General features: G+C 65.9%; 109 protein-coding genes (2 of these 109 cut by a window edge). 56 read left to right on the forward strand and 53 right to left on the reverse strand.

All coding sequences use genetic code 11. From position 1 onward, the window contains the following. Positions 1-479: the final stretch of a hybrid sensor histidine kinase/response regulator gene (locus tag AWB66_RS01250; RefSeq protein WP_087628439.1), read on the forward strand. Its footprint begins 661 nt before the window's first position; 479 of the gene's 1,140 nt are visible here — the last part of the coding sequence; its start codon lies beyond the left edge, outside the window; its stop codon occupies positions 477-479. A 104-nt stretch (positions 480-583) separates the two neighbouring features. Then, on the forward strand, positions 584-880 hold the full coding sequence (locus tag AWB66_RS01255; protein WP_087628440.1) for an acylphosphatase: 297 nt from the start codon (positions 584-586) through the stop codon (positions 878-880). A 21-nt stretch (positions 881-901) separates the two neighbouring features. On the opposite strand, the gene egtD is transcribed toward AWB66_RS01255, so the two are convergent. Continuing rightward, positions 902-1,873: an L-histidine N(alpha)-methyltransferase gene (egtD, locus tag AWB66_RS01260; RefSeq protein ID WP_087628441.1), complete on the reverse strand. Its 972-nt coding sequence runs from the start codon at positions 1,871-1,873 to the stop codon at positions 902-904. A 330-nt stretch (positions 1,874-2,203) separates the two neighbouring features. On the opposite strand from egtD, the gene rarD reads away from it, so the two are divergent. After that, positions 2,204-3,163, forward strand: a complete 960-nt coding sequence (gene rarD, locus AWB66_RS01265) for an EamA family transporter RarD (protein WP_087628442.1) — start codon at positions 2,204-2,206, stop codon at positions 3,161-3,163. A 24-nt stretch (positions 3,164-3,187) separates the two neighbouring features. Here rarD and AWB66_RS01270 read toward each other — a convergent pair whose 3' ends face one another. Beyond that, entirely contained in the window at positions 3,188-3,706 is a 519-nt protein-coding gene (locus AWB66_RS01270) for an Mpo1 family 2-hydroxy fatty acid dioxygenase (protein WP_087628443.1), read from the reverse strand. A gap of 268 nt (positions 3,707-3,974) precedes the next feature. Here AWB66_RS01270 and AWB66_RS01275 point away from each other — a divergent pair, with 268 nt between their 5' ends. After that, entirely contained in the window at positions 3,975-6,089 is a 2,115-nt protein-coding gene (locus AWB66_RS01275) for a response regulator (RefSeq protein ID WP_087628444.1), read from the forward strand. Positions 6,090-6,193: 104 nt separating this feature from the next. Here the strand turns inward: AWB66_RS01275 and AWB66_RS01280 are convergent, their stop codons facing one another. Beyond that, complete coding sequence (locus tag AWB66_RS01280) at positions 6,194-6,673, reverse strand: hypothetical protein (protein ID WP_087628445.1); 480 nt, start codon at positions 6,671-6,673, stop codon at positions 6,194-6,196. 394 nt (positions 6,674-7,067) lie between these two features. Here AWB66_RS01280 and AWB66_RS01285 point away from each other — a divergent pair, with 394 nt between their 5' ends. Together AWB66_RS01285 and AWB66_RS01290 are read left to right on the forward strand one after the other, a co-directional pair. Continuing rightward, positions 7,068-7,391, forward strand: coding sequence for a hypothetical protein (locus AWB66_RS01285; RefSeq protein ID WP_087628446.1), 324 nt, complete (start codon positions 7,068-7,070; stop codon positions 7,389-7,391). 130 nt (positions 7,392-7,521) lie between these two features. Further along, complete coding sequence (locus tag AWB66_RS01290; protein ID WP_087628447.1) at positions 7,522-7,893, forward strand: hypothetical protein; 372 nt, start codon at positions 7,522-7,524, stop codon at positions 7,891-7,893. 130 nt (positions 7,894-8,023) lie between these two features. Here the strand turns inward: AWB66_RS01290 and AWB66_RS01295 are convergent, their stop codons facing one another. After that, entirely contained in the window at positions 8,024-8,563 is a 540-nt protein-coding gene (locus AWB66_RS01295; RefSeq protein ID WP_087628770.1) for a transglycosylase SLT domain-containing protein, read from the reverse strand. Between the two features lie 109 nt (positions 8,564-8,672). Continuing rightward, the gene (locus tag AWB66_RS01300) at positions 8,673-10,094 is read right to left on the reverse strand and encodes an MFS transporter (protein ID WP_268811127.1); all 1,422 of its coding nucleotides are present in this window, start codon (positions 10,092-10,094) and stop codon (positions 8,673-8,675) included. A gap of 188 nt (positions 10,095-10,282) precedes the next feature. On the opposite strand from AWB66_RS01300, the gene AWB66_RS01305 reads away from it, so the two are divergent. Together AWB66_RS01305 and treA are read left to right on the forward strand one after the other, a co-directional pair. Continuing rightward, on the forward strand, positions 10,283-11,542 hold the full coding sequence (locus AWB66_RS01305; RefSeq protein ID WP_087628448.1) for a YbfB/YjiJ family MFS transporter: 1,260 nt from the start codon (positions 10,283-10,285) through the stop codon (positions 11,540-11,542). 358 nt (positions 11,543-11,900) lie between these two features. Further along, positions 11,901-13,499 carry an alpha,alpha-trehalase TreA gene (gene treA / locus AWB66_RS01310; RefSeq protein WP_235020942.1) on the forward strand — a complete coding sequence of 533 codons (1,599 nt, stop codon included), beginning with the start codon at positions 11,901-11,903 and terminating at the stop codon, positions 13,497-13,499. On the opposite strand, the gene AWB66_RS01315 is transcribed toward treA, so the two are convergent. Next, positions 13,496-14,059 carry a phosphonate degradation HD-domain oxygenase gene (locus AWB66_RS01315; protein WP_087628450.1) on the reverse strand — a complete coding sequence of 188 codons (564 nt, stop codon included), beginning with the start codon at positions 14,057-14,059 and terminating at the stop codon, positions 13,496-13,498. The two genes, treA and AWB66_RS01315, sit on opposite strands and share 4 nt — an antisense overlap. A gap of 105 nt (positions 14,060-14,164) precedes the next feature. On the opposite strand from AWB66_RS01315, the gene AWB66_RS01320 reads away from it, so the two are divergent. Both AWB66_RS01320 and AWB66_RS01325 read left to right on the forward strand, forming a co-directional pair. Continuing rightward, a complete protein-coding gene (locus tag AWB66_RS01320; RefSeq protein ID WP_087628451.1) occupies positions 14,165-14,497 on the forward strand; it encodes a hypothetical protein in 333 nt (110 codons plus the stop codon). A gap of 84 nt (positions 14,498-14,581) precedes the next feature. Then, positions 14,582-15,163, forward strand: coding sequence for a J domain-containing protein (locus AWB66_RS01325; protein WP_087628452.1), 582 nt, complete (start codon positions 14,582-14,584; stop codon positions 15,161-15,163). A 15-nt stretch (positions 15,164-15,178) separates the two neighbouring features. Here the strand turns inward: AWB66_RS01325 and AWB66_RS01330 are convergent, their stop codons facing one another. The 4 genes from AWB66_RS01330 to AWB66_RS01345 form a co-directional block, all read right to left on the reverse strand. Then, positions 15,179-15,430, reverse strand: coding sequence for a hypothetical protein (locus AWB66_RS01330; RefSeq protein WP_087628453.1), 252 nt, complete (start codon positions 15,428-15,430; stop codon positions 15,179-15,181). Positions 15,431-15,726: 296 nt separating this feature from the next. Further along, positions 15,727-16,101, reverse strand: coding sequence for a VOC family protein (locus tag AWB66_RS01335; protein WP_087628454.1), 375 nt, complete (start codon positions 16,099-16,101; stop codon positions 15,727-15,729). Between the two features lie 20 nt (positions 16,102-16,121). Continuing rightward, positions 16,122-16,442: a hypothetical protein gene (locus AWB66_RS01340; RefSeq protein ID WP_087628772.1), complete on the reverse strand. Its 321-nt coding sequence runs from the start codon at positions 16,440-16,442 to the stop codon at positions 16,122-16,124. 156 nt (positions 16,443-16,598) lie between these two features. After that, entirely contained in the window at positions 16,599-17,084 is a 486-nt protein-coding gene (locus AWB66_RS01345) for an SRPBCC family protein (RefSeq protein ID WP_087628455.1), read from the reverse strand. A gap of 241 nt (positions 17,085-17,325) precedes the next feature. Between AWB66_RS01345 and AWB66_RS01350 the strand changes: the two genes are divergently transcribed. Then, positions 17,326-19,554, forward strand: a complete 2,229-nt coding sequence (locus tag AWB66_RS01350) for a SulP family inorganic anion transporter (RefSeq protein WP_268811128.1) — start codon at positions 17,326-17,328, stop codon at positions 19,552-19,554. Positions 19,555-19,599: 45 nt separating this feature from the next. Here AWB66_RS01350 and AWB66_RS01355 read toward each other — a convergent pair whose 3' ends face one another. After that, positions 19,600-19,794, reverse strand: a complete 195-nt coding sequence (locus AWB66_RS01355; protein ID WP_087628457.1) for a hypothetical protein — start codon at positions 19,792-19,794, stop codon at positions 19,600-19,602. A gap of 277 nt (positions 19,795-20,071) precedes the next feature. On the opposite strand from AWB66_RS01355, the gene AWB66_RS01360 reads away from it, so the two are divergent. Together AWB66_RS01360 and AWB66_RS01365 are read left to right on the forward strand one after the other, a co-directional pair. Beyond that, on the forward strand, positions 20,072-20,596 hold the full coding sequence (locus tag AWB66_RS01360) for a DUF3280 domain-containing protein (RefSeq protein ID WP_087628458.1): 525 nt from the start codon (positions 20,072-20,074) through the stop codon (positions 20,594-20,596). Between the two features lie 147 nt (positions 20,597-20,743). Beyond that, a complete protein-coding gene (locus AWB66_RS01365; RefSeq protein ID WP_087628459.1) occupies positions 20,744-21,796 on the forward strand; it encodes a beta-propeller fold lactonase family protein in 1,053 nt (350 codons plus the stop codon). A gap of 41 nt (positions 21,797-21,837) precedes the next feature. On the opposite strand, the gene AWB66_RS01370 is transcribed toward AWB66_RS01365, so the two are convergent. Next, positions 21,838-24,195: a TonB-dependent receptor gene (locus AWB66_RS01370; protein WP_087628460.1), complete on the reverse strand. Its 2,358-nt coding sequence runs from the start codon at positions 24,193-24,195 to the stop codon at positions 21,838-21,840. A 166-nt stretch (positions 24,196-24,361) separates the two neighbouring features. Between AWB66_RS01370 and AWB66_RS01375 the strand changes: the two genes are divergently transcribed. Then, positions 24,362-25,402, forward strand: coding sequence for a histidine kinase (locus tag AWB66_RS01375; protein ID WP_087628773.1), 1,041 nt, complete (start codon positions 24,362-24,364; stop codon positions 25,400-25,402). On the opposite strand, the gene AWB66_RS01380 is transcribed toward AWB66_RS01375, so the two are convergent. The 10 genes from AWB66_RS01380 to AWB66_RS01425 form a co-directional block, all read right to left on the reverse strand. Continuing rightward, positions 25,327-26,034 carry a response regulator transcription factor gene (locus tag AWB66_RS01380; RefSeq protein WP_087628461.1) on the reverse strand — a complete coding sequence of 236 codons (708 nt, stop codon included), beginning with the start codon at positions 26,032-26,034 and terminating at the stop codon, positions 25,327-25,329. The genes AWB66_RS01375 and AWB66_RS01380 overlap by 76 nt on opposite strands. Continuing rightward, positions 26,031-27,218 (reverse strand): pyrroloquinoline quinone biosynthesis protein PqqE, encoded by a 1,188-nt coding sequence (gene pqqE / locus AWB66_RS01385; protein WP_087628462.1) that lies wholly within the window; start codon positions 27,216-27,218, stop codon positions 26,031-26,033. Before pqqE ends, AWB66_RS01380 begins: the two co-directional genes overlap by 4 nt. A 4-nt stretch (positions 27,219-27,222) precedes the next feature. Then, the gene (gene pqqD, locus AWB66_RS01390) at positions 27,223-27,486 is read right to left on the reverse strand and encodes a pyrroloquinoline quinone biosynthesis peptide chaperone PqqD (protein WP_087628463.1); all 264 of its coding nucleotides are present in this window, start codon (positions 27,484-27,486) and stop codon (positions 27,223-27,225) included. Then, positions 27,483-28,184, reverse strand: coding sequence for a pyrroloquinoline-quinone synthase PqqC (gene pqqC / locus AWB66_RS01395; RefSeq protein ID WP_125469638.1), 702 nt, complete (start codon positions 28,182-28,184; stop codon positions 27,483-27,485). Before pqqC ends, pqqD begins: the two co-directional genes overlap by 4 nt. A 20-nt stretch (positions 28,185-28,204) precedes the next feature. After that, on the reverse strand, positions 28,205-29,125 hold the full coding sequence (gene pqqB / locus AWB66_RS01400; RefSeq protein ID WP_087628465.1) for a pyrroloquinoline quinone biosynthesis protein PqqB: 921 nt from the start codon (positions 29,123-29,125) through the stop codon (positions 28,205-28,207). A gap of 56 nt (positions 29,126-29,181) precedes the next feature. Continuing rightward, the gene (locus AWB66_RS01405; protein WP_087628466.1) at positions 29,182-29,760 is read right to left on the reverse strand and encodes a cytochrome b; all 579 of its coding nucleotides are present in this window, start codon (positions 29,758-29,760) and stop codon (positions 29,182-29,184) included. A gap of 99 nt (positions 29,761-29,859) precedes the next feature. Then, complete coding sequence (locus tag AWB66_RS01410; RefSeq protein ID WP_087628467.1) at positions 29,860-30,675, reverse strand: formylmethanofuran dehydrogenase subunit C; 816 nt, start codon at positions 30,673-30,675, stop codon at positions 29,860-29,862. Further along, on the reverse strand, positions 30,672-31,613 hold the full coding sequence (fhcD, locus tag AWB66_RS01415) for a formylmethanofuran--tetrahydromethanopterin N-formyltransferase (protein WP_087628468.1): 942 nt from the start codon (positions 31,611-31,613) through the stop codon (positions 30,672-30,674). The genes AWB66_RS01410 and fhcD overlap by 4 nt, the downstream gene beginning before the upstream one ends. A 5-nt stretch (positions 31,614-31,618) precedes the next feature. After that, positions 31,619-33,295: a formylmethanofuran dehydrogenase subunit A gene (locus AWB66_RS01420; protein ID WP_087628469.1), complete on the reverse strand. Its 1,677-nt coding sequence runs from the start codon at positions 33,293-33,295 to the stop codon at positions 31,619-31,621. After that, entirely contained in the window at positions 33,292-34,665 is a 1,374-nt protein-coding gene (locus AWB66_RS01425; protein WP_087628470.1) for a molybdopterin-binding domain-containing protein, read from the reverse strand. Before AWB66_RS01425 ends, AWB66_RS01420 begins: the two co-directional genes overlap by 4 nt. 319 nt (positions 34,666-34,984) lie before the next feature. Between AWB66_RS01425 and AWB66_RS01430 the strand changes: the two genes are divergently transcribed. From AWB66_RS01430 to AWB66_RS01440, 3 genes are all read left to right on the forward strand, one after another. Next, positions 34,985-36,031: an ATP-grasp domain-containing protein gene (locus AWB66_RS01430; protein WP_087628471.1), complete on the forward strand. Its 1,047-nt coding sequence runs from the start codon at positions 34,985-34,987 to the stop codon at positions 36,029-36,031. Further along, positions 36,028-37,152 (forward strand): hydantoinase/oxoprolinase family protein, encoded by a 1,125-nt coding sequence (locus AWB66_RS01435; RefSeq protein WP_087628472.1) that lies wholly within the window; start codon positions 36,028-36,030, stop codon positions 37,150-37,152. The genes AWB66_RS01430 and AWB66_RS01435 overlap by 4 nt, the downstream gene beginning before the upstream one ends. Before the next feature lie 141 nt (positions 37,153-37,293). Further along, positions 37,294-37,884 carry an amino acid kinase family protein gene (locus AWB66_RS01440; RefSeq protein ID WP_087628473.1) on the forward strand — a complete coding sequence of 197 codons (591 nt, stop codon included), beginning with the start codon at positions 37,294-37,296 and terminating at the stop codon, positions 37,882-37,884. A gap of 7 nt (positions 37,885-37,891) precedes the next feature. Here AWB66_RS01440 and AWB66_RS01445 read toward each other — a convergent pair whose 3' ends face one another. The 3 genes from AWB66_RS01445 to pqqA form a co-directional block, all read right to left on the reverse strand. Then, complete coding sequence (locus AWB66_RS01445) at positions 37,892-38,599, reverse strand: (5-formylfuran-3-yl)methyl phosphate synthase (RefSeq protein ID WP_087628474.1); 708 nt, start codon at positions 38,597-38,599, stop codon at positions 37,892-37,894. Between the two features lie 11 nt (positions 38,600-38,610). Continuing rightward, on the reverse strand, positions 38,611-39,177 hold the full coding sequence (locus AWB66_RS01450) for a DUF447 domain-containing protein (protein WP_087628475.1): 567 nt from the start codon (positions 39,175-39,177) through the stop codon (positions 38,611-38,613). A gap of 100 nt (positions 39,178-39,277) precedes the next feature. After that, entirely contained in the window at positions 39,278-39,352 is a 75-nt protein-coding gene (gene pqqA / locus AWB66_RS34870; RefSeq protein ID WP_008354335.1) for a pyrroloquinoline quinone precursor peptide PqqA, read from the reverse strand. A 318-nt stretch (positions 39,353-39,670) separates the two neighbouring features. Between pqqA and AWB66_RS01460 the strand changes: the two genes are divergently transcribed. The 9 genes from AWB66_RS01460 (at position 39,671) to AWB66_RS01500 (ending at position 53,551) form a co-directional block, all read left to right on the forward strand. Then, the gene (locus AWB66_RS01460; RefSeq protein ID WP_087628476.1) at positions 39,671-41,161 is read left to right on the forward strand and encodes a ribulose-bisphosphate carboxylase large subunit; all 1,491 of its coding nucleotides are present in this window, start codon (positions 39,671-39,673) and stop codon (positions 41,159-41,161) included. Positions 41,162-41,197: 36 nt separating this feature from the next. Continuing rightward, positions 41,198-41,623: a ribulose bisphosphate carboxylase small subunit gene (locus AWB66_RS01465; protein ID WP_087628477.1), complete on the forward strand. Its 426-nt coding sequence runs from the start codon at positions 41,198-41,200 to the stop codon at positions 41,621-41,623. Between the two features lie 3 nt (positions 41,624-41,626). Beyond that, positions 41,627-42,571, forward strand: a complete 945-nt coding sequence (gene cbbX / locus AWB66_RS01470) for a CbbX protein (RefSeq protein ID WP_087628478.1) — start codon at positions 41,627-41,629, stop codon at positions 42,569-42,571. 18 nt (positions 42,572-42,589) lie between these two features. After that, positions 42,590-43,669 (forward strand): class 1 fructose-bisphosphatase, encoded by a 1,080-nt coding sequence (locus AWB66_RS01475; protein ID WP_087628479.1) that lies wholly within the window; start codon positions 42,590-42,592, stop codon positions 43,667-43,669. 45 nt (positions 43,670-43,714) lie between these two features. Further along, positions 43,715-44,587 carry a phosphoribulokinase gene (locus tag AWB66_RS01480; RefSeq protein WP_087628480.1) on the forward strand — a complete coding sequence of 291 codons (873 nt, stop codon included), beginning with the start codon at positions 43,715-43,717 and terminating at the stop codon, positions 44,585-44,587. A gap of 35 nt (positions 44,588-44,622) precedes the next feature. Then, entirely contained in the window at positions 44,623-46,686 is a 2,064-nt protein-coding gene (gene tkt, locus AWB66_RS01485) for a transketolase (protein WP_087628481.1), read from the forward strand. Continuing rightward, on the forward strand, positions 46,686-47,723 hold the full coding sequence (fba, locus tag AWB66_RS01490) for a class II fructose-bisphosphate aldolase (protein ID WP_087628482.1): 1,038 nt from the start codon (positions 46,686-46,688) through the stop codon (positions 47,721-47,723). The genes tkt and fba overlap by 1 nt, the downstream gene beginning before the upstream one ends. A gap of 419 nt (positions 47,724-48,142) precedes the next feature. Next, complete coding sequence (locus tag AWB66_RS35060; RefSeq protein WP_087628483.1) at positions 48,143-48,247, forward strand: ESPR domain-containing protein; 105 nt, start codon at positions 48,143-48,145, stop codon at positions 48,245-48,247. A gap of 48 nt (positions 48,248-48,295) precedes the next feature. After that, positions 48,296-53,551 (forward strand): YadA-like family protein, encoded by a 5,256-nt coding sequence (locus AWB66_RS01500; protein ID WP_235020943.1) that lies wholly within the window; start codon positions 48,296-48,298, stop codon positions 53,549-53,551. A 100-nt stretch (positions 53,552-53,651) separates the two neighbouring features. Here AWB66_RS01500 and AWB66_RS01505 read toward each other — a convergent pair whose 3' ends face one another. Genes AWB66_RS01505 through AWB66_RS01515 form a run of 3 tightly spaced genes read right to left on the reverse strand, consistent with a single transcriptional unit; the run spans position 53,652 to position 57,648 of the window. Next, the gene (locus AWB66_RS01505) at positions 53,652-55,034 is read right to left on the reverse strand and encodes a DUF6513 domain-containing protein (RefSeq protein WP_087628485.1); all 1,383 of its coding nucleotides are present in this window, start codon (positions 55,032-55,034) and stop codon (positions 53,652-53,654) included. Next, positions 55,013-55,612 carry a flavoprotein gene (locus AWB66_RS01510; protein ID WP_087628486.1) on the reverse strand — a complete coding sequence of 200 codons (600 nt, stop codon included), beginning with the start codon at positions 55,610-55,612 and terminating at the stop codon, positions 55,013-55,015. Before AWB66_RS01510 ends, AWB66_RS01505 begins: the two co-directional genes overlap by 22 nt. Next, on the reverse strand, positions 55,609-57,648 hold the full coding sequence (locus AWB66_RS01515; protein WP_087628487.1) for a sigma-54-dependent Fis family transcriptional regulator: 2,040 nt from the start codon (positions 57,646-57,648) through the stop codon (positions 55,609-55,611). The genes AWB66_RS01510 and AWB66_RS01515 overlap by 4 nt, the downstream gene beginning before the upstream one ends. Before the next feature lie 338 nt (positions 57,649-57,986). Between AWB66_RS01515 and AWB66_RS01520 the strand changes: the two genes are divergently transcribed. Beyond that, positions 57,987-58,478: a dihydroneopterin aldolase gene (locus tag AWB66_RS01520; protein ID WP_235020944.1), complete on the forward strand. Its 492-nt coding sequence runs from the start codon at positions 57,987-57,989 to the stop codon at positions 58,476-58,478. Positions 58,479-58,488: 10 nt separating this feature from the next. Here AWB66_RS01520 and AWB66_RS01525 read toward each other — a convergent pair whose 3' ends face one another. The 9 genes from AWB66_RS01525 to AWB66_RS01565 all read right to left on the reverse strand — a co-directional run bounded on the left by AWB66_RS01525 (position 58,489) and on the right by AWB66_RS01565 (position 66,207). Then, positions 58,489-58,887 carry a hypothetical protein gene (locus tag AWB66_RS01525; RefSeq protein ID WP_087628488.1) on the reverse strand — a complete coding sequence of 133 codons (399 nt, stop codon included), beginning with the start codon at positions 58,885-58,887 and terminating at the stop codon, positions 58,489-58,491. A 77-nt stretch (positions 58,888-58,964) separates the two neighbouring features. Next, positions 58,965-59,474: a formaldehyde-activating enzyme gene (fae, locus tag AWB66_RS01530; RefSeq protein ID WP_087628489.1), complete on the reverse strand. Its 510-nt coding sequence runs from the start codon at positions 59,472-59,474 to the stop codon at positions 58,965-58,967. Positions 59,475-59,580: 106 nt separating this feature from the next. After that, complete coding sequence (locus AWB66_RS01535; RefSeq protein ID WP_087628490.1) at positions 59,581-60,465, reverse strand: triphosphoribosyl-dephospho-CoA synthase; 885 nt, start codon at positions 60,463-60,465, stop codon at positions 59,581-59,583. Beyond that, a complete protein-coding gene (locus AWB66_RS01540) occupies positions 60,452-61,414 on the reverse strand; it encodes an ATP-grasp domain-containing protein (RefSeq protein WP_087628491.1) in 963 nt (320 codons plus the stop codon). The genes AWB66_RS01535 and AWB66_RS01540 overlap by 14 nt, the downstream gene beginning before the upstream one ends. Then, complete coding sequence (gene mch / locus AWB66_RS01545) at positions 61,411-62,415, reverse strand: methenyltetrahydromethanopterin cyclohydrolase (RefSeq protein WP_087628492.1); 1,005 nt, start codon at positions 62,413-62,415, stop codon at positions 61,411-61,413. The genes AWB66_RS01540 and mch overlap by 4 nt, the downstream gene beginning before the upstream one ends. Beyond that, on the reverse strand, positions 62,393-63,580 hold the full coding sequence (locus tag AWB66_RS01550) for an ATP-grasp domain-containing protein (protein WP_087628493.1): 1,188 nt from the start codon (positions 63,578-63,580) through the stop codon (positions 62,393-62,395). The genes mch and AWB66_RS01550 overlap by 23 nt, the downstream gene beginning before the upstream one ends. After that, on the reverse strand, positions 63,580-64,515 hold the full coding sequence (locus AWB66_RS01555) for an NAD(P)-dependent methylenetetrahydromethanopterin dehydrogenase (protein ID WP_087628494.1): 936 nt from the start codon (positions 64,513-64,515) through the stop codon (positions 63,580-63,582). Before AWB66_RS01555 ends, AWB66_RS01550 begins: the two co-directional genes overlap by 1 nt. 71 nt (positions 64,516-64,586) lie before the next feature. Continuing rightward, positions 64,587-65,621, reverse strand: a complete 1,035-nt coding sequence (locus AWB66_RS01560) for a beta-ribofuranosylaminobenzene 5'-phosphate synthase family protein (RefSeq protein ID WP_087628495.1) — start codon at positions 65,619-65,621, stop codon at positions 64,587-64,589. 199 nt (positions 65,622-65,820) lie between these two features. After that, a complete protein-coding gene (locus AWB66_RS01565; protein WP_087628496.1) occupies positions 65,821-66,207 on the reverse strand; it encodes a 4a-hydroxytetrahydrobiopterin dehydratase in 387 nt (128 codons plus the stop codon). Positions 66,208-66,624: 417 nt separating this feature from the next. On the opposite strand from AWB66_RS01565, the gene AWB66_RS01570 reads away from it, so the two are divergent. The 9 genes from AWB66_RS01570 (at position 66,625) to AWB66_RS01610 (ending at position 75,553) form a co-directional block, all read left to right on the forward strand. After that, entirely contained in the window at positions 66,625-68,436 is a 1,812-nt protein-coding gene (locus tag AWB66_RS01570; RefSeq protein WP_087628497.1) for a methanol/ethanol family PQQ-dependent dehydrogenase, read from the forward strand. Positions 68,437-68,642: 206 nt separating this feature from the next. Then, a complete protein-coding gene (locus AWB66_RS01575; RefSeq protein ID WP_087628498.1) occupies positions 68,643-69,056 on the forward strand; it encodes a c-type cytochrome in 414 nt (137 codons plus the stop codon). A gap of 58 nt (positions 69,057-69,114) precedes the next feature. Next, positions 69,115-69,990 (forward strand): substrate-binding domain-containing protein, encoded by an 876-nt coding sequence (locus AWB66_RS01580; protein ID WP_087628499.1) that lies wholly within the window; start codon positions 69,115-69,117, stop codon positions 69,988-69,990. Between the two features lie 14 nt (positions 69,991-70,004). Next, complete coding sequence (locus AWB66_RS01585; protein ID WP_200818897.1) at positions 70,005-70,727, forward strand: hypothetical protein; 723 nt, start codon at positions 70,005-70,007, stop codon at positions 70,725-70,727. A 55-nt stretch (positions 70,728-70,782) separates the two neighbouring features. Then, positions 70,783-71,796 (forward strand): LysR family transcriptional regulator, encoded by a 1,014-nt coding sequence (locus tag AWB66_RS01590; RefSeq protein WP_087628500.1) that lies wholly within the window; start codon positions 70,783-70,785, stop codon positions 71,794-71,796. Positions 71,797-72,509: 713 nt separating this feature from the next. Then, positions 72,510-73,352, forward strand: coding sequence for a quinoprotein relay system zinc metallohydrolase 2 (locus tag AWB66_RS01595; protein WP_200818898.1), 843 nt, complete (start codon positions 72,510-72,512; stop codon positions 73,350-73,352). Positions 73,353-73,412: 60 nt separating this feature from the next. Further along, positions 73,413-74,267, forward strand: a complete 855-nt coding sequence (locus AWB66_RS01600) for a quinoprotein dehydrogenase-associated SoxYZ-like carrier (protein ID WP_087628502.1) — start codon at positions 73,413-73,415, stop codon at positions 74,265-74,267. Further along, positions 74,267-75,199 carry an MBL fold metallo-hydrolase gene (locus tag AWB66_RS01605; RefSeq protein ID WP_087628503.1) on the forward strand — a complete coding sequence of 311 codons (933 nt, stop codon included), beginning with the start codon at positions 74,267-74,269 and terminating at the stop codon, positions 75,197-75,199. The genes AWB66_RS01600 and AWB66_RS01605 overlap by 1 nt, the downstream gene beginning before the upstream one ends. Positions 75,200-75,244: 45 nt before the next feature. Then, a complete protein-coding gene (locus AWB66_RS01610) occupies positions 75,245-75,553 on the forward strand; it encodes an EthD family reductase (protein ID WP_087628504.1) in 309 nt (102 codons plus the stop codon). 31 nt (positions 75,554-75,584) lie between these two features. Here the strand turns inward: AWB66_RS01610 and AWB66_RS01615 are convergent, their stop codons facing one another. From AWB66_RS01615 to AWB66_RS01625, 3 genes are all read right to left on the reverse strand, one after another. Then, positions 75,585-76,331 carry a Pr6Pr family membrane protein gene (locus tag AWB66_RS01615; protein WP_087628505.1) on the reverse strand — a complete coding sequence of 249 codons (747 nt, stop codon included), beginning with the start codon at positions 76,329-76,331 and terminating at the stop codon, positions 75,585-75,587. Positions 76,332-76,393: 62 nt separating this feature from the next. Next, a complete protein-coding gene (locus tag AWB66_RS01620; RefSeq protein WP_087628506.1) occupies positions 76,394-77,476 on the reverse strand; it encodes an aldose epimerase family protein in 1,083 nt (360 codons plus the stop codon). A gap of 23 nt (positions 77,477-77,499) precedes the next feature. Next, positions 77,500-78,708 carry a XylR family transcriptional regulator gene (locus AWB66_RS01625; protein WP_087628507.1) on the reverse strand — a complete coding sequence of 403 codons (1,209 nt, stop codon included), beginning with the start codon at positions 78,706-78,708 and terminating at the stop codon, positions 77,500-77,502. Between the two features lie 248 nt (positions 78,709-78,956). Between AWB66_RS01625 and xylA the strand changes: the two genes are divergently transcribed. From xylA to AWB66_RS01645, 4 genes are all read left to right on the forward strand, one after another. Further along, the gene (gene xylA / locus AWB66_RS01630) at positions 78,957-80,273 is read left to right on the forward strand and encodes a xylose isomerase (protein ID WP_087628508.1); all 1,317 of its coding nucleotides are present in this window, start codon (positions 78,957-78,959) and stop codon (positions 80,271-80,273) included. Positions 80,274-80,410: 137 nt separating this feature from the next. Further along, complete coding sequence (gene xylF / locus AWB66_RS01635; protein ID WP_087628509.1) at positions 80,411-81,439, forward strand: D-xylose ABC transporter substrate-binding protein; 1,029 nt, start codon at positions 80,411-80,413, stop codon at positions 81,437-81,439. Positions 81,440-81,502: 63 nt separating this feature from the next. Next, a complete protein-coding gene (gene xylG / locus AWB66_RS01640; RefSeq protein WP_125469639.1) occupies positions 81,503-83,077 on the forward strand; it encodes a D-xylose ABC transporter ATP-binding protein in 1,575 nt (524 codons plus the stop codon). Further along, positions 83,067-84,263, forward strand: coding sequence for a sugar ABC transporter permease (locus tag AWB66_RS01645; protein WP_087628510.1), 1,197 nt, complete (start codon positions 83,067-83,069; stop codon positions 84,261-84,263). Before xylG ends, AWB66_RS01645 begins: the two co-directional genes overlap by 11 nt. A 9-nt stretch (positions 84,264-84,272) precedes the next feature. Here AWB66_RS01645 and AWB66_RS01650 read toward each other — a convergent pair whose 3' ends face one another. Both AWB66_RS01650 and AWB66_RS01655 read right to left on the reverse strand, forming a co-directional pair. Continuing rightward, on the reverse strand, positions 84,273-85,061 hold the full coding sequence (locus AWB66_RS01650) for a class I SAM-dependent methyltransferase (RefSeq protein ID WP_087628511.1): 789 nt from the start codon (positions 85,059-85,061) through the stop codon (positions 84,273-84,275). Between the two features lie 70 nt (positions 85,062-85,131). Continuing rightward, the gene (locus tag AWB66_RS01655; RefSeq protein WP_327353369.1) at positions 85,132-85,815 is read right to left on the reverse strand and encodes a TetR/AcrR family transcriptional regulator; all 684 of its coding nucleotides are present in this window, start codon (positions 85,813-85,815) and stop codon (positions 85,132-85,134) included. 129 nt (positions 85,816-85,944) lie between these two features. On the opposite strand from AWB66_RS01655, the gene AWB66_RS33545 reads away from it, so the two are divergent. Next, on the forward strand, positions 85,945-86,226 hold the full coding sequence (locus AWB66_RS33545) for a hypothetical protein (RefSeq protein WP_159462865.1): 282 nt from the start codon (positions 85,945-85,947) through the stop codon (positions 86,224-86,226). A gap of 132 nt (positions 86,227-86,358) precedes the next feature. Beyond that, positions 86,359-87,387, forward strand: coding sequence for a dicarboxylate transporter/tellurite-resistance protein TehA (gene tehA, locus AWB66_RS01665; RefSeq protein WP_087628514.1), 1,029 nt, complete (start codon positions 86,359-86,361; stop codon positions 87,385-87,387). Here tehA and AWB66_RS01670 read toward each other — a convergent pair. Beyond that, positions 87,351-88,898 (reverse strand): serine hydrolase, encoded by a 1,548-nt coding sequence (locus AWB66_RS01670; protein ID WP_087628515.1) that lies wholly within the window; start codon positions 88,896-88,898, stop codon positions 87,351-87,353. The two genes, tehA and AWB66_RS01670, sit on opposite strands and share 37 nt — an antisense overlap. 262 nt (positions 88,899-89,160) lie before the next feature. Between AWB66_RS01670 and AWB66_RS01675 the strand changes: the two genes are divergently transcribed. Next, on the forward strand, positions 89,161-89,874 hold the full coding sequence (locus AWB66_RS01675; protein WP_087628775.1) for a carbonic anhydrase: 714 nt from the start codon (positions 89,161-89,163) through the stop codon (positions 89,872-89,874). Between the two features lie 43 nt (positions 89,875-89,917). Here AWB66_RS01675 and AWB66_RS01680 read toward each other — a convergent pair whose 3' ends face one another. From AWB66_RS01680 to AWB66_RS01690, 3 genes are all read right to left on the reverse strand, one after another. Further along, entirely contained in the window at positions 89,918-90,691 is a 774-nt protein-coding gene (locus AWB66_RS01680; protein ID WP_087628516.1) for a DUF4410 domain-containing protein, read from the reverse strand. A gap of 329 nt (positions 90,692-91,020) precedes the next feature. Next, positions 91,021-91,524, reverse strand: coding sequence for a hypothetical protein (locus tag AWB66_RS01685; RefSeq protein ID WP_125469641.1), 504 nt, complete (start codon positions 91,522-91,524; stop codon positions 91,021-91,023). 189 nt (positions 91,525-91,713) lie between these two features. Next, on the reverse strand, positions 91,714-92,067 hold the full coding sequence (locus AWB66_RS01690) for a DUF1428 domain-containing protein (protein WP_087628518.1): 354 nt from the start codon (positions 92,065-92,067) through the stop codon (positions 91,714-91,716). A 172-nt stretch (positions 92,068-92,239) separates the two neighbouring features. On the opposite strand from AWB66_RS01690, the gene AWB66_RS01695 reads away from it, so the two are divergent. Then, the gene (locus AWB66_RS01695) at positions 92,240-94,255 is read left to right on the forward strand and encodes a VTT domain-containing protein (RefSeq protein WP_087628519.1); all 2,016 of its coding nucleotides are present in this window, start codon (positions 92,240-92,242) and stop codon (positions 94,253-94,255) included. A 67-nt stretch (positions 94,256-94,322) separates the two neighbouring features. Next, a complete protein-coding gene (locus tag AWB66_RS01700) occupies positions 94,323-95,297 on the forward strand; it encodes a VTT domain-containing protein (protein WP_087628520.1) in 975 nt (324 codons plus the stop codon). 76 nt (positions 95,298-95,373) lie between these two features. On the opposite strand, the gene AWB66_RS33550 is transcribed toward AWB66_RS01700, so the two are convergent. The 3 genes from AWB66_RS33550 to AWB66_RS01710 all read right to left on the reverse strand — a co-directional run bounded on the left by AWB66_RS33550 (position 95,374) and on the right by AWB66_RS01710 (position 96,947). Beyond that, positions 95,374-95,550: a hypothetical protein gene (locus tag AWB66_RS33550; RefSeq protein WP_159462866.1), complete on the reverse strand. Its 177-nt coding sequence runs from the start codon at positions 95,548-95,550 to the stop codon at positions 95,374-95,376. Next, positions 95,547-96,380, reverse strand: a complete 834-nt coding sequence (locus tag AWB66_RS01705; protein WP_087628521.1) for a class I SAM-dependent methyltransferase — start codon at positions 96,378-96,380, stop codon at positions 95,547-95,549. The genes AWB66_RS33550 and AWB66_RS01705 overlap by 4 nt, the downstream gene beginning before the upstream one ends. Positions 96,381-96,512: 132 nt before the next feature. Beyond that, positions 96,513-96,947: a GFA family protein gene (locus tag AWB66_RS01710; protein ID WP_087628522.1), complete on the reverse strand. Its 435-nt coding sequence runs from the start codon at positions 96,945-96,947 to the stop codon at positions 96,513-96,515. Positions 96,948-97,108: 161 nt separating this feature from the next. On the opposite strand from AWB66_RS01710, the gene AWB66_RS01715 reads away from it, so the two are divergent. From AWB66_RS01715 to AWB66_RS01730, 4 genes are all read left to right on the forward strand, one after another. Next, on the forward strand, positions 97,109-98,209 hold the full coding sequence (locus tag AWB66_RS01715) for an AraC family transcriptional regulator (protein ID WP_087628523.1): 1,101 nt from the start codon (positions 97,109-97,111) through the stop codon (positions 98,207-98,209). Between the two features lie 153 nt (positions 98,210-98,362). Beyond that, positions 98,363-99,301: a hypothetical protein gene (locus AWB66_RS01720; protein WP_087628524.1), complete on the forward strand. Its 939-nt coding sequence runs from the start codon at positions 98,363-98,365 to the stop codon at positions 99,299-99,301. A gap of 144 nt (positions 99,302-99,445) precedes the next feature. Beyond that, positions 99,446-99,832, forward strand: a complete 387-nt coding sequence (locus AWB66_RS01725) for a DUF427 domain-containing protein (RefSeq protein WP_087628525.1) — start codon at positions 99,446-99,448, stop codon at positions 99,830-99,832. A 76-nt stretch (positions 99,833-99,908) separates the two neighbouring features. Beyond that, positions 99,909-102,293, forward strand: a complete 2,385-nt coding sequence (locus AWB66_RS01730; protein WP_087628526.1) for a DNA polymerase II — start codon at positions 99,909-99,911, stop codon at positions 102,291-102,293. 60 nt (positions 102,294-102,353) lie between these two features. On the opposite strand, the gene AWB66_RS01735 is transcribed toward AWB66_RS01730, so the two are convergent. Together AWB66_RS01735 and AWB66_RS01740 are read right to left on the reverse strand one after the other, a co-directional pair. Continuing rightward, positions 102,354-103,862, reverse strand: coding sequence for a sensor histidine kinase (locus tag AWB66_RS01735; protein ID WP_407642246.1), 1,509 nt, complete (start codon positions 103,860-103,862; stop codon positions 102,354-102,356). Next, on the reverse strand, positions 103,859-104,584 hold the full coding sequence (locus AWB66_RS01740; protein ID WP_087628776.1) for a response regulator transcription factor: 726 nt from the start codon (positions 104,582-104,584) through the stop codon (positions 103,859-103,861). The genes AWB66_RS01735 and AWB66_RS01740 overlap by 4 nt, the downstream gene beginning before the upstream one ends. Positions 104,585-104,766: 182 nt before the next feature. On the opposite strand from AWB66_RS01740, the gene msrB reads away from it, so the two are divergent. The 4 genes from msrB (at position 104,767) to AWB66_RS01760 (ending at position 109,035) form a co-directional block, all read left to right on the forward strand. Beyond that, positions 104,767-105,261: a peptide-methionine (R)-S-oxide reductase MsrB gene (gene msrB, locus AWB66_RS01745; RefSeq protein WP_087628527.1), complete on the forward strand. Its 495-nt coding sequence runs from the start codon at positions 104,767-104,769 to the stop codon at positions 105,259-105,261. Positions 105,262-105,298: 37 nt separating this feature from the next. Next, positions 105,299-107,155 carry a cytochrome c biogenesis protein DipZ gene (locus AWB66_RS01750; RefSeq protein ID WP_087628528.1) on the forward strand — a complete coding sequence of 619 codons (1,857 nt, stop codon included), beginning with the start codon at positions 105,299-105,301 and terminating at the stop codon, positions 107,153-107,155. A gap of 108 nt (positions 107,156-107,263) precedes the next feature. Further along, complete coding sequence (gene msrA / locus AWB66_RS01755; protein ID WP_087628778.1) at positions 107,264-107,932, forward strand: peptide-methionine (S)-S-oxide reductase MsrA; 669 nt, start codon at positions 107,264-107,266, stop codon at positions 107,930-107,932. Positions 107,933-108,015: 83 nt separating this feature from the next. Next, positions 108,016-109,035 (forward strand): GGDEF domain-containing protein, encoded by a 1,020-nt coding sequence (locus AWB66_RS01760; RefSeq protein WP_087628529.1) that lies wholly within the window; start codon positions 108,016-108,018, stop codon positions 109,033-109,035. A 4-nt stretch (positions 109,036-109,039) separates the two neighbouring features. Here the strand turns inward: AWB66_RS01760 and AWB66_RS01765 are convergent, their stop codons facing one another. Beyond that, positions 109,040-110,176 (reverse strand): MBL fold metallo-hydrolase, encoded by a 1,137-nt coding sequence (locus AWB66_RS01765; protein WP_087628530.1) that lies wholly within the window; start codon positions 110,174-110,176, stop codon positions 109,040-109,042. Positions 110,177-110,268: 92 nt separating this feature from the next. Continuing rightward, positions 110,269-111,663 (reverse strand): ATP-binding protein, encoded by a 1,395-nt coding sequence (locus AWB66_RS01770; RefSeq protein ID WP_087628531.1) that lies wholly within the window; start codon positions 111,661-111,663, stop codon positions 110,269-110,271. A 148-nt stretch (positions 111,664-111,811) separates the two neighbouring features. Between AWB66_RS01770 and AWB66_RS01775 the strand changes: the two genes are divergently transcribed. The 3 genes from AWB66_RS01775 to AWB66_RS01785 all read left to right on the forward strand — a co-directional run. Then, on the forward strand, positions 111,812-112,231 hold the full coding sequence (locus AWB66_RS01775; protein WP_087628532.1) for a TOBE domain-containing protein: 420 nt from the start codon (positions 111,812-111,814) through the stop codon (positions 112,229-112,231). A gap of 155 nt (positions 112,232-112,386) precedes the next feature. Further along, the gene (locus AWB66_RS01780; protein ID WP_087628533.1) at positions 112,387-112,869 is read left to right on the forward strand and encodes a molybdopterin-dependent oxidoreductase; all 483 of its coding nucleotides are present in this window, start codon (positions 112,387-112,389) and stop codon (positions 112,867-112,869) included. Beyond that, positions 112,863-113,215: the 5' portion of a nitrogen fixation protein NifQ gene (locus AWB66_RS01785; RefSeq protein ID WP_087628779.1), read on the forward strand. It continues 223 nt past the right edge of the window; only the first 353 of its 576 coding nucleotides appear in the window; the start codon lies at positions 112,863-112,865; the stop codon falls past the right edge of the window. The genes AWB66_RS01780 and AWB66_RS01785 overlap by 7 nt, the downstream gene beginning before the upstream one ends.

Consider the following 113,215-nt stretch of genomic DNA (forward strand, 5'->3'; position numbering starts at 1 on the left):
TGATGACGCTCGCGCGCAATATCGTCGACGAATACGAGGCGCGCGTGGGCAAGGGGCGCATCTTCATCTTCCGCGACGGCGATACGCTTCTGCAAGGCGACGGCGATCTGCTCTCGCAAGTGTTCTCGAACCTGATCGGCAACGCGTTGCAGCACGGCCGCGACGGCTCGGCAATTCAAGTGCGGCTCGACGGCAGCGCGGCCGACGAACTCGTGATCTGCGTGCAGAACGCGGGCGAAATCCCCGCCGACGTGCTGCCGACGATCTTCGCGCCGTTTCGCTCGGGACGTTCGCAGCAGGAATCGGGCGGGCTCGGGCTCGGTCTGTACATCACGCACGAGATCGCGCTGATGCACGGCGGCAGCGTGAAGGCGCGCTCGACCAACGACGCCGGCACGACCTTCGAAGTCACGCTGCCGCGCGCGCCGCGTCCGCGCGTGGGACGCACGGAGCCGGCGCAGCCGTTCAGGCTTAGTTGAGCCCGGCGGCGGGGCCGGTTGCACGCGGATCGCGCGCCTTGTCTAAAATGCCGCGTTGAAACGCGACTACGCGACTACGCGGCAACGACTCTGGAGAATGCATCATGCCCGGCCCCGATCTCGACACGAAAATCGAAACCTACTACGTGCATGTGCGAGGCATCGTGCAGGGCGTCGGTTTCCGGCACCACACCGTGCGGCGCGCGCACGCGCTCGGCGTGCGCGGCTGGGTTGCGAATCTCGATGACGGCTCGGTCGAAGTGATGGTGCAGGGCGCCGCCAACCAGGTCGACCTGATGCTCGAATGGCTGCGCCGCGGGCCGCCGCATGCCCGCGTCACCGAATTCGTCAGCGAAGAGCGCTTCATCGACAAGCGCTTCGAGCGTTTCGAGCAGCACTGACCCCGGCCGACGGGCCGACGTTCAGGACCGCGCCACCAGCAGGCTTTCCGCGAATCCCCAGGCGTCGTCGCGCCATTGATGCGCGCAATCGAAGCCCGCGTCGGCGGCAAACGGCGCGACTTCTTCAGCCGCGTACTTGTGGCTGCTCTCGGTCCAGATCGTCTCGCCTTCCCTGAAATCCACGCGCAAGTCCGACGCCCGCACGTGCGCCGTGAGCGCTCGCTTCGCGCGCAAATGCATCTCGATGCTGCGCGCATCCGGATTGAAGCGCGCGACGTGCTCGAATGCATCGAGCGGGAAGTCACCGTCGAGTTCGCGGTTGATTCGCGCGAGCAGGTTCAGGTTGAACGCGGCGGTCACGCCGACCGGATCGTCGTAGGCGGAGATCAACGTCGGCAGCGGCTTCATCAGGTCGGTGCCGAGCAAGAGCGCGTCGCCGGGCTTGAGCATGCCGCGAATCGAGCACAGGAAGCGCGTTGCCGCGAGCCGCGAGAAGTTGCCGATCGTGCTGCCGAGAAACAGCACGAGCAGCGCTTCGCCGTCGCGCCGCTTCGCGCTCACTTCCGCGAGGCCGGCCAGATAATCGCGTTCGTAGCCGACGATCGAAATGCGTTCGATGTCGCCGAGTTCGCGATGGCACAACTGCAACGCGGTGCGCGAAATTTCAATCGGGTAGTAATGCGTGGGCTGCTTTTTACAAAGCGCCTCCAGAATGCGACGCGTCTTGCGCCCGCTGCCGCTGCCGAGTTCCGCGACCTTCACATGCTGCGGCAAGGCCGCGACGATGTCGGCGGCATGGTCCTTCAGCACGCGTTCCTCGGCGCGCGTCACGCCGTATTCGGGCAGCGACGTGATGACCTCGAAGAGTCCGGAACCGACTTCGTCATACAGATACATCGACGGCAGTTCTTTCTGCGGATGGTGCGTGAGTCCGTCGTGGACGGCTTCGGCAAAGGCGCTCGGGAATTGCGGGGATCGTGCGGGCTGGATCATGACGTCTCCGTGATGCTGCGTTTTTCTCCGGCCGGCGGGGCGAATCGTGACGATTTGCCCGGCGCACGGCGCGGCGCGGCTTGGGTGTTCAGACGTGAGCGGTGGCCCGTGGGCGCCGGCTCCCGGAACGCGGAAGCGGTGAGACTGCCGCGCAAAACTGAAGATTTCCGCTCGCGATGCCGACGCGGCGAGCGGCCAAAGTCATCCGTTGAAGCAAGAAGCGGGCACGACCTGGCGACGGCTGTCCGGGCGGGCGCGAGCCCGTCTGAAGAGAGCGTTTAAAATGGCGGACCTTCGCCCCTTCCACTTCCTTCCCGCGAGCCACGCGCAATGAATCAACCAGTCCTCGGGCGCGGCATCGCGCTGTCGGTGGCCGCGTCCGCGCTTTTCGCGCTGATGTCCGGCTATTCGACGTGGCTCGCGCCGCTCGACGGCCTCGACATCTTCGCCTGGCGCATCGTGGGAACGCTGCCCGGCGCGCTCGCCCTGGTCGCGTTGACGAAGCGCTGGCCGACACTATGCGCGCTTCTCGCCAAGCTTGCCCGATCGCCGCTTTCGCTTGCCGGATTCGGCGCGGCGGCGGCGCTCCTCGGCGTGCAACTGTGGATTTTCCTGTGGGCGCCGCTTCACGGACGCGCGCTCGAAGTCTCGCTCGGCTACTTCCTGCTGCCGCTCGTGATGGTGCTGGTCGGGCGCTTCCACTATCGCGAGCCGCTCGACGGTTTCCAGTGGGCGGGCGTCGCTTTCGCTACTGTCGGCGTCGCGCATGAACTCGTGATGACGCACGCGTTCTCCTGGCCGACGCTCGTCGTCGCGCTCGGCTATCCGCCGTATTTCATGCTGCGGCGCAAGCTCCACGCGGACCCGCTCGTGTCGTTCGCCATCGAAATGATGCTGCTCGCGCCGTTCGCGTTCGCGATGCTCGTCGTGCGCGATTCGCTGGCCGTCGTCGAGGCACGGCCGATCCTATGGCTGCTTCTGCCCGGACTTGGCGTGCTGAGCACCGTCGCGCTCGGGTCCTATCTGCGCGCGAGCCGCTATCTGCCGATCGCGCTGTTCGGCGTGCTCGGCTACGTCGAGCCGGTGTTGCTGGTGGGCGTCGCGGTGCTGTTGCTCGGTGAACCGTTTTCGATGCAGCACATCGGCACCTATGTGCCGATCTGGATCTCGGTGGCGCTGACCGCCGTGCACAGCGCGCGTCTCGTGCGACGCGAACGCGCGCGGCGGCGCGAACTGCCTGTCGCGGAACAGCATTCGAGCGCGGAACACGAAAGCGGCGCCGTGCTTTAACCGGTGGAGTGAAAGGCGAAGCCGTTAGTCGGAGACGCGCGTCCCGCGTGCGAGCCGCGCCTCGATCGCGTCGTGCAACGGGCGCCGCATGCCGAAGCCGAACAGCGCTTCGGCCAGCACGAAGAGCGGGCCGATCAGAAGGCCGACGATATCGTCGACGAAAGCGGGCTTGCGATGCTCGTAGCGGATATGTCCGACGAACTGGAACACCCAACCCACTACGAAAAGCCCGATGCCGATGGCGAGCCAGAGCGGTGTCGGCTGCGCCGCCGTCCATTGTCCGAACGCCGCGCAGCACGCGGCAAACACGCCCATGCCGATGCCGAGCGGCACGTCGAGCGCGAGGTAGTAGAGCGTGGCTGCGGCAAAGAGAAGCCACGCCGGCGTGAGGGCGAACGCGCCGGCAAGCGGCCAAGACGGCCGCGAGAGCAGCGCGGCCAGCGCGAGCACGATCATCGGAATGCCGACGAAATGCGTCGCGACATTGCGCCGGTCGCGGTGATACGCGGCGTATTGCGCGAGTTGGTCGGTGAGCGTTCGCATGAAGTCTGTCTCCTGATTGTGATTGTTTGCTCGGATCATAAGGCCGGCGCGCGCTGCAAATGTCGCTTTACCGGCGCGTTTTTACATGGTCTTTCCCGCTTTTCCCTCCCAACCGCTCCGTGCACCGCTTCGCGCCGTTAATCGCGCGCGGCGCGACAGTTTTCGTAATGCTGGCGCACTGCTTGCTTAGACAACCGGTTACTCCCTGCGGCGCACGGTCGGAACGACTGCGCGCCGTCAGCCGCCACACCCTGATTCGACCGTTTGAATGACTGATTCGTCCCATTCCGACCCCGTGACGGCGCGTCTCGACGCGGACCCGCTCACCTTTTCGCCGACCCAGGCTCCGGACGAAGCCGCTTTCGTCGTTCTCGAACCGTCTGCCCATCCCGCCGCGCGACCGGCTCCGCCTGCGCCCGCGGACCCGGCATTCGACGCATTCTTTCGCAGCATGCTCAACGGCAGCAGCGACTGCATCGAGATCGTGCGGCGCGATGGCACGCTGGATTCGATCAACCCTCGCGGTCTGCATCTGAAGGAAATCGACGATTTCGCGGCGCTGCGTGGCAAGCCGTGGGTCTCGCAATGGCCCGACGAGGCGCGCGAACGAGCGCAGGACGCCGCCGATGCCGCGCTTGCCGGCCGTCATTCGCGCTTCGAGGCGGTGTGTCCGACCGCGCGAGGCAATCTGAAGCACTGGGAAGTGACGGTGTCGCCGGTGCCCGATGCGAACGGCGACGTTCAATGGCTCGTGTCGGTCGCGCGCGACGCGACGCCGCGCGTGCTCGCCCAGCGTTCGCTCGACGCGGCGATGCGCGAGCGCGACGCGCACGCGGGGACGCGCGACGTCCACACGGGACTCGCGCAATCCGAGAAGATGGAAGCGATCGGCAAGCTCACGGGCGGCGTCGCGCACGACTTCAACAACGTGCTGCAAGTGATCGGCGGCAACCTGCAACTCGCGACGCAGCACGCCCGCGACGACGCGACGCTCCTGCGTCGCCTTGAAAGCGCGCACGAAGCTGTCGAGCGCGGCGCGATGATCTCCTCGCAACTGCTCGCGTTCGCGCGGCGCCAGCCGCTGGAGCCGGTCGCCATCGACGTCGGACGGCTGCTGCATACGTGCTCCGATGCGTTGCGGCGCACGCTCGGCGAATCCATCGAACTGGACATCGAGATTGCGGACGGGCTTTGCAACACGCTCGCCGACCGCAATCATCTGCAAAACGTGATCGTGAATCTCGCCGTCAACGCGCGCGATGCGATCGACGGCACCGGCAAGCTCGCGATCGTCGCGTCCAACGCGCATTTCGATGCGGACCGCGCGCTCGGCGACGAACTCGTGCCGGCCGGCGACTACGTAATGCTCACCGTGTCGGACAATGGCTCCGGCATGACGCCCGCCGTGCTCGAACGCGCATTCGAGCCATTCTTCACGACCAAGTCGGATGGACGCGGCACCGGCCTCGGCCTCAGCATGGCCTACGGCTTCCTGCGGCAGACGGGCGGCGCGATCCATCTGGAAAGCGCGATCGAGCGCGGCACGACGGTCACGCTCTATTTGCCGTGCACGCCGGAAGAAGAGACGCTTGCGCCCGATACGGCGAACGATCCGGTCACGGGCGGCACGGAGACAATCCTCGTCGTCGAGGACGATCCCGACGTGCGCGCGACCGCCGTCGACATGCTCGCGCAGCTCGGCTATCGCGTGCAGCAGGCGTCCGATGCGCAGAGCGCGCTGACGATGCTCGAAGCCGCCGACGGGCAAATCGACTTGCTCTTTTCGGATGTCGTCATGCCGGGGCCGCTAACGAGCGTCGAACTCGCGCGGCGCGCGAAGGAGACGATTCCGTCGATCTCTGTGCTCTTCACGTCGGGCTATACGGAGAACGTGATCGTGCATAAGGGGCGGCTCGATCCGGGCGTCGCGCTCATCAGCAAGCCGTATCGTCGCGATGCGCTCGCGCACAAAGTTCGCGCGATGTTCCGCGACAGCCACGCGCCGCGCAACGAAACGCCTGAACCGCTGCGCGTGTTGATCGTCGAAGACGATGTCAACACGCGCGATGCCACGCGCGAACTGCTGCAACTGCTCGGCGCGCAGGTATCGGCGGCGGATGACGCAGAGGCGGCGCTCGCGCTCTTCGACGCGCAGTCGTTCGACGTGCTGCTCACCGACGTGCGCATGCCCGGCATGTCGGGCATCGAGCTCGCGCGTGCGGCGAAGCGCGTGCAGCCCGGGCTGCGCGTGGTGTTCGCGTCGGGCTACGGCGCGGGCATCGCAGCCGAACTCGACGACGACATGAGCGGCGCCACGCTGCTGCCCAAACCGTTCGATCTCGACGCGCTTGAAAAGGCCGTCTTCGCTCGCGCCGACGCGTGAAAAGGGGCGAGTCGCAAGACTCGCCCCGAGACGCACATCATGAGCCGCTGCGCGACGCGTGCGATAGCGGCCCGATGTGCGCGATGCGCGTGACGCTTGCCCCGTTACTTCTTCGCAGCGTCGACCTTCGCATCGGCGGCCGTCTTGTTAGCGTCGCTTTGAGCCTCGACTTTTTCCTTGTCGGCCTTTGCTTGCGCCACATCGGCGTCCTTGGCGGCTTCGTGCTTCTTCTTGTCGGCCTTGGCCTGAGCATCGTGCTTCTTCTTGTTCGCCTTGGTTTGCGCCTTCGCGGCATCGCCCCGAGCGTCGGAGGCTTCCGACGGGGTGGTCGCCTTCGCTACCTTTGCGGCTTTCTTGTCGGCGTCGGCCTGTGCCGATGCCTTGTCTTCATTCGCCGACGCCTGCGCTTTCGCGGCGTCGCCCTGCGCTTCGGCCTTCTTCTTGTTGGCCGTTGCCTGTGCTTCACTCATTTCACTGTTGGCCTTCGCCTGAGCCTTGCCGGTCTCCGTTGCCGGCGCGGCCGTTTGCGCGAATACCGTGGTAACCAGCATGGCGGATGCGAGAGCAGCGACAATCTTCTTCATGGTTTTAGACTCCTTTGAAATGTGCACTGCTTGTGTCAGTGCTGTCCGTATCAACGTCGAAGGCGTGACGAGCGTTGACGGTCTTCTGGTGACAAAGGGTAACGAGTCGCGACCAATTGCAACGCGCGTCCGGTAAGAACATCCTGCAGCTGTCAACGTATGGCACGTGCTTACCGATCGCCTGTTTTCGACGATTCCGAAATGATACGGAATCCGAAGCTATTCCCTTAAGCAACGACGTCCAAGGCGCGGACGACAGGACGCTTGGAGAAGGCGATTCGTTGACGCGCAATTGTTTCCGCTGAAATGTACCGTTACCAACTGCTGCAGATATTTCTTCGCGGTCCGCTTAAGATCCGCTCCATATCCCGACGACCGGGACCTGGAGAACCTCATGAAACGCGCAGCAGTTGCTTTGGTGATGATCGGCAGTTTGTCGGTGGCGGGGCAAGCGTCCGCGCACGGCCACGGAGGCGGCGACGGTGGCGCGATCGTCGGCGCGCTGATCGGCGGCGCGGTGCTGGGTGCAATCGTCGGATCGGCGGCGAATGCGGCGCCGGTGTACCAGGCGCCCGTCTACGCCCAGCCGGTGTACACGCAACCCGTCTACGCGGAACCGGCGTATGCGCAGCCCGCGCCGCCGCCGCCCGGATACTGCTTCGATAACTATCGGCGCGCCTACGTGCCGTGCGGCCCCGCCTACGCGCCGGGCTATTGACGGGCGTGGTCTTTCGTCGCTGGAGCCTTTGTCGAAGCCCGGACGCGGCACGCGGTTTGCAAAGAAGTGCATACGGGCGCTGTGACGACTTCGTTGCCGCGCCTGACGCGCACACACTATGGAGGCTGCAATGAAAGCGACGAAGACGATTTTGATTTCCGCACTCGTGCTGGGTCTGTCGGGCGGCGCCTATGCGCAAGGGGCCGGCGGTGGCGGCGGCACAGGCACGGGCGCAGCGGGCGGCGCGAATACAGGCGGCACGGCGGGTAGCACCGGCGCTCCGGCAGCAGGGATGAACGGCGGCGCCGGGATGAACGGCAACGGCATGGGCGGCTCGACCGACGGCACGAGCGGCACCGGAGCGTCGAAGAGCGGCATGGGCAACGGCATGGGCAACGATACGTCGTCGGGGACCATGCAAAGGAAGGCGCCTAATTCGAGCGGCGGGATGAACTCGAACGGCACGAGCGGCACGTCCGGCGGCATGCAGAAGGGCTACTAAGACCTTAGCGCCTTAGCACTTGTAGAAACGCTTGTAGAAACGTAAGAACGCGCGCGCCTTTGACTGTCCATCGCCGGCTTCATGCGGCATCGACGTGGATCGGGCGCGCCGTGCGCTATCGAATGAGACGTTAGTTGGAAGGCATGCCGTCCGCCGATGCATCGACGGAAGGGGCGACGGGCTCAAAGCTCTTCGCGCGCAAGCTGACCTTCTCCGCGTACGCCTTCGATCCGCCATAGCTTTTCAAAGCAGAATCCACATCGCCTTGCGCGGACCTCAGGTAGCCGTTCAGTATTGCCGAGCCCACCTCGATATTTGCTTCCGGTTCCATCAGATCGACATTGCGCACGAGCCGCTTGTGCGCCGCCGGGACGACCTGCATCAGACCCGTCGCGCCGTTTGCGCCTTTAGCCTTCTCCTTGAAACGCGATTCGATGGAGATGATCGCGAGAAGAAGCGCCGGAGGAAGCGAATATTTCGACGCCGACGACATCACCGCCACCGAAATCTGCTGAGCCTTTTCCCGTGCCACGCCGAATTTTTGCGAAATGACACGCGAAATGCGTTCGCTCGCTTGTTGTCCGGCGGGATCGGCTTGCGCGTTCTCCTGCGCAGCGACGCCTTGCGTCAGGCTGAGCGAAACGAGCGAAATAAGGAGAAGACGGCGCATGAGGTTAGGCGGGAAAAGCAAAAACGGCATTATACAGACAATAAAATTCCTTGCAAATCATGGAGTTGGTGAAATTCCGTCGCCGCTTCGCGCCGCCGGCGCGCCCGCGCTATCGCGTTTCCGTGTGACTCGCGGCCTTGCGACCCGGCGTCGAAATGCCGGCGCCCGCTTCCGGCGAGAGTCGCGCGAACATCGGCAGTGAGCCGAGCACGATGGCCGCCGTGACCAGGAATCCGCACGCAAGCTGCCAGCGCTCGGCATGCGCGCTGCCGGACATCAGCATCGTGACCTGGATCGTGCCCGCCGCCACGGTCACGCCGACCGCCTTCATCAACTGCTGCGCGGTTCCCTGAAACGAGGTCGCCGCGGCCAGTTTCGGGCGCGGCACGTCGGCGAAGGCGAGCGCGCCCATCGTCGCGAACGAGAGCGAACGGCTCAGGCCGCCGAGCAACAGCAGCACGAAGATCGCGGCGGCGGGCCACGCCTGCGACATCGTCGAGCAGATGGCGAGCACGATCGCGAACGAGACGCTCCCCGCGCACAACACGGTTCGCACGGAAAAGCGGCGCAGCGCGAGCGCGGTCATCGGCCGCATGCAGAACGAGCCGAGCGCGCTCGCGAACGTAATGAGGCCGCTCGCCGATGCGCTGTAGCCGAAGCCGGTCTGCAGTGTCAGCGGCACGAGAAACGGCAGCGCGCCGGCGCCCGCGCGAAAGAGACTGCCCGCGATCGTCGCGGCGTGGAAGGTCGGAATCGCAAGCAACGAAAAGTCGACGGCCGGGTCCGGCACGCGTTTGCAATGCCGCACGCCGAGCCAGAAGAGCAGCGCGCCGCACGCGGCGAGCAGCCACGGCAAGCCGTGGGGCAGGAAGCCGCGCCCGGCGCTTTCGATGCCGATCATGAAGAGCGAGAGCGACGCGCCGATCATCACCATTCCGCGCACGTCGGGCGGCCGCTTGTGTTCGGGATGCGAAGGCGGCAGGAGTCGCCATGTCAGCAGCAATCCCGCGATCCCGACCGGCACGTTGACCCAGAAGATGCTGCGCCACGACAGCGTATCGGTGAGAAAGCCGCCGAGCGGCGGTCCGAGCAACGGGCCGATCAGCGCGGGCATCGTGAGCCAGGTCGTCGCTTGCAGCAGTTCTTCGCGCTTCACGCCGCGAAAGAGAATGAGCCTTCCGACCGGCACCATCATCGCACCGCCGAGCCCCTGCACGATGCGCGCGGCGATGAGCGTCGCGAGACTCGTCGACGCCGCGCACGCGATCGACGCCAGCGTGAAGGTGGCGATGGCCCACATGAAGACGCGCCGCGCGCCGAAGCGGTCCGCGACCCAGCCGCTCGCCGGAATGAACACCGTGAGCGCGACGAGGTACGCGGTGATCGCGCTGGAGAGATGCACGGGATCGACGTTCAGATCGCGCGCCATCGAAGGAATGGCGGTCGCGACGATCGTGCCGTCCATGTTCTGCATGAAGAGCGCACTCGCGACGACGGCCGCGGTGAGGCGAAAGTTTCCTGGCTTGTTCACGGGCTTGTAGGTGCGTCGAGTCCATCGACGAATGACGGGCGAAGGCCAGTCTACTTGAACGCGCGCGAGCAGGTGTCGGCGCTTAGCGTGCGGTATCCGGTGTATGCGGGCCTGTAGCGTGGAACGGTCTTAACGGTCGGCAAGTGCTCGCGATACCATAGGCGACCAATCCGCCACCACAAGAACCGATGACCGACGACACCGGCAGCACCGCACGACGACACGAAGCGACATGGACAGCGTCGGACCGTGCGGCGCGCTCGCGCAAAGAGACGCTGGCGCTCGCGGCGTGCCTGTCGCTCGGCAGCGCGATCGCGCTCGGGCTCACGCGCTTTTCCTACGCGCTCTTGCTGCCTTCGATGAAGGCGGACCTCGGCTGGACCTTCGCGCAGGCTGGCGCGATGAACACGGCCAACGCGCTCGGCTATTTGCTGGGCGCACTCGTCTTTCCACTTTGCTCGCGACGCTGGACGGCGGGCATGTCGTTCGTCGCGGGCTGTGTCGTGACGGCGATCGTGATGGCGATAAGCGGCGTGCTCGCCGATACCGCTGCGCTGCTCGCACAGCGGGTCGCGACGGGCATCAGCAGCGCGTTCATCTTCATCGGCGGGGGCGTGCTGGCGGCGCGGCTCGCGTCGTCGCATCCGCGCGACGCGGGGCTCGTGCTCGGCCTGTACTACGGCGGCGCCGGATGGGGCATCGTGGTCTCCGCGCTGCTCGTGCCGTCGAGCATACGAAGCGGCGCGCATGGCTGGCAGCTCGCGTGGTTCGCGCTGGCGCTCGCGTGCGCGGTGTTGTCGGTATTCGCGGTCGGCGCGGCGCGGCGCATCGAGTCCGGCGATCTGACGCAAGCCGGCGGGCAGGGCGCCGGCCAGACACTCGCCGACGCGCCTCGCTGGCCGAGCTTCGCTCGCATGCTCGTCGGCTATTTTTTCTTTGGCGTCGGCTATATCGGCTACATGACGTTCATCATCGCGATGTTGCGCAACGGCGGCATGAGCGCTTCTGCCGTCACTGCGTTCTATGTGCTGCTCGGGCTGGCGACGGTGGCGTCCGCGCGGCTGTGGTCCCGGCTGCTGGACCGAATGCGCGGCGGGCAGGCGCTTGCAACGCTCAACGGTTTGCTCGCGCTGGCTACCATCATGCCCGTGGTGTTTGGATCGACTGTCGTCGCGTTCTTGTCTGGCATGCTCTTCGGGGCGACGTTCCTGTCGGCCGTCGCGTCGACGACGGCTTTCGTTCGGCACAACCTGCCGGCCGCGCGCTGGGCTCAAGGGATCAGCGCTTTTACCATCGTGTTCGCGTTCGGGCAGATCGTCGGGCCGATGGTCATCGGGCTGATCTCCGATGGCGCCGGGCTCGCGCGAGGGCTCGTTTATTCGGCAGCGTTGCTCGCTGTGGGGGCGGGGTTCGCTGCGACGCAGAGAGCGTTGTTGGTTCAGCGTTGAAGGTGTTCCGGCTTACACAAATAGTCGATAACAAAGGCCCGCCAGCATTCGCCGGTCGGTCTTTTCACGCATGATGTCGCCTGCACCTGCCTGACCGTCGCGCTGACGCTGAAGTAGCGCCTGCTGCGCCGCAACGGCGCACGAGTTGTGCCCGGACTAAACCGCCACGCGATGGTTGCGAAGCCCATCGCCCTCATGCGATCCTTCGGCGGCGAACATCGAGAGCGCCTCCAAGGCGTCGGGCGCCGCGCGTCATTCCTCTGCGGCCACGTGAGCGAGACCAAGTCCGGTTCGTAATCCCTTGCGAGGAGGAGACATGGTCGTGACGTCGATACACCATCACACTGGCTTTGAGACGATGCGCAGACAAGCCGCGGCCCGCGTGCTAAGCGCATTGATCCTGTTCGGAGCCGTAGCGTACGAGGCGCAAGCCGATACGCAAACCGGCCCGACGCTGCCGCCGCCGCCGAGCGTGCTCTACGGCGATCTGTTCGTCGCGGTGCAGACGGCGCAGGTCTATCCCGACCAGAAGACGTTCGTCGACGCGACTCCTAAAGCCGACCCGGCCACCATCGTCGCGTACTACGAGCAGCAGAAGAACAACCCGGGCTTCTCGCTCTCCGCGTTCGTCGCGCAATACTTCACGCCGCCGACCGATCAGGTCATCACGCCGCCGCCGAACCAGACGTTGCGCGAGCACATCGACTGGCTCTGGCCCAGGCTCACGCGTGTGACGACGTCGGCGACGGTGCCCGCCAACAGTTCGCTGATCCCGATGCCGAAGCCCTATGTCGTGCCGGGCGGGCGCTTTCGCGAGGGCTACTACTGGGACACCTATTTCACGATGCTCGGCTTGCAGGAAGCGGGCCGCGAGGATCTCGTCGACGACATGCTCGACAACTTCGCGTATCTGATCGACACCATCGGTCATATTCCGAACGGCAACCGTACGTACTACGTGAGCCGCTCGCAGCCGCCGTTCTTCTCGTACATGGTGGAGCTCGCCGCGCAGAAAGAAGGCGGGCGCGTCTATCAGAAGTACCTGCCGCAAATGCGCCGCGAATACGCCTACTGGATGCAGGGCGCAGGCGCGCTCAAGCCAGGCGACGCCGCGCGCAACGTCGTGATGCTGCCGGACCATACGGTGCTCAACCGCTACTGGGATGCTTCCGACACGCCGCGCGACGAGTCGTATCTGGAAGACGTGACGACGGCCAAACAGGTGCCGGGGCGCGCGCCAAACGAGGTGTATCGCGACCTGCGCGCGGCGGCCGAGAGCGGCTGGGACTTCAGCTCGCGCTGGTTCGGCGACAACATGACGCTCGCCACCATCCGCACGACGTCGATCGTTCCCGTCGATCTGAACAGCCTCATGTTCCACCTCGAAACGACGATCGCGCGCGGCTGCGGCGAGGCGCGCGACTTCGGCTGCGTCGCGCAGTTCATCGGGCACGCGGCAAAGCGCGCGCTTGGCATCAACAAGTATCTGTGGAACGACAAAGGCTATTACGGCGACTACGACTGGCGGCTCGCGAAGCCGCGCGACAATGTGTCGGCGGCGGCGCTCTATCCGCTCTTTGCCGGCGCGGCGTGGCCGGAGCGCGCGCACCGCACGGCGCGCGCGGTCGAGGCGCAACTGCTCAAGCCCGGCGGCCTCGCGACCACGACCTACACGACCAGCCAGCAATGGGACGCGCCCAACGGCTGGGCGCCGCTGCACTGGATCGCCATCGAAGGGCTGAAGCGCTATGGACGCAGCGAGCTCTCGCAGCCGATCGGCATGCGCTTTCTCGCCGACGTGAAGAACGTCTATGCGAAACAGCAGAAGCTCGTCGAGAAATATGTCGTCGAGGGTGCGGGCACGGGCGGCGGCGGCGGCGGCGAGTATCCGTTGCAGGACGGCTTCGGCTGGACCAACGGCGTGACCCTCAAGCTGCTCGATCTCTATGGCGGCTAGCGGTTCGCTTCGACCGGCTTCACGATGCTGTCGGCGATCGCGAGGAAGTGCGCGAGCGTGGGTGTCGAACGCGATGCGTCTTTCGCGAGATCGTCCCAGCGTCGCAGGAACATCGCGTCTTCGGCGAAGGGCTTCGCGAGGAACGCCTGCGCCTCGTCTTCGCTAAAGACGCCGCCTTGCAGGCGCAGACTGCGCACCGAGTCCGCGGACAGTTTCGCGCGATACGCGGGATCGATCGCGCACAGGCAGCGCTTTGCGTCGACGTGAAGGCGGATCGGTTCGAGCACCGCGTCCGCGAAGAGCGCGCGCAGAAAGGGCAGGGCGTAGTACTGATGCAGGTCGTCGATGCCGCGTTCGGTCGGCGTCTCGCCTTGCCGGTTCAGCAGATGCCCGAGGTCGTGCAGCAGCGACGCCGTCACGAGTTCCGCGCTCGCGCCGGAGTCTTGCGCGAGCGTCGCTGTCTGCAAGGCGTGCTGGCGTTGCGTGACGGGTTCGCCGCTGTAGGCGAGCGCGCCGTATGTATCGAAGAGATGTTGGATATCGGCGATCGAAAGTGCCATCGTGTGTCGCGAGAGTGGAGCGGGTCGTCGCGCAGCAGCATAACGCTGGCGTGTGTCGATCCCGTGTCGCCGGGCGGCATGGCCCACCGAAGCTGGAGAAATCCAATGCCCCTTGCATCCGATGGCAAGCACGCACCGCTCGCTGGCCTCGACCGCGCGTCGAAGCGCGCGGTGCGGCGCCTTGCATGGCATTTCGCGCAACGGCATTGGGGACTGCATCTGCCGGCCGTCGTGTGGATCGCGCTCGTCTTCGCGCACACGCGGTACGGCGTGCTGCCCGAGCGCCGCGAGTATCTCGTCGCGACCGTCGCGCTGTTCGCGGTGGCGGTGCTCAACATCAGGCTGCACATCCGCCGCCAACTTCCGGCGGCGCGCGCCGTCTTCGACCGGCTTGGCGCCGAGGGCGTGAGCCACATCACGGGACGCCGGATGCCGTGACGTGCGTCATGCTTCGCCCCGTCGCGAGCGTGCCTTTTTCGCATGTTACGAAGGTCCGCGACCCGAACACGAACCGAACGCACGATGGCAACGCTATACGAAACGCTGGGCGTCGATGAACACGCCACCGACGACGAAATCAAACGCGCCTACCGCAAGGCCGCGATGCGCTGTCACCCGGATCGCAACGTCGGTAGCGAGGACACCGCGCGCGCCGCGTTTCAGGAGATCAAGGAAGCCTACGCGATCCTCTCGGACCCGGCGCAGCGGCAGGTCTACGATTCGATCTTCGCGGAAGAGATGCGCCGCTGGGAAGCGCAGCGGCAGCAGGAAGAGGCCGAGGAAGCCGAACGCCGCGCGGCCGCGCAGGCGGCGGCCGAGGCCGAGTATGCGGAGCGCGTGGCGCTCGCAATGCACTTTGCCACGCAAGGCTACAACCGCGATGTAGTTTTCGGCGTGCTGCTCGGCCAGCGATGCGACGCGCAAGCCGCAGGTCAGATCGCTGACAGCGCCATCGCGCTGCATATCTCGCGGCAGCGGCAGACGGCAGGAGAACAAGAAGAAGCGCAGACGGTAACTGAGGATCAGGATAAGGAGAAGGAACCTGCGCAGGCCCATCATCTCGGCGCGCTGTGGTTCCAGTTTCTCAACGGCCTGAAGTTCTAGCCGCGACTCAGGGATTCACGCTGCGAGCCTTTCGACATGCATCTTCACGCGATCGCTGTCGGGCGGGAAGACGCACCAGAAGCCGTCGTCGTGGCGGAAGAAAAAGAGTGAACGTGTACCGGTTGGCTGCGAAGTCTCGACGCGCACATACCGCCTGTGGCCGACCCGCGTACGGCTGAATTCCATCACGTGGACCGGCGCAGAGCACCCGGGCGCAAGCCACTTTTCGACCTGATACCGCAGGGACCGCTCACTCGTGCTTTTCATTTCCACTCTCCATCTCACCGGTTGCTGCCGCCTTGCGCGGACTGCGCGCATCGCGTAACCGAGCCGGCTGCCGCGTCGCACCACACACTTGAGAAAGCACTTTAACTCTACGCTTCGAAAGCTTCGGTGTGCGGTTTTTGGCGAAATAGCAACAGCGCGATTCTTTCTTTCGATGCGTGCCTTCAGCGTGCGCGCGGGCGCAAAGCGGGTCTGTGCGCCATCGTTCATAGGATTCGAGAACGTCGCGGGAAAGACCCTTGACGGAGATGAAGCGAAACTCGTGCCGGGAAAATCCGCTATGAACCGAGCGGACGCGCGAAGCTGAGTTCGTGGCCGTCGGGGTCGCTGACGTGGAAGTAGCGCTCGTTCCACGGCGCGTCGCGTGGCGCGAAAGACGGCTTGATGCCCGCCGCCATCAGCTTGCGATAAAGCGCGTCCACGTCGGACACATAGATGATGACGCGTCCCCATCCGCTGACGGGCTCGTGCGCCTCCGCGATCAGGTTGAGGAACGCTCCGCCGATCGCGAACGACGTGAACGCTTCCTGCGGACCGCCGTACAGCAGGGTCATGCCGAGCGTCTGGTAGAAGCGCACCGCGCGCTGCATGTCGCGGGTCACGAGCGTGATGGCACTCAGGCTTTCGAAGCTCGGCTCGGTCAACAGGTTCATCGTCGGCGGTCGTCGGGTGGTCAGTGATGAGGATGCTGCGACACGAGCGGTAGCACGGAAAGATCCGGATGCGTGCCGTCGATGATGGTCTTGCCCACGTGCCGCGCGTCGTCGACGGCATCGTCGGCGGACTTGAACTCGTCGTTGCCGTCGGCGTGAAAATGAACGGCTTCCCCGGGCATAGTCGCGTTCGCGCCGTGCCGGCACACGTGGCCGATATACACGTAGCGTTCGATCGTGCGCGGCGGCGCGTGCTCCGGTGCCGTTTTCAGTTGCGGCAGCACATGGATTTCGAAGCCTTCGTATTCAAACACGTGCCATTGAGCAGGTTCGTCGGGCATGAGCGCCTCCTTGTTGGCGAATGTGCGGAGCGAACGTGCGTGTCGAACGCCTCGCGAAGCGAGCAGCGAAAAGAGCAACGAAGCGCCGGGCCGCTCCGGTCCAACGTTACTCCAGTTGACGGTTCGAATCCATCGAAGGGTGCGGCCGCGCGCGGTCTACCATTGTTCGATGCGAATCAGCCGCGCGTTGAGCCGCCGCGCGAGGGCATGACCGCCTTCGCGCATGATGACGTCGTGGTTCCAGCGAAAGAGCGGGCGCGCGAGCGGCGCGAGCAGGTTCATCCAGAAGCGTGTGGTGCGCACGTGCCAGTCGTAGCGGATCTGCGTTCCTTCGGCCAGCGCGCTAAAGCGCCAGCAGCCGGTGCCTTCAACCGTGCCGCTCGCTTCGCCTTCTAGCGCGCTCAGCGGCTCGACGCGGGTGACGCGCATGTCGAAGACCACGCGATACGGCAGCACGCCGCGCCATACATAGCGATGCAGCGCGCCGACGCCGTCGTGGTCGCCGCGCTTCAATTCGACGGTGCGCTCGACGTTCTTCCACCAGTCGGGCCAGCGCGCGGCATCGTGGATGACATCCCACACGCGCTCGATGTTCGCGTCGATGCACCAGACGGTCGAGAAGCGGTATTCGGTGAGTGGCATGTTCGTGGTTTTTACGTTGCCTTTTCGCCTGGGTCGCCAGTCGTCACGTCAGACGAATCGGACGACGCGCCTCGCGGCGTTGTCTCTTCAGTGTAGGTCGCGCAGTTCGCTCACGATATGCGCCTGCCTACGCGGAAAATTGACACGTCCGCGCGGCGCGGCGGATACTCGTCGGCGGATCGCGTGCCGCGCGCCGTTGCACGTTCAGCATCGCATCGCCGACACGCATCGGGAGAGCGCCGTGAAGCCAGCCACCGCAGGTTCCGGAAGCGATCCAGGCGACACACGCATCGCGCGCTTGTTCGGCGACCTCGCGGCAGGCACGCTCTCGACGCTCGTCATGCTGTGCTACGCGATGAGCCTCGGCACGATGATCTTCAGCGCCGACCTCGCGCGCTACGCCGAACTCGGCGTGCCGACTGCGCTCGTCAGTTGCGTCGTGACGGCGCTCGTCATCGCGCTCACGAGCTCGATGCGCATGAACATCGGCGGCCCCGACAGCAATGCCACCGCGTTTCTCGTCGGCGTGGCGGCGGGGGTTGCGAGCAGCGTGCGCGCGAACGGCGGATCGCCCGCCGCCATCCTGCTGACCGTGCTGATCTCGATCGCGCTGTGCTCGATCGTGACGGGCATCATTCTCTTCTCGATCGGGTCGTCGAAACGCAGCCGGTCGCTGCAATTCCTGCCTTATCCCGTGATGGGCGGCTTTCTTGCCGGCACCGGCTATCTGCTGCTCACTGGCGCGTTTCGCGTGCTGACGGGCCATGCGCCGAGCTGGCAGGCGGTGCCGCTGCTCGCGCATCTGCACTGGCTCGCGTGGGTGCCGGCGCTCGTCGTGGGCGCGCTCGCGACCGTGCTTTATCGCGTGTGGAAGCATGCGGCCGTGCTGCCGGCCACGCTCGCCTTCGGCATCGCGCTCTTCTATGTGCTGCTGCACGCGGCGGGCATTCCCATCGACGAGGCGCGCGACATGGGCCTCTTGCTTCAGCACGTGCCGATGCATGCGCTGCAGCTTCCCGAGCTGCACTTGCCGCGCTCGCTCGCGCAGGGCAACGTCGACTGGCACGCGATCGGCGCGCATCTTCCGGAGACGCTCGTGGTGACGTCGGTGTCGGCGATCACGATCCTGATGAACTCGACGGCGATCGGCGCCGCGACCGGCCAGGACGTCGACCTGAACCGCGAGATGCGCGTGGCCGGACTCGCGAACATCGCGAGCGGGATGCTGGGCGGCATGGTCGGCTACCAGTCCTACAACCGCACGATGCTCAACGCGCGCGCCGGCGCGACGAGCCGCGTCGCGGGCGTGTTCGCCGCGCTCGCGTGCCTCCTGGTGCTCGCGGTGTCGCCGGATCTGGTCGCGCTCTTTCCGGTGCCGGTGCTCGTCGGCCTGCAGATCTTCATGGGCCTGCGCCTCCTGATGGACTGGCTCGTCGGCGCGTGGGGCAAGCTCGACTGGAACGAGTACCTGCTCGTGCCGCTGATCCTCGGCGTGATCGCGGTCTATGGCGTGGTGGCGGGCGTCGTCGCGGGCGTGCTCGCCGCATGCGTGACGTTCGCGCTGCTCTACGGGCGCGTGAGCTGCGTGCGCATGGAGTTCGACGGCAGCACGCGGACCTCGAACGTCGAGCGCACCATCGAACAGGCCGAACGCCTCAAGGAGCATGGCTCGCAGGTGTGCGGCACCTGCCTGCAAGGCTTTCTCTTCTTCGGCACCGCCAACTCGATCCTGCATCGCGTGCGCGAACGGCTTGGGCGCAGCGGACCGATGCCGGTGCGCTACGTCGTGCTCGACTTCGGCGCGACGAACGGCGTGGATGCTTCCGTGTCGGTCAGCTTCATGAAGCTCAAGCAGGTGTGCGAGGCGCGGGGCGCCGCGCTCGTGCTGACCGGCTTGCCCGCGCGCTCGCGGCAACTGCTTGCGCGAACGGGCACGCTGAGTCTGGGCATCCACGAATTCGACACGCTCGATGCGGGGCTCGAATGGATCGAGGAGCGTCAGCTCGACACCGGCGCCGGCCAGCATCACACCGACGAAGCCGATTTTCACGCGAGCCTCGCGCATCACTTCACGCCGCCCGCGCTCGAACGCCTGATGGCGTGCCTGGAGATGCGCGAGATCGGCGCGGGCGAGTTGCTGTTCCGGCACGGCGAGCCGGGCGACGCGATCTTCATCGTCGAGCAAGGGCACGTGAGGGTTTCGCTCACGCTCGCGGACGGGCGCGCGGTGCGGCTGCGCTCGTTCGGGCCGGGGACGATCGTCGGCGAGATGGCGGTGTATTCGCAGCGTCCGCGCAGCGCGGACGTGATCGCCGACGAACCCGCGCGGCTATGGCGGCTTTCGCTCGCAGCGTTGCAGCAGCTTGAGCGCGACGAACCGCTGACCGCGCAACAGTGGCACCGGTTTGTCGTGAAGGTGATGGCGTCGCGGCTCGCGATCGCGGACGACGCGTTGCGCGTGGCGTTGTGAGCGATGCGGTGGCGCGTCGAAGGGTCACCGCACGCCGCGCAGGCTTCAGATATACGTTCCCTTGATGCGGCCTTCGAAGATGGCGGTGTTGATCTCCCAGTCGTCGACCGTGCCGACACCGTTGTTGTCGACGCGCACCTGAACGGCCCGGCCGCCGATAAGCTGCTTCATTTGATCGCGGTTCAGGGTGGCTTCTTCTTCGGAGAAGGGAAGGTCTTTGATGATGAGGGCGCGTTCCATGATGGGCTCCTTGAGGTCGGACGCAAGCACGGCGTGTGCTCGTCCGATGGTTTGCAAGGCCTGTGCCAATCGTGCGAAGCGGGGTCGTTGCCTGCGCGAAGCGAAGCGGGATAAGGCTCGCGGCCTTCATGCGCGATGCGTGTGATGCCGCTCGTGTTGGCTTCGGTCGAACAGGCAGCGCGCCGCAGTTGGTCCGCATGCGACGCATGCGCGTTGAATTCCTGGCCGCGTTGATTTAACTTCGATCCGTTGCTAGTCGTCTGGAAAAGGAGAACCCATGAACCGGCAGACCATCGCTTGCACCCTTGTCGCGTGCTTTTGCATGCTCGCTTCGCAGGCGCACGCCGCGCCCCGCTCGATCGCGCTCGTCAACTGCGCGCTAATCGACGACAACGCCGCCTACAACGACGCCGAACTCACGCGCGTCCAGAACGCGCGGCTCGGCATGATCAGCGACGAACTGCGCGATCAGTTGCGCTCGCGCGAACTCTTCCACGTCGCCGACAACGCGCCGGCCGGGAAACTCATCGCGAGTCTCCAGGCATCGCAGGATCTCAACGCGTGCAACGGCTGCGAACTGGAAGTGGGACGCGCGCTCGGCGTCGATCGCGTGGGCGTCTGCTGGGTGCAGAAGATCAGCAACCTGATCCTCAACATCAACCTGCGCGTCGAGGATGTCGCGACGGGCAAGGCGGTGTTCCAGCGCTCCGTCGATATTCGCGGCAATACCGACCTGTCCTGGCGGCGCGGCGTGAAATCGCTCGTCGATCTGCTCGCCGCCGACGCCGGCGCGACACGTTGACCCGTCCGCGCGCGGCCGAATTCGGGAAAATCTCCCGGCGTCTGCCATTGTCAAGCGAACGCCTGATGGGCTAACTTGGCTAACGGGGCTCGCGCATCGTGGCGGCATCGCCTGTGCGCGGCAAAGAACAATACGCCGGAGACGAACATGCAAGACAGATACAAGGCGGCGCGCCTCGCGCTGCTTTCCGCGACGACGCTTGCCGCAAGCGCCTTCAACGTCGCCCACGCCGCCGCGCCGGTCGCCTACGTGACGAGCGAGACGGCGGGCGTCGGCGTGATCGACCTCGACCAGATGACGCTCACGAAAATCATCTCGCTCGGCAAGGATGGTCCGCGCGGACTGAGCCTGAATGCGGACGGCACGCGCCTCTACGTCGCGAACAAGGCGACGGGCGATCTCTCGGAGATTGATACGTCGACGGGGCAGATCGTGCGCCGCGCGAAGATCGGCCAGAACCCGGAGTTCGTGCGCGTGTTCAAGGGCTACGCCTACGTGACCTACGAGCCGGGCGAGAGCGGTCCGCCGGGACAGCCGCCGCAGGAAGAGAAGGAAGACGAGAACTCGCCGCCGGCGGAGGTTGCCATCGTCGATCTGAAAAGCTTGAAGGTCGTGCATTCGGTGAAGAGCGGGCGCGAGACGGAAGGCGTCGAGTTTTCGCCTGACGGCAAGGAAGTTCTCGTGACCAACGAGGGCGACGATACGGTGTCGGTATATCGCGTGGGGACGGGCAAGCCCTTGCGCACCGTGAAGCTCGCAAAGGGATCGCGGCCGCGCGGGATCAAGGCGTCGCCTGACGGCAAGCAGTATGTCGTCACGCTGGAGAACGCCAACAAGTTCGTCGTGCTCGATGGGCGCAGCCTGAAGACGCTGAAGACCGTCGATACGAAGACGGGGCCGTATGGGATCGCGTTCGGGCCGGACGGCAAGCGGCTTTTCGTGGCGGCATCGCGGGACAAGACCTTGCAGGTGTTCGATGGCAAGACTTATGAACACGTGAGCGATGTTCCCGTGGGGCAGCGGTGCTGGCACTTCAGCTTCACGCCGGACGGGGCGAAGCTGCTGCTTGCGTGCGGGAGGTCGAATGCGGTCTACGTGCTCGATGCCGCGAACTATCAGACCATCAAGCAGATCGGCGAGTTGCCATTGGCCTGGGGGATCGTTACTTTTCCGCCTTCGGCGGGGTCGATCGGGCGGTGAGGTTTTGCTGGCGCTTGTTTCAAGCAAGCGCCAGCAGCCATTCACTTCCATGCATACCGCATTCCCACCCAGGCGCCTCTGGGCGCACCGAGCCCAAGAAACTGCTCATTGACGGTGTCCGCTCCGTTGAACGTATGGTTCGGCCCGTTGAAGAAGTTCTCGCCGAGAATCCCGAACGTCGAGTACTTCTTGTTGAGCAGATTCTTGACCGTGGCAAACACCTGCAACTGCTTCGTGACGTTGTACGTCGTATCGAGGTCGATCAGGAAATACCCTGGGATCTTGCCGTTCGTGTCCTGATTGTTCTCGTCGCCGCGCGCAAAGATACTGCCGCGATACGACAGGTTCGTACCGATGTTCCACTTCGGCGTCGCCGCATAGTCGAGCCTCACCTTCACCGTGTTCGCCGGAATGCCCGGGATGCGGTCGCCCGAATGCACCGTGATGTTGCCGTCGTCATCCGCGCTGGAATTGCTCCCGGCGCTCTCCGTCCACGTCGACCGATACGTGGCGTTCACATAGCTGTAGCTCGCCGCAATGCCGACCGGTCCGTACTGCGTGCGTCCCGCGAGTTCCAGCCCCTGCCGGCGCGTCTTGCCGACGTTCTGGAAATAGCCCAGCGTGCTCGCCGCGCCCTGGCTGCTCACGAACTGGATGTCGTCGGTGAGATTCGTGCTGTAGATGGCCGCGCTCCACGTCGTCGCGTTGCCGAGGCGCCCGCGCGCACCCACTTCGAACGTCTTGGAGATCACGGGCTTTAGCGGCGGGTCCGCGATGAAGTCGTTCGGCAAGGAACAGGGCGCGGCCGGGTCCGCGCACGCAAGCTCGATCGCCGTCGGCGAACGCATGCCTTCGTTGTAGGTCGCGTAGGCCGTGAACGCGGGCGTCGGGTTCCAGTTGAATCCGATCGCCGGATTGAAGCGCGAGAACGTATGGTTCCCGTCGAGCAGCGGCTGCACGCCGCTCTCGTCGGCGATCACGGCCTTCGACCAGTTGTAGCGCCCCGCGAGCGTCATCGACCACTGTTCGTTGAACGAAAACGTATTCTCGAAGTAGATGCCCCAGTTCTGGTTGCGCGTCTTCGCATCGGTCTGCGGATTGAAGCCGCCGATGCCCACGGTCGCGCGCGAGTCGGTGAAGAACGCATCCTGCGATGCCTGCGTGAAGTGAGAGTTCGCGAAGTCTCCGGCGGCACCGAGCACCAGCTGGTTGTCGCGCCCGAAGAGCTTGTTGAGCAGCGTGAGCTGCAAGCTGCCGCCATAGCTGTCGGTCACGATCACCGACTGGTCGTTCGTCGCCTGGATGTCGTCGATGTCGCCGTTGTCCTCGACCGTGCCGAACTCGTCGTTGACGTTGCTGCTCGTGTTCTTGTTGCGGTAATGGCGGTAGTACAGGTTGCCGGAAAGCTGGACGTTCGGGTTGAAGTAGTGATCGCCGGAAAGCGTCAGGTAGCCGACCTGATTTTCGTTCGTGTCGGGATACGTGTACGCCTGCTTGCGATTGTCGAGGAACGATGTCGGGATCGTCTGGCTGCCGTCGAGCGTGTTGTCGGCGGCGCCCATCGAAAGGGAAATCGTGGTGTCGGCGTCGGTGTAGCGCAGCTTGCCGAACGCCTGGCGCAGCTTGCTCGCGTTGTGTTCCGCCCAGCCATTGTCGTTCGTGACGTTGGCGGTGAAGTAGTAGTCGAGGTTGCTGCCGATCACCCCGCCTTGTTCGATCTGCGCGGTCTTGCGCCCGAACGAGCCGAAGCTCGCTTCGACATTCCCGCCCGGATTGGAGCGGCCGTTCTTGGTCGTCACGACGACGGCGCCGCCGAGCGTGTTCAGGCCGAAGGTCGGATTCGAGCCCGGCACGATCTGGATCATGTTGATCGCGGCCTGCGGAATCAGGTCCCAATTGACGACGTCGCCAAACGGTTCGTTGACGCGCACGCCATCCAGAAACACCGAAAGCCCTTGCGGCGTGCCGAGCAGCGGCGACGCCGTGAAGCCGCGATAGTTGATGTCGGCCTGCGAGCCGTTACCCTGCGCGTCGTTGATGTCGACGCTGACGACGTTGGCCGCGAAGTAATCGGAGATCGTCTGCGGATGCTGGGCGTCGATGTCGCGTCCGCGGATCGTCTGCACGTTCGCGGGCACTTTTTCGAGCGGCGTGCCGACGCCGAGCAAAGGCGTCGTGCCGACCACGACGATCGAGGGCAGCGCCTCCGCCTGCACGGGTGCGGGCGCGGCCTCCGATGCCGCGACGGGCGCAGAAGCCGCGGACGCCGCCGACGGCGCTTCGGCCTGTGCCCACGCGCTGACGGTGATGCTCGCGAGTGCGCCGCCGAAGCAGAGCCGCAACGCGGATCGGGGTTTGAACGGATGCGCTTGCCCTATCTTGCGCGTCATGCTCTTCATCGTCGTCTCCACACGCTTGTTTTATGTGCTTGAGCCTTTGATGTAAGCGTCGCATAAGATTTCGCCAGCGCCCCGGGAAGTTCTCCCGATCGCGCTGGGAAACGTTCCCAAACGAATCCGCACGTACCCGCGCGAGGCGAGGCCCATGCGTACAATGCCTTCCGTGATGCCACCCGACTCCCTGCCATTGCCCGCGAAACGTGCCATGCCTCGCTCGACGGTGCGGCGCGATCTCGCGTTCGTCTTCGCGCTTACCGCGCTTGCCGGTGCGCTCTTTTCCGTCTTCGATTTCAGCGAGCTGGCGTATCACTGGACCCGCAGCGCCGAGCGCTTTCAACTCGACGAACTGCCCGGCACGCTCGTCGTGCTCGCAAGCGGGAGCGCGTGGTTTGCGTGGCGGCGCTATCGCGAGTCCCAGCAGGAACTGGGACGCCGCCGTGCGCTGGAGGAACAAGCCGAGCGGCTGCTCGCCGACAACCGGCGCCTCGCGATGCAGGGGCTCGATGCGCAAGAGACCGAGCGGCGGCATCTGGCGCGCGAACTGCACGACGAACTCGGTCAGTATCTGAATGCGATCTCGCTCGATGCCGGGCGCATCCGCGATTTGTCGGCAGAACGCGAGCCGGAGATTCACCGGCTCTCGCTCGCGCTGATGCAAAGTGCAAACCACGTGTACCGCGAGATCGGTGGAATGATCCGGCGTCTTCGGCCAATCGGCCTCGACGAATTCGGCCTGCCGACCGCCATCGAGCATTGCGTCGAAAGCTGGCGCGAGCGTCTGCCGCACGCGAGCTTTGCGCTTGCCGTCGACGGCGATTTTTCCGGCCTTTCCGATGCGCTCAATATCACGCTCTATCGGCTGGTGCAGGAGGGATTGACCAACGTGTCGAAGTTCGCGCGCGATTCGCGCGTCGAGATTTACCTCGTGCGCGCACCGGGCGGCGACGCGACTTCGGATGCGGGCGAGATCGTCGTCACGATGGCCGACGACGGGCCCGGCATGGACCTCGCCAAGCCGCGCCGCGGGCTGGGTCTGATCGGCATGCGCGAGCGCGTGGAAGCGCTCGGCGGCGAGTTCCACATCGCGAGCCAGCCCGGCGACGGCTTTCTCTTTTGCGCGCGCGTCTCAGCTCACGCAGGCGTGCCGGAGCCGAGCGGACCGAGCGAGCCGAACGAGGGCGTGCCGCCCGCGAAATCGGAAAAATGAAGTCCGAGGCGGTTCGCCATCTGCGCGAGCTGCACACCGTTGTCGGCGCCGAATTTCTGACGGATCGTCGACTGATGGTTCGCTACCGTCTTCTGGCTCAGTCCGAGCTTCTCCGCGATGCTCGGTAACGTGTAGCCCTGCACCAAAAGACGCAGCACTTCGAATTCGCGCGCCGAAAGTTGCCGTCCGGGCGGCCCTTCCTGGAACGTCGTGCGCAAGGCGAGCGCCTGCGAGACATCCGCGCTCAGGTAGCACACGCGCCTCGCCACTGCGCGCACCCCTTCGACGAGCACATCGGGCGCGCTTGCCTTCGTCACATAGCCGCGCGCGCCGGCATCGAGTGCGCGGCGCACGAAGATCGCTTCCTCGTGGACGCTGAAGATGAGCACGTGCGCATCCGGCTCGCGCGCGAGCATGCGCCGCATCGCTTCGATACCGCTCGCGCCCGGCAGCGCTAGATCCATCACGACGACATCCGGACGCAGCGCGCAAAATCGTTGATACGCTTCGGACGCGTTGGCGGCCTCGCCCGCGACGCGCACGTCGGGGCTCAGTTCGAGCAGACGCCGGTAGCCCTCGCGCACGACCGCGTGATCGTCGACGAGCAGGACCGAGATGTCGGCGGTGATCATGTTCGCGCTCCCTTGGGCGGATCGTCGGACGCGGCGGGCTTCGACGTGAAGCGCCGCGAATTGGCATCGTTGCGAAAGACGACGGGATGCTCGTTCGGCTCGCGCGCGGCGGCGGCACGCACGACCTTGACGACGCTCTCGTGATGCGGTGACTTGTCGCAAACCGGATCGGCATTCGCGGGGTCTTGCGTGAGCAGATACGCCTGGCAGCGGCAGCCGCCCAGATCGATGGTCTTCTCTTCGCAACTGCGGCACGGTTCCTTCATCCAGTCGAAGCCGCGAAAGCGGTTGAACGCATCGCTCTCGTACCAGATTTCGCGCAGCGGCACGTCCTTCACGTTCGGGAAGGTGAGGCCCGGCAGCGAGCGCGCGGTGTGGCAGGGCAAGGCGGCGCCATCGGGCGCGACGCCGAGGAACACCGAGCCCCAGCCGTTCATGCAGCGCTTGGGACGCCGCTCGAAGTAATCGGGCACGACGAAGAAGATCTTGCACCGGTCGCCGATCTCGCGGCGATAGCGCTCGACTACCGCTTCCGCTTCCTTTAGCTGCTCGGCGGTCGGCATCAGTTGCGAGCGGTTCGTGTGCGCCCAGCCGTAGTACTGCGTGTTCGCCAGTTCGAGATACTCGGCGCCCATCGCGAGCGCCATGTCGATGATCTTGTCGACGTGCGGCAGGTTGTAGCGATGCAGCACGCAGTTGAGGACCATCGGGAAGTCGTGCGCCTTGATCGCCTGCGCGACGCGGTTCTTCAGGTCGAACGTGCGCGTGCTGGAGAGGAAGTCGTTGAGTTCCTGCGTCGAGTCCTGAAACGACAACTGGATGTGATCGAGACCCGCGTCCTTGAGCGCGTCGAGCCGCTTGTCGGTCAGGCCGACGCCCGACGTGATGAGATTCGTATAGAACCCGAGCTTGCGCGCCTCGCCGACGAGTTCTTCCAGATCGTCGCGCAGGAGCGGCTCGCCGCCGGAAAAGCCGAGCTGCGCCGCGCCGAGCGCGCGCGCTTCGCGCAGCACGTCGATCCATTGTTGCGTCGTGAGTTCGCTGCTGTGGTCCGCGTAGTTCACGGGGTTGTAGCAGAACACGCAATGCAGCGGACAGCGGTACGTCAGTTCGGCGAGCAGCCACAGCGGCGGCGCGATTGTCGCCGGCCTGGCTTCGGTCATCGGTTGCGAGAGATCGGTCATGCTCTTACTCCAGCCAGCCGCGCGATTGCGCGCCGGCGACGAACGCGCGCACGTCGGCATCGAGCCCGGTTGCGTTGAACGCCTGTTCGAGATCGGCGACGAGCGCGGGCAGATCGCGCGTGCCGTCGCAACGCAGAAGAATCTGCGCGGCGCTCTGGTTCAGCTTCACCATGCCTTCCGGATACAGCAGGACGTGCGCGTCCTGCGCCGGTTCCCACTGCAGGCGGAACAGCTTCTTGAGCTTCGGGCGATGGGCTTCGTCGTTCATTGCGGGAACGCCTTTTCGATGGAATCGAGCATGGTCCAGAGGATGTCGAGCTTGAACTGCAGGATTTCCAGCGCGCGTTCCTGCTGCTCGCGGCGCGTGAAATGATCGAGCGTCACTTCGAGTCCATGTTCGACGTCGCGCTGCGCGAGCGAGATGCGCGAGCGAAAGTAGGCAAGGCCGACCGGTTCGATCCACGGATAGTGCTCGGGCCATGTTGCGAGCCGGTCCTTGTGGATTTGCGGCGCGAACATCTCCGTAAGCGACGAGCACACCGCTTCCTGCCACGGCGCACGGCGCGCGAAGTTCACATAGGCATCGACGGCGAAGCGCACGCCGGGCGTCACGTGTTCGAGCGACCAGAGTTCGTCGCGCGTGAGGCCGACTGCATCGCCGAGCCGTGCCCATGCTTCGATGCCGCCTTCGTTGTCGCCATAGCCGTCGTGATCGAGAATGCGCAGCACCCAGCGGCGGCGCGTTTCGCGGTCGGGGCAGTTCGAAATGACGGCGCCATCCTTTAGCGGAATGTTGATCTGATAGTAGAAGCGGTTCGCGACCCAGCCGCGGATTTGTTCGCGCGAACAGCCGCCGCTATTCATCTTCACGTTGAACGGATGATGGATGTGGTACGCCGTGCCCTTCGCGCGCAACTGCGCTTCGAATTCGTCGCGGGTCCAGGCGGCTTGTGTCTCTTTCTGCATCGATGATTCTCCATGCCTCTTCATAATTCGAACGACATGCCGTCGCTCGCGACCTCGATGCCGTGTTCAGCGAGGATGCGCCGTTCGGGGCCGTCCTCGACGAGTATCGGGTTCGTGTTGTTGATGTGGATCAGCACCTTGCGCGCGCCCGGCCGGTCGATCGAATCGAGCACTTCGATCATGCCGCCCGCGCCCGATTGCGCGAGGTGTCCCATGTCGGCGCCGGTCTTCTTCGAGAGACCGAGGCGGATCATTTCGTCGTCGGTCCAGAGCGTGCCGTCGACGAGGATCAGGTCCGCGTTCGACATTGCCTCGTACACGTGCGGCTCGATGGCGCCGAGGCCGGGCGCGTAGAACACGCGCCGGTCAGAGACCGTATCGGTGAAGACGAGGCCGATGTTGTCGCCGCGTTCGGGCGCTTCGCGATGCGGCGAATAGGGCGGCGCCTTGCTCGTGAGCGGCAGCGCGTCGATGCGCACGTTCGGCAGCGCCGGTACCGAGAGCGCTTGTCCGTCGAGCGCGATGCGATGGCGTTCGACGCCGCAGTAGTGCGCGAGGATCGACGTGACCGGAAAGCCGGTCGAGAGGTCTTGCCACACGGGATCGGTCACGTAGAGCGGCAGCGGCGTGTCGCGTTCGCGCAGCATCAGGAGACCGGTGACGTGATCGATTTGCGCGTCGATGGTGAGCACGGCGGCGATGCCCGAATCGCGCGGGCGGCGCGCGGGTTGCAGCTCAGGGTTCGCGGCGATCTGCGCGAGGATGTCGGGAGACGCGTTCACGAGCAGCCAGTCGCGGCCGGTTTCGCTGATCGCGATGGAGGATTGGGTGCGCGGAATCGCCTTCAGCGTGCGTTTGCGAACGCCGTCGCAGTTGCGGCAGTTGCAGTTCCACTGCGGGAAACCGCCGCCAGCCGATGAGCCGAGCACTTTGATCTTCATTCAGACATGTCCTTCGTTGGGATGGGTTTAACACGACAACAAGTGCAACCAAAACATCACGTCCACATGCGCCGCAAGAGCCCATCGCGATCGATAAAGTGATGCTTCATCGCCCCGGCAAAATGCAAAAGAATCAGCGCGATCAAGACCCAGGCAATCACGCCATGCGCGGTAAAGAACGCTTCTCGCAACTGCGGATCGTCGCGTCCCCACTGCGGCAGCGGCAACCCCCAGAACTTGGTCCCGTACTTGTTGAACGACGAACCCAGATACCCGGTCAACGGCATCGCCACCATGCCGACATATAAAAGAGCCTGCGTGGTGCTCGCGGCGGCGCGTTGCCACGCTCCCATCGGCGGCAGAGGCGGTCGACCGTAAGCCATGCGTACCATGATGCGGATCAGCACCAGCAGGAAAACCGTCATGCCCAGCGACTTGTGGAAGTTGATCACCGTCGACTTGAACGGCAGTCCCTTCGGCAAGCCCACCATATACAGTCCGACGCCAAGCATCGCGATGATGCACAGCGCGATCAACCAGTGCAGCACGACAAGCGGACGGGCGAAGCGCTGCGTGTCAGCGCTCGTCCGTTCGTCGGGTTCGCGCGTCGCACCGGGCGATTGCGCAGTGTTCATGTCGAGGCTCCTCGTCGAATGCCGCTGGTTTCGCCAGCGCTCGCGCGCTCGCTCGCGTCTTTATCTGACGCTCGTTCCATTCTTATCGCGTGAGAACGATTACGCGATCAGCAATTCCCCTCGTCCGTCCACCGCGAGGTCGCCGGCATGGCGCCGCGGCGGCACGCGTGGATCGAGCGCGGAGAACGGCGCGATCTGCGCCCCAAGCGATCGCACGAACAGCGACCAGAACACCTCGAAGCCGTGGCCGCCTTCGGTGAAGGTCGGCGGGAGGCGCCCGGGGTCGCGCATCAACAGCAGCGTGCCGCGCCGCATGCCATAGCCATAGTGTGCGCCGACGCGCCCCGCGATGCAGACCGTCCCCGCGACCAGGCGCGACGCCGCGAAATCGCCCGCGTCGCCGCCCACCAGCACGAGCCCGCGACGCATCCGGTCCGCAAGACGCGCGCCAGCGTCGCCGAGGATCGTGAGCGTGCCGCCCGTCATGCCTTCCATGTCGCCCGGCAGCGCGCCGGCGGCGAAGTCGCCCGCGCAGCCGCTGACGGTCAGCCGCCCGCCGCTCATCTCGCAGCCCGCGAAGCGGCCCGCGTCGCCCGCGATCCGCAACTCGCCGCCCGTCATGCGCAAACCCGCGTAGTCGCCCGCCGCGCCGTTCACGGAGAGCCGCCCTTCGCCCATGTTCGCGCCGAGCCGGTCGATCAGGCGCGCATCGCCTTCGATGACGAGCGCCGGCACCTCGCTTTCCTCGCGAGCTATATCGAACAAATCGCCGAGCACGCGCGTCTCATTGCCCGCACGAAGCGCGATGCGCCCAATTTCGTCGACGGAAAGCGCGGCCAGCGCGGCAGGCAGTAAATTCGACCCGTCGATGCGCCTGTCCAGTGTAGTTTTTACGGCAAGCGTGATCGTGCTCATGCGCGCGCTCCACCGATGCCCGCCGCGAGTTCGCGCAGACGAAAGTGATAAGGCCCGAGCTTGCCGCCGTAGTTGCCCGCCGAGATGCGCAGCATGCCGTTGGCGCGTCCGAGTTCGCACGCCGCCGCGATGCCCGCCGTCATCGCGGCGCCGACGTCGGCGTCGGTCAAACCGTCGATCACGATTTCCAGCACGCACGCGACGTCCGGCGTGAGTTCGCTCTTGCGCGACAGGCCGATCAGCGTCGGGCAGAACGCGTCGTTGGTCGAGGCGGTCGCGCCTGCGTACTTCGAGCCGATCTTCGATCCCGAGCGCACGACGCCGCCCGGAAACGGCGTGATGACGTTCGGCAGCCGGTGCATCGCGGTCACGGCTGCTTCGGCGGCGGCGAGCGCCGAGTCGATGTCGCGCGCGAGAAAAAGCAGGTTGCCGCCGCCGACCGCCTTCACCGTGACCGTGCTTTCCTCGCAGACGAACTCGCCGTCCATCACCGGCACGCGCCAGTAACGTGTTCCGTCGAGCATCTTGGAGATCTGCCAGCCGTCGCCGAAAAAACGCAGGCCGCTGCCGAGCGGCGCGTTGTCGGAGAGCGGCGCGCGGCTGGTCGCCGGGTCGATGCCGCTGTAGACGGCCGTCGTCGGGCAGGTGAGCACGCACTGGCCGACGCGCCGTCCGATCTGCTTCGCCAGTTCCTTCGACGACACCGCGAACATCAGCACCGAAATCCCCGGCCGGCCGTCGGGCGTCTCGCTCGCGGCGAGGTCGCGTTCGATACCCGCCTCGCAGCCGCAGTCGATCACCGAGGTCGCGAAGCCCGTCAGCGAGAGCGCCGCGTTGCGCGCCCACGCGCTCGTATGCGCCGTGATGATGAGGCGCGTCGCCTTCATCGGGAAGGCTTCCGCGAAGGTGTCGTCGATGAGCGTGTCGTTGATCTGCATGGCGCTCACGCGGGGTCGAAGCACGCGACCGGCAACAGGCGCCCGCCGCGGCAGCAGGCGCAGATTTCGTCGTCGCTGATGGCGGCGTGCGCGAAGTTGCCCGCGAGATTCGCTTCGCTGAACGCGCGTAGCGTCTTTTCGATGCCGCGGTCGAACTCGGGCGACACGAAGTGGATGCCGCCCGTCGGCGCGGCCACCAGCGAGCCGTTCTCCGCGACGAGTTGCCCGTCCTTGAACACGTAAGCCGGCGACGTGAACATGCGCTCGCGATCCGGCTCGTCGCGATAGACAGCGATATCGGCCGCCGCGCCCGCGCCGAGATGCCCGCGATCTTTCAACCCGAGCAAACGCGCCGGACCCGCGCGCGTGATGATCGCGATCTCGTACAGCGAGAACTCGCGCTTGAGTTCTGCAAGCGCGCTCGCGACCTTCGCTTCAGGATGCAAGCGGTCGAGCTGTTCATCGCGGAAGGTCTTGTCCATCAGCAACCGGATCAGATGCGGATAGCTCGTGAACGGGCCGCCGTTCGGATGATCGGTGGTCATCGAGACGCGCCACGGGTCGTCGATGAGCAGGAAAATCTCCAGCCCGATGATCCATTGCAGCGCATTCACGTAGCTCTGTTCGCGATAGCGGAACGGCACGATGCCGCAGCCCGCGTCGCATTCGATATCGCCGACGATCCACTTGCGCGGGTTCGCGAGCGGCGCGTTCCTGAACTGCATCATCGTGTCGCCGGAAGCTGTGACGGTCTGTCCGAAGATGATCTGGCCGACGTCGATCGAGACGTTCGGCCGCGCGTTCACCGCGTCCGCAATCGCCCGCGCGCCCGACGAAAACTTGCGCGGACCTTCGGTGCCGTAGCTGTGGAACTGGATGTGCGTGAGGTGGATCGGCAGGCCGTCGGCGGCGTCCATCGTCGCGATCGTCGAGTCGATGTTGCCGGGCACGCCGAGGTTGCTCGCGTGGACGTGCAGCGGATGCGGCACGCGCAGTTCGGTCAGCGCGCGCGTGAGCGTGGCGAGGACTTCGCGCGGCGTGATGCCGTAGTGGACATGCGCCTCGTCCACGTTCAGTGAGCGCTGGTTGAACTTGAACGCCGAGATGCCGCCCGGATTCACCACCTTCACGCCGAGCGCCTTGCTCGCGTGGATCGTCCAGCCGATGTAGTCGCGCAGACGCTCGAAGTCGTCGCGCGCGGCGAGCATCTGCAGGAACAGTTCGTCGTTGCCCATCATCACGTAGGCGCCGTGATCGATGATCGGCGTGTCGCCCATTTCGAGGTGCGTGTGACGCGCGTTCGACGGCATCATCGCCGGCTCGAAGGCTGCGGTGTAGCCCATCTCGGCATAGCGGTAGCCAGTCGCGAGCGTGCCCGGCGTGCAGACGCCGCACGACGGCAGCCGCAGGTACTTGCCGTTGGCATCCGGCGCGGCATCGGCGCGATGGTCTTCGGGCAGCAACAGGCGCGAGAGGTTCGTCTTGCCGCCGCCGATGTGCGAATGGAGATCGATGCCGCCCGCCATCACGACCATGCCGGACGCATCGTAATCGTGATCGACGCTCGCGTTCGCCGCGGCATCGACGATCCGTCCGTCGCGGAAGTACACGTCGCGGCGCTCGCCGTTCACGCCGTTCGCGGGATCGTAGACGATGCCGCCCCTAAGCCGCGCGAGGCTCATGGCCGGCTCCTTTGCGCGAGCTGCTGCGCGATGGCGGCGACGGTCGGCAGCGCGGCACGGCGCGCGGGCTGAAGCGGCGCGACCACCGTCGCGTCGATGCGAAAGAGATGCCCGCTGCTGTCGATGCCGGGCGTTGCCACGGGAATGAACACCGTCGGCGCGCTGCGCTTGCCGAGCATTCCCGCGAGCGCCGGGTGGCCGAGCACGACGGCGGGCACGTCGTCCGCGAGCGACGCGGGCAGCGGCTCCGGCCCGAAGCTCGCGATCCATAGAAGCGCGTCGGCTTCGCCGTCGGCGAGCAGCGTTTGTGTGCGATAGCGATACGGATCGTGATCGAGCGGCGCGGTCATCGAGACGTGCGTGCGCAGCGGAAAGCCCGAGAGCCACGTGATCGCCTGATTGACGGTGAGGGCGCCGTCGTCGCCGCCGAGCGCGAGGCCGCCGGCGCGCGTCGTGCGATTCACGGCCTTGACGATGCGATTGAGCGCCTCGATCAGCAGCGCCGCGTGCGGCTGCGGCAACGCGGCGGGCTCATAGACGAACACCGTGTAGCGCGCGGCCGCGACCCGGTCGGCGAGCGCGGACAACTCGCGTTCCGCGATGCCGCGTCCTTCGATCAGCGCCGACCATTGCGCGAGCAGATCGAACGGATCGGCATCGGCGAGGATCGAGTCGGTGCTGACGTGAGGCAGCGCGGCTGCGGCCGGATCGACGGGACACGCGACGAAACACGCCGTCACGTCGCGCTCGACACCGCCGAACGCGCGCTCGTAGAAGCGCGGATAGCGTAGCGCGGGCTCGCAGGCGAACACGACCATGAGATCGGCGCGCGATCTCACTTCGGAAAGCGTCGTGAAGAACGCGCCGCGATCCTGCAGCGCGAGCGTCGATGCGGCGAGCGCGTCGCCGTGCAGATGGTCGAGCACCGCGCCCGCGCGGGCCGCGAGTTCATACAGTGCGCGGGCGCCGGCTACGTCGGTCGCGAGGCCGCCGAACAGCGGCCGGCGCGCGCGCGACAGGATCTCCCCGGCACGCGCGAGCGCCGACGCGGGATCGGTGGACGCGCCGTCGATCGTCGGCGTGCACGCGGCATCGGCGGCGCCGAAGCGCGCAATCGAGCGCGCAAGACGCGGGCAGTCGGTGTTCGATGCGGCGAGACTGCCGTCGCCGTGCAGGTCTAACGAGATGTCGTCGCATAGCAGCGGGCAAAACGGGCAGGTCCAGTCGCCTTGGGCCGCGCGTGTGGTCGCGCTTTTAGCCGCGCTTGTAACCGGCTCGGACTGCGCAGGCGACGATAAAGGCGACGGCGCAGGCGCGACAGCGGCGCCCGGTTGGCCGGCACTCGAAGTAGGGGGAGACGGTTCGTGCATGGCGCCCCTTTGAGCAAGGTCCATGCCGGTTTTTGCACGGCGCGCTCGCGCGCTGCGTGCGTCCGCTCGGGGCTTCGACGCCCGGCATCGACGCATGCCCGGCACATCGACGGGTGCGCGCGCGGACGAATCGCCTTGGCCGAACATAATGTGCGTCCTTCTGGAACACAGTGTCACCCGCTGGACACTCGTTGCAACAGCGCCTTGCAGATGGATGACAGCCCGCCGACGCCTATGACGCGCCGCACCACATGGCACGGATATTGTGTGAGCCGTCCACAATCGACAACCGGCATCACCTGCGATGAGGTCTCTCGTTTTGACCAGAATCTTCGTTTTCGAATATCTCACCGGCGGCGGCATCGACCCGCAAGTCGCGGGCGCGGGCAGCCTCGCGGACCTGAGTGCGCTGATCGTCGAGGGCCGCGTGATGCGCGATGCGCTCGTCGCCGATCTGCGCGAGCTGGACGGCGTGCAGGTTTCCTACGCGAGTTCGCACTTCGAATCGGCCGGCGCGGACACGGACACCGTGCGCCACGTCGCCGAACCCGGCGAGCCGATGACGCGCTTCGTCGCGCGCATCGCCCGCGAGCACGACTACGCGTGGATCGTCGCGCCGGAATGCGACGGCCTGTTGCTGCGGCTCTACGATGCGGTCGGCGCGTCGCGCTGGCTCGGCTGCTCGAAGGAGTCGATCCGCGTGACATCGAGCAAGAGCGCGACGGCGGCGTGCCTGGCCGCGCGCGGCATCGTCACGACGCCCGCGCTCGAACCGGTTGCGGCAACCGCTGTCGACGGCGGCAAGTGGGTCGTCAAGCCCGACGACGGCGCCGGCGGCCTCGACACCTACGTCTTCGACGATCTCGGCCACGCTGTCGCGGAATACGAGGCGCGCGCGGAAGCGGGCCGCAATCCGGTGCTCCAGCAATGGATCGACGGCGAGCCGCTGAGCCTGTCGCTCCTGTGCGGCGAGCGCGGCGCGACGCTTCTCTCGATCAACCGCCAGCGCATCGGCTTGCCCGACAGCGCCGCTGCGGGCCGCAACGAACGCGTCGTCGAGTTCAGCGGCGTGGATATCGACCGCATCGACCGGCGCGGCGTGCAGGGGCGCACGCTCGATGCGCTCGCGCAACGCGTCGTCGCGGCGCTGCCGGGTTTGCGCGGCTTCGCGGGCATTGATCTGGTGTGGCATCGCGAGCGCGGACCGGTCGTGATCGAAGTGAATCCGCGCCTGACGGTCGCGTATGCGGGGCAGTCGCGGGTCCAGAAGCACAATCTCGCGCGCGACCTGCTCGCCGTGCACGGCGTCACGGGCTTCGAACCCGACGCGCAACCGCGCTTTCGCGCGTTCGGAGGACTCTCGTGAGCGCCTCGGACGCACCGGTCTTCGGCTGGGACGTCGGCGGCGCGCACGTCAAGGTGTCGATGGCGAGCCGCGCGGGCATCGTCGCCGACGTCGCGCAATGGGCGTGTCCGCTGTGGCAGGGGCTCGCGCATCTCGAGCGCGCGATCGACGCCGTGTTCGAACGCTGGCCCGCCGCGGGCGACGCCACCGCGCGCCACGCGGTCACGATGACGGGCGAAATGGTCGATCTCTTCGCGAGCCGCGCCGAAGGCGTGCGCGTGCTCGCGAGCACGCTCGCCCAGCGGCTCGGGCCGCGCACGCTGTTCTACGCGGGCGCGGCGGGCTGGCTCGCGCGTTCCGCCTGCGCGGACGGCTGGCGCAAGGTGGCGTCGGCGAACTGGCACGCGAGCGCGCAGTGGGTCTCGACGCGCGTTCCTCACGCGCTTTTCATCGACATCGGCAGCACGACGACGGACATCGTGCCGATCGTCGGCGGTCAGGTCGCGGCGCGCGGCTCGAACGATGCCGAGCGGCTCGTCACGGGCGAACTCGTCTATCAGGGCGTGGTGCGCACGCCGCTGTGCGGCATCGCGCATCGCATCGCGTTTCGCGGCGAGGCGACGAGCGTGATGAACGAATGGTTCGCGACGAGCGCGGATGTCTATCGTCTGACGGACGAGTTGTGGCCGCCGCACGACCAGCATCCGAGCGCCGACAACGGCCCGAAGACGAAGCCCGCGAGCCGTGCGCGCATGGCCCGCATGATCGGCCGCGATGCCGCCGATGCGAGCGACGCCGACTGGCGCCGTTTCGCCGGCGAGTGGCGCCGCGAGCAGTTGCGCGCGATCGAGGCGAGCCTCGCGCGTGTGTGCGCGGCGCATCCGGAGTTGGCGGCGGCGCCGATCGTCGGGGCGGGATGCGGACGCTTTCTGGCGGCGGCGCTCGCGCGCCAGGACGCGCGCAGCTACGTCGATTTCGCGATGCTGGCGGGCGCGGCACGTGGTGCCGCAGGGCAAGCCGCCGACCTCGGCGAGTGGGCCTCGACCTGCGCGCCGAGTGTGGCCGTCGGATTGCTGGCAGCTTCAGCGACCTCGACGGATCAGCCGCGCGCGGGCGGCGAGGGAGAATCGATGGCGGCGTGAAAACGGGAACGCTTCCCCGCGCGAATGGCCGTGCGCGCAGCGCAAAAGGCGTGCGCGAAGGCAGCGGGGAAACGACAATCGAATGGCACGACACGCGGTGCGCGGCATCGAAGCAGTCACGACAATGCGAGGACACACGTCATGTGGGTGGTGAAAATCGGCGGAAGCCTGAGCCACGACCCGGCGCTGCGCGAATGGCTCACGCAGCTTTGGGAAATAGGAGGCGGGCGCGTCGTGATCGTGCCGGGCGGCGCCGATTTCGCGGACGCCGTTCGCCAGTACCAGCTCGACTGGCGGGTCGACGATCTGGTCGCGCACAACATGTGTTTGCTCGCGATGGCGCAGTACGCGATCCTGATGCAAGGCATCCTGCCGGAACTCGTGCTGGCGTCGAGCGAAGAGCGGATCCGCAGCGCATTGCGCGACGGTCATGTGGCGGTGTGGGTGCCGACCGGCCTGATGCGCATCACGCCGGATACGACCACCAACTGGGACACGACCTCCGACAGCCTCGCGGCGATCCTCTCGAACTCGCTCAACGCCGAGCGCCTGATGGTCGTGAAGTCATGTCCCGTCGACGCGGGCGCGCCGCTGGAGACGCTCGCGGCGAGCGGCGTCGTGGACGCGCGTTTCGTCGGTCATGTGAAGGACGCGAACTACGTCGTCGAGATGTTCAACAAGGGCGACCTCGCGGTGATGCGCGACAGGCTGTTGAACGTGCCGGTGGTTTGAAGCCGCCTTACGCCACGCTGGCCGCCTGCACCGGATGATGCAACGCATCGGCCAGGCGCGCGACGCGCTTCGGGTCGAGCCTTCCCGCGCGTCCTTCCGTTTCGTCGCAGAGCGCCGTCCGGAAGCCCGCGATGTCCGGCCCGAGCGCGCGAATCTGCGCGAGCTGCGCCCAGCCGAGCGACCCCGCCACGCACGTCATCGAACCGCGCGCACCGGCCGCGCACAGGCAGCGCGAGAGCGTCGGCGCATCGACGCAATCGAAGAGCGTGCGGCCGTCCTTGCTCGCCGTATCGAAGACGATGCCCGCGAAGCCGAGGCCTCCCGCGAACGCCGCGAGTGCCTCGTCCGCGCCGTCGTCCGAGAGCAGCACCGGCACGACCGATGCGGGCAAGCTCGCGAGCAGCGTGAGACAGCGCGCCGCATCCGGTCCCGGCGTCACGCCGACCTTCACGTAGTCCACGCCCGCGTTGCTCACGTCGATCACGCGCGCGGCGATTTCGTCGAAGGCGTCGGTCGGCAGGTCGCCGATGGTCGCGCTGATCGGCTTCACGGGATAGTGCGAGCGCAGTTCGCGCACGATGCGCGCGATCTCGCCAACGGCCACGCCGCCAAGCGCGCCCGCGCCCGGTTCCTTCAGATCGATCAGCGCGGCGCCGGCATGCGCGGCATCCAACGCTTCAGCGGACGAGCGCACGCTCGCGAGCAAGGCGGTCATGGGGGTCTCCGTTACTGCGGGTTCGAGCTGCGATGCCGCGCGACCGCTTCCTTCAGCCAGTTCCACGCGATGCGTTCGGCCTCGCCGGCGGTCTTGTCGATGGCGATCTGAAGATAGGCCATCTCGCTGTCCACCTTGTCGGCGGGCAGCATGAAAAGCCGGCTCACGAGGATCGCGCCTTCCACGACGGCGTTCTGCGCGCGATTGAAGCCGGCAAACGGCGCGTGCGTCTCGCGATGCACGCACTTCATTCTCAGCACGGGACGCTGGTCGTCGTCGCTCACTTCGTCGAGGCGCAATTCCATGTGCGCGAGCGAGCCGAGAAGCCGCACGCTTTCGACGCGGCTCGCGGGCAGCGTCGGCCAGTCGCGCTGCGTGCCCGTTACGCAGCCCGCGAAGACGCGCACGTCGGTCGTGAGATTGATCACGGCGGCGCGCGTGGCGAGGATGTTGTCGAGCGTCGTCGAGGGACGAAAGGGCGCAAGGATCGCGAGGTCGTCCTCGAAGCGCACGCCCATCGGCGCGATGTGAGGCCGGCCATCGCGCGCCGCGGTCGTGACGATCGTTTCGAAAATCATGGCGGGGAACGCTGGTCGTAGCGGCAGGCTTTGAGCCGGCAGGTTGGACTACGGATCAAACGATCCCGCACGAGAGCCGCTCATCGCGGCCAGTGCGGGATTAACGGGTGGCGATATACATCGTGATTTCAAAACCAAAACGCATATCGGTGAAGCTCGGGGTAGTCCATTGCATACACGTTCCTCCTCGTTGATGGTTCAACCGATGCCCTTGCGCTTCAGCGATCGCTCGCCGCAACGCGCAGGCGCCGATCATTACGCAAGCCTCATGCCAATGCGACCGCGAGCGATGGCGAATGGAACGGGCGCACGTTTTCGAGGACGACTGTCGCGGAAACGCAGCAAAGTGTTCCATTCGCATCATAGGCAATAACCCGCGATAAAAGGATCGTTTAGGGCCGCACAAGAAATTCGTGAATTCCCTTCGAGAGAGGGCGCGCCTACGCTGCAGTCTCAGCAGGCAGACAGGGACAACCACTCTCGAGGAACCGCAATGAACGACTTCAGCAAAGCCGCCGTCGAGGCGGTCCGCAATCCGCAGGACCCGCGTTCACGTTATGCGGCAGGCGTCATGAAGTATCGCGAGATGGGCTACTGGCAGCCCGACTACACGCCGAAGGACACTGACGTCATCGCGCTCTTTCGCATCACGCCGCAGCCGGGCGTCGAGCCGGAGGAAGCGGCGGCAGCGGTGGCGGGCGAATCGTCGACGGCGACCTGGACCGTCGTCTGGACCGACCGGCTCACTGCCTGCGACATGTATCGCGCAAAGGCGTATCGCGTGGAGCCGGTGCCCGCGTCCGCGACGGGCGAGCCGCAGTTCTTCGCGTACATCGCCTATGAACTCGATCTCTTCGAGGAAGGCTCGGTTGCCAACCTGACGGCGTCAATCATCGGCAACGTGTTCGGTTTCAAGCCGTTGAAGGCATTGCGGCTCGAGGACATGCGCATACCGGTCGCTTATCTGAAGACGTTTCAAGGGCCGCCGACGGGCATCGTGGTCGAGCGCGAGCGTCTCGACAAGTACGGACGGCCGCTGCTCGGTGCGACGGTCAAGCCGAAGCTCGGGCTGTCGGGCAAGAACTATGGGCGCGTGGTGTATGAAGGATTGAAGGGCGGTCTCGACTTCCTGAAGGACGACGAGAACATCAACTCGCAGGCGTTCATGCACTGGCGCGACCGCTATCTCTTTTCGATGGAGGCGGTGAACCGCGCGCAGGCCGAGACGGGCGAAGTGAAGGGTCACTATCTGAACGTGACGGCCGGCACGATGGAGGACATGTACGAACGCGCCGAGTTCGCCAAGGAACTGGGTTCGTGCATCGTGATGATCGACCTCGTGATCGGCTGGACGGCGATCCAGTCGATGTCGAAGTGGGCGCGCAGGAACGACATGATCCTGCATCTGCATCGCGCGGGGCATGGCACTTACACGCGGCAACGCAATCATGGCATTTCGTTTCGCGTGATCGCGAAGTGGCTGCGCATGGCGGGCGTCGATCATGCGCATGCGGGGACAGCCGTCGGCAAGCTGGAAGGCGATCCGCTTTCGGTGCAGGGCTATTACAACGTGTGCCGCGAGGCGCGCAACGATGTCGATCTGTCGCGGGGCCTTTTCTTCGACCAGCCGTGGGCCGGGCTGCGCAAGGTGATGCCGGTTGCGTCGGGCGGCATTCATGCGGGGCAGATGCATCAGTTGATCGATCTCTTCGGCGACGACTGCATCCTGCAGTTCGGCGGCGGGACGATCGGGCATCCGGGGGGGATTCAGGCCGGCGCGGTCGCGAATCGCGTGGCACTCGAAGCCATCGTCAAGGCGCGTAACGAAGGACGCGATATCGCTCGCGAAGGGCCCGAGTTGCTCGAGGCCGCCGCGCGGTGGTGCTCGCCGCTCAAGCAGGCGCTCGATACGTGGCGCGACGTCACGTTCAACTATGCGTCGACCGATACGCCGGACTTTGCTGTCACGCCGACTGCGGTGTAAGGCCGGTTCTGAATCCCTAACTCAAGGACGCCAGTCATGCACATCACTCAAGGAACGTTTTCCTTCCTTCCGCCCCTGACGAACGAAGAAATCAGCAAGCAGATCGAATACGCGCTGAGTCAGGGCTGGGCCTGCTCGGTCGAGTTCACCGACGATCCGCATCCGCGCAACACGTACTGGGAAATGTGGGGCCTGCCCATGTTCGACCTCCACGATGCCGCCGGCGTGCTGCAGGAGGTCAACGCCTGCCGCACGACTTATCCGCAGCACTACGTCAAGGTGAACGCCTTCGATTCGGTGCGCGGCTTCGAGACCATGCGTCTCTCGTTCATCGTCAACCGACCCGCCGTCGAACCCGGATTCAGGCTCGAACGTCAGGAAGGCCGCGGCCGCGCGCAGCACTACGCGATGCGAACCTACGCCACCGATCGCCCCGCTGGCGAACGCTACACGGAGCGATGAACGATGTCCGCCGAAGCCATCCTCGACAGGTCGGAAGAGACAGCCGCAACAGCGCCGCACGTCGATCTCGTCGCGCTCTTTCGCGACTCCGGCATCGGCGACGTCCTCGCGGAACTCGACCGCGATCTCGTCGGCCTCGTGCCCGTGAAGACGCGCATCCGCGAGATCGCCGCGCATCTGCTCGTGGAGCGCGCGCGCGACACGCTCGGCCTCGCGAGCGGCGCGCCCACGCTGCACATGTGCTTCTCAGGCAACCCCGGCACCGGCAAGACGACCGTCGCGCTGCGCATGGCCGAAGTGCTGCACCGGCTCGGCTATATCCGGCGCAATCATCTGGTCTCGGTGACGCGCGACGATCTCGTCGGCCAGTACATCGGTCATACCGCGCCGAAAACGCGCGACGTGCTCAAGCGCGCGATGGGCGGCGTGCTCTTCATCGACGAAGCGTACTACCTGTATCGCCCGGAGAACGAGCGCGACTACGGGCAGGAAGCCATCGAGATCCTGCTCCAGACAATGGAGAACCAGCGCGAGGATCTCGTCGTGATCCTCGCTGGTTACGAAGACCGCATGGATACGTTCTTCAGGAGCAATCCCGGCTTTCGCTCGCGCATCGCGCATCACATCACGTTCCCCGATTACGACGCCGCCGAGCTGCTGCAAATCGCAGAACGCATGCTTGGCGCCATGCACTACCGGCTCGACGACAGTTCGCGCGGCGCGTTCGAAGACTACCTCGCGCATCGTATCGCGCTGCCCAACTTCGCGAACGCGCGATCGGTGCGCAATGCGCTCGACCGCGCGCGGCTGCGTCAGGCGAACCGCCTCTTCGCGGATGCGCTGCAAGGCGGCAAGCCGACCGGCAGCGACGCGCTGACACTCATCGCCGCGAGCGACATCCTCGCAAGCCGCGTGTTCGATACGCCGCCGCCCGACCCGATTCGATAGACCTCCAAGGAGAGTGCCATGCAGGACGGACGAACGACCCTTTCGAAATTCCTCATCGACACGCTCGACCGCAAGCCCGGGCCGCAATCGCAGATCGGGTTATCGGCGCTCCTGATCGACGTAGCCGCGTCGATCAAGACCATCTCGGCCGCGCTCACTAAAGGCGCGCTCGCCGGCAACTACGGATCGGCGCAAAGCGTCAACGCGCACGGCGACGAGCAGAAGAAGCTCGACCTCGCGACCAACGACATTTTCCTTCAGCACTGCGAGTGGGACGGCCTACTCGCGGGCATGGTGTCCGAGGAAATGGAGGGCGTCTATGAGATTCCTGAAGCCTATCCGCGCGGCGAGTATCTGCTCGCTTTCGATCCGCTCGACGGGTCGTCGAATATCGACATCAACGGCGTCGTCGGTTCGATCTTCTCGGTGCTGCGTGTGAACGGCGAGTCTGGCGAAGCTGGCTTCTTGCGCCCAGGCCGTGAACAAGTGGCCGCGGGCTATGCGATCTACGGCCCCTCGACGATGCTCGTCCTCTCCGTCGGCAACGGCACGCACGGGTTCACGCTGGAGCGTGATGTCGGCAACTTCGTACTCACGCATTCCGATATCCGCATCCCCGAGGACTCGTGCGAGTTCGCGATCAACGCATCGAACGAGCGGTTCTGGGAGCCGCCCGTGCGTCGCTACGTGCAGGAGTGCAAGGACGGCAGGAGCGGCTGCCGCGAGCGCGACTTCAACATGCGATGGATCGCTTCGATGGTGGCCGAAGTGCATCGCATCCTGATGCGCGGCGGCGTGTTCATGTATCCGCGCGACTTCAAGACTCCCGCGATGCAGGGACGCCTGCGCATGCTTTACGAGGCGAGCCCGATGAGCTTTCTCGTCGAGCAGGCGGGCGGCATGTCGATCACCGGGCGCGAACGCATCTTGGATGTGAAGCCGCGCGCGCTGCATGAACGCGTGCCGGTGATTCTCGGATCGAAGAACGAAGTGGCGCGCATCGGCCGCTATCACGGCGAATACGATCGCGGGGAGGACAAGCCCTATACGTCGCCGCTCTTTAACGAGCGGTCGCTGTTTCTGCCCGATCCGGTGTGAGCTTGCAAACGCGCAGATGGACCACTAGACAAGGGAGACAAGCGCATGTCAGTCAAGCATCCGATCATCGCAGTGACCGGTTCGAGCGGCGCCGGCACGACCACGGTCATGAAAAGCTTCACGCACATCTTCAGGCGCGAGCGCATCAACGCGCAGATCGTCGAAGGCGACGCGTTCCATCGCTACGACCGCCTCGGCATGCGCGAGGCGATGAAGCAGAGCGAGCGCGATGGCCTCGTCAACTTCAGCCATTTCGGCCCGGAAGCGAACCTGCTCGAAGAACTGGAGCAACTGTTTGCGAGCTACGGCGAAAGCGGCACCGGCAAGCTTCGCCGCTATATCCACGACGACGCCGAAGCCGCCCATTTCAGGCAGGACGCGGGCACCTTCACGCCGTGGGAAGACATCGCGCAGGGCACCGACCTGATGTTCTACGAGGGCCTGCACGGCGCGGCCGTCACGGAAAAGGTCGATGTCGCGCGTCACGCCGATCTGCTCGTCGGCGTCGTGCCGATCATCAACCTCGAATGGATTCAGAAGCTGCATCGGGACCAGACGATGCGCGGCTATTCGCATGAGGCGGTCGTCGATACGATCCTGCGCCGCATGCCCGACTACGTGAATTACATCTGTCCGCAGTTCTCGCGCACGCATGTGAACTTCCAGCGCGTGCCGACCGTGGACACCTCCAACCCGTTCACCGCCCGCGAGATTCCGCAGCCGGACGAGAGCTTCGTCGTGATTCGCTTTACGCGGCCGAAGGGCATCGACTTCCCGTATCTCCTCACCATGCTGCACGACTCGTTCATGTCGCGGCCGAACGTGATCGTCGTGCCGGGCGGCAAGATGGGACTCGCGATGCAGCTCATCTTCACGCCGATGATCCTGCAGTTGCGCGACCGCTGCGCACGCGCCTGAACCGATTTCTTCGACTCGTAGACAAGGAGGCATCCATGAATGCCGTGGCTGAAACACTCGACCGGCCAGCGACGCGCGCCGACACGCGGTCGATGGCGAATGCGCTGCGCATGCTCGCCGTCGATGCGGTCCAGCAGGCGAACTCCGGGCATCCCGGCATGCCGATGGGCATGGCCGAGATCGCGGTCGCGCTGTGGGACCGGCACCTGAAGCACAATCCGCGCAATCCCGATTGGCCCGACCGAGATCGCTTCGTGTTGTCGAACGGACATGGGTCGATGCTGCTCTACGGCCTGTTGCATCTGACGGGGTATGACCTCTCCATCGACGAACTGAAGCGCTTTCGCCAGTTGCACAGCAAGACGCCGGGACATCCGGAAGTGGGCGTGACGCCGGGCGTCGAGACGACGACCGGACCGCTCGGACAAGGCTTTGCAAATGCGGTCGGCATGGCACTCGCCGAGGCGCTCTTCGCACGCGAGTTCAACCGGCCCGGTCATGAGATCGTCGATCACCGGACTTATGCGTTCGTCGGCGACGGCTGTCTGATGGAAGGGATTTCGCACGAAGCAGCGTCGCTCGCGGGCACCTTTGGACTCGGCAAGCTCGTCGTGCTTTACGACGACAACGGCATCTCGATCGACGGCTACGTCGCGCAATGGTTCGCCGACGACACGCCCGCGCGCTTCGCGGCGTACGGGTGGAACGTGCTGCGCGACGTCGACGGTCACGATGTCGACGCCGTCGATCGCGCGTTGCGTGAAGCGCGCACCTCGCAGCAGCCGACGCTCATTTGCTGCAAGACGGTGATCGGTAAGGGCGCGCCGTCGATGGCGGGAACGCACGACGTGCACGGCGCGCCGCTCGGCGCGAAGGAGGCCGCCGCAACGCGCGAAGCGCTGGACTGGCCGCATGCGCCGTTCGAGATCCCTTCGTCGATACGGCATGCGTGGGATGCGCGCGAGACAGGCGCGGCAGCCGAATCCGATTGGACACAGCGCTTCGAAGCGTACCGTGCACACTATCCCGACCAGGCCGCCGAGTTCGAACGGCGCGCGCGCGGCGCGTTGCCCGCCGGATGGCGCCAGGCGGCGCGTGCGCTGGTCGGCGACGCGAACCGCGAGGCGCAATCCATCGCGACACGCAAGGCATCGCAGAACGCGATCGAAGGACTCGCGCGCGCGTTGCCCGAGTTGCTCGGCGGATCGGCGGATCTGACGGGCTCGAACCTCACCCGCTGGAAAGATGCCATCGACCTGCAGCCGGTTGAAAGTAGTTCGCCATGCAACTATATCCACTTCGGCGTGCGGGAGTTCGGCATGAGCGCGGTGCTCAACGGAGTCGCGCTGCATCGCGGTTATCTGCCGTTCGGCGGCACGTTCCTCACCTTCTCCGACTATTCACGCAACGCGCTGCGCATGGCGGCGCTGATGAAGACGCGCACCGCCTTCGTCTTCACGCACGATTCGATCGGCCTTGGCGAGGACGGTCCGACGCATCAGTCCGTCGAGCATGCGGCTTCGTTAAGACTCATCCCCGGTCTCGACGTATGGCGTCCGTGCGACACGGTCGAGACCGCGCAGGCGTGGGTCAGCGCGGTGGATCGCGACCGGCCGTCGTGCTTGTTGCTCAGTCGCCAGAACCTGCCGTTCGTCGCGCGCAGCGAACAGCAGGTCGATGCGATCGAACGCGGCGGCTATGTGTTGCGCGACTGGCCGGACGCATCGGGTCCGAATGACAAATGCGTCGTGCTGATCGCGACCGGCTCCGAAGTCGCGCTCGCGCTCGGCGCCATCGAACCGCTGCGCGAAGCGGGCATCCTCGCGCGCGTGGTGTCCATGCCATCGACCAATGTCTTCGACCGGCAGTCGTTCGCATGGCGCGAACGCGTGCTGCCGCCGGGCGTGCCGCGCGTCGCGGTCGAAGCGGGGGTCACTGCGTTCTGGCGGCAATACGTGGGGCTGGAAGGCGGCGTCGTCGGCATCGATACCTTCGGCGAGTCCGCGCCCGCCTCCGCGCTCTTCGAGCATTTCGGGCTCACCATCGGCGCCGTCGTCGATGAAGTGCAACGTGTCGTGACGTCCTCAAGGAGCCTGTGATGGCCTTCATCGCCCTGCGTCAATTGCTGGATCATGCGGCCGAGCACGGCTACGGCGTGCCCGCGTTCAACGTCAACAACATGGAGCAGGTGCAGGCCATCATGCAGGCTGCTCAAGCCACGAAGAGCCCGGTCATCCTGCAGGCGTCGGCGGGCGCGCGCAAGTACGCGGGCGAGCCGTATCTGCGGCATCTGGTGCTCGCGGCCATCGAGGCGCATCCGGATTTGCCCGTCGTGCTGCATCAGGATCATGGCGCGAGTCCTTCGGTGTGCCAGCAGGCGATCCGCTCGGGCTTCACGTCGGTGATGATGGACGGCTCGCTCATGCCCGACCAAAAGACGCCCGCCGCCTACGACTACAACGTCGACGTAAGCCGCCGCGTCGTCGAGGCGGCGCATTCGGTGGGCGTGTCGGTGGAGGGCGAACTCGGCTGTCTCGGCTCGCTCGAAACGGGCGCGGCGGGCGAGGAGGACGGCGTGGGCGCGCAAGGCACGCTCTCTCGCGACGAACTGCTCACTGATCCCGAACAGGCGCAGGCCTTCGTCGAAGCAACGGGCGTCGATGCGCTCGCGATCGCCATCGGCACATCGCATGGCGCGTACAAGTTCAGCCGCCAGCCGACTGGCGACATCCTCGCGATCGACCGCATCGTCGAAATTCACGAGCGCATTCCGAACACGCATCTCGTGATGCACGGGTCGTCGTCGGTGCCGCAGGAATGGCTCGCGACGATCCGCGAATTCGGCGGCGAGCTTTCGGAGACATACGGCGTGCCGGTCGAGGAGATCCAGCGCGGAATCCGGCACGGCGTGCGCAAGGTGAACATCGACACCGACATCCGGCTCGCCATGAATGGCGCGATGCGGCGCGCGCTGGCGTCGGCGCGCTCGGAGTTCGATCCGCGGCACGCGCTCAAGGCGGCGACGGCGGCGGCGCGCGATCTATGCAAGGCGCGCTTCGAGGCGTTCGGTTGCGCGGGCCAGGCCGAGCGCATCAAGCCGATGCCGCTGGAGGCGATGGCGCAGCGGTATCACTGAGGAAGCGGACGTGGCCGGATGCGTCGCCATCTATCCTTAGATGTTTGGGAGTGCAGACGCATCGCGACGCTAACCTGTCGTTTTGAGGTGTAGCGTTTTGTCGCATCGTGTAATGAAAAGCGAAGTTCGCATCGCGGGGTCCGTCGCTGGATGCCCGATGGTGCGCCGACGCACCGGATGCTCAGATTTACATAGGAGGATGCCTAATTTAAATGCCCGATTGATTGAGATGTGTCCTATTCGTGGCTTGAGACAAGCGCGCTGAAATACGCGCCGAGCTTCAAGGGAAATTTTCCGGTGAAAAGGCCGGTTATCGCCCCGCTCGAAGTTGTACTCAACCCGACACGACCGATGCTTGATTTTTGAAGCGCGCCAAGGTGGCCGCCCAACGAAATTGCCACGCTGACCGGTCAGTCAAGATGCCAGGAATTTGGACTGTGAACAGAATCTACAAAACGGTATGGAACCAGGTCACGCGCACATGGACGGCGACCTCCGAGCTTGCGAAGGGCCACACGAAGTAGACGAGCGGACGCAAGGCGGTGTCGGCGGTCATGTCCGTGACCGCGCTCATGGCGACCATTGCCGGCGCAGGTTCGATGTTCGTTTCCCACGGCGCGTATGCCGCGAGTCAGGCGCTCTTCAACGATGGCACGTCGAACGCGTGCACCTCGATCAACGCGGATGGCACGACATCGGCGGTAACTGGCACCGCAGCGTGTGCGACCGCACTCGGCGCGGGTACGGCTGCTGCGGCCGGCCTCGGTAGCGGTCTGAATTTCATCTCGGACGCGCATGGCGCGTTCGTGAACGGCGGCCTCGAAGTATTCGGCACGGGCGTGACGGCGGGCAGCCCGGCTGCGTATATTCACGGCGGCCTGAGTCTCTTCAGCGGCCCCGGAACGACGGGCGCGGCGAACAAGATCGTCGGCGTGGCGGCGGGAACCCTTGGTGTGGGCAGCACCGATGCGGTGAACGGCGACCAGTTGAACACCACCAATACGAACGTCGCGGGTTTGACGACGACGCTGAACGGCATCACGAGCGGTGGCGGAATCAAGTACTTCCGCACGAACTCGTCGTTGGCGGATGCGTCTGCCACGGGGACGGATGCAGTGGCGATCGGCGGCGGCGCGCAAGCGAGCACGGCCGATGCGCTCGCGATGGGGAATTCGGCCGTTGCGAACGGAACGAACGCCATCGCGCTCGGTGGCCGGAGCACGAGCACCGCGGGCGCTTCCATTGCGATTGGCGAGCAGGCTTCGGCACTCGGCAGTGGTGCGGGCGCTATTGCCATAGGCAGTGCGGGCGGTAGCTATGCCGCAGCCACGGCAGTTGGCAATTCGTCGATAGCGATCGGCTCCGGTGCAGCGACCGTCGGCAATTCCTCAGCCTACCAAAACGTTGCGATCGGACCCGGTGCCATCGCGGGCAACCCGATTACGAACGGGTATAACAATACCGCGCTTGGTGCGAATGCCAATGCGGTATGGGCGGGCACGACGGCAATCGGGAACGGCGCAACAGCCTCATCCTGGTATACAACGGCATTGGGCGGCGGGGCGACTGCCACTGCGTATGGCTCGATCGCTGTGAGCGGGAGCTGGCCCGGTAGCAACCCGACGGTTGCGTCCGGCTCCAACAGCGTCGCCATCGGCAACAACGCCAATTCTTCCGCCTCTACATCCGTCGCGCTGGGATATTACGCCACTTCGTCGGGCAGTAGCGCTGCGGCCATCGGCCCCTATGCCACGGCATCTGCGGGCAACAGCGTCGCACTCGGCAACAAGTCGACGACCACCGCCGACCTGACCCAGGCAGGCTACAACCCGGGATCGACGGCGTTGTCTGGCGTCGCATCGACGGCGAATGGCGAAGTGTCGGTAGGTTTGGCGAACAAGGAACGCCGCATCACGAACGTGGCGCCCGGCTACGCGGCAACCGATGCCGTGAACGTGAGCCAATTGAAGTCGGAAGATGCAAAGGTCAACCAGGAAGGTGCGACCACGGCATCGGCGCTGGGCGGCGGCGCGAGCTATAACGCGACCACCGGCGCTATCTCGAACCCCAGCTACGCGGTGGGCAGCAACACGTACAACAACGTGGGTTCGGCGCTGGCGGATCTGGCGGGCCAGGCGGCGAGCGCGGTGAAGTACGACAGTGCATCGAAGGACACGATCACGCTAGCAGGCACGTCGGGCACGACGCTGACGAACCTGAAGGCGGGCTCGATCGCCGCGGGAAGCACCGATGCGGTGACCGGTGATCAGTTGAACACGACGAATGCGAACGTGGGGGCGAATACGACGGCGATCGCGGGTCTGGACACGCGTGTGACCCAAAATACGACTGACATCGACAGCCTGAACACGACCGTCGCGTCGAACACGGCTGATCTGACGAGCGCGCAGTCGCAGTTGAGCGCACTCGATGCCGCAGCCGTGAAGTACGACGGCGCGTCGAAGGACACGATCACGTTGGCAGGCACGTCGGGCACGACGCTGACGAACCTGAAGGCCGGTTCGATCGCCGCAGGCAGTACCGACGCAGTGACGGGCGATCAGTTGAACACGACCAACACGAACGTGACGGCGAACACGACTGCAATCGCGGGTCTGGACACGCGCGTGACGACCAACACGACGGACATCACAAGCGCGCAGTCGCAATTGAGCGCACTTGATGCCGCCGCCGTGAAGTACGACAGCGCGTCGAAGGACACGATCACGCTGGCTGGTACATCCGGCACGACGATCACGAACCTGAAGGCCGGTTCGATCGCCGCAGGCAGCACGGATGCGGTGACGGGCGATCAGTTGAACACGACCAACACGAACGTAACGGCGAATACGACGGCGATCGCGGGTCTCGACACGCGCGTGACCCAAAATACGACTGACATCGACAGCCTGAACACGACGGTAGCGTCGAACACGGCTGATCTGACGAGCGCGCAGTCGCAGTTGAGCGCACTCGATGCCGCAGCCGTGAAGTACGACAGCGCGTCGAAGGACACGATCACGTTGGCAGGCACGGCAGGCACGACGATCACGAACCTGAAGGCCGGTTCGATCGCAGCAGGCAGTACCGACGCAGTGACGGGCGATCAGTTGAACACGACGAACTCGAACGTGACGGCGAACACGACTGCAATCGCAGGTCTGGACACGCGTGTGAGCGCACTCGATGCCGCAGCCGTGAAGTACGACAGCGCGTCGAAGGACACGATCACGCTCGCAGGCACGTCAGGCACGACGCTGACGAATCTGAAGGCGGGTTCGATCGCCGCAGGCAGCACGGACGCGGTGACCGGTGATCAGTTAAACACGACGAATGCGAACGTAACGTCGAACACGACGGCGATCGCAGGTCTGGACACGCGCGTGACGACCAACACGACCGACATCGCCAGCGCCCAGTCGCAACTGAGCGCACTCGATGCCGCAGCCGTGAAGTACGACAGCGCATCGAAGGACACAATCACGCTGGCGGGCACGGCAGGCACGATCATCTCGAACGTGAAAGCGGGCGTCGCGGACACCGATGCAGCCAACGTCGGTCAGTTGAAGGCTTCGGGCCTCGTCGATGCGAATGGTAATCCGCTGTCGGGTGTGACATACGACACGAGCGCGAAGGACACGATCACGCCGGCAGGCACGGCAGGCACGACGCTGACGAACCTGAAGGCGGGTTCCATCGCCGCAGGCAGCACCGATGCGGTAACGGGCGATCAGTTGAACACGACCAACACGAACGTGACGGCGAACACGACGGACATCGCGGGTCTGGACACGCGTGTGACGACCAACACGACGGACATCGCAAGCGCGCAGTCGCAGTTGAGCGCACTCGATGCCGCAGCGGTGAAATACGACAGTGCCTCGAAGGACACGATCACGTTGGCGGGTACATCCGGCACGACGCTGACGAACCTGAAGGCGGGTTTGATCGCCGCAGGCAGCACCGATGCAGTGACCGGCGATCAGTTGAACACGACCAACACGAACGTGACGGCGAACACGACGGCGATCGCAGGTCTGGACACGCGTGTAACAACCAACACGACCGACATCGCCAGCGCCCAATCCCAACTGAGCGCACTCGATGCCGCGGCCGTGAAGTACGACAACGCATCGAAGAGCACGATCACGCTCGCAGGCACGTCAGGCACGATCATCTCGAACGTGAAAGCGGGCGTCGCGGACACCGATGCAGCCAACGTCGGTCAGTTGAAGGCATCAGGCCTCGTCGATGCGAGCGGCAATGCATTGCCCGTCGTGACCTATGACGCAAGCTCGAATCATTCGACCGTGACCTTCGCAGGTGCAACCGGCACGCAGCTCAAGAACATCGCTGCTGGCACGGACAACACGGACGCAGTGAACCTCGCCCAGTTGAAAGCCACCGGCGTCGTCGATGCGAACGGCAATGCACTCGATGCCCTGACATACGACGCCGGCTCCAGCAAGGACGCCATCACGCTGAAAGGCACGAACGGTACGCTCATCACCAACGTGAAGGCCGGTCGTCTGGCGGCCGACAGCACCGATGCCGTCAATGGCGCGCAACTCTACGCGCTCGCTGGCAACACGAGCGACGCGTATGTGGCGAACAACGGAAGCGGCGTGACCTACTCGCGGACCAACGACAGTGGCCTTCCTCCCGACGATGCACATGCTCAAGGCATCGGATCGACGGCTGTCGGTTACTCGGCGACGGCTTCCGCGAATGACGCACTCGCGCTCGGACGCGGCGCGCAGGCGAACTTTGCGAACAGCGTCGCGCTGGGCGCGGGTTCTGCAACGACCGTCGGCGCGCAGGTGAATTACGCGGCATTCGGTCTTGCTGCACCGCAATCGTCGGCGGGCGAGGTGAACGTCGGCAACCGCCAGATCACCGGCGTGGCCGCAGGCTCGGCCGATCAGGACGCGGTGAACGTCGCGCAGTTGAAGAGCGTCTCCTCGAAGGTCGACGGCCTGAGCGCCACGGTTGCTCAAGCCGACAACAACGCGATCAAGTACGACGACGCGTCGCAAGGCAAGGTCACGCTCGGCGGCACCGACGCGTCGCACGCACCGGTGACGATCGCCAACGTCGGCGACGGAACGATCTCAGCCGACAGCACGGAAGCCGTCAACGGTTCGCAGCTCTACAATCTGCAAAGCCAGATCGAGAGCACCGTGGCGAATGCAGCGCAGGCCGGTGACATTGTCGCGGCGGCCGGCGCTACGGCGGGCGAAGCGGCGCAGGCCTCCGGCACGCATGCGGTCGCTGTCGGCGCGAACGCGTCGGCGTCAGGCGACAACAGCGTGGCGCTCGGTGCGCACGCGACGGCCAGTGCAAGCAACAGCACGGCCATCGGCTCGGGCGCAACGGCGAGCCACGACAACGCGGTCGCGATCGGTGCCAATTCGACGACGGACCGGCCGAATTCGGTCTCGGTCGGCGCGGTCGGCAACGAACGTCAGATCACGAACGTCGCCGCGGGCACGCAACCCACCGACGCGGTCAACTTTGCGCAGATGCAGGGCGCGGTGGCGGGCGGCGTCGCGACAGCGGACGCCTACACGGATTCGCGCATCAACGCTGTGCAGCGTGACAGCTACGCCGGCACGGCAGCGGCGATGGCGATCGCAGGCTTGCCGCAGGCGACGCTGCCGGGTCGCGGCATGATGGCGGTGGCGGGCAGCTCGTACCACGGGCAATCCGCGGTCGCACTGGGTGTGTCGGCGCTGTCGGAGAGCGGCCGGGTCGCCATCAAGGTAACCGGTTCGACCACCGCTCACGGTGATTACGGCGTGTCGGCGGGCGCAGGCTACCACTGGTAATCGCACGGCAGTCGTGCCGCGGAGCGCAAGCTTCGCGGTGCCGAAAGCAGACAGCCCCTTGTGGACGAAAGTCCGCAAGGGGCTTTTTCATGTCGATCGATCAACCTTTCTTTTTCGTCGCCCCGGGCGCATGCCACGCCATCAGATCCTCTTCGACGCGGTCCACTTCGCATCCCCAGTCGAGCGGCTGATCCTGATCGAAGCGCTTGCCCAGCTGCCACGCGATCTCCGCGCGCGCGAGTTGCACGCCGAGATAGAACGCATGCCCGCCGTCGTTCCCTACATTCAGCGATGGGTAAAGCTCGAACGGATCATTCGCCGTCTGATGACCGTCGCGGTTATAGACATGGATGCCATCGTTAGCCACTTGCACGCGGAAATTCGGATCGCGGACCGCAGCCGCTAACTCGTCGATTTCCGCCGCGCTATAAGGAAACGGCCGCTTCGCATGCAGCGCAGACAGATCGCCCGAGATGCCTTTCGGCAGCACCTGCGCCTCGCGCGCCGCATGCATGACGCGGCGGGCGACGTCGGCTTCGCGTACCGCACGCCGCGCGTGCAGGCTCACCGACGTCGTCAACACCGCCGCGACGCGCAACTCCGCCGCCATCCCGAGCAGCACCGCGTTGATGCCGCTCGTGTCCGCCTCGGTCAGCTCGGTGACGTTGCCGATGCCCATCATGATCGCGACATCGGGATAACGCTCGCGCAGCGCGACATAGCGTGCGATCGACGCCGCGAGGCCGAACGGAACGGGATCTAGGATCGGGTCGGCGAGAAAGGCGCGCGAGCGCTTCGTCATGGCGTCGATGGCCGCATCGAGCGAAGCCGGATCGCCCGGTTCGCGCGCGACGAGTATCGGCGTCGATGCCACTTCGTCCGCGACCCACAACGTATCGACGTTCAGGCTCATCAGATAATCCGCGCCCGCGCGGCCGCCGCGCACGAGTTCGTCGGTAAGCATCGAATCGACGCTCACGCGATAACCCTGTTCCTTCAGCATGCGCACCGCGTCTTCGAGATGCGCAAAGGGCGTCTCCGGAAGACAGCCGATGTCGATCACGTCCGCGCCTTGCCGCGCATACTCGCGCGCGCGCGCGGCGATGCCATCGAGATCGAGACGCGGCGCATCGACGATCTCCGCGAAAATCTCGGTCTCGTAGCGCGACAGGTCGAAGTGCTTCGCTTCGCGGCCGAAGAACTGCGGCAGGTCCTTCACTTCTTCGGGTCCGCGTTCGACGCTCACGCCATAGTGCTGCGCGAGCGCATCGAGATCGCCGCGGCATCGGCCGGGCACGATGATGCGGTTCGCCTCGACAGGCGCGGCGACGCGTCGCCGGATCATGTCGGCCGTCATGAGCCCCGCGACCTGCAAACCGATCTCGCGCACTTCCCACGAGAACGGCGTCGGCTGCATGCCTTCGAGCACCTGATACAGACTTTTTTCGGCGAGACGGCCAGTCAGGAAGACGATGTGTTCCATGCGAGCCCGAGGTTCGAGAGCCGTTGATCGAGCGCCGCCTTCAGGTCGTCGAGTGAGCGCGCGACGGTCGTGTGCTCGATCCGGGCGAGCCGCTCGACGTTCTCGAATTCGATCGCGCGCGGCCGCACCTCGACCCACTCGTGCGGACTCTGCGTGATGACGCTCGGCGCGGTATCGCATGCGAAAACGATGCCCGGCACGCATTGCTTGCCGGCTTGCGCATAGAGGTTGGTCGGCAGCGTATCGGAGATGCCGAGCGCGCACTTCGCGACCGTGTTGCTCGTCGCGGGTGCGATCACGACCGTGTGATAGTCGCCCTGATACAGCATGCCGACGGGCACGCTGCTCGCGCTGTTGTCGCGGAACACGCGGAAATGCTCGCGCAACTTCGGCACGGGCCAGCCGTAGAGCGGCAGCACTTCCTCGCCCGCCGACGACAAGAAGAGATCGACGCCCGGCAGTTTCAGCGCGAGGTCGATGGACTCCTCGATCATGTGACCGGACCCGGTCACGCACCATGCGAAGCGCGCGTCGGGCTTGAACTCGTCGAGCCTTCGGGCGGGCGTGTGTTCGCTCATGCGTCGGACGCGGTCGATGGTCCGTCGTGCGACAGCCGGATATGCAGCCTGTGCATCTTCCGGTACAGCGTGTTGCGGCTGATGCCGAGCACCTTCGCGACGTTGCTCACGTTCCAGCGATGCTCGTCGAGCAGCGAGAGCACCGTCTCGCGCTCACGCACCTGGATCGCGTTCAGCGCCGAGGTGTCGGCGTCGTCGGCGAGATGCGGCGCCGATTGCGGCGGGACGGGAGCCGCCGGCATGCGCTGCGGCGCGTTGCCGTTCACGATATCGGCAGGCAGGTGCATGCACCTGATCTCGGGCCCGTCGCACAGCGCAATCGCCATCTGCAACACATGGCGCAACTGGCGGATGTTGCCCGGCCACGCGTAATTGAGCAGCACGTGCCGCGCTTCGGCACTGAGCGTCGGCGGGTCTTCGGTTTCGCTTTCGAGGATGTGATTGATGAGCGCGAGCGCATCGGCGCGTTCGCGCAGCGGCGGCAGATTGATTTCGATGCCGTTCAGCCGGTAGTACAAGTCCTCGCGGAACACGCCGGTCTGCACCAGTTCGAGCAGGTTGCGGTGGCTCGCGCTGATGAGCTGGAAATCCACCTTGACCGTGGTTTCCGCGCCGAGCGGCGTGACCTCGTGCTCTTCCAGCACGCGCAAGAGGCGCGCTTGCAGCGCCATCGGCATGTCGCCGATTTCATCGAGGAACAGTGTGCCGTTGTTCGCCTGCACGATCTTGCCGCGCCTTCCTTCGCGTTGCGCGCCGGTGAAGGCGCCCGCGCGATAGCCGAACAGTTCGCTTTCGATCAGGTTCTCCGGCAGCGACGCGCAATTCACCGCGACGAACGTTCCGCCGCTGTTCGGGCTGATGCTGTGCAGCGCGTTGGCGAACACTTCCTTGCCGGTGCCGGTCTGGCCGCGCAGGATGATCGGAATCTTGCGCTGGATCACGCGCGCCGCGAGCTGGATCTGCGAGGCCATGCGCGGATCGCCGAATTCGAGGTGTGAGAGCTTGTCTAGACGTCCGGTCGTCTCGCGCGCGTCCTTCTTGACCGCCTTCGCGCGCGACGCAGCGGAAACCGGATCGCTGAGCAGGATGCGCGTCGAGCTCTTGGCGGCGTCGCGCGGCGTCTGCGCGGTCAGGAAGAAGCGACTGTTCGCCTTCGCGCTGTACACCGTCACCGGGTGGAACGAGCCACGAATGCTGCGCGCGATCATGTCTTCGAGCGACGCGTTGAACGCTTCCTCGATGCGCTTGCCGCACAACTCGGCGGGCGAACGGAAGTCGAGCTGGAAGAGCGCGCTGCGGCTCGCGGCGAGCACGACGCCGTCGTCGCTGACGGCGAGCTTGCCCGCGTGCAGCGTGCCGACGAACTCGGGCCGGCTGTGAAAGTGGATCATGTTCGCGTGACGGTAGCGCGCGTCGATCAGGCGGTTTTCGATCATCTGCCGCGACATGCCGACGAGCACGAGCGAATGCTGCTGCAAGAGCTTCGAGCGGCTCGTGACGTCGAGCACGCCGACGATCGTGCCGCGATCGTCGAAGATCGGCGCGGCCGAGCAGGTGAGCGACGTGTAGCGCGGATAGAAATGTTCGTGCTGGCACACCGCGATGCAGTCGCGTTCCATGAGGCAGGTGCCCATGCCGTTGGTGCCGGCTTCGCGCTCGCTCCAGAGCGCGCCGACGCGCAGCCCGTCGGCCGCGACCGCCTCGCCGAACGGCACCGACGACACCTGATGCACGATCACGCCGTCCGCATCGACGAGGACGACCGCGAGTTCCGGGTCCGCGAGTTGCTGGTACAGCGTGGTCATTTCGAGCCTGGAGCACGCGATCAAATCGCTCGCGGCTTCGCGGCGGTCGACGAGTTCCGGCTGCGTCAGCACGGGTGGCATCACGAAGCGCGCGGGGTCGAGTCTGAACTCGTTCAGGCAGCGGATCCACGATTGCGCAACGGAGTCGCTCGCGGCACGCGCGGCGAGCGGGTTGTTGACGATGTTCAGTACTTCTCGGACATGTGTATCGATGTCAGCGAGCGACGACATGGGGGCCTGTCTCCCTGGCGTCCGAAGCGTGCCGCATGGTCCGCGGATTTCATTCGGCGCCTAGTATGTTGTGATTCCCCTTGCGCTGCGTTTCTATCACGACTAATGAAGAGCTGAACGCATGCACACCGCGCGGCGCGGGCTGACAATGCCGCCAGCCGGACCGGCCACCGCGAAACTATCGCAAAACTGTACATCCGATGGCGCGCTTGTTCAATAAGTAGTCGCGCAGACCAACGTGATCTTGCCCGCTTTTTGCTTGCGCTTCACCGGACTTGCACCGGAACCTCGGGCAAACACCAACCCTTCGAGCCGCGCGCGCGGCGGAGCATATCGACATGGACCGTTTCGACGCGATTGCCCATTCCCGTTTCCCCGATGCGCCGGCCTTCGATGCCGCGACGCAACATGATCGCGAGCACACGCCGATGGACATCGTCTATATCGAGGGGCTGACGGGAAGCACGGTGATCGGCATCGACAGCAGCGAGCTGCACGAACCGCAGCCGGTGCGGCTGAGTCTTGCTATCGGCGTGCCGGCGATCCGCGCATGCAGGACGGATCGCATCGAGGACACGATCAACTACGCCGCCGTGCGCGAGGCGCTGCACGCGCTCTTTGCTTCGCACGGCGTGCGTCTGCTGGAGGCGCTCGCGGAACGGATCGCGCAGTTGCTGATCGCGGATTTCGGTGCGCACTGGGTGCGCGTGTCGCTGGCGAAGCCCGCCAAGTTCGACGACGTCGATGCCGTCGGTGTGCTGATCGAGCGGCGCCGTCCGCGCGGAGCGGCGACTTACGCATCGCTCGGCGAGGGGCTGATTCCGAACTAGACGCGCACGGTCACTTCAACGCAGCGGCCTGTCCGATACCGCAAGCCCGATACGCTTCAGCTTGCAGCGCGCGGAACTTCTTGGTCTGCGCCTTCGCGCGGTCGACGCGAAACTCCGCGCCGCCTTCGCCGCCAAGCGTCGCGTACTTCGAAAACGTCGACTGCTCGACGAAATCGTCATAAGGAAGCTTGGCCGCGATGCGGTCGATCGCGCACGAGCATTTGTAGACGTTCACGAAGTCGTGACCGTTGTCGTCCATGCAGCCGAGCACGTACTCCACGCGACCCTGTGTCGGGTAATCGTGGCTCTGCGCCGTGGTCGTCGCCGCGGTTTTATCCGCCGCGAACGCGACCGGCGAAACGAGCGAGAGGCAGGCGAGAGCCAGCAGCGCGCGACGTCGTAATGTCATGCGAAAAACCTCGGATCGTTGATCGTCGGAATCGCGCGGCCAGGAACGCGCCCGGCCGCGCGGATCACCGCCAGCAGTCAGTTCGGCGCGAACGGGTGGGCCGCGCTGCCTTTCTTAGCGACGACGTCCTTCGCGCTCGGCTCGCCGGCCACGGCGCGCTGCAGCGCTTCGCGCGTCGCCTTATAGTTGTACTCCTGAATCTTCTTATCGTCTTCCGCCTGCCAGTGGATGAAAACGCCGACGCAGATGAACAGGTCGTCCGCTTCGTCCGCCGGGATCGTGCCGTCCTCGACGCTGTCCGCCACCGCGAGCGCCACCGCATGCTGCGCCGGGCCGAACATCTGCACCGCCTGCTTCGCGCCCTTGATCGTCACCTTGTTGAAGAGGATCGTGTTCGGCTTCGTGAGCAGATTCGGCGCGACGACGGCGAGCAGCGACGTGAAGCCGTCCTTGTTGTTGGTGAGCGCGTTGCAGAACGCGGTCTCGGCAGCGGAACCTCGCGGTCCGATAATCAAGTCGATGTGGGCGACCTCGTTGCCGTCGCCGATGAGCGACTCTCCTACCATGACACGATTGATCTTGGCCATGCTGTTCCTCCAGTGAATAGGTCTCGGATATTCGATTTGCAGACAACTCGCGACGCCCGTGTTCCGGCCGCGCAAGACTCAAGGTGGGCAGAACGTGGTGTACCTATCATGATCCGTGCCAATCGCATCCGCGCGCCGCGCCGACGCCGGTGCGCGCCGGGTCGAGGCATCCCGCGACGAAGAGCGTCGCGACCGTCAGATCGGCGCTCGTGCCCGGATTGATGCCGCGCGCCTTGAGCTGTGCGTCCCACGACGCAAGCTCGCGCGCGTCCGCCGCCGTGCGCCATCGCGCACGATGACGCTCCGCTTCTCCCGTGACACTTTGCGCCACCGTCACACCCTGCTTGCGCACAATGTGCGAATCCGGCCAGCCGGCAAGAAAGCTCAGGAACACGTCCAGCGTGATCGCTTGCGGGGAATTGGCCGGCGCAGTCGCGACCGCCACGAGCCCCGTCTCGAAGACGTCGCGAAAGCCGTTCGCATACTGACGCGCGATGCTGTCGCGACCGGCGGCGAGCGCCATCGCCGCGCGCAGATCGACGCTCGGTTCGGCGTGGACCGACTGTTCGGGCGCATCGCCGAGGCCGCCCGGGTTCGCCAGCGCAATCGCGCGATAGGCGGCGCGGGCGTCGTCTAGGGTGAGGCGCGCGAGCACGCGTTCCGTCGCGTCTTGCCATGCGCGCTCGGATAGCGGCGGCGCGAGGTCGTCGAGCGCGGCCGCGAGCGGCGCGACGAGCAGCACGATGCCGAGATTCGTGTTGCAGCCGGCGACGTCCAGCGTGCGCGTCATGGCGTCGAGAATGCGCGTGCCGACGCGCGCGCCGGGCACGAACAGCGCGCCGGCCGCCGCCTGCGCGCTCGCGATGAACTGCGCGGCGCTCATGCCGTGTCCCGCGCTCGCGATGCTCACGTTGCCGGGCTTCGGCGTCTCGACGTCCAGTTCGCACGCGCGCAAGAACGCATCGCGCGCGGCGGTTTCAGCGGGGCGCATCGCCACTCGCGAGCGCGACGGGCGCGCGCGAATCCGCGAGCTTGCGATCCAGCAGGTCGTCGACGAGCGCGGCGGCGATGTCGAGTTTCGTCACCGATTGCAGCCCGCGCCATGCCGCGACGCCGTTCACTTCGAGCACCAGCGGGCTCGCCGGATCGTCGTGCGCGGGAATCAGGTCGACGCCCGCGTAGTCGAGGCCGAGCGCTTCGGTCGCGCGGATGGCGGTCGCGGCGAGCGCGTCGGTCAGGAGCGCCGGCTCGCACGCGGCGCCCTGCGCGAAGTTGTGAATCCAGCCTTGGCCGCCGACCCGCCGCATCGCCGCGACCGCCCGTCCGCCGACGACCAGCACGCGCCAGTCGAAGCCGGGCTGGCCGCCTTCGACATAGCGCTGCAAGTACGCGACTTCGCTGAATGCCCGCAGCGACGGCAACGGCGCGAGCCGGCCGCGCGCGTTCGCGCCGAGCCGCCGCAAGCCCTTGCCCTGCGAACCGAAGAGCGGTTTCATCACGACCTTGCGTCCGGCCGCCGCCTCGCGCATCAGCACGCGCTGCGCGAACGCGGCCGATTCGCCGGCCCACGTGGCGGGCGTCGGCACGCCGTGGCGATGGAGGAGAAGGCTCGTCATCGACTTGTCGACGCTGCGCTCGATCGCGCGCGCGTCGTTGTAGACCGGCACGCCGCATTCGCGCAGCGCGTGCAGGATGCCGAGCCGCATCGTCACCTGCTCGAACGTGCCGCCCGCGATGCCGCGCACGAACACCGCGTCGGGCAGCGCGTGGCCGAAGCCGGGGATCGCGAGGCCGTGCGGCGCCCAGGTCGTGTCGATGCGGCAGTCGGCCAGATCGACGCAGCGCGCCTCGGCGCCGCGCGCGCGAAACGCTTTCTTCAGGCGCGACGTGTGCCAGCCGGTTTCGTCGGTCATGATCGCGATGCGCAAAGCCCCGCTCATGGTTTTCCCCACTGCGCGCGCAGGAGCGCTTCGTCGATGCGTCCGCCGTGCCACGTCGCGCCGCTTTCGAGGCTGCTCACCCACACTTCGGCGGGCGCGAAGAGCGCGGCGTCGATCTGATAGAAGTCGTAGTTGAACGACGTGAAGATGTCCGCGAACGGCCGTCCGTAGTCGCGCGCATTCTTCGACGGCAGCTCGGCGGCGAGCCGCTCGGCCACCGCGTCGTGCTTCACGGTCAGATGCACGCGGCCGCCGTAGAGGATCGCGTCGTTGGTGCGGCCCATCGCCTGAATGCCGTCGGGCGAGGGCGGCGGCAGCGGCGCGGTCCCGCTCCCTTCGACGACTTCCGCGAGATCGACGCCGAGCACGTGCGTCTTGTGCAGCGCAACCTCGACGACGCGCGCCACGACCTGCACCGTGCCCGCGACAGAGTGTGTCGGCGTGACCACGATCGTCAGGTTTTCCGGCGCGAGCGCGCAGTCGCGCAGCACTTTGTCAATCACGATCTGCGGCGGCAGGCGGTCCACTTCCATGACCAGCGCGCCGCGGTCGTGGCGGTCGCGGTAGCCGAGTTCGTCGAAGAGCGGTTCCTTCACGGCGAGCGCGCGCGCCGGCCCCGAGCCGAGCGAGAAGAACTTCTTGCCGCCCGTCTCCTCCTTGCTCGCGGAAAGGCTCCAGCCCGCGTACTGGCTACCGAGGCAGGCGAGCACCGGCGTCGAGGTATGGACTTCGACGAGGCTCGGCCAGAACGGCTCGGCGTCGTCGCTCATGCGCCGCTCGACGCGTCCCAGCCCGCCCATGCAGATGCGCGCGATCAGGAGGCCCGCTTCGACGCCGCCGGGCGCATCGACGCCCGCATCGACGATCGTCGAGCCGCCTTCGGTACGCGTGACCGTCACGCCGAAGCGCGCGGCTTCATCGACGAGACGCGCGACGAGGCGCTCGGCGAGCGCGTTCACGCTCAAGGGCCGCGCGGGATCAATGGGTTGGCATGACGTCATGGGGAAACTCGTGGCAGGTTTCGATGCGTTGCAGGAGAAGCGCGTGCTGGCGTTCGATGTCGCGGCGCACGGCATCGACGGAGGGCGCCGTCACGACGAGCGTGCAGACCGGCTGCCCCGCTTCGATGCGCGTGCCGGCGTGCGGCACGTCGTGGCAGGCGGGATCGCCGAGACAGGCGTCGCTGAAAGCCGGCGACACGACGAAGCCGCGCGGCGCGAAGACCACGCGCTGGCCCGCCCGGCGCGGCGGCGCGGGCGGTTCGGCGGGCAAGAGGCCGTCGAGGCACGCGTCGATGTGGCAGCCGATCAGGCCGCGCGGCCAGACGGTGGGCCATGCGGCGTCGTAGAGCGTCATCGTCGACGAGGGGCGCGCGTTGATTTCGAGCACGCGGATCGCGTCGCCGTCGAGCAGGAAGTCGATGCTGTTCAGCCCCGCGAGGCAGGTGCGCCAGACGATGGCGCGGATCGCTTCTTCCAGCCTGTGCGCCGTTTCGCGCGGCAGGTCGACGGGACCGAGCGAACCGGCATGCACGAACGGCAGCGCGCCCGCCTCGACGCTCAGTTGCTCCGCGAAGCCGATCAGCGTCGCCTCGCGGCGCGCGCCGACGAACAGCGCGGACATCGACCGGCCGGGCGCGAGGCGCTGGAAATATCCATCGCCGGCGCTCGAAGTCGCGGCTTCGATATGCACGCCGCCGCAGCCATCGGCATGCTTCACGATCCAGCCTTCTGGATTCGCGGGCCGCGAAAAAGCAACCTCTGGATGCGCGATTCCCAACTCGTCCAGCAGCGCGAAAAACCGTCGCGGATCGCGCACGGCCGCCGTCGCTTCGGCGCCATTACCGATCAATCTCGGCAAGCGCGCGCCATGCCGCAAGAGCGCGTCCAGATGCGGCTCGATGCCGCTCGTCACGATGAAGCCGAGCATGCGCGGCAGGCGCGTCGCGCGTTCGAGCGCTTCGAGCAGGCGCGCGCGGTCGATCGAAAGCCCCTCGCCGCCGATGTCGAACCACGCGCTCGCGTGCTCGCGCGTGTCGCGGTCGCCGAACAGATCGAGCGCGACCGGGTTCAGCCCCGCGCGCGCCGCCGCCTGCGCGAGCATCCGCGCCGACAGCCCCGCGACCGCGACGCACGGCGCGCGCGAGAAAGGCGTGCTCGCGTGCATCAGCCGAGGCCGGCGGCGATCGCGCGGGCTTCGTCGAACGCTTCGGGGAAGCCGAGATACACCGGCTTGTTGCTCGTGCGCATCCGCACAAAGAGCCGGTGCTCCACCTGATACTTGACGTTGCCGATCGCGAGCGCGCCGATGCCGATCGCGTCGGAACGCGCCGCGCCCGCGAGCGGCTTGCCGTCGTCCATCACGTTCACGCCGGCGATGCCTTCGGGCGGCACCGCGTTGACGTCGGCGGCGACCAGCAGGTTTTTCGCGAACGCGAGATCGGCGGCGCTCATCACCTGGACGCCCGCCACGGCCGTCGCGAACACGACTTCCGCGCGCGCCAGTTCGCGGTGCAGTTGCTCGGGGTTGCCGGTCGCGACGCCCGAGGTCGCGATGTCGAAGCGGCGGTTGATCTCGTCGCTGACCTGCGTCGCGCGCGACTGGCTCGAATGACTCGCGATCGCGACGTCCGCGCCGAGCGAGGCCGCCATCGCCGCCGCCACGCGCCCGACCGCGCCCGTGCCGCCGAGGATCAGCACGCGCCGGCCGCCCAGTTCGACGTTGTGCTCCGCCTTCAGATGCCGCTCGACCAGCGCGACGAGCGCCGCCGCCGTGGTGTACGAGCCGCTCGGGTCGGCGAACACGGAGACTTCAAACGGCGGCACCATCGCCTGGCGCGCGCGGTCGAGCATGTCGGCGGCGAGCATCACGTCGCGCCCGCCGATGAAGATGCCCGTGCGCGAGACGCCTTTCGGCCCGCGCGAGAAGATCGCGTCCTGCGTCAACTGCACGACGCTGTCCTCGTCGACGTTGCAGTACGGAACGACGATCTGATAACCGGCGTCGGCGGCCATGTTGACGTCGAACGGGCTCATCTGCGGCGTGGCCGTGAACATGTGCAGGATGAAGGGCCTTGGAATGCTTTCGTTGGCTTCGGGCATGGAGTCAGCTCGCTTGGGTTTTTGCGGCGGCAGGACGGGCAGCGCGGCACGCCCGGGCACGCCCTCTCACGTCACGCGGCGTCGATGCCGCATTTCTCTTGATTGGCCGCCCGCCAGTTCGCGCCGCGATTGCGGCCGGTGGCGATCGAGCACGCAATGGACGGCAGCGCGCGGCTCGCCTCGCGCGCGACGGCGAGCGCGCGCTCGGCCTGGCGTTCGCCGTGCAGGAAGGCGAAGCCGGTCGGTCCCCACGAGGTCTGTCCGATGCCCGCTGTTTCGACCGCGGCAACCGCGCCGAGCACGCTTTCGACGGCGGGACTGGAGAACACGCCGCCCTGCACGGGCGCGAAGTACGCGCCGATCGTCTGCTGCAATTCGCCGATGCCTTTCGCGAAGGCGTCGAAGTCGCTCTCGGCGATGCCCGGCAGGATGCGCATCAGCACGAGATGGCTCAGATGCGCCGCGAGCGCGCGCGGAAAGGCGCCGAGGGCGGCAAGGCCGCGCCGCTCTTCGTCGCCGTGCAGGCCTTCGCGGGACGTGTCGTCGACGAGCAGCACGCGCCAGGCGTCGGGAAACGGCTGGCGAAACAGGAGCGGTGGCACGCGCGCGCTGCCTGCCGCGAAGTTCGCGTCGTGTCCGCCATCGACCATCAGCCCGCCGTGGTCGAAGCCGTGAATGCCGATGCCCGAGCGCGCGCCGCGTTCGAGCAGGCGCGCGATCTGCGCGGTAGTCGCGCCGCGACCCGCGAGCCGCACGTAGGCCGTGCCGACCGCCAGCGCGAGCTGCGTGCCGGAGCCGAGACCCGTATGCGCGCGCGGCGCTTCGTTCACTTCCACCGCCACCGGCGAGCCGCCAAACGCCGAGCGCAGTTGCTCCAGATACCGTTCGATGCGCGCGCGCTGCGCTTCGCTCGCGGCGCCTTCGACGCGCATCGTGTCCGCATGCCGTGCGGTGATGCGCGTGCCGTGGGTGTCGATCGTGAGGCCGATGCTGCCGAACGCGCGTCCGAGCGAGGCGTTCGGATCGATGAAGCCGAGATGCAGGCGCGCGGCGGCATCGACCGTCACGGCCGATGGCGGCGAAAGGCGACCGGAAGGCATCTGCATCGCGAGTGTCCCAAGTTGAGGTCGGCGTTCCAGACGGCGCTGGCTGGGCGCGTCGCGCATGGCAGCCGCGCGGGCCGAGCATCTGAGGCAAGAGCCGTACCAGCCGGAGCCGGGCAGGCCTGGGCGCCCGCGCGCGCAGGGACGGCGCGCACTGTGTCACGCCTGCGCCATACTGTTCAACCGGACTTCAGCAAAGTGCTCAGGACTTCGCCGCGTCGTACTTGATATAGCGAAAGCGCTGGTCGTCGGCGGGAGTGCCTTCGAGCGGACCGTCTTCCTTGCCCGGCTGCCACTGAACGACATCCTCGATTTTCGTGGCGAGGGCGAGGTCCTTGTCCGTGATGCCCTTCGCCGTGTGTGTGATCAGCTTCACGATGACGAACGCATACGAGACCGTCAGGTCCGGGTGATGCCACGCCGCTTCCGCGAGATGGCCCACGGTGTTGACCACCATCAGCGTGCCCTTCCAGCCCTCCGTCTTGTACTTGCGCCTGAGCCAGCCGTCTTCCAGATACCAGTGCTGCAACGCGCCGGTGAGCCGCTCCTTGATTTCTGCTTCGGTGTAGACCTTCTCGGCTTGAGTCATGGCGATGGCCTCCAGAGGCGATGTCGATGAACACGAAGTGCGTGCATCCAGTATGCGCCATCGAGGAAAAGGCGCTTGGGTGCTGCATCGCGTCATGTGCGGACGGCGCCTGAAGTGTGGCGTGCGGCGCGCTTCGTATCGCGAATTTGACACAGTATGTGTCGCAAGCCCCGTCGCGGCGATGCCCGGCGCTCGCGGCCCACCCGCGCGCAGGCCACGTGCAGCCCGCGTGCGGCAGCACTGGAGCGGGCAGCGCGCTTTCCGGCATGGAATATGCAATTGCCCCCGATACGCAATCAGCCCGGCAATGAACCGGGCTTGGGCGTTGCTCGTTACCTGCATTCGAGAAGGCGCGCGGGAATGCAAGCGGTAGCGTGGTCATCCCTGGTCGGACGGCATCACCATTCTGGAGGAGACATGAACTTACGCACCCTGGTTCTTGGACTGGCGGTGGTCGCGACGACGAGTCTGAATTCATATGTCGCTCAAGCAGACTCGCAGCTCGACACACTGATCAAGAACCCATCGAACTGGGCGGCACAGGCGGGCGATTATTCGAATCACCGCTACAGCCCGCTCAAGCAGGTCAATGAGCAGAATGTCGGCAAGCTACAAGTGGCCTGGACCATGTCGACCGGCGTGTTGCGCGGTCACGAAGGTTCGCCGCTCGTCATCGGCGACACGATGTACATCCATTCGCCGTTTCCCAACAAGGTCATCGCGATCAACCTGAAAGACCAGACCTTCATCTGGCAATACGAACCGAAGCAGGACACGCAGGTCATCTCGGTGATGTGCTGCGACACGGTCAACCGTGGCCTCGCCTATGGCGACGGCATGATCTTCTTGCAGCAGGCCGACACGAAACTCGTCGCGCTCGACGCGAAGACGGGCGAAGTGAAGTGGACCGCGCAGAACGGCGATCCGAAAGCGGGTGAAACCAACACCAACGCGCCGCACGTCTTCGGCGACAAGGTGCTCACCGGCATCTCGGGCGGCGAGTTCGGCGTGCGCGGCCGGCTGATCGCATACGACATGAAGACCGGCAAGGAAGTCTGGAAGGCCTACAGCACGGGCCCCGACAGCGAAATGCTGCTCGACCCGCAGCAGACGATGACCTGGGTCGACGGCAAGATGACGCCGGTCGGTGCGGATTCGTCGCTCAAGAGCTGGAAGGGCGACCAGTGGAAGACCGGGGGCGGCACGACCTGGGGCTGGTATGCATGGGACCCCAAGCTCAACCTTGTGTACTACGGCACGGGCAATCCGGGCACATGGAACCCCACGCAGCGTCCCGGCGACAACAAATGGTCGATGTCCATCTTCGCCCGCGACCTGAACACGGGTAAAGCGAAGTGGGTCTACCAGATGACGCCGCACGACGAATGGGACTATGACGGCGTGAACGAGATGATCCTCGCGGACCTGCCGATGGGCGGCAAGAAGGTTCCGGCGATCGTCCACTTCGACCGCAACGGCTTCGGCTACACGCTGAACCGCGAGACGGGCGAACTGCTCGTCGCGCAGAAGTACGACCCGGCGGTGAACTGGGCCGACAGCGTCGACGTGAAGAGCGGCCTGCCGGTGCGCAACGTGAAGTACTCGACGCAGGCAGCCGGTCCCGACAAGAACGTGAAGGGCATCTGCCCGGCGGCGCTCGGCTCGAAGGACCAGCAGCCCGCATCGTTCGACCCGAACTCGGGGCTCTTCCTCGTGCCGACGAATCACGTCTGCATGGACTATGAGCCGTTCGAAGTCGAGTACGTGTCGGGCCAGCCGTTCGTCGGCGCGACGCTCTCGATGTTCCCGGGCCCGAACGAGAAGGGCGCGATGGGCAACTTCATCGCGTGGGATGCGAGCAAGGGCAAGATCGCGTGGTCCAAGCCGGAGAAGTTCTCGGTGTGGTCGGGCGCGCTCACGACGGCCGGCGGCATCGCCTTCTACGGCACGCTCGAAGGCTATATCAAGGCAGTGCGCATCAAGGACGGCAAGGAGCTGTGGAAGTTCAAGACCCCGTCGGGGATCATCGGCAACGTGTTCACCTATCAGTTCAACGGAAAGCAGTACGTCGGCGTGTATTCGGGTATTGGCGGCTGGGCGGGCATCGGCATGGCAGCCGGCTTGCAGAAGTCGACCGAAGGCCTGGGCGCGGTCGGCGGCTATCGCGAACTGGCGAAGTACACGGCGCTCGGCGGCACGCTCTTCGTGTTCGCCATCCCGGGCGGCTGATTCGTTCCTGCCCGATCTCTGAGTCACATCAAGCGTCAAACGCACGTCACGCCCCGCCTCGAAACATGAGGCGGCGGCTGGCGGCGTCCCGAAAGCAGCAGAAGTTCGTGTTTCACCCCGGCGCGAATGCCGGAAGAACCGCAACCCTTGCATGCGGTCCGGGTCAGGCGCCAAGGCGCCGGCTTCGGCCGACAGGAGACAGACAGATGAAAGGCCGAGCACTCTTGCCGCTGGCGATAGCACTCTTTGCGTTGCCCCCTTCCTATGCCCAGACCGATGCCGGGCAAATGAAGCCGGTGGCGTACAAGGTCGTCGACGGCAACAAGGTCGACAGCAACACCCTGCAAGGCTGGAAGACGTGGCGGGCGCTCGCGTGCGAACGCTGTCACGGGGCGAAGCAGGAAGGCATGGTCGGCCCGTCGCTGATCGAGGCATTCAAGACGCTCGACACGAAGGAGTTTCACCGCACGGTATTCGGCGGTCGGATCGACAAGGGCATGCCCGACTTCAGTTCGAGCCAGATGATGCAGAAGAACTGGGAAAACCTGTACGCGTATCTGAAGGGGCGCTCCGACGGCAAGATCAACCCGGGCGACTTGCAGGCCATCGATGCCAAATGACGTGCTTGCGTGCTACGTTGTGTCAAACGTGTGCCCGAAGTCATAACCGGAGGTGTCGATGTCTGATTGCAAGGTAAGGCGTGTGTTCGTTGCGGCGCTGCTCTCGGCGTGCGCCGCGCAAGGCGCATTCGCCCAGGATGCCGCGTTGCCCAACAACGACGGCGCCGATGGCGTGCTGCGTGTCTGTGCCGACCCGAACAACATGCCGCTGTCGAACAACAAGGGCGAGGGTTACGAGAACAAGATCGCGGACCAGATAGCGAGCGACTTCGGCTACAAGATCGAGTACACGTATTTTCCGCAGCGCATGGGCTTCATCCGCAATACGCTGCGCGCCAAGGTGCCCGACACCGAGCGCTTCAAGTGCGATCTCGTGATCGGCTTGCCGAAGGGCTACGACCTCGCGGCCACGACGCGCCCCTACCTGCATTCCACCTACGCGATGGTGTTCCCGAACCGGCCCGAGTTCGCGAGCATCCAGACGCCTTCCGACCTGCTGAAGCTGCCGCCCGATCAACTGAAGAAGCTGCGGCTCGGCATCTTCTCGCAGACGCCCGCCGTCGACTGGCTGCTCGGCAATAACCTGATCGAACAGGCCGTGTCGTACAAAGTGCAAAGCGGCGACCCGCAGGCATTCCCGGGCGAAATGATCGAGCACGACCTGACGAAGGGCACGGTCGACGTCGTGTTCCTGTGGGGACCGATTGCCGGCTACTTCACGAAACGCGCAGGCGATTCGGTGCGGCTCGTGCCGTTCCCGCCGACGCCCGGCATCCGCTTCGACTACGAGATCTCGATGGGCGTGCGCTACGGCGAGAAGGCATGGAAGGACAAGATCGACAACTGGATCGCCGCGAATCAGCCGAAGATCGACCAGATCCTGACGGGCTACCAAGTGCCGCTCCTGCCGTTGCAACCGGTATCCGCGCAATGAGGGGCTTGCCTGTGATGAAGGTCGCAGCAGGCCTCTTTGCAGCCGCGCTCGCAATGCAGGCGAACGCCGCCGACAAGCCCGGCGACGCCATCGCGCCGGCCGAACAGCTGCTCTTCATGTCGCCGCACATGAAGAGCATCGGTGCCGAGACCGAGCTGGACTATGTGATGGAGATGTCGGGCCCGCCCGCGAAGGTCAACGATACGGTGCGCGTGCTCGTCGTGAGCGCGGGCAACGCGAACGGCGATGCGCGCGTGTCCGATCGCACGGGGCCGGTGGACGTGCCGGGCAACCTGCCGTGCAATCCGGTGATCCTGTACTTTCTCGAACACGACATCGCCGAGATGGAGCAGATGACGGGCGGCAAGCGGCGTTATTTCCAGCAGCGCGTGCGGCTTGCGCTCGCGGCCGGGCCGCCGATCACGCAGATCGTGAGCGACGCGGGCGGCAAGAAGGTGAAGGCGCAGAAGATCGTGATCCAGCCGTATCTCGACGACCCGAACGCCTCGCGCTTTCCGCAGTACACGGGCAAGCGCTACACATTCATCGTCGCCGACGACGTGCCGGGCCACGTGATGACGATCCGCACCGAAGTGCCCGGCCAGAACAACGATTTCGATCATCCGCTGCAAACGGAGACGCTGAATTTCCAGAGCGCGCAGCATGCGCTCGTGCCGGCGAAGCCCGGCAACCCCGTTCCCCAGAAGCCGGCGAACGCACCGCGCGCGAGCCGTTGATTGTGGTTGGAGCCGGGCGCGTCGTCCGGCTTTTCTCGACGCATGGCCGCCCATCGTGAACTTCATCCGCTCGCTGACGTTGCGCCAGTTGCAGATCTTCGTGATTGCGTGCCGCTGCCCGAGCTTCGCGCGCGCGGCCGAGGAACTGCATCTCACGCAGCCCGCGGTGTCGATGCAGATCCGGCAGCTCGAAGAGGCGATCGGACTGCCGCTCTTCGAGCGCGTCGCGCGCCGGCTTTCGCTGACCGAGGCGGGCGAGCGGCTCTCGCATCACGCGAGCCGCATCCTCGGCGAGATCAAGGACGCTGAGGACGCGATGATGTCGCTCACGCAGGCCGACAGCGGTTCCATCGCGGTGAGCATCGTGAGTTCCGCGACTTACTTCGCGCCCAAGCTCCTCGCGCTTTACTCGCAGCAGTATCCGAAGGTCGACGTGCGGTTTTCGGTCGGCAATCGCGAGACGCTGTTGCGCTGGCTCGCCGATAACGCGACCGACCTCGCGATCATGGGCCGCCCGCCGCCCGAACTCGGCACGACGGCCGAGCCGCTCGCGTATCACCCGCATGTGATCGTCGCGCCGCTGACGCATCGCTTGCGGCATGCGGAGCGGTTCGATCTGCAGGAGCTTGCGGGAGATACGTTCCTGTTGCGCGAACCGGGTTCCGGCACGCGCGCGGTCGCCGAGCACATGTTTCGTCAGCATCTGTTCGTGCCCGCGCGCAGCGTGACGCTCGGCAGCAACGAAACCATTAAGCAAGCCGTGATGGCGGGCATGGGCGTGAGTCTGATCTCGCTGCACACGCTCGCGCTCGAATTGCGCACCGGCGAGATTGCCGTGCTCGATGTGAATGGCATGCCCATTGAGCGCACTTGGCAGCTGGTGCATTCGCGTTCGAAACAGTTGTCGCCGACGTGTCTCGCGTTTCGGCGCTTTCTGCTCGAACATGCCGAGCCGTTTCTCGAAGCGGAATATGCCCCGTTCGGGGTGCGGCGCGGGAAGCGGCCGCAGGGGGAGTTGATTGGGGGGGCTGCCTCGGCGGCGGGGGTGGGTGGGGTGAACACCGTCTGATGTTTCTGCGCTTCTATGGAACTTGCTTTCTTTGTGGTCTATTAGCTCTGCCCCTGTCCGGGGCGGGACTTACTTTCTTTGCTGCTGCAAAGAAAGTAAGCAAAGAAAGCAGCTTTTTTAGGCAGCAGTTCTTGAAGCGGCAACGCCCTTGAAGTACTGAGTGGACATACCGCCTAAGTGTCGCCCTCAAAGGTCCTTAGCGGCTTGGTGCGATTAACCATTGTGTCATCGCGCAGCGAACGAATTGGTACAGCCGTCATCCATCCGTCCTCGCTTCGCTCAGACGTCAGGTGTATTGGTTGCGCGGTTGATGTTTGCGGTTGCGGTTGCCGTTGCGGACCCATGGTTTTCGGTTATGCCTGTCGTCCGCGAAGCGCGGACGGGTGGATGACTGCCTTACCAAGTAGTTTGCTGTGCGATGACACGGTGGTTAATCGCACCAAGCCGGGTTAGTCCTTAGAGGGCGACCTTTAGGCGGTATGTCCACTCTGTATTGTGCGGGCGTTGCACTCATGAGACTGATGCCAGAAAAGCTGCTTTCTTTGCTTACTTTCTTTGCAGCAGCAAAGAAAGTAAGTCCCGCCCCGGACAGGGGCAGAGCTAATAGACCACAAAGAAAGCAAGTTCCACGAAAGCGCTATGGGCACCACCTGACCCTCACACTCCTGCTGTGCACGAGCGCAGCAGCCCAGTCCGCAAAGCCACTCGCGGTGATGCAATTCGCTCCGGGCCTCTACGTGCATCGCGGCCACGACGACGTCGCGACACGCGAGAACAAGGGTGATATCGCGAACATCGGCTTTATCGTCGGCAAGCGCTGCGTCGCGGTGATCGACACCGGCGGTACGGCCGAAGAAGGCCGCGAACTGCGCGCGGCGATCCGCGCCGTGACGCCGCTTCCCGTGTGCTACGTCATCAACACGCACATGCATCCGGATCACATCTTCGGCAACGCCGCCTTCCGCGACGACCGCCCGACGTTCGTCGGCAGCGCCACGCTTGGCGAGGCGGAGGCATCGCATGCCGAGAGCTACCAGCGCGTGCTGCGGCGCGAACTCGGCTCGCTCGCCGATGGCAGCGAAATCGTCTTGCCGACGCTCGTCGTCGAGTCGACGAAGACGCTCGATCTCGGCGATCGCAAGCTCGTGTTGCGCGCATGGAAAACAGCCCATACGAACAACGACCTGACGGTATACGATGAGAAGACCGGCACGCTCTGGCTCGCGGATCTGCTCTTCGTAAAGTGCATCCCCGTGATCGACGGCAGCGTGACGGGCTGGCTCGCCGACATCGCGCTGATTCGCCAGATGAATCCGCGGCGGGTGGTGCCCGGGCACGGTCCCATCGACACACCGTGGCCCGCCGCGCTCGATGCCGAAGAAGCCTATCTCGCGAACCTGGCGCGCGATGTGCGTGCGGCAATCGGGCGGGGCGAGACGATGCAGCAGGCCATCGATACGATCGGCGTGAACGAGCACAACAATTGGCTCCTCTTCGACCTCTACCATCGCCGCAACGTGACGGCCGCGTATGCCGAACTCGAGTGGGAAAAGTAAGACCGCGGTAGTGCCGCGCGACGCATTCCGTCGCGCAAGCAGAATGAACGGAGGGACATCATGGTCATCTCAAGGCGCAACTCGCTGATCGCCTTATTCGCGACGCTCGCACTGAACGGCGCCTACGCCGCGCAGCCCGACGACGATCCGGGCAAGGAAGCGCACTGGCTCGACTTCAAGGAAGGCATGTTCAAGGGCCGCCCGGTCGATGCGCATGGCGACGCGGTCATCAAGCTCGAAGCGCCCGCGCGCGCCGCCGATGCCGCCGTCGTCCCGATCTCGATCACCGCGCAGTTTCCGCAGACGCCCGCGCATTTCATCAGGAAGATCTATCTCTTCATCGACGAGAATCCCGAGCCGTATGCGGGCTTCTTCGAATTCACGCCGGAATCCGGGCTCGCGAACATCGAGACGCGCGTGCGGGTGGAGGACTACACGTTCATGCGGGCCATCGCGGAGACCAATGACGGGCATCTGTATAGCGCGGTGCGCTTCATAAAGGCATCGGGCGGATGCTCGGCGCCCGCAGGCAAGGACGACGCCGCCGCCGAGGCAAGCGCGGGCCAGGTCCGGATCACGGCTGAAGGCAAGACGGTCGTTGGACAACCGCAACTCGCGCAGGTGATGGTGCGCCATCCGAACCGCACCGGCATGGCGATGAACCAGGTCACGCGCAATTATTCGAGCGCGTATTTCATCCGCAAGGTCGCGGTGACTTACGACGGCAAGCCGGTCATGACGGCCAACGTCAATTTCTCGATCAGCGAGAACCCGAATTTCCGCTTCTACTTCGTGCCGCAAGGCAGCGGCGAACTAAAGGCGCAGGCCGAGGACACGAAGAACAAGCAGTTCCAGGGCGCCGTCGCGGTGAACGCGCAAGGCGGCGTGCAACGCACTTCATCGAACGGGCTCTGATGCGCGCCTTGCAGCGGCTCCTTCTCTTGACGATGTTGCTCGCCTGCGCGGCGCTGGCGCGCGCGGCGGCGGGCGACGTGCCCGTGCCGCAGCAGATCGCGCCGGGCGTGTACGCGATGTTGGGCGACGCCGATGCGGTCGCGCCGGCCAACCGCGGCATCGTCGCGAACAACGGATTCATCGTCGGCAAGAGCGGCGTGACGGTGGTCGATACCGGTTCGTCGTACCGCTACGGGCGCGCGATGATCGAAGCGATCCGCGCGGTCACGCCGCTGCCCGTCGAACTCGTCGTCATCACGCATCAGGCGCCGGAGTTCGTGTTCGGGGCGTCGGCGTTCCGGGACCGTGGCGTGCCGATCCTCGCGCATCGCCGCGCGGCGGAACTGATCCGCGAGCGCTGCGCGATCTGTTTGAAGAACCTGCAACGCACGCTCGGCGACGAGGAGATGAGCGGCTCGCGCGTGACCGTGCCCGATCGCACGGTGGATGCGAGCACGCGCATCGAAAGCGGCGGACGCGAACTGCAGTTGCTGCACTTCGGTCCGGCAAGCACGCCCGGCGACCTCGCCGTGCTCGATACCGCGACCGGCGCCGTATTCGCGGGCGGCCTCGTGAACGTCGGACGGATTCCCGAGCTTCGCAACGAACAGATTCCCGGCTGGCTCGCGGCGCTCGACCAACTGCGCGCGATGGAGCCGCGTGTCGTGGTGCCGGGCTTCGGACCGCTCGTGAAAGACGGCGACGGATTCAGGCAGACCGCGACGTATCTTCGCGAACTCGACACTGCCGTGCGCCGCGCCTACGCCAACGGCACCGGCCTCACCGACGCGATGCATACCGTGCAACTGAAGGATTTTCGCCACTACCAGCTGTATGCAATCGCGCAGCCGCAGAACGTGCAGCGGCTTTATCTGCAACTCGAAAAGCAGTGACCCGGCATTCAAACGTCCAACTCAGATCCACACAGGAGACACCCTATGGCTACACTTTTGGCGCTCTACAAGACCCCGGCGAACCCGGCCGCCTTCGATGCGCACTACACGTCCACGCATGCGCCGCTCGCGAAGACGCTGCCGGGACTCAAAAGTTACAGAATGAGCAAGGGGCCCGTGAACGTCGCGGCGGGTGAGTCGCCGTATTACCTCGTCGCGATCCTCGAATTCGAATCGCTCGCGGCGATCCAGACGGCACTCGGCACGCCCGAAGGAAAGGCGACCGCCGGCGATCTCGCGAACTTCGCGCAGGCCGGCGTCGAGTTGTTGATGTTCGACACGCAAGAAGCCTGAACGCGGATTCGGTGTCACGACGCGGCGGCGCTTAGCGTTCGTCGCGTGCCTGTTCTTGCTGCTCTTCTTGCTCGGCGGCGTCGGGCATGTCGAGATCCGGGCGGCGATGATTGATCGCGATGAACACGCCCATCAGCGTGAGAAACGCGAGCACGAGGAGCGTCGCGTTAGCGAGGACGTGCGGATAGCCAAGCTCGCCGACATCGATGAACGGATACGGATAGAAATCCGACACGCTGCCGCGCAAGAGCGTCACGCACAGATAAGCGAGCGGATAGACGAGCCAGAGCAGGCATTGCCGCACAGTCAGGTGAAAGCGCGGCACGAAGAACACCCAGAAGAGCGCAGCGAGCACCGGCACGAACGTGTGCAGACACTCGTTGACGAGCGCGCGATAGCCTGACGGCGTCCACAGATAGCGCAGCAGCACGTTGTACGCGATGCCGACGAACACCATGTAGACGACGATGGCCGTCACGACAGTCGGCTGCCGGAAGAAGCGCGCGACGGGCGAACGCGCGCGCGTCGCGACGAAGGTAAAGCAGATCGCGCTCAGGAACACGGTGAGGTTCGTGAGGTAGCTGCTCATGCGCTCGATGCCGTCGAAGACGGTGTAGCCGCGCGATACCCAGCGGTCGATCGTGATGTCGGTCTGCGCGGCGAGCGCGAGCCACGCGATGAGCGCGATGGCCGCCGCCATCGAAAGCGATGCGACGCTCGGCGTGTGCAGCGGGAGTTCCGGTTCCTGGCCGCCGGCTGGGGGATTCGAAGTAGCCATGCCGCTGATTCTATCGGCGACGCCCGGTCCGTGCAGAGCGTGCGGCGATGGCAAGCAAACGCCTAGCGCACGCCCAGCCTGTAACTCGTCGTCTGCCGGTAGCACTCGCCGGGCCGCAGCACGACCTTGGCCGCCTCACGGTCCATATTGACCTGATTCGGGAACGCGCCCGTTTCGAGGCAAAGACCCGCATGCTTGCGATACACCCGGCCCCCGCGCCCCACGACGCCAGCGAGGAAATTCCCCGTATAAAACTGCATGCCCGGCATGTCCGTGGCAACGGTCAGTTCGCGCCCGCTCGCGGGATCGTAGAGAACGGCAGCGGTGCGCAACCGATCGTCTTTCGCACGCAGCACATAGCAATGATCGAATCCCCCGGCGCGCGCGAGCTGCACATCGGGCCAGTCGAGCCGCGCACCGATCGGCGCGCCCGCGCGAAAGTCGAAGGCGTTGCCCGCGACGTCGGCGCGTGCCACCGGAATCATCGTGTCGTCCACTTCGAAGAACGCATCCGCTTCGATCGCGATGACGTGGCCGCGCACGTCGGGCGCATCTCCCGACAGATTGAAGTAAGCATGATTCGTCAGGTTGACGGGCGTCGGCGCATCCGAATGCGCCTCGTAGTCGATCGTGAGCGTGCCGTCGTCGTCGAGCGAAAAGCGCACTGCGACCTTCAGCGCGCCGGGAAAGCCCGCGTCGCCCTCGGGCGATTCATGCGTCATGACGAGCGCGCCATCCACTTCGCGCGCGCTCCACATTGCACGATGAAAACCGGTCGCGCCGCCATGCAGATGATTCGGCCCGTCATTGCGATCGAGCGAATACGTCACGCCGTCGAGCGCGAAGCGCGCGCCCGCGATGCGGTTCGCCCAGCGCCCGATCGTGCCGCCCATGAACGCGCTCGCGGCGAGATAGTCCGCGGGTGTGTCGTGGCCGAGCAGCACGTCGGCGATGCGGCCCGAGCGATCCGGCGCGTGCCACGACACCAGCGTCGCGCCCAGGTCGCTGATCGCCACGCGCATGTCGTGCGCGTTGCGCAGCGTGAAGAGCCGTGCCGCGTCGCCGCCGGGCACGAGCCCCCAGCGCTCGACGCCGATGCGTGCGTGAGTGGTGCGGCCGGTGCTGCCGGTGTCGGCGAGATTCATGAGGACGAGTGGGATGCGTGGCGTCAGCCGGGTTGCGGCGCCTGCGATTTTTGCAGACGCTCCTGAAACTCGCGCGGCGTGCAGTCGAGTTCGCGACGAAAAACAGCGTACATGTACTGCACCGATGTGAAGCCGCAGCGAATCGCCACTTCGGCGCTCGACATGTCGTGACGTGCGAGCAATTGCTTCGCGACATCGAGCTTGTGATTGAGGATTTCCTGATGCACGGTGTAGCCGAGTTCGCGCCTGAAGTGATCTTCGAGCGACGAGCGCGACACGCCCACGTAATCGGCGACCTGTTCGGTCTTGATGCCCTGACATCCATATTGCCTGACGTAATGCCGCGCGCGCATCACATGCGGGCTCGACACGGGCTGATGGCGCGTCGATTCGAGCACGTTGATCCCGACCGGCGGCACGAGAATGCGGCGTCCGGCGAAGCGCGCGCCGCCCAGCATCTGGTGCAGCAAGTGCGCGGCGGTGCGGCCCATTTCCTCGGTGCCCTGGATCACGGATGAAAGCGGTATGCGCGTGAGCGAGCGCGTAAGCGGGTCGTTGTCGATGCCGATGATCGCAACTTCCTCGGGCACCGCGATGCCCGAAATCAGACATGCCTGCAACAGATGCCGCGCACGCGCATCGGTCACGGCGATCACGCCGACGGGCTTCGGCAGGCTTTGCAGCCACGACGTAAGTTGCGCGCTCGCCTGGTTCCAGACGGGCGCGCTCGTCGGCAGGCCGCGATGGATGTCGGCTTCGAGTCCGTCGGCGTCGAGCAGCGCGCGGAATGCGAGTTCGCGCTCCTGCGCCCAGCGGTTCTCGAGCGACTCCGGCAAGCTGTAGAGTGCGAAGCGCTGCAAGCCCGCGCCAATCAAATGCGTGTACGCGAGCGATACGAGCTTCGCGTTGTCGGTGGCGATGTACGGCAGATTCGCGGGATAGCACGCTGCATCCTCATACGACGAACCCACCGCGACCACCGGCAGCGGACAATCGGCGAGCGCATCGCAGACGGCGGGATCGTCGAAGTCTGCGATGATGCCGTCGCCTTCGAAGCGCTCGATGCCGGTCAGGCGCGCGCGGAAGTCTTCCTCCAGAAAGAGGTCCCATGCGACGCGCGTCGACAGCAGATAGTTGCCAATGCCGGTGATGATCTCGCGGTCGTACACCTTGTTCGCATTGAAGAGCAGCGCGATGCGGTGCGTGCGTGGAGCGGCCTGATGTCTTGTCATCGACTGTGCTTGAACGAAGCGGTCGCTTCGTCGTCTCCTTATGCGGCTTGCGCCTTGTTTTAAGCGTTCAGCTTATTCTAGGCCGCAGTGCGAGCGGCCCGCCAGCGCATTATCGCCGACAACAAGAATCGACATCGGCGCTGGCGGATTTCGCAATTGCCGCGATCCCCGGCATGCTGGCAGCATGGCGTCACTTCATCGCCGTTGCGCTTCGTGCGGTGCGGCATACAACATTCATGGAGACGCGCATGTCCTACTTCGAGCACCTGCCCGCCGTTCGCTTCGAGGGCCGCGAAACGACGAATCCATTTGCCTATCGCCACTATGACCGCGACAAGCTCGTGCTAGGCAAGCGCATGGAAGATCATCTGCGCCTTGCGGTCTGCTACTGGCATACCTTCGTCTGGCCGGGCGCCGACATGTTCGGCGCGGGCACGTTCAAGCGTCCTTGGCAGCAAGCGGGCGATGCGCTCGAAATGGCGCAGCTCAAGGCGAACGCCGCGTTCGATCTGTTCGGCAAGCTCGGCACGCCGTTCTACACCTTCCACGATACCGACGTCGCGCCCGAAGGCGACGGCATTCGCCACTATGTGAGCAACTTCAGGAAGATGAGCGACTACCTCGCGCGCAAGCAGTCCGACACGGGCGTGAGGCTTCTCTGGGGCACGGCGAACCTCTTCTCGCATCCGCGCTACGCGGCGGGCGCGGCAACGAATCCGAATCCCGATGTGTTCGCGTTCGCGGCGACGCAAGTGTTGCAGGCGCTCGAAGCGACGCAGCGTCTTGGCGGCGAGAACTACGTGCTGTGGGGCGGCCGCGAAGGCTACGAGACGCTGCTCAATACGGACCTGAAGCGCGAGCGCGAGCAGCTTGCGCGTTTCCTGTCGATGGTGGTCGAGCACAAGCACAAGATCGGTTTCAAGGGCGCACTGCTGATCGAGCCGAAGCCCCAGGAGCCGACCAAGCACCAGTACGACTACGACGTGGCGACCGTTCATGGCTTTCTCGCGCAGTTCGGCTTGCAGGACGAGATCCGCGTGAACATCGAGGCCAATCACGCGACGCTCGCGGGTCATTCCTTTCATCACGAGATTGCGACAGCGATTGCGCTCGGCGTGTTCGGCAGCATCGACGCCAATCGCGGCGATCCGCAAAACGGCTGGGACACTGATCAGTTTCCGAACAGCGTCGAGGAACTGACGCTCGCGTTCTATGAAATCCTGCGTCACGGCGGCTTTACGACGGGCGGCATGAATTTCGATGCCAAGGTGCGCCGCCAGAGCGTCGATGCCGAGGATCTGGTTCACGGTCACATCGGCGCGATCGACGTGATTGCGGTAGCGCTTGAACGTGCCGCCGCGCTCATCGAAGACGATCAGCTTGCAAGGCTCAAGGAAGCGCGCTATGCGAATTGGGACAGCGACTTCGGCCGCAAGGTGCTGGCGGGCGGCTATTCGCTCGACTCGCTCGCGGCCGACGCGCTCGCTCGCGAGATTGCACCGAAGCACGTCAGCGGGCAGCAAGAGCGGCTCGAAAACATCGTCAACCGGGCGATATATGGTTAGCTTTGCAACCGGTTTGATACACCACGCATAACGACGACCGCGAACCACGATTCGCGGCGCATCAGCAGGTTCCGCCGGCGTTCCCTCTCTCTCGCATGCGGGGAACGGACCGGCCGCCAACCATATAGGAGTGAGACATGAAATCAGCCATGCGCCGCAAGGCGTTGAGTACGCTCGTCTGTACCGCGATGTTCGCCAGCCTGTCGATGGTTTCGTCGCTGGCTCATGCAAGCAAGGACAAACCCGAAATCGGCTTTTGCATCGACGACCTGCGCGTCGAGCGCTGGTCGCGCGACCGCGATTACTTCGTGGCCGCCGCCACGAAGCTCGGCGCGAAGGTGTCGGTGCAATCGGCGGATGCAAGCGAAGCGCGTCAGATCTCGCAGATCGAGAACCTGATCTCGCGCGGCGTCGATGTGATCGTGATCGTGCCGTTCAATTCGAAAACGCTCGGCAACGTGGTGGCCGAGGCGCACAAGGCGGGCATCAAGATCGTGTCGTATGACCGCCTGATCCTCGACGCCGATGTCGACGCCTACATCTCCTTCGACAACGAGAAGGTCGGCGAGATGCAGGCGCAGGGCGTATTCGGCGCGCAGCCGAAGGGCAACTATTTCCTGCTCGGCGGCGCGCCCACCGACAACAACGCGAAGATGCTGCGCGAAGGGCAGATGAAGATCCTGAAGCCCGCGATCGATCGTGGCGACGTGAAGATCGTCGGGCAGCAGTGGGTGCCGGAGTGGAGCGCGGCGACGGCGCTGCGCATCACCGAGGACGCACTCACCGCGAACAACAACAAGATCGACGCCATCGTTGCGTCGAACGACGGTACGGCCGGCGGCGCGATCCAGGCGCTCGCCGCGCAGAAGATGGCGGGCAAGGTGCCGGTGTCGGGACAGGACGCGGACCTCGCGGCGGTGAAGCGGCTGGTGGCCGGCACGCAGACGATGACCGTCTACAAGCCGCTCAAGCTGATCGCGGGCGAGGCGGCGCAGCTTGCAGTCGATCTCGCCAAAGGCCAGACGCCGAAGTACAACGCGAAGTACGACAACGGCAAGAAGCAGGTCGATACCGTGCTGCTGCAACCGACGCTCCTCACGAAGGGCAACGTCGACGTCGTCATCAAGGACGGCTTCTATACGCAGGCTCAACTGGCTGGCAACTAGGCGGCGAGCGCGGGCGCACCGAGTGTGCGCCCGCGTGTCTCTCAATCAGCCAGGAATCCGAGCATGGCACAAGCGCTTCTGGAGATGCACGGCATCGTCAAGTCGTTTGGCGGCGTGAAGGCGCTCGACGGCATCGATCTCGTCGTCGCGCCCGGCGAATGCGTGGGGCTCTGCGGCGAGAACGGCGCGGGCAAATCGACGCTGATGAAGGTGCTCTCGGGCGTGTATCCGCACGGCACCTGGGACGGCGACATCCGCTGGGAAGGCGAACCGTTGCGCGCGACGAGCATCCGCGACACCGAGCGCGCGGGCATCGTCATCATCCATCAGGAACTGATGCTCGTGCCGCAGTTGTCGGTGGCGGAGAACATCTTTCTCGGCAACGAGATCACGCTGCCCGGCGGCCGCATGAACTACGCGGCGATGTACCGGCGCGCGGCCGAGTTGCTGCGCGAACTGAACATAGAGGGCATTAACGTTGCGCAGCCGGTGATGAACTACGGCGGCGGCCATCAGCAACTGATCGAGATCGCGAAGGCGCTCAACAAGCGCGCGAAGCTCCTGATCCTCGACGAGCCTTCGTCATCGCTGACCGCAGCCGAGACGCGCATCCTGCTCGATATCGTGCGCGACCTGAAGCGGCGCGGCGTGGCATGCGTCTACATCTCGCACAAGCTCGATGAAGTCGAAGCCGTCTGCGACACCATCACCGTGATCCGCGACGGCAGGCACGTTGCGACGCAGCCGATGAAGGAACTGCGCACCGACCGCATCATCGCGATGATGGTCGGACGCGAGATCACGAACCTCTTTCCGCGCGAGCCGCATGACATTGGCAAAGTGATCTTCGAGGCGCGCAACGTGACCTGTCTCGACGTGACGAACGCGAACCGCAAGCGGGTCGACAACGTGTCGTTCACGTTGCGGCGCGGCGAGATTCTCGGCGTGGCGGGGCTCGTCGGCGCGGGGCGCACGGAACTGATGCAGGCCATCTTCGGCGCGTATCCAGGAGTGAGCGAGGCCGAAGTCTGGATGAACGGCAAGCGCGTGAAAATTGCGTCGCCCTCGGATGCCATTAGCGCGGGCATCGCGATGGTGCCGGAAGACCGCAAGCGTCATGGCATCGTGCCGCAACTGGGCGTCGGGCAGAACATCACGCTCGCGGTGCTGGCGCGCTTCGCAAAGGGTGGCCGCATCGACGCCGCCGCCGAACTCGACACGATCCACACCGAGATGAAGCGCCTGTCGGTGCGCGCGGCGCATCCGATGCTGTCGATCGCGAGTCTTTCCGGCGGCAATCAGCAGAAGGCGGTGCTCACGCGCATGCTGCTCACCGATCCAGCCGTGCTGATTCTCGACGAGCCCACGCGCGGTGTCGATGTCGGCGCCAAGTTCGAAATCTACAAGCTCATGTTCGCGCTAGCGAAGCGCGGCGTGTCGATCATCATGGTCTCGTCGGAACTGGCAGAAGTGCTGGGCGTGAGCGATCGCGTGCTCGTGATCGGCGAGGGCGAACTGCGCGGCGACTTCGTCAACGATGGACTTACGCAGGAACACATACTGTCGGCGGCGATCGGCGCCGGCGGCAACGAAGCGATAACCGAGCGACAACCTCAGCGAGTGCAGCATGACGCCTGATCTGACTACTTCGAGCAAGAGCGCAAAGAGCGGCCCTTCCCGTTCACCGGGACAGCGCTTCAAGCAACTGTTTGCGCGCTACAAGCTGCTTGCGCTGCTGCTCGCCGTCGCGGTCATCTGGATCTTCTTCTCGTTCCTGACTGAAGGCGCGTTCGTCACACCGCGCAACCTGTCGAACCTGCTGCGGCAGATGTCGATCACCGGCATGCTCGCGTGCGGCATGGTGTTCGTGATCATCGCGGGGGAGATCGATCTGTCGGTCGGCTCGCTGCTCGGTCTGCTCGGCGGCGTGGCCGCGATCCTCGACGTCACGTACCACTGGCCGCTCGCGCTCACGTTGCCGGCGGTCATGCTGCTCGGCATCGCGATCGGCTTCTTCAACGGCTGGTGGTCCACGTACTTGCGCGTGCCTTCGTTCATCGTCGGACTGGGCGGCATGCTTGCGTATCGCGGCGTGCTGCTCGGCATCACGGGCGGTTCGACCATCGCGCCGGTCTCGGACAACCTCGTCTTCATCGGGCAAGGCTATCTGCCGCGCATCGCGGGCAATGCGCTTGCTGTGGTGCTGTTCGTGCTGCTCGCGGTGCTGACCGTGCGCCAGCGGACCAATCGTCAGCGCTATAGCCTGCCCGTCGTGCCGATGTGGCAGGACGGCGTGAAGATCGTCGCGGCGGGCGTGATCCTCCTCGCGTTCGTCGCGACGCTCAACCGTTACGGCGGCATTCCGGTGCCCGTGTTGCTGCTGCTCGCGCTGCTTGGCGTGTTCACGTACATCGCCACGCAAACCGTGTTCGGGCGCCGCATCTACGCAGTCGGATCGAACCTCGAAGCGACGCGTCTTTCCGGCGTCAACACCAATCGCGTGAAGCTCGCGATCTTCGCGCTGATGGGTCTCATGTGCGCGTTTGGCGGCCTGGTCAACACGGCGCGGCTCGCGGCGGGCTCGCCGTCGGCAGGGTCGATGGGCGAACTCGATGCCATCGCCGCGTGCTTCATCGGCGGGACGTCGATGCGCGGCGGGTCGGGCACGGTCTACGGCGCATTGATCGGCGCGCTCGTGATGGCGAGCCTCGACAACGGCATGTCGATGCTCGATGTCGATTCGTACTGGCAGATGATCGTGAAGGGCGGCATCCTCGTGCTAGCCGTGTGGATCGATGTGGTGTCGGGCTCGAACCAGCGGTGAGGCGCGTGATTAATTTGCGAGCTTCTCGATACAGAACGCGGCGGTTTCGTAGGGAACGGTGACTTTGCGCTTGCCCGCAAGCGACGGCTCGCTGGCGATCAACGCGCGCAGTTCCTCATCGATCTTGACGCGCTCATCGGCCGGCAGCGCGGCGATGAAACTCGTCGACCGCACGCGGTTGACGATCACGTCGTCGGGCGTGCCGGTGTGGCCGTGCGCAAGATGTGTCTCTTGCAACGGTCCGAAACCATCGAACGGAAACACGGCGCGCCACTCGCCGGTGTAGTAGCGCGGCGTATCGCCTTCATGACGGTTCACGATCGCATCGAGTCGCCCGATCCAGTCGATGCGCGCATCGCGCAGGTTCCAGACCAGCCCGAGCTTGCCGCCGGGCTTGAGCACGCGCAGGATGTCGGCGAGCGCTTCGCGAGTTGCGAACCAGTGGAACGACTGCGCGCAAACGACCGCATCGACCGACGCATCGGGCAGCGGGATCGAATCGGCGGTGCCGGCGAGCGCTTCGATGTGCGGCAACGTCGCCGAGAGTTTTTCGCGCATCGCCGCAACCGGCTCGACGGCGATCACACGTGCGCCCGTTGCGATCAGGCGCGGCGTGAACTTGCCGGTGCCCGCGCCCAGATCGATCACGGTCTGGCCTTCAGCGAGACGGAGTTGGTCGCGCAACCACTCGGCGAGCGCCGCCGGGTAGTCGGGACGGCCGCGCACGTAGGTGTCGGCGGTGTGCGTGGTGTAGCCGTCGGCGGCGGCGTGGTGGACTGTGCCGGATGCCTGGGTCATGCTGACTCTCCCGATGAACGAAGCCGCGCTTGCGGCGCGGTATCGGGAGTGTAGCGGTGGGTGCTTTCAATCATGAACCGCGCGTTGGCTCGCGGAAAGGCAGCGCGGCGACGAACGCATCGATCGCGCTATAGAGTGAGGCACGCGAGGCGCCATCGTGTGCCTGAACGGAGATGCCGCACAGCACGGTGACGCACAGCGCGGCGAGCGCTTCGGTATCGACCGAACGAGCCAGCTGGCCGTCTTCCACGGCTTTCAAAAGCCGCTTTCTGATCATCGAGATCAGCCCCTGGCGGCCCTTGCGCAACATGGCGCGCAGCGCCTCGTGCTCGCCGCCGACCTGGATCGTGCCGAGTATCAGCATGCAGCCGCGCGGCCTGCCGGGCCGCGTGAACAGTTCGATGTTGCGTCTGAACATGGCGGCGATCGCTTCACGGCCGCCCGCGTTTTCTTCGAGCGCCCTGCGCACGATCGCCCCCTCCGCGGTCCCGTAAAGCCCCAGCGCCTCGCGAAAGAGATCTTCCTTGCCACCGAACGCCGCGTAAAGGCTTGGCGAATTGATGCCCATCGCGTCGGCGAGATCGTTCACCGACGTGCGGTCGAAACCCTTCTCCCAGAACACCTCCATCGCGCGCCGCAAGGCGGCGTCGCGGTCGAAGGCGCGCGGCCGGCCGCGTGGCCGCCTTGCCGATTCCTCATTTACCGATGACATCTGCGCTCCTGTTCGACGGACGCCGGTTCCCGGTGTCTTCATTATTTATGTATCGAGCATAACAAAAATGCTGGACACACACCAGCCGGTTCGACTAATATCTGTATCAATCGTTACATAAAACAGATGGGCGGCATTCGCCGCCATCGTTCCGTTTGAAGGAGTGTCGTCATGAAAGCACTGATCCGCGCGGCTGTCGCCGCAATCATCATCGCCGGTCCCGCCGTTTCGTTCGCGCAGGCAACGGCCGTCGCTGTATCCACCGATTCGGCAAAGACCTTCGACGTCTTCGTCGACCAGCCCACTGGCTTCACGTTCGTGAAAATGCCCGGGGGGTGGAAGTTCGTCGGCGCGGTGAACAACGAGGAAGCGAGGCACCTGCCGGCTACTGTTTTGACGTCGGTGCTGCCGGCGCAAACGTCCCAGCAGGCGAGCGCGACAGTCCGCCAATAACCCGTTTGATCCGATCGAGCATGTTCCTGAGTCTCACCGGCATTCACGAGAAACACGGCGCCCGTTAAATTACGTCCCATTGACGGGCTCGCCATGAAACGGGCCGTCGCGAATCCTTCAGGAGATAGAGCGATGAACAAGAATCGTGGACCGATGCCGGTGGCGTTCTTCGGCATTGCGGTGGGCGCGCTGGCGATGGCGAATGCGTGGCGGGTCGCGGAGAGAATCTGGCCCGTGCCGGCCGCAGTCGAACACTTGCTGACGCTCGCGGCGCTTGCTGTATGGGTCGCGGTGCTGGCCGGCTATGCGCACAAGTGGCTCGTGCATCGCGATGCAGCCATCGTCGAGATGCAGCATCCGGTGCAGTCTTCGTTTGCGGCGCTCGGGCCCGTGTCGAGCCTGCTCGCCGCGCAGGCGCTTATCCACTATTCTCGGCCGCTGGCCTTCGCGGTCTTCGTCGTCGCGGCGGCGAGCGCGCTCGCAATCGGCGTCTACCTGCATGGACGTTTCTGGCAGGGCGGACGCAAGGCGGAACTGACCACGCCCGCCATCTACCTGCCGTCGGTCGGCACGAGCTTCGTTGCCGGGACGACGGCGGCCGCGTTCGGCTGGACCCAGCTCGGCGCGCTGTTCTTCGGCGCGGGCGTGCTGTCGTGGCTCGCGCTCGAATCGATGATCCTGCATCGCGCGGCGGTACACGAGCCGCTGCCCGACGCGCTGCGGCCGACGCTCGGCATCCAGCTTGCGCCTCCGGTCGTGGGCGGCGTCACGTACATGAGCATCACGAGCGGCACGCCCGACGTGTTCGCGATGATCCTGCTCGGCTACGGTCTCTATCAGGCGCTCCTGCTGCTGCGCCTGTTGCCGTGGATTCGCAAGCAAGCCTTCACGCCGTCGTACTGGGCGTTCAGCTTCGGCGTCGCGGCGCTGCCGACGCTCGCCATGCGCATGGTCGAGCGCGGCAGCACCGGACTCGTCGCGTGGCTTGCTCCGTCGCTCTTCATCGCGGCGAACGTGGTGATCGGCATGCTGGTCGTGAAGACGGTCGCGCTGATATTGCGCGGCGAATTGCTGCCCGCAGTGGCCGCGCAAACCGAGCCGTCGAGCCTGCGCGAAGCCGCCGATCAGCGGATGAACGTGCCGACCCCGTCCTCGTCGTAATACTCGAGCGTCACGCGGTCGCTCAGGAACGACGCCTTCGAGATCGTGCCCGGCGCCGCGTTCTCGTTGACGAGCGTGAAGGTGAAGACATCGCCGTCCCAATGCGTGAGCGGCAGCAGCATCGGGCGCGGTCCGATCGAGAGCACGAGCGAGCCGCCCTGATCGACCACCTGGATCGGCCCGTAGTAGTCGTTGCGATAGGTTCCCGCGTAAGTGGAAAGCGCGCGGGCCGGCAGCGGCGAAGCGGGCGGCGTCATGCCGACGAGCGAACCCTCCGGCTTGCTGAGCGACGCAAACGCATCGGCGTAGAGTTTTGCCCAGTCGCGCTGAATAGAGCCGAACTGCACGAGATCGAAGAACTGGGCGGTCAGCGTCTCGGGCACGCCAATCGGATAGCCGTTGGTGAGCGCGATGATCGCGACGCCCGTCGACGGCACGACGAGGAAGTTGGTCGCGGCGCCCACGCCGAACGCGCCGGAGTGGCTGTAGCTTGGCCGGTTCGCCGCCGTCGTGCCGACATTGAAGCCATAGCCGTAAAAGCTCGCGGGATGGCCGTCGCCCGGCGGCGCGGACTGCACCTGCGCGCTGGTGGCCGCGGCGAGCGCCTTCTCCTCGACGATGCGACGGCCGTTGAACACGCCGTTGCCGAGCATCATCGCGAGCCACTTCGCCATGTCGTTCACCGACGAACTGACGCCGCCCGCCGGCGATTGCGCATCGGGCATCGTCCCCAGGCCCTGTACCCACTTGCCATTCACCTTCACATGCCCGAGCGCGCGGTTGCTGCGCGCGGCGAAGTCGGCGTAGCGCGAACTCGTGCTGCTCATGCCGAGCGGCTGATACAGCACCTGCTCCGAAAGCGTCGCCCAGTCGATGCCCGCAGCAATCGCCACGGACTCCGCCGCCGCCGTCAGCCCGAAATTCGTATAGAAGTACGAGCCCCTGAACGGATGCAGCGGCAGAAAGCGCAGGCGCTGAAGGATTTCCGTCTGTCCGTAGCCCATGTCTTCCAGACGATCGCCCGCATGATCCGGCAGGCCCGACCGGTGCGAGTACAGGTCGGCGATCTGCACGACCTCGCTGACCTCTGCATCGGAGAGCGTGAACCACGGCAGATGCGCACGCACGGGCGTGTTCCACGTGACGCTGCCGCTCCCGACCTGATGCGCGACCACGCTCGATCCGACCGACTTCGATACCGACGCGAGCTGGAACACCGTATCGGCATCGACGGGCTGGCCCGAGCCGACGAGCCGCGTGCCGAAGCCTTTCGTGTAGACCGTCTGGCCGTTGCGCACGACGGCCACCGCCATGCCCGGGACGCCAGGGCTCGACATCAGGTCGGCGGCGAGCTTGTCGAGCTGTCCGATGGCGTCGTTGATCTGCTTGTCGGGGACGGGCGCGGGCCGAGACTCGTCGCCGTTCGAGTCGCTGCCGCCGCACGCCGCGAGCGTGCCGCACAGCGCGGCGCCGAGAAAGCGGCGGCGTCCCTGCAAAGGTGTCGATCCCATCGAGGCTCTCCCCGGCGATGCCGATGCGGTGGCGCACGTGCGGCGCGATTCGGCTTGGAAGCTTCGGGCGGCACGCGCGAAATCGTCTGTGCGAAGCCGCTCATTCGGCGAGGAATTTGGCGCGGTCGAGTCGACGCATGTAATCGATTATCGCGCGACGATTCACGCGCACTGGGCCCAAAAAGCGCGACTATGTGATGCGCAGGCGAACGACGCGAAACGGACGTTCGCGCGGCCGCGCTTCTCCCATCCGAGGCGATCCATGTGCGATCCAACGTGTTCTCTCGCGCGGCGTCACTGGCTGCTGGCCGGTGTGGCGTCGGCGGCATTCGCGGGCTTGCGGCTCGCCGATGCGCGGGCGGCGGCGCCGCCCGATGGCCCCGCGCCGAATTCGATCCACCCCGACGAGGCGCTCGCGCGCTTGATGCAGGGCAACGCGCGCTACGCGGCCAATCAGCCGGCCAACCGCGATTTTTCCGCCGGACGGGTCGCGCGGGTGGCGGCGCAGTATCCGATCGCGGCGATCGTCGGTTGCGCGGATTCGCGGGTCGCGCCGGAACTGGCGTTCGACCAGGGTCCCGGCGACATTTTCGTCGTGCGCGTCGCGGGCAACTTCATCAACGACGACATCCTTGCCAGCCTCGAATACGGCGTCGAGTATCTCGGCGTGCCGCTGATCGTGGTCCTCGGACACAGCCACTGCGGCGCGGTCGAAGCGACGGTCAAGGCGGTGAAAGAAGGTGTCCGGTTGCCCGGCCACCTGCCCGAACTCGTGCGGGCGATCGAGCCGGCGTTGCGCATCGCCCGCGCGCAGGGCGGCGATCTCATCGAGCAGACCACGATCGAGAACGTGCGGCTCAACACGAACCGGCTGATGGTCGCGCGGCCGCTGGTCGAACGCTATGTGAAGAGCGGGCGCGTGAAGGTGGTCGGCGGGATCTACGATCTTGCGACGGGCAACGTGCGGCTGATCTGACGCGCAACGCGCTGCCGTCGCGTTGCGCCGTGTTCCGACTGTCTTAGCCTTTGACTCGGCTCGTCGACATCCAGCCCTGTGCGACGCCGACTTGCGCGATCTGCTTCGCGATGGAATCGCCGAGATGCTTCGCGTCGGCCGACACGCTGTCGCGCTTCGCTTCCGACGCGCCGTGCAGGCCCGCGCCCGCCGCAGCGGACACCGCCGCATGGCCCGCGACCGCGCCGACGCCCGCCGTTTCCGCGACGCCGGGCATCTTGCCGCTGTCGGCGCTCGCGTCGAAACTCTGCACGAGCTGCGCGGCGCCGCCCGCCGGCTTGTAGAGAAGCTGCACCGACGTGCTCACCTCGCTCTTGCCCGCGCCCAGCCCGACGAGCGTGCGGCGGCGGCGGCTGCCGGCATCGATGTCGTCGAAATGGCCGGTCACGAGCAGCACGTTCTCGGCGGCCGGCGCGGGCACGTCGGCGCGGACTGCGTGCAGGCCCATCGACTGCAACTGCTTCACGATCTCGTTTGCGACGTCCTCGCGGACTTCGGCGGCGTCGGCGGATTGCTCGTCGGCCGCCGATTTGCCTTCCACCCGCGCCTTCATCTTCTGCATCATGCCGCTGTCGAGCTTGACTTCGCCGGCCGCGCTGTCGAACGCGTACACGTAGATGGTGTCCGGCCGCGCCGCTGGTGCCGCCGAATATTGCGCGGCGCTCGCGCCGGTGCTCGCGCATCCCGCCAGCATCACCGAACTGAAGGCGATCGCCGCCGAAGCCATCCGCAGACCCTTGCGACTTGCACTACCGAAAGAACCGATCGAAGCAAACATGTTCACCCTCTCAAACGACACAGCCGTGTCTCTATCTTGATCGACGTATCGCCGGACAATCCGGACATCGCGAGGGCGATGTCGTCGTTGCGCGATACTCCTCGGCTGGCGCGCTTTCTTTCGTGCTCCAGCGACAGAGGCGAGTATGGGTGAGCGGCTTCGCGAACTCCATTCGACAATTATTTCGCGGTATGTCACGTGGCGCGGGGCCTTATGCGGCGGTCTTTTGCGCCGGATCGACTAGCGTTGCCCGCACGCCGGCGAGTACCTCAGCGGAGCGATTTTCGAGAGCATCCGCGCGTATTCTTCGCCCGCAATCTGGCGCAACTTCATCTGCACGAGTCCGAGCGGAATGTCCTTGTCGCGGCCGACCGACCGCGATGGATCTCGCCGAGCAGCCGCACCGACCAGAAGCGCCGCAGATACGCGAAGCGAGCGAACCAGCCGCGCGTCAGAAAGCCGATGAAGGGCGCGGCGCAGAGCATCGAGGCGATCGCCGCCAGCAGGATCGCGACGGCGAAATCGTCGGGCGACATGAGTCCGCGCAACGCGTCGCCGTGCGCGGGCGAGCGGCCGACCATGCCCCACAGCCACGAACGCACGCTTTCGGCGATGCCGCACGGCTCGTCCTGCCCGCAGGTGCCGGGCGGCATCAGCAGCCACAGGAAGACGCCGCCCGCGAGGTTCACGAGCAGCACGAAGGCCCAGAGCAGCCACGAGCGGCCGACCGGCCCGGCGAGCTTGCCCGGGGCGCGCGCGGCGTGGCGCGCGCGGGCGCGTGTGGGGTTCGCGTAGCCGCGCGTCGGCGGCTGCATTACGTTGTCTAAGGGCATGTCGTCTCCTGTCGGCCAGAGTTAGCGCTTCAGCGCTTACTCTGGCCCCATGCAACATCGTTGCTATCGCTCGGGATTCGCGTCTTCCGACGCGCGGCGTGTTTTGCGCTTTATCCCACGACGACTGCCTTCACACATCCCCGCTTACGGATGCCTACTTGCGGACGCCCTCGGTCATGCTCGCTCCATTCACTCGTCGACAATCACCTGAAAGCCGCCGTAGATCATGCGGCGGCCGTCGAACGGCATCGGGTTCGTGTCGGGCTGGAGACGCGGGTCGGCCATCACGGCTTTCATGCCGGCGTCGCGCGTCTCGCGCGATGGCCAGACGATCCACGCGAACACCACGACCTCGTCGTCCTTGCGCTTGACCGCCATCGGGAAGGACGTCAGTTCGCCCTCCGGGACGTCGTCGCCCCAGCATTCGACGAGCTTCAGCGCGCCGTTTTCCTTGAACACGGCCGCCGCCAGCCGGGAATGCTTCACATAAGCCTCGCGATTGGCGACGGGCACCGCCGCGACGAATCCATCGACGTAATTCATGTACCACCTCCATTTCCGATGAGGGAACGGGCGCGCAACGTGCGCCTCCCTTCGATACGACGAACGGCGCGCGCCGAAATCGACCGCGTGTGCATCTCGATTGCGCTCCGCCAGAGGCCGGAGCCGCCGCGCCAACAGGGCTAGAATCGGTCCAAAGAACACGGAGCTGCCGATGGAGCATGCCTATTTCAAGTTGCTGCATCTGCTGTCGGGGCATCCCGGATGCGCGCTCGCCGTGGTCGCGCTGGCGGCGCTGCTGGAGTCGGTCGCATTCATCGGAACGTTCATTCCCGGCAGCACGGCGATGTTCGTCGCGGGCGCGCTGGTCGGCACGGGCACGCTCAATCTCGGCTGGGTATTCGTCTGCGCGATAGCGGGCGCCATTGCCGGCGACGCCGCAAGCTACTGGGTCGGCGCGCGCTATCAGGAGTCGCTGCGGCAGATCTGGCCGTTTCGCACGCATCCCGCCGTGCTCGCGGCGGGCGAAAAGTATTTCCTGATGCACGGAGCGAAGAGCGTCGTGACGGCGCGCTTCCTGCCGCCGCTCAGGGCGATCGTGCCGGTGGTCGCGGGCATGCTCGGCATGGCGCCCGCGCGCTTTTTCGCGGTCAACGTGCTCTCGGCGCTTCTGTGGGCGCCCGTGCACATCCTGCCGGGCGTGGTGTTCGGCGCGTCGATCGAACTGGCGGGCGCGGTGTCGTTCCGGCTCGTGGTGGTCGTCGCGATCGTCGCGGTGGCGGCCTGGCTCATCTACAACCTGATCCGCATCGCGGTTTCGCACGCGCGCTCGTGGACCAGCAGTTCGCGGCAGCGCCTGATCGCGTGGGCCGAGCGGCATCCGGGCCGCTCCCGGCGCCTCGTGATGCGCGCGCTCAGCCCGGAAAGCCCGGCGGCCGGCCTGATCGCGACGATCTCGGTGTTCCTGCTCGTGTCGGCGGCGGTGTTCTTCTCGACGCTCGAAGACATCGCCCACGGCGACCCCATCGTGCAGGTCGACATGTCGGCGTACCGGTTCCTGCAGTCGTTCCGCTCGACCTGGGCCGACGACATGCTCGCGGTCCTCTCGACGCTCGGCAGCCTGCCGACGCTCACGGCGCTCGTGGTGCTGGTGATCGCGTGGATGGCGTTCGAACGGCGCTGGCGCACCATCGCGTACTGGCTCGCGGCCGTCGCGTTCTCGCAGGTGCTGATCCTCGCGATCCAGATCGCGACGCGGCATCTGCCGCTCGGCGCGCTCGCGTCGAACGCGCGCGCCTTCCCGAGCAACCACGTCGCGGCGACCGTCATCATCTACGGCTTTCTCGCGTTTCTCATCGAGCGGCGCGTGGGCACCGTGGCGCGCGTGCTGGTCGCGGTGGCGACGGTCGCGGTGGTCTCGGCCGTCACGCTCGCGGGGCTCTACTTCGACCGCTTCACGCTCTCCGACGCGCTCGGCGGCGCGGCGCTCGCGGCGATCTGGGTGTTTCTCGTCGCGCTGACGGCGGTCTGGCGGCATCCCGAGAAGCCGCGCGCGCGGCCGCTCTTGCCCGTCGCCGTGCTGGCGGTTGTCAGCGTGGCGGTCGCGCTGCAACTCGCGACGGGAAGCGCCTTTCCGACGGCCGAGGGCGGAGAGCGTCCGGAAGTCGTCGTCGTGACGCCGGCGCAATGGACCGACAAGATCTGGCGCACGTTCTCGTGCTATCGCTCGAACATGGAGGGCGACAGGCGCGAGCCGATCACCGTGCAATGGGCCGCGACCGCCGAGCAGATGAAGGCGCAGCTCAAAAGCCGCGGCTGGACCGAAGGCACGCGGCTGTCGGCGCGCAGTCTGTTGTCGCTGGTGTCGCCGAACGTCACGGCGACGGCGTTGCCGGTACTGCCGCGCCTGAACAACGGCGAGCCGTCGAAGCTCGAATTCGTGCGCTCGCACGAGGGCGACGATCAGCGCGACGTGCTGCGCTTTTGGCCGACGCGCTATGCGGTCGAACGCCACGACGGCACGCCCGCCGCGCCGATCTGGCTCGGCTCACTGGTCCATGAGCGCCTGCGCCGGCCGTCGTGGCCGTTCAACGTGCTGCGTCCGACCCGACAGGTCGAGCCGATGATCGCCGAGCATGGCGAAGGGTCGCCGTGGCACGACATCGAAGTGGCGCGCAGCATGGGCTGCGAGGGCGTGCGGGTGACGCTGATCGCGTCTCGCGCGCCTTGACGCGTCGGGCCGCCCCGGCCCATGCAACAATGAAAACGCATCGGGAACCGATCGAGGAGGGCGGCAATTGATACACGTCACGCCAGCAGCGGTCACGGCATGGGGCAGCGAGGCCGTGTTCGTCAACGTGCTCTGCACGCGTCTCGGCGTGCCGGTGCCGGCGGTGCCGGTGCTCGTCTTCGCGGGCTCGGCGGTGGCGCACGGCACGCTCTCGTTCACGCACGTCCTGTTCGCGGCGGTGCTGGCCGCGCTCATCGGCGACGGCGTCTGGTTTTCGGCGGGCCGCGTCTACGGACGGCCGCTCATCAACCGGCTCGCGCGTTTTTCGCTGTCCATCGACTCCAGCGTGCAGACGACGCGCGCGCTCTTCGAGCGCTTCGGCGTGCCGATCGTGTCCGTCTGCAAGTTCGTGCCGGGCCTCGCGCTCATCACGCCGCCGCTGATGGGCACGACGCGCATCGCGACCCGCGCGTTCGTGACGTGGGACGCCATCGGCGCGCTCGCGTGGGCGGGCTTCTGGCTGCTCGGCGGCGCGCTCTTCAGCCGGCAACTCGCGATGCTGCTGCGCACCGTGGAGCAGCATGGCGCGACCGTCGTCGACGTGCTGCTGGCGCTGGCGCTCTTGTACCTCGGCTACCGGTATCTGCGGCGCTGGCGTCTGCGCAAATGGTTGCAGGACCTGACCATCTCGGCCGAACAGCTCGACGCGATGATGCATTCCGCCGCGCCGCCCGTCGTGCTCGACGCGCGGCTCGCCACCGCCGTCAGCCAGGAGCCGTACCGCATTCCCGGCGCGCTGCTCTTCGATCCGGAAGCGCCGCGCGCGCTAAGCTCGGCGTTAGCGCAACGCGAGGTCGTCGTGTATTGCGTGTGTCCGAACGATGTCACCGCGAAGCGGGTTTGCGGACGCTTGCGCGGCGAAGGTGTCGAGCATGCGCATACGCTCGCGGGCGGGCTCGATGCGTGGGTCGCGCGCGGTTATCCGGTCGAGCCCGTGCCGGCGCGGCCGGAGCCGTTCGGGCGGACGTTCGCGCGGCAGTGAAGGCGGGCAACACGTCGCGCCAGCTTCGCCGCGCACGCGAGCGCGGCGAAGCCGACGAAGCGGCTGGCGACGACGCTCAGGCAGCGAGCCCGAGCGTCGTCAGGATGAAGCGAAGGCCGAAAAAGCACACCGACGAGCACAGCGGCAAGCCCATGAACGCCGAGCCATACCGAAGGCCGACCACGCACGCCGAAGGCCACAGACGCAGCCCGGATGCGAGGGACGCGGCGACGCTCCGTCCGAGTCCGTTCATTTTCGTTCCACCACGACTTCGAGATACTCGCTCGGCAGCACGAGCGTCGCGTCGCCCGACCGGTTGCGGCTTTCGATCAGCGCCATCAGGTCGCCGAGGAACGCGGCCTGCCGCTCGCCTTCGAGCGCGGCGAACGCCTTGTTCATCGGCCCGTAGTAGGTGCGGAACACTTCGATGAAGTGCGCCGGCGACCGGTAGCGGAACGTGAAGTCGCGGCTCGTCGCGACGATGTTCCGCGCGCTGTCGCCGAAAAGCTCGTCCAGCCGCGCCTTCGTGCCCCAGAGCGCAGGCGACTTGACTCCGGCGGGCGGCGCGATGTACTTGCCGATCGTCTTGAAGACCTGCCCGATGAAGCTTTCCGGCGTCCAGTTCGCCAGGCCGATCTTCCCGCCCGGCTTGCAGACGCGCGCGAGTTCGCTCGCCGCCTTTTCCTGGTTCGGCGTGAACATCACGCCGAAGGTCGACATCACGACGTCGAACGAGGCGTCCGCGAAAGGCAGCGCTTCGGCGTCCGCTTCCTGGAACTGCACCGCGAGCCCTTCGGCCGCGGCGCGCGCGCGGCCCGCGTCGAGTAGCGAAGCGACGTAGTCGGTCGAGGTGACGTCGCACCAGCGGCGTGCGGCGGCGAGGGTCGCGTTGCCGTTGCCCGCGGCGACATCGAGCACGCGGCTGCCGGCGCGCAGGTCGAGCGCCTCGCCGAGATTTTCGCCGACGATCTGCAGCGTGGTACCGACGACGGCATAGTTGCCCGTCGACCAGGCGGCCTGTTGACGGACCTTGACGGCGGCGAGGTCGGCGGCGGGCGAGACGGCGGTATCGACTGCGGACATGGCGATGCTCCTGAGAGGCAAGATGGCAGCGATGCGGGAGTGCATCGTCGTGCTGCCTGTTCTGATGTCGCCGCGAGTTCGAACCGCTCGAATGCCCGCGCGGCGGGCGGGCAAGACAACCGCGCGTGACGGCTATTCGGCGACGCTCACGCCGGAACCGCCCATTTCCTTCGGCAGGTCCTTCAGTTTCGGCAGACCGTCCTTCATCGGCAGACGCGACTCGGGGTAATGGACGTGCACGCCGGCTTCATACGGAAAATCGGGGATGATGGCCGCGTAGACATCCGTGAGACCGAGCCCCGGATGCTCGGTGAAGAGATGTCCGCCGCACGTCGTGCACCATTTGCGGTAGCTGTGCTCGGTCTTGTTGTAAGTGCCGATATGGTCCGCGCCGCGCGTGACGCGCACCGCCTCGGGCCGCCAGAGCGTGAACGCGTTGACGGGTCCCGCCGACCACGTCCGGCACGAATCGCAATGGCAATAACCCATGCCCGCGGGTTCGCCGCTCACCGTGAACTGCACGGCGCCGCAAAAGCATTGGCCCTGATAGGCATCTGCGTGACTCATGTCGGTCTCCTTCGATGATGTGGATGGCAGGTTCTGCCGCGCGCGCCCGACGTTCGTTGTTGCGCAATCGCGTGAGTGCTAGTATCAGCGCGCGGGCGGTATCGATGAATGACCAGGCGTCCAGATGTTTTGCGCAGGACGCCGAAACTGACGGGCTTGTCATGGATGCTTTATCCGACGTCCTTCGCGTGGTTCGTCTCGGCGGCGCGGTTTATCTAAACGGCGACTTCACCGCGCCCTGGTGCCTGTACGGCCAGGCGGACGCAGCGTTGTGCGCCGCGTATCTGCCGCGCGCCGAACGCGTCGTCTCCTATCACCTCATCACCGAGGGCGGCTGCTGGGCGAGCCTTGCAGGCGACCCCGCGTCCGCGATCCGCGTCGAGGCGGGCGAACTGCTGGTCGTGCCGCAAGGCGAATCGCATCTGATGGGCAGCTCGCTCGAACTGGCGCCCGCGCCCACGGGCGATCTGCTGTCGAGCCAACTCGAAGCGACGCCCGGCCAGGTGATGAAGTTGAGCTATGGCGGCGGCGGCGACCGCACGCGGCTCGTCTGCGGCTTTCTCGCCTGCGACGACACATTGAGCAATCCGGTGCTGTCGTCGCTGCCGCGCATCTTCAAGATCGACATGCGCAACGATCCACAATCGGCGTGGCTCGAATCGTCGCTCAAGTTCGCGGCGGCGGAGGCGGCCGAGTGGCGCGTCGGCAGCGCGATCGTGCTTGCGCGGCTCTCGGAACTGCTCTTCGTGGAAGCGGTGCGCCGCTGCATCGATGCGCTGCCCGCCGATCGCAAGGGCTGGCTCGCGGGCGTCGGCGACCGTTTCGTCGGGCGGGCGCTCGCGTTGCTGCACGCGCAACCGGCGCACGGCTGGACCGTCGACGAACTCGCGCGCAAGGCGGGACTCTCGCGCTCGGCGCTTGCGCAGCGCTTCACGCAACTGCTCGGCCAGCCGCCGATGCAGTATCTCGCGCGCTGGCGTCTGCAGATCGCGGCGCAGGAACTGCGTGCGGGCACGAAGTCCGTCGCGGTGGTGGCGGAGCAAGTGGGGTACGAATCGGAAGCGGCGTTCAATCGCGCGTTCAAACGCGAATTCGGTATGCCGCCCGCCGGCTGGCGGCGCAATCACGGCAAGACGGATAACGCCGATTCGCTGTCCGAAGCGGACGAGGCCGGGGGCTTGTCGATCGCCGATCTGGCGCCGGTCGCGGGCGGCGTGTCTGAAACACCCGCCGTTCCCGGGGCCGCCGCGCCGCTGGTCTAACCCGCGCGGCGGCCGTCGGCGGCGCGTGAAATCCCGCGACATAAGTTTGCGGCAGACCGCGCCGCTGCATTCTTCTATAGTCCTTTCCGTCGCCACGCCGCACTGCACTGAGCTGCACTGCACGAAGTGGCCCGAACCGCGAAGGACATCCCCGTGAACAACTCATCGTCTGTCGTCCCGAATGGAAGCATCGGTCTCCGTAAGTTCGTTGTCGCGGCGGCCGCCGCCGTGTTCGCCTTCGCGAGCGCACCGGCTTTCGCAGGATGGGCGCAGCACGGCACGATGTCGACGTCGCGCGGTGTGTACAACGGCGCGCACGCCGGTTCGTGCGGCGGCGGAAGCTGCTCGCACGCGGGCGGCGTCGCGGGGCCCTACGGCGGCCTCGCCACCAACACCGGCACGGTCACGCGCAACGCACCCGGACAGTTCTCCAACTCGGGCACCGCGACCGGCCGCTACGGCAACTCCGTCCAGCACGCGGGCGACACCAACTGCGCGGGCGGCACCTGTTCGCACTCCGGCAACCTGACCGGCCCCGACGGCAAGACCGCCACCACCGGCGGCTCCGTCACGCGCACGGCGCCCGGCCAGTATTCGTCGTCGGGGACCGTCAACGGTGCGAACGGCAATACGGTCGGCCATTCGGCATCGACGAACTGCGCGGGCTCGACCTGCGCGCGTTCGGGCACGGTGACGGGTAACGACGGCGGCACCGTCGAGCACGCCGGCAGCGCGACGCGCGTCGCACCGGGCGTCGTGACGACGACCGGCAGCGTGACCGGCGTGCACGGCGGCACGGTCGCGTCGAGCGGCACGGTCATGAGATCGTCGACCGTCACGACCGGCAGCGTCACGACGACCGGCAGCACGGTGGCGGTCGTCGGCATGGCGCCGGTTGTCGTCGCGACGCCGCCTTCGACGGTCGTGGTCGTGCCGCCGCCTTCGACCGTGGTGGTTGCTGCGCCGCCGCCCGCAGTCGTCGTGGCAGCGCCGCCGCCGCATGCGGTGTACGTCGCGCCGGCGCCGCGTCCTGTCGTATGGGTGCCCGCGCACTGGGTGGGACGCGTGTTCGTCCCGGCGCACTGGGCGTGAGCCGCGTCGCCGATCGTCGATTATTCGGCTGAAACGACATGTTTGTTTGCTGCACCGGCGTTTTTCTCCGGCGGGCGATGACGTAGCATCAAACGGCGGATCGCCCGCTCGGGCGGTTCAATGTCATGTCAGGAGCCGAATCGAATGCAGACGCAAACCAGAGCGAAGCGAACCCCGGGGCCCAATCATCCGATCGACATCGCGCCGACATCCTCGCGGGTCGTGGTCAAGGTGGCGGGCCGCGTGATCGCCGATACGCGCGACGCGCTCACGCTGCGCGAGGCGGCGTATCCGGCGGTGCAGTACATTCCGCGCAAGGACGTCGACCTGTCGCTGTTGGCGCGCACCGATCACCAGAGCTATTGCCCGTACAAGGGCGAGGCGGCGTACTACAGCGTGAGCGTGGCGGGCGAGCGCGGCGTCAATGCTGTCTGGACCTACGAAGCGCCGTATGAGGCGGTGGCACAGATCCGGGAGCATCTGGCGTTCTATCCCGATCGCGTCGATTCGATCGAGGTACTGGACGACTGACGTCACAGCGACGCGCGAAGCCTTCGGCCATCGAAAGTAAAATGATGCGACCGCACAGGCTTTCGAAGGCATCGGCTTGACTCAGGCATCGCAGGAACGGCAGGCACAACAGGGTTTTCTTCTGACCCGTCACTGGCGCGACACGTCGGCCGGGACGGAGGTCGAGTTCTGGCTCGCCACCGACCATGGCCCGCGACGCATCCGCCTCGCGCCGCAGCCATCGGTCGCGTTCGTTCCGGCCGTGCAGCGCGAGCGCGCGGAAGGGATTATCGGCGGCGCGCGCGGCGTCGAGTTGCGGCCGCTGCCGCTCGTCGACTTCCAGCATCGCCCGGTGCTCGGGCTCTATTGCCAGCAGTACCGGCAACTGTCCGCGCTCGACAAGGCGCTCAGGGACGGCGGCGTGCAGGTCTACGAGGCGGATATCCGGCCGCCCGAACGCTATCTGATGGAGCGCTTCATTACCGCGCCGGTGTGGTTCAGCGGCGAGCCCAACGGCGACGGCCCGCTTCTCGCGAGCGAACTGCGGCCCGCGCCGGACTATCGTCCGCGGCTGAAGGTCGTCTCGCTCGACATCGAAACGAGCGAACACGGCGACCTCTATTCGATCGCGCTCGAAGGCTGCGGCGCGCGGCAGGTGTACATGCTCGGCCCGGCGAACGGCGTCGACGGACCGCGCGATTTCGATCTCGACTACTGCGAGAGCCGCGCGCAACTGCTCGAACGCTTCATCGAATGGATGAAGCGACATGATCCCGATGCGATCATCGGCTGGAACGTCGTGCAGTTCGACCTGCGCGTGCTGCAGAAGGAAGCGGACCGTCACGGCGTCGCGCTGCGGCTTGGGCGCGACGGCAGTCTTATCGAGTGGCGCGAGCATGGGCTGAAGCAGAATCACTATTTCACGTCGATTGCCGGAAGGCTCGTCATCGACGGCATCGAGGCGCTCAAAACCGCGACGTGGACCTTTCCGTCGTTCAGCCTCGAATTCGTCGCGCAGGCGCTCTTGGGCGAGGGCAAGTCGATCGAGAGCCCGTACCAGCGCATGGACGAGATCAACCGCCGTTTCGCCGAGGACAAGCCCGCGCTCGCGCGCTACAACCTGAACGACTGCGAACTCGTCACGAAGGTCTTCGCGAAGACCGAGCTGCTCACCTTCCTGCTCGAACGCGCGACGGTCACGGGGCTCGCGGCGGATCGCAGCGGCGGATCGGTCGCCGCGTTCACGCACCTTTACATGCCGCGCATGCATCGCGTGGGCTTCGTCGCGCCGAATCTCGGCGACGTGCAACTCGAATCGAGTCCCGGCGGCTTCGTGATGGATTCGAAGCCCGGCCTCTACGATTCCGTGCTCGTGCTCGATTACAAGAGCCTTTATCCGTCGATCATCCGCACGTTCCTGATCGATCCTGTCGGGCTCGTAGAAGGCCTGCGCCATCCCGACGACCGCGATTCGGTGCCCGGCTTTCTCGGCGCGCGTTTTTCGCGCAGCAAGCACAGCCTGCCGGCGATCGTCGGACAGGTGTGGGAAGGCCGCGATACGGCGAAGCGCCAGCAGAACAAGCCGCTGTCGCAGGCGCTCAAGATCATCATGAATTCGTTCTACGGCGTGCTGGGTTCGAGCGGCTGCCGCTTCTTCGATCCGCGGCTCGCTTCGTCGATCACGATGCGCGGGCACGAGATCATGCACCGCACGCGCGAGATGATCGAAGACGCGGGCTTCCAGGTCATCTATGGCGACACCGATTCCACCTTCGTGTGGCTCAAGCACGCGCGCACCGAGGACGAGGCGCAACGCATCGGCGGCGAACTCGTCGAGCGGGTGAACGGCTGGTGGCGCGCGCATCTGCGCGAGGCGTTCGGGCTGGAAAGCGCGCTGGAACTCGAAGTCGACACGCATTACCGGCGCTTTTTGATGCCGACGATCCGCGGCGCCGAGCAGGGCAGCAAGAAGCGTTACGCGGGCCTGACCGTCGATGCGCGCGGTGCCGACGAAATGGTTTTCAAGGGCCTCGAATCGGTTCGCACCGACTGGACGCCGCTCGCGCAACAGTTCCAGCAGCAGCTTTATCTGCGCATCTTCAAGGGCGAGCCGTATCAGGAATTCGTGCGCGATTACGTCGAGCGCACTTTGTCCGGCGAACTCGATGCGCTGCTCGTCTATCGCAAGCAGCTTCGACGGCGGCTGTCCGACTATCAGCGCAACGTGCCGCCCCACGTGCGCGCAGCGCGTATCGCCGACGAATTCAACCGCCGGCAGAACCGCCCGCTGCAATATCAGGACGGCGGCTGGGTCAGCTACGTGATGACGGTGGCGGGACCGGAGCCGGTGGAAACGCAACGCGCGCCGATCGACTACGACCATTATCTGACGCGCCAGCTTCAGCCCGTCGCCGATGCGATCCTGCCGTTCCTGCGCGACGATTTCGGCTCGCTGATGACGGGGCAGAAGGAGTTGTTTTAGGCGTGCACGGCGGCTTTGGTTTGCAACCTGGGCACGCTGACGGCCAATAATCGCCTCGGCTCACTCCGCATGCCGCACGCCGGGCGTCACATCGGCGGCCGCCAGTTCGAACTGGAACGTCGTGCCCCGGCCGGCCCGGTCGACGAGCCGGATCTGACTCTCATGCAACTGCAACATGCGCTGCACGATCAGAAGTCCGAGCCCGCCGCCGCGCTGCGCGCCGCCCGAGCTGAACGGCCGCTGGAAAAGCGCTTCGCGCAACGCAGCGGGAATGCCGGGACCGGTATCGCTGACCGTCACCGAAACCTTGCCGTCGACGCTCGCGAGCGCCACCTCGATCTCGCCTCCGGACGGCGTATGACGAATGGCGTTGTCGAGCAGATTGGTGAGCACGCGTTCGATCATCGCGACATCGGCGACGACGGGCGGCAGGCGCGGCGGAATGCTCGCCCGCAGTTCGACCCCACGCGACTCGGCGGCGAGTTCGAACTTCTCGAAGACGTCCTGCAACAGGTCGGCGAGCGCGAACGCCTCGCGCTCGGGCGCGACCATGCCGTGCTCCAGCCGCGCGAGTTCGAAGAGCGCCTGCGCGAGCCGGCCGACCTTCGCGCTCTGCGCGAGCGCGATTGCAAGATAGCGGCGGCGGTCTGTGTCGCCGAGCGCGTCGGCCTTGAGCGAAAGCGTCTCCAGATAGCCGTGCAGCGACGACAGCGGCGTGCGCAGATCATGCGAAATGTTCGCGACGAGTTCGCGCCGCTCGCGATCCTGCCGCGTCAGCGCGCGCCACTGTTCGCCGATGCGCCGCGCCATCTGCTCGAACGCCGTCTCCAGCACGACGATCTCGTCGTCCTTGCTCGCGTAGGGCGAGCGCGGCACGCCCGGCTGATCGTCGGGGGCGCCGTTCGCGTCGAAACGGCGCATCGCGTCGGTCAGGCGACGCAGCGGGCGCGTGATGAGGCCGAACGCGACCAGCCCGGCGACGAGCGCAAGCAGCGTGACGAGCGCCATCGACGCGAGCGTCGTGCGCAGCACGCCGCTCGCCGACACGCGCGCCGCCAGTTCGTCGTGTTCCTCGCCGAGCAGCACGACGTAGATGTAACCCGCCGGCTCGCGCCCGGCCGACACGAGCGGCGCCGCGCTGAACACCTTGTGACTCTCCGTGCCGCGCGGATCGTCGCCGAGAATCGGCAGCGCGTCGCCCGCGATGAAGCGCTGCACGGGCGCGAGGTCGACGTGGCCGCGCCTCAGGTGTCCCGGCGGCGCGTCGTGCGCCTTGATGTTTCCGTCCTTGTCGAGCAGATACACCTCGACGCTCGGATTCACCACCATCAGTTGCATGAACAGCTTGCGCACGGCGTCGGGCTTGAGGCCGTTCGCGTCCATCAGCGCGGCGTCGCGCGCGATATGCCCCGCGAGCCCGCGCGAAATGCTCTGGACGACTTCCTTCTCGCGCAGATCGCTCGCGCGGATCTGCAACCACGCGGACGCCCCGCAGCACGCGAGCAGCAACACGCAGAAGACGGCCGCGAGCCGCTGCGTCAGCGTGAGATTCGGAATGAGGAATCTCACGGCGTCTCTCCGGCGGCTGCATCGGCTGCGAGCTTGTAGCCGTGGCCCCAGACCGTGAGAATGCGGCGCGGCTCGGACGCGTCCGCCTCGACCTTCGCGCGCAGCCGGTTGATATGTGTATTGACGGTATGTTCGTAGCCCTCGTGGCTGTAGCCCCACACCGCGTTGAGCAGGTCCATGCGCGAGAACACCTTGCCCGGATGCTGCGTGAAGTGATACAGCAGGTCGAACTCGCGCGGCGTCAGTTCGATGCGCTGCCCGTCCACCGACGCCTCGCGCGCGATCGGATCGATGGAGATGCCCGCGACGTCGAGCCGCCCCGCATCGAGCCGGCGATCCTTCGCGACGGCGTCGACGCGACGCAAGAGCGCCTTGACCCGCGCGACCAGTTCGAGCACGGAAAACGGTTTCGCCAGATAGTCGTCGGCGCCGAGTTCGAGGCCGAGAATGCGGTGCACCTCGCTCGAACGCGCGCTCGTGATGATGATCGGCGTATAGCGCGTCATGGCGCGGGCGCGGCGGCAGATTTCGAGGCCGTCGACACCCGGCAGCATCAGGTCGAGGATCAGCGCGTCCCAGCCGCCCTGTTCGAGCAGACGCAGGCCCTCGGCGCCGTCGGCGGAGTGCACGACTTCGTAGCGCTCGTCGCGCAGGTGCAGGCTGAGGACATCGGCGATGTGGACGTCGTCCTCGACGATCAGGATGCGCTTCGGTTGTTCCATGCGATGCCGGTTTCCCTTCGGTTCGAAAGCGGCCGCGGTGCGGACGGGCACCGCAGCGGCCCCGTCATTGTGCAAAAAAACCGCGTCGCCAGGTATCACGATTAATTTAACTTTTCGTGAGGACTTCGACACCGGGCGCGGCCCATGATGCGTCTACACGAAATCCGATCGAGGAGCACATCATGCACACACGAAGGCGCTTTCTGCTCACCGCCGGCGCGGCGGCCGCGGCGCTCGCCGCGGCGGTGGCGCGCGGGACGGAGGCGGCCTCGCCGCGCGAGGCCTTCGGCGTCGTCCACACCGACGACGAATGGCGCCGGCTCCTGAGCGCCGCCCAGTACGGCGTGCTGCGTCAGGAAGGCACCGAACGCCCGTACACGAGCCCGCTCAACGACGAGCATCGCGCGGGGCGCTTCTCCTGCGCCGGCTGCCGGCTCGACCTGTTTTCGTCGCGCACGAAATTCGACAGCCATACCGGCTGGCCGAGCTTCTGGGCGCCGCTCGACAAGGCCGTCGCGACGCGCTCGGACTTTTCGTTCGGCAGCGTGCGCACCGAAGTGCATTGCAGCCGTTGCGGCGGTCATCTCGGGCACGTTTTCGACGACGGCCCGAAGCCGACCGGCCTGCGCTACTGCATGAACGGCGTCGCGATGAACTTCACGCCCGGCGCCGCCTGACGCGCCGCCTTTCCTCAGACCGAACCTTCACACGATCATGTTACTCATCATCCTCGCTTATCTGGGCGGCGCACTCACGATTCTCAGCCCGTGCATCCTGCCGGTGTTGCCGTTCGTGTTCGCACGCGCCGACAAGCCTTTTGTCCGCAATGGCCTGCCGCTGCTCGCGGGCATGTCGCTGACGTTCGCGCTCGTCGCGACGCTCGCCGCCGTCGGCGGCGGCTGGGTCACGCAGGCGAACCAGTACGGGCGCTGGATCGCCATCGCGCTGCTCGCCGTGTTCGGCCTGACGCTCCTGCTGCCGGATTTCGCCGAGCGCCTGATGCGCCCGCTCGTGAACGCGGGCAACCGGCTGTCGAATCTCGCGCAGCGCGACGGCGGGACGGCGGGCGGCGAGTCGTCGTTTGCGTCGTCGTTCGGGTCCTCGTTTTTGCTCGGCATCGCGACGGGGCTGCTCTGGGCGCCTTGCGCCGGCCCGATCCTCGGCCTCGTACTCACCGGCGCCGCGCTGCGCGGCGCGAGCGCGGGCACGACGCTCCTGCTCGTCGCCTACGCGGCGGGCGCGGCGACTTCGCTCGCGATCGCGCTCCTGATCGGCGGCCGGGTGTTCACCGCGATGAAGCGCTCGCTCGGCGCGGGCGAATGGGTCCGAAAAGGCATCGGCGCGGCGATGCTCGCGGGCGTCGTCGCCATTGCGTTCGGCTTCGATACCGGCGTGCTCGCCCGCGTGTCGACCGTGGCGACGAGCGGTATCGAGCAGACTCTTGTCGATCGTTTCGGTGCCGGCGGGCGCATGAAGGCAGAGCAAGCCGCTGCGGCGCCGGTTGCCGCGCCCGGCATGATGCGCGCGAGCACCGCCGCGGAACCCGCGCTGCCGGTGGAAGGCAAGCTGCCGTCGCTGTCGGGCGCCGTGGAGTGGATCAACTCGCCGCCGCTCACGGCCGAAGCGCTGCGCGGCAAGGTCGTGCTCGTCGACGTGTGGACGTATTCCTGCATCAACTGCCTGCGCACGCTGCCGTATGTGAAGGCGTGGGCGCAGAAATATCGCGATCAGGGGCTCGTCGTGATCGGCGTGCATGCGCCGGAATTCGCGTTCGAGCGCAACATCGACAACGTGAAGAAAGCGACGCGCGATCTCGGCATCGACTTTCCGGTTGCGATCGACAACAACTTCGCGATCTGGCGCGCGCTCGACAACCAGTACTGGCCAGCGCACTACTTCGTCGATGCGCAAGGGCGGATCCGCTATCACCACTTCGGCGAGGGGAACTACGCGGAATCGGAGAAGGTAATCCAGCGGCTGCTCGCCGAAGCGGGCCACGGCGGCGCCGCGAAAGCGTCCGCTGGTCTGACGAATGACGGCGCGCACAACGCGCAACACCCACAAAACGCACAAAACGCACAAAACGCGCAAGGCGTGCAGGCCGCCGCCGACATGGCCGACGTGCGCTCGCCAGAAACCTATCTCGGCTACGAGCGCGCGGAGCATTTCGCGTCGCCCGGCGGCGAGGCGCGCGACCGCATGCACGACTACGCCGCGCCCGCGCAACTCGCGGTCAACGACTGGGCGCTGGCCGGGGCGTGGCAAGTCGGCGGCGAGCGCGCGACGCTCGCGAGGAATGCGGGCCGCATCGACTATCGCTTCCATGCGCGCGACCTGCATCTGGTGCTCGGGCCGTCGGCGGACGGCAAGCCGGTGCGGTTTCGCGTGAGCATCGACGGCGCCGCCCCGGGCAAAGCACACGGCACCGACGTCACCGCCGACGGCAGCGGCACGGTCACCGAGGAACGCCTTTATCAGCTCGTGCGCCAGCCGGGCCCGATCGAGGATCATACTTTCAGCATCGAGTTTCTGGACGCGGGCGTCGCGGCATACGCCTTCACGTTCGGCTGATCCGCCTGACTCAGGCGAACCGGCACATCCGTCAATATCGAAGGAGTGGCAATGTCGACTCAAATTCAGGCTCGCAAAAAACCGTGGTTCAAGGCAGCGCGCGCAGCGATGCTCGTCGTCAGCGTGTTCGCGCTCCAGCGCGTCGCCCATTCGACCGAAGGCGCGACGAAGATCGCGCCGCCCGCGCAGGACGAACACGCCGGCGCAACTCACACGGCGACCGCGGTGTTCGCGGGCGGCTGCTTCTGGGGCGTGCAGGGCGTGTTTCAGCACGTGCGCGGCGTGAAGCAGGTGGTGTCCGGCTATTCGGGCGGCGCGGCGAACACGGCGCACTACGACGTCGTGAGCGAAGGCGATACGGGTCATGCCGAGTCCGTGCAGGTCACCTACGATCCCGCCCAGATCAGCTACGGCCGGCTGCTGCAGGTGTTCTTTTCGGTCGCGCACAATCCGACCGAGCTGAACTACCAGGGGCCCGATCACGGCACGCAATACCGCTCGGCGGTGTTTCCGCTCAACACGGAGCAGCGCACCGTCGCGAACGCGTACATCGCGCAACTCGATGCATCGCATGCGTTTCACGGCAAGATCGTCACGCGCGTCGAAGACTTCAAGGGCTTCTATCCCGCCGAGAACTATCACCAGAACTACCTGACGCTGCATCCGGACAGCGGCTACATCGCGATCAACGACCTGCCGAAGATCGACTATCTCAAGCAGATGTTCCCCGATCTGTATCGCGACAAGGCGGTGCTGGTCGCGAACGTGTCGAACTGATGGCGCGTTCATCCCGGCCTTTGCTCAAGCTTTCCGTCTCGCGGCCGTAAACGTCGGGGAGAACTCACAGCAAAGGCCGGCTCATGAACGACAACGCAGTCAGCGACGCCGTGCTCGGCGCCCAGTTCCTCCGTCACGACGAGGCGTTGAGCGCCCGCTCCGACATGGCGCACGAACCCGCCGTGTACCGGACGCTGCTCGAATCCACGCGCGCGATTCCGTGGAAGATCGACTGGCACACGATGCAGTTCGAGTACATCGGCCCGCAAATCGAGACGCTGCTCGGCTTTGCGCCTTCGAGCTGGAAGACCGTGCAGGACTGGGCCGAGCGCATGCATCCGGACGACCGCGCGCAAGTGGTCGACTTTTGCGTGTCGCAGTCGAAGGCGGGCGTGGACCACGAAGCCGACTATCGCGCGCTGACGAAGAGCGGCGACTACGTGTGGCTGCGCGACGTCGTGCACGTGGTACGCGACGAGCACGGCGCGGTACAGGCGCTCGTCGGCTTCATGTTCGACATCAGCGAGCGCAAGCGCACGGAGGAACAGGTCGCGCGGCTGCAACGCGAACTGGAAGAGCTGTCGTTCAAGGACGGCCTGACGGGCACCGGCAACCGCCGCATGTTCGACATCGTGCTCAAGCGCGAATGGGAGACGGCGCTGGCGGACGGCGCGGCGCTGTCGCTCGTCATGATCGACATCGATTTCTTCAAGTCGTACAACGACTACTACGGCCACGTGCAGGGCGACGAGTGCCTGAAGCGCGTCGGCGGGATTCTGGGCGAAGGTCTGCGGCGCGGCGACTTTCTCGCGCGCTTCGGCGGCGAGGAATTCGTGCTCGTGCTGCCGAACACGCCCGCCGACGCCGCGATGCGCGTCGCGGAACGCTGCCGTAATTTGATCGCGGAGGCGCGGATCGCGCACGAGCGCTCGCCGTACCGGCAGGTCGTGACCGCGAGCTTCGGCGTGGGCACGATCGTGCCGTCGCACGACATCGATCCGACCGGCTTCGTCAATCTCGTCGATGCGCAGCTTTACAACGCGAAGGACAACGGCCGCGACTGCATCGCGGCAATCGACCGCCCGGCGCTTCGGTCGCGCTAAGCCGTCAGCGCTTTGGCGCAGACGCGTTCGACGAAGCGCTTGCGCCGCCCAGCCGGATCGTCTGCCCGTGCCGCAGCACGGTGAACGCATCGGGCGCGAGACGCGCCTTTGCGACCGCTTCGGCGAGCAGGCGCGGCGGCTCGTCGAGCGGGTCGTCGGCGAGTTCGAACGTGCCCCAGTGAATGCCGATCGCGCGCTTCGCCCGCAGATCGCGAAAGACGCGCACCGCTTCGTCCGGGTCGACGTGCTGCGCGTGCATGAACCAGCGCGGCGCGTAGGCGCCGATCGGAATCAGCGCAAGATCGACGCCGCCGAATGCCTCGCCGATGTCGCTGAAGTCCTTCGAGTAGCCCGTATCCCCCACGAAGCAGAACGAAAACGGACGCGCGTCGCCCTGCGGCGTCTTCACGACCCAGCCGCCCCAGAGCGTTTCGGCGCGGTCGGTCAGGCTGCGCGCCGACCAGTGCTGGCTCGGCACGAACCACACGTCGAGGCCGGCGGCGCGCGTTTCGTCGCCCCAGTCGAGTTCCTCGACGTTCGTCATGCCCTTGTCCGCCATCCACGCCTTGATGCCGAGCGGCACGAGAAAGAGCGGCGGCCCGCCCGGCTGCGCGTTGAGCGCCTGCACGCTCGCGGTATCGAGGTGGTCGTAATGGTTGTGCGAGATCAGCACGACGTCGATATGCGGCAGCTCCGCAATCGAAAGCGCCGCCGGCACCTTGCGCTCGGGACCGGCGAACGACACCGGCGACGCACGGTGCGAGAACATCGGATCGGTCAGCACGTTCACGCCGTCGATCTGCACGAGTGCGCTCGCGTGGCCGATCCAGGTGAGCGTGTCGACGCTGCGGTTCGCCTTCAGCCACGCGACATCGGGACGGTCGACCGGAAACCGGTAGCCGTTCGCGGGCGGCTTCGGCCGGCCCTGCGTCCAGCGTTCCCACTGCCATTTCAGGAACGATGCGTGCGGCAGGTCGCCGTAGTTGTTCACGTAGCCCGACGCCGTATGCCGCGCGTGATGCAGCGGCGGGCGGGTATTGGCGAGGATCGGCGCCGGGCGCTGTGGCGTTGTCTGTGCCGGCGTGCCGACACAGGCCGAAAGCAGCGCGCCGAGCATCAGCGTGGAGAGTGAGAAGCGCATCGGACGAGTCGCCGGGAAAGTACGCATCGAATGCCTGCACTGTGCCCGAAACGCGCCGGATGCGTTTGCGCGAGTCCGGCGCGCGTTTCGTCTTACGTGCTCGTCGCGAGCGGTTGCGCCCGGACGGCGCGGCGCTGCACCGTCGCCGGGAAGACGACCGCCACGCGCAGTCCGGTCGCGCCCGAAGGCCACGGCGCGCTGCCGAGCGTCACGCTGGCGCCAAGCCGCGCGGCGATCGTCTGCACGATCGACAGCCCGAGCCCGGAGCCCGACTGGCCGCTGCCGAGCACGCGATAGAAGCGGTCGAACACGCGCTCGCGCTCGCTTTCCGGAATGCCGGGGCCGGTATCGTCGATGAAGATCGACGTCGCGCCGTGCTCGACCCGCACCGACAGGTCGACGCGGCCACCCGGCGGCGTGTAGCGGATGGCGTTGTCGACGAGGTTTTTCAGCATGGTTGCGAGGTCGGGTTCGCTCGTTTCCACGACGGCCACCGCGTCGCCGACCACGCCGATGTCGAGCCTGCGCGCCTGCGCGATCGGGACCAGATCTTCCAGGATCTGCCTGAACACGGCCCCGACGTGGACCGGCCCGACTGTCGCATCGGCGACATCCTGCACGCGCGCGAGTGTCAGCAACTGTTCGAGCAGCGCCCGCGTGCGCGCGATGGCCTGACGCAGCGTCGCGAGGCGCTCGCGCGCCGGGGCCGCCAATTCCACCGCGTCGAGCCGCTCGGCGTGCAGCGAGAGCGCCGTGAGCGGCGAGCGCAGTTCGTGCGCGGCATCGGCGACGAAGCGGCGCTGCACGTCGACCGCATGCGCGACGCGCGCGAGCAGCCGGTTGTTCGCCACGACGAACGGCGTGATTTCGGTCGGCAGGCGAACGCCCGCCGTGTCCGCGATGGGCGACATGTCGTTTGCGTTGCGGTTGTCGAGTTCGGCCGCGAGCCGCGCGAGCGGCCGGAACGTGCGCCGCACCAGCACCGCGACGATGGCGAGCAGCACCGGCACCAGCACGATGAACGGAATCAGCGTCGCGGCGGCGCTGCTGCGCGCGATTTCGTCGCGATCGCGCGTCTGCTGGCCGACCGCGATGCGCATGCCGGCGTCGAGCGTCTTCACGATCACGCGCCATTCGAGGCCGCCGATCGCCACCGTGTGCATGCCGTCGCCCAGCGACTGCGCGACCCTGAAATGCGTGCCTTGCAGGGCGTCGCGCCCGGGAATGCGCTCGACGACCACCTTCGCTTCCGGCTCCTGCATCGGCACGTAGCGGGCCGAGCCATGCGCCATTTCGTCGACGTTGCGGCTCGTCACGAGCGACGCCACTTCGTGCAACTGCGCGTCCTGGATCAGATTGGCTTCGTGAAATGCCGCCGCGAACGAAAACGATCCAGCGGCGAGCGCGCTCGCGAGGATCGCCACCGCGAGCCACAGCGAAAGCCTGAATTGCAGCGACTGCGTCATTTTTTCTTCGAAACCATCCATTCCACGCCTCTGACGTTTCGGGTTTTGCCGTATCGCAAGATCGTTGCCTTCGCGTGCGTCACATCTTAGCGGCATCGACACGGGAAAATGTCGCGCGCAGATGCGGTAGAGTTGCCCGGATTCAACCACGACCACGGAGAACACAGTCATGAAAACCAGCGCGCGCAATCATTTTTCAGGGGAAATCACCGGGATCAAGTCCGGTGCGGTCAACGACGAAATCACGCTGAAAGTGGACGGCACGACGCTCGTGGCCGTCGTCACGCAGGAAAGCACGAAGTCGCTCGGGCTCGCGGTCGGCGGGAAGGCGTCGGCGCTCATCAAGGCGTCGTCGGTGCTCGTCATGGTGGACAGCGATCCCGCCAAGATTTCGGCGCGCAACGTGCTCACCGGCACCGTCGCGAACGTCAAGCCGGGCGCGGTCAACACCGAGGTCACGATTTCGGCGGGCGGCCTGCAGATCGCGGCCATCATCACCAACGACAGCGCCACGCGCCTCGGTCTCGCCAACGGCACGCCGGCCAGCGCGGTCATCAAGGCGTCGAGCGTGATCATCGCGGTGGATTGAGCGGCCGAGCGAACCGCGTCGTTGGGAATCATGCGCCGACCAACATGACCGGCATGCAGCGAATATCCTGGCATTGAAGCGAACCGCGTCATATCCTCGGCTATATTACGGCATTCGCTTCAGCCCGATTCGAACGTTCCCAGCGAGCCTTGCATATGGACGAATCAACCCTGCTTCAACTGGCCGGACCGGTCGTGACGATCGACGGGAGCGTCGAGCGGCCGATGTCGCTCGATGTCGCCGCGCTGCGCGAATTCGAGAGCGTGGCGCTCGACCCTTTCGACCTGTTCTGCTTCACGAGCGGCCGCTTCATCCGCACGGTGGACAGCTATCGCGGCGTGCCGTTGCGCGTGCTGCTCGATGCGGCGGGCGTGCGTCGTCCGGGAAGCTCGGACTTCAAGCGGACCGTGTTTCTCGCGCACGGACACGACGGCTACGCTGTCACTTTTTCGTGGCACGAACTGTTCAATTCGCCGGTCGGGGATCGCGCGCTCGTCGCGTATGCGTGCGGGGAAAAAGCGCTGCAAATCGACGACGGCCTGCCCGTGCTCGTCTCCGGCGCGGATACCGTGCGTGCGCCGCGGCACGTCAAGCGCCTCACGCGCATCGAGGCGATCGTGCTCTCGCCCCGATCGTGAACGAAGCCGCTTCGCTCGCGGACGACGCGCTCGCGCTCATCGCGTGTGCGAACGACCCGGCTGCGGCCGACACCGTCGCGTTCGCGCGCCTGATCGGTGCGCGCATCGGCTCCGGTGAGCTTCTGCTGCTCGGCCTCGGGCGCTCCGAACTGGATGCGCTCATCGCACGTCATTTCCCGCACGCCGTGACGCGCGCCGGCTTGCCGCACGCGATGCTCTGGTCGCCGCACTGGTCTTTCGTGAGCGAACTGCGCGCGCTTTTGATCGCGCACGATGTCACCGCGGCCACTCATCCCGCCGACGCGCACTGTCTCGCGACCATCATCGCCGCTGCCTGCCTGCGTCC

This window comes from Caballeronia telluris, from assembly GCF_001544495.1.
In the GTDB taxonomy this organism is placed as follows: domain Bacteria; phylum Pseudomonadota; class Gammaproteobacteria; order Burkholderiales; family Burkholderiaceae; genus Caballeronia; species Caballeronia telluris.

Coding starts and splice junctions, on each gene's coding strand:
- AWB66_RS01330 (WP_087628453.1), bottom strand. CDS start 15,430: ATGAAAAGCACGAGTGAGCGGTCCCTGCGGTATCAGGTCGAAAAGTGG.
- AWB66_RS01325 (WP_087628452.1), top strand. CDS start 14,582: ATGGCAACGCTATACGAAACGCTGGGCGTCGATGAACACGCCACCGAC.
- AWB66_RS01600 (WP_087628502.1), top strand. CDS start 73,413: ATGGTCATCTCAAGGCGCAACTCGCTGATCGCCTTATTCGCGACGCTC.
- msrA (WP_087628778.1), top strand. CDS start 107,264: ATGCTCGTCGTCAGCGTGTTCGCGCTCCAGCGCGTCGCCCATTCGACC.
- AWB66_RS01380 (WP_087628461.1), bottom strand. CDS start 26,034: ATGATCACCGCCGACATCTCGGTCCTGCTCGTCGACGATCACGCGGTC.
- AWB66_RS01515 (WP_087628487.1), bottom strand. CDS start 57,648: ATGTCGTCGCTCGCTGACATCGATACACATGTCCGAGAAGTACTGAAC.
- fae (WP_087628489.1), bottom strand. CDS start 59,474: ATGGCCAAGATCAATCGTGTCATGGTAGGAGAGTCGCTCATCGGCGAC.
- AWB66_RS01405 (WP_087628466.1), bottom strand. CDS start 29,760: ATGAACACTGCGCAATCGCCCGGTGCGACGCGCGAACCCGACGAACGG.
- AWB66_RS01560 (WP_087628495.1), bottom strand. CDS start 65,621: ATGCAGATGCCTTCCGGTCGCCTTTCGCCGCCATCGGCCGTGACGGTC.
- pqqD (WP_087628463.1), bottom strand. CDS start 27,486: ATGAACGACGAAGCCCATCGCCCGAAGCTCAAGAAGCTGTTCCGCCTG.
- AWB66_RS01480 (WP_087628480.1), top strand. CDS start 43,715: ATGTCAGTCAAGCATCCGATCATCGCAGTGACCGGTTCGAGCGGCGCC.
- AWB66_RS01740 (WP_087628776.1), bottom strand. CDS start 104,584: ATGGAACAACCGAAGCGCATCCTGATCGTCGAGGACGACGTCCACATC.
- AWB66_RS01770 (WP_087628531.1), bottom strand. CDS start 111,663: ATGGATGGTTTCGAAGAAAAAATGACGCAGTCGCTGCAATTCAGGCTT.
- AWB66_RS01285 (WP_087628446.1), top strand. CDS start 7,068: ATGAAACGCGCAGCAGTTGCTTTGGTGATGATCGGCAGTTTGTCGGTG.
- msrB (WP_087628527.1), top strand. CDS start 104,767: ATGCACACACGAAGGCGCTTTCTGCTCACCGCCGGCGCGGCGGCCGCG.
- AWB66_RS01315 (WP_087628450.1), bottom strand. CDS start 14,059: ATGGCACTTTCGATCGCCGATATCCAACATCTCTTCGATACATACGGC.
- AWB66_RS01690 (WP_087628518.1), bottom strand. CDS start 92,067: ATGAATTACGTCGATGGATTCGTCGCGGCGGTGCCCGTCGCCAATCGC.
- AWB66_RS01725 (WP_087628525.1), top strand. CDS start 99,446: ATGCAGACGCAAACCAGAGCGAAGCGAACCCCGGGGCCCAATCATCCG.
- cbbX (WP_087628478.1), top strand. CDS start 41,627: ATGTCCGCCGAAGCCATCCTCGACAGGTCGGAAGAGACAGCCGCAACA.
- AWB66_RS01255 (WP_087628440.1), top strand. CDS start 584: ATGCCCGGCCCCGATCTCGACACGAAAATCGAAACCTACTACGTGCAT.
- AWB66_RS01620 (WP_087628506.1), bottom strand. CDS start 77,476: ATGAATCTCGCCGACACCGGCAGCACCGGCCGCACCACTCACGCACGC.
- treA (WP_235020942.1), top strand. CDS start 11,901: ATGCGCAGACAAGCCGCGGCCCGCGTGCTAAGCGCATTGATCCTGTTC.
- AWB66_RS01775 (WP_087628532.1), top strand. CDS start 111,812: ATGAAAACCAGCGCGCGCAATCATTTTTCAGGGGAAATCACCGGGATC.
- egtD (WP_087628441.1), bottom strand. CDS start 1,873: ATGATCCAGCCCGCACGATCCCCGCAATTCCCGAGCGCCTTTGCCGAA.
- AWB66_RS01760 (WP_087628529.1), top strand. CDS start 108,016: ATGAACGACAACGCAGTCAGCGACGCCGTGCTCGGCGCCCAGTTCCTC.
- AWB66_RS01375 (WP_087628773.1), top strand. CDS start 24,362: ATGCCACCCGACTCCCTGCCATTGCCCGCGAAACGTGCCATGCCTCGC.
- AWB66_RS01710 (WP_087628522.1), bottom strand. CDS start 96,947: ATGAGTCACGCAGATGCCTATCAGGGCCAATGCTTTTGCGGCGCCGTG.
- AWB66_RS01445 (WP_087628474.1), bottom strand. CDS start 38,599: ATGACCGCCTTGCTCGCGAGCGTGCGCTCGTCCGCTGAAGCGTTGGAT.
- AWB66_RS01625 (WP_087628507.1), bottom strand. CDS start 78,708: ATGACAAGACATCAGGCCGCTCCACGCACGCACCGCATCGCGCTGCTC.
- AWB66_RS01335 (WP_087628454.1), bottom strand. CDS start 16,101: ATGAACCTGTTGACCGAGCCGAGCTTCGAAAGCCTGAGTGCCATCACG.
- AWB66_RS01420 (WP_087628469.1), bottom strand. CDS start 33,295: ATGAGCCTCGCGCGGCTTAGGGGCGGCATCGTCTACGATCCCGCGAAC.
- AWB66_RS01650 (WP_087628511.1), bottom strand. CDS start 85,061: ATGACCCAGGCATCCGGCACAGTCCACCACGCCGCCGCCGACGGCTAC.
- AWB66_RS01355 (WP_087628457.1), bottom strand. CDS start 19,794: ATGGAACGCGCCCTCATCATCAAAGACCTTCCCTTCTCCGAAGAAGAA.
- AWB66_RS01540 (WP_087628491.1), bottom strand. CDS start 61,414: ATGAGCGGGGCTTTGCGCATCGCGATCATGACCGACGAAACCGGCTGG.
- AWB66_RS01765 (WP_087628530.1), bottom strand. CDS start 110,176: ATGCGCTTCTCACTCTCCACGCTGATGCTCGGCGCGCTGCTTTCGGCC.
- fhcD (WP_087628468.1), bottom strand. CDS start 31,613: ATGCAGATCAACGACACGCTCATCGACGACACCTTCGCGGAAGCCTTC.
- AWB66_RS01270 (WP_087628443.1), bottom strand. CDS start 3,706: ATGCGAACGCTCACCGACCAACTCGCGCAATACGCCGCGTATCACCGC.
- xylF (WP_087628509.1), top strand. CDS start 80,411: ATGAAATCAGCCATGCGCCGCAAGGCGTTGAGTACGCTCGTCTGTACC.
- AWB66_RS01410 (WP_087628467.1), bottom strand. CDS start 30,675: ATGAGCACGATCACGCTTGCCGTAAAAACTACACTGGACAGGCGCATC.
- AWB66_RS01425 (WP_087628470.1), bottom strand. CDS start 34,665: ATGCACGAACCGTCTCCCCCTACTTCGAGTGCCGGCCAACCGGGCGCC.
- AWB66_RS01555 (WP_087628494.1), bottom strand. CDS start 64,515: ATGCCCGAAGCCAACGAAAGCATTCCAAGGCCCTTCATCCTGCACATG.
- AWB66_RS01320 (WP_087628451.1), top strand. CDS start 14,165: ATGCCCCTTGCATCCGATGGCAAGCACGCACCGCTCGCTGGCCTCGAC.
- AWB66_RS01535 (WP_087628490.1), bottom strand. CDS start 60,465: ATGCGCCCCGCTGAAACCGCCGCGCGCGATGCGTTCTTGCGCGCGTGC.
- xylA (WP_087628508.1), top strand. CDS start 78,957: ATGTCCTACTTCGAGCACCTGCCCGCCGTTCGCTTCGAGGGCCGCGAA.
- AWB66_RS01440 (WP_087628473.1), top strand. CDS start 37,294: ATGTGGGTGGTGAAAATCGGCGGAAGCCTGAGCCACGACCCGGCGCTG.
- AWB66_RS01570 (WP_087628497.1), top strand. CDS start 66,625: ATGAACTTACGCACCCTGGTTCTTGGACTGGCGGTGGTCGCGACGACG.
- AWB66_RS01595 (WP_200818898.1), top strand. CDS start 72,510: ATGCAATTCGCTCCGGGCCTCTACGTGCATCGCGGCCACGACGACGTC.
- tehA (WP_087628514.1), top strand. CDS start 86,359: ATGAACAAGAATCGTGGACCGATGCCGGTGGCGTTCTTCGGCATTGCG.
- AWB66_RS01525 (WP_087628488.1), bottom strand. CDS start 58,887: ATGACATTACGACGTCGCGCGCTGCTGGCTCTCGCCTGCCTCTCGCTC.
- AWB66_RS01715 (WP_087628523.1), top strand. CDS start 97,109: ATGGATGCTTTATCCGACGTCCTTCGCGTGGTTCGTCTCGGCGGCGCG.
- AWB66_RS01450 (WP_087628475.1), bottom strand. CDS start 39,177: ATGATTTTCGAAACGATCGTCACGACCGCGGCGCGCGATGGCCGGCCT.
- rarD (WP_087628442.1), top strand. CDS start 2,204: ATGAATCAACCAGTCCTCGGGCGCGGCATCGCGCTGTCGGTGGCCGCG.
- AWB66_RS01615 (WP_087628505.1), bottom strand. CDS start 76,331: ATGGCTACTTCGAATCCCCCAGCCGGCGGCCAGGAACCGGAACTCCCG.
- tkt (WP_087628481.1), top strand. CDS start 44,623: ATGAATGCCGTGGCTGAAACACTCGACCGGCCAGCGACGCGCGCCGAC.
- AWB66_RS35060 (WP_087628483.1), top strand. CDS start 48,143: ATGCCAGGAATTTGGACTGTGAACAGAATCTACAAAACGGTATGGAAC.
- AWB66_RS01685 (WP_125469641.1), bottom strand. CDS start 91,524: ATGCCCTTAGACAACGTAATGCAGCCGCCGACGCGCGGCTACGCGAAC.
- AWB66_RS01705 (WP_087628521.1), bottom strand. CDS start 96,380: ATGTCCGCAGTCGATACCGCCGTCTCGCCCGCCGCCGACCTCGCCGCC.
- AWB66_RS01290 (WP_087628447.1), top strand. CDS start 7,522: ATGAAAGCGACGAAGACGATTTTGATTTCCGCACTCGTGCTGGGTCTG.
- AWB66_RS01365 (WP_087628459.1), top strand. CDS start 20,744: ATGCAAGACAGATACAAGGCGGCGCGCCTCGCGCTGCTTTCCGCGACG.
- AWB66_RS01280 (WP_087628445.1), bottom strand. CDS start 6,673: ATGAAGAAGATTGTCGCTGCTCTCGCATCCGCCATGCTGGTTACCACG.
- AWB66_RS01295 (WP_087628770.1), bottom strand. CDS start 8,563: ATGCGCCGTCTTCTCCTTATTTCGCTCGTTTCGCTCAGCCTGACGCAA.
- AWB66_RS01340 (WP_087628772.1), bottom strand. CDS start 16,442: ATGCCCGACGAACCTGCTCAATGGCACGTGTTTGAATACGAAGGCTTC.
- AWB66_RS01675 (WP_087628775.1), top strand. CDS start 89,161: ATGTGCGATCCAACGTGTTCTCTCGCGCGGCGTCACTGGCTGCTGGCC.
- pqqC (WP_125469638.1), bottom strand. CDS start 28,184: ATGCAGAAAGAGACACAAGCCGCCTGGACCCGCGACGAATTCGAAGCG.
- fba (WP_087628482.1), top strand. CDS start 46,686: ATGGCCTTCATCGCCCTGCGTCAATTGCTGGATCATGCGGCCGAGCAC.
- AWB66_RS01580 (WP_087628499.1), top strand. CDS start 69,115: ATGTCTGATTGCAAGGTAAGGCGTGTGTTCGTTGCGGCGCTGCTCTCG.
- AWB66_RS01360 (WP_087628458.1), top strand. CDS start 20,072: ATGAACCGGCAGACCATCGCTTGCACCCTTGTCGCGTGCTTTTGCATG.
- AWB66_RS33545 (WP_159462865.1), top strand. CDS start 85,945: ATGAAAGCACTGATCCGCGCGGCTGTCGCCGCAATCATCATCGCCGGT.
- AWB66_RS01610 (WP_087628504.1), top strand. CDS start 75,245: ATGGCTACACTTTTGGCGCTCTACAAGACCCCGGCGAACCCGGCCGCC.
- AWB66_RS01505 (WP_087628485.1), bottom strand. CDS start 55,034: ATGGAACACATCGTCTTCCTGACTGGCCGTCTCGCCGAAAAAAGTCTG.
- AWB66_RS01575 (WP_087628498.1), top strand. CDS start 68,643: ATGAAAGGCCGAGCACTCTTGCCGCTGGCGATAGCACTCTTTGCGTTG.
- AWB66_RS01465 (WP_087628477.1), top strand. CDS start 41,198: ATGCACATCACTCAAGGAACGTTTTCCTTCCTTCCGCCCCTGACGAAC.
- AWB66_RS01275 (WP_087628444.1), top strand. CDS start 3,975: ATGACTGATTCGTCCCATTCCGACCCCGTGACGGCGCGTCTCGACGCG.
- AWB66_RS01695 (WP_087628519.1), top strand. CDS start 92,240: ATGGAGCATGCCTATTTCAAGTTGCTGCATCTGCTGTCGGGGCATCCC.
- AWB66_RS01750 (WP_087628528.1), top strand. CDS start 105,299: ATGTTACTCATCATCCTCGCTTATCTGGGCGGCGCACTCACGATTCTC.
- AWB66_RS01510 (WP_087628486.1), bottom strand. CDS start 55,612: ATGAGCGAACACACGCCCGCCCGAAGGCTCGACGAGTTCAAGCCCGAC.
- AWB66_RS01680 (WP_087628516.1), bottom strand. CDS start 90,691: ATGTTTGCTTCGATCGGTTCTTTCGGTAGTGCAAGTCGCAAGGGTCTG.
- AWB66_RS01460 (WP_087628476.1), top strand. CDS start 39,671: ATGAACGACTTCAGCAAAGCCGCCGTCGAGGCGGTCCGCAATCCGCAG.
- AWB66_RS01605 (WP_087628503.1), top strand. CDS start 74,267: ATGCGCGCCTTGCAGCGGCTCCTTCTCTTGACGATGTTGCTCGCCTGC.
- pqqB (WP_087628465.1), bottom strand. CDS start 29,125: ATGAAGATCAAAGTGCTCGGCTCATCGGCTGGCGGCGGTTTCCCGCAG.
- AWB66_RS01550 (WP_087628493.1), bottom strand. CDS start 63,580: ATGCACGCGAGCACGCCTTTCTCGCGCGCGCCGTGCGTCGCGGTCGCG.
- AWB66_RS01670 (WP_087628515.1), bottom strand. CDS start 88,898: ATGGGATCGACACCTTTGCAGGGACGCCGCCGCTTTCTCGGCGCCGCG.
- AWB66_RS01565 (WP_087628496.1), bottom strand. CDS start 66,207: ATGACTCAAGCCGAGAAGGTCTACACCGAAGCAGAAATCAAGGAGCGG.
- AWB66_RS01305 (WP_087628448.1), top strand. CDS start 10,283: ATGACCGACGACACCGGCAGCACCGCACGACGACACGAAGCGACATGG.
- AWB66_RS01500 (WP_235020943.1), top strand. CDS start 48,296: ATGGCGACCATTGCCGGCGCAGGTTCGATGTTCGTTTCCCACGGCGCG.
- AWB66_RS01655 (WP_327353369.1), bottom strand. CDS start 85,815: ATGAAGACACCGGGAACCGGCGTCCGTCGAACAGGAGCGCAGATGTCA.
- pqqE (WP_087628462.1), bottom strand. CDS start 27,218: ATGACCGATCTCTCGCAACCGATGACCGAAGCCAGGCCGGCGACAATC.
- xylG (WP_125469639.1), top strand. CDS start 81,503: ATGGCACAAGCGCTTCTGGAGATGCACGGCATCGTCAAGTCGTTTGGC.
- AWB66_RS01645 (WP_087628510.1), top strand. CDS start 83,067: ATGACGCCTGATCTGACTACTTCGAGCAAGAGCGCAAAGAGCGGCCCT.
- AWB66_RS01475 (WP_087628479.1), top strand. CDS start 42,590: ATGCAGGACGGACGAACGACCCTTTCGAAATTCCTCATCGACACGCTC.
- AWB66_RS33550 (WP_159462866.1), bottom strand. CDS start 95,550: ATGAACGGACTCGGACGGAGCGTCGCCGCGTCCCTCGCATCCGGGCTG.
- AWB66_RS01345 (WP_087628455.1), bottom strand. CDS start 17,084: ATGCCACTCACCGAATACCGCTTCTCGACCGTCTGGTGCATCGACGCG.
- AWB66_RS01780 (WP_087628533.1), top strand. CDS start 112,387: ATGGACGAATCAACCCTGCTTCAACTGGCCGGACCGGTCGTGACGATC.
- mch (WP_087628492.1), bottom strand. CDS start 62,415: ATGACGTCATGCCAACCCATTGATCCCGCGCGGCCCTTGAGCGTGAAC.
- AWB66_RS01370 (WP_087628460.1), bottom strand. CDS start 24,195: ATGAAGAGCATGACGCGCAAGATAGGGCAAGCGCATCCGTTCAAACCC.
- AWB66_RS01585 (WP_200818897.1), top strand. CDS start 70,005: ATGAAGGTCGCAGCAGGCCTCTTTGCAGCCGCGCTCGCAATGCAGGCG.
- AWB66_RS01520 (WP_235020944.1), top strand. CDS start 57,987: ATGGACCGTTTCGACGCGATTGCCCATTCCCGTTTCCCCGATGCGCCG.